Source organism: Bacillus sp. F9_6S_D1_P_5, from assembly GCF_054823925.1.
In genome coordinates, this window is record NZ_JBTREW010000011.1 from 115343 (window position 1) to 207176 (window position 91834).

General features: G+C 36.4%; 82 protein-coding genes, 2 rRNA genes, 2 pseudogenes and 4 riboswitches. Of the genes and pseudogenes, 27 read left to right on the forward strand and 59 right to left on the reverse strand.

Translation table 11 applies throughout. From position 1 onward, the window contains the following. Positions 1 to 19 precede the first annotated feature (19 nt). The 3 genes from ACUXEY_RS15365 to ACUXEY_RS15375 all read left to right on the forward strand — a co-directional run bounded on the left by ACUXEY_RS15365 (position 20) and on the right by ACUXEY_RS15375 (position 2520). Complete coding sequence (locus ACUXEY_RS15365) at positions 20 to 742, forward strand: amino acid ABC transporter ATP-binding protein (RefSeq protein WP_461301027.1); 723 nt, start codon at positions 20 to 22, stop codon at positions 740 to 742. Between the two features lie 147 nt (positions 743 to 889). Next, positions 890 to 1684, forward strand: a complete 795-nt coding sequence (locus tag ACUXEY_RS15370; protein ID WP_461301028.1) for an ABC transporter substrate-binding protein — start codon at positions 890 to 892, stop codon at positions 1682 to 1684. A 143-nt stretch (positions 1685 to 1827) separates the two neighbouring features. Continuing rightward, the gene (locus ACUXEY_RS15375) at positions 1828 to 2520 is read left to right on the forward strand and encodes an amino acid ABC transporter permease (RefSeq protein WP_461301029.1); all 693 of its coding nucleotides are present in this window, start codon (positions 1828 to 1830) and stop codon (positions 2518 to 2520) included. Between the two features lie 53 nt (positions 2521 to 2573). Here the strand turns inward: ACUXEY_RS15375 and desB are convergent, their stop codons facing one another. Further along, entirely contained in the window at positions 2574 to 3659 is a 1086-nt protein-coding gene (gene desB / locus ACUXEY_RS15380) for a Delta(10) desaturase DesB (protein WP_000661224.1), read from the reverse strand. Positions 3660 to 4241: 582 nt separating this feature from the next. Between desB and ACUXEY_RS15385 the strand changes: the two genes are divergently transcribed. Together ACUXEY_RS15385 and ACUXEY_RS15390 are read left to right on the forward strand one after the other, a co-directional pair. Beyond that, positions 4242 to 5768: an FAD-dependent oxidoreductase gene (locus ACUXEY_RS15385; RefSeq protein WP_461301030.1), complete on the forward strand. Its 1527-nt coding sequence runs from the start codon at positions 4242 to 4244 to the stop codon at positions 5766 to 5768. 143 nt (positions 5769 to 5911) lie between these two features. Beyond that, entirely contained in the window at positions 5912 to 7213 is a 1302-nt protein-coding gene (locus ACUXEY_RS15390; protein ID WP_461301031.1) for an MFS transporter, read from the forward strand. 14 nt (positions 7214 to 7227) lie between these two features. Here the strand turns inward: ACUXEY_RS15390 and ACUXEY_RS15395 are convergent, their stop codons facing one another. Beyond that, on the reverse strand, positions 7228 to 8010 hold the full coding sequence (locus ACUXEY_RS15395; protein WP_461301032.1) for a nucleotidyltransferase domain-containing protein: 783 nt from the start codon (positions 8008 to 8010) through the stop codon (positions 7228 to 7230). Positions 8011 to 8131: 121 nt separating this feature from the next. Continuing rightward, on the reverse strand, positions 8132 to 9241 hold the full coding sequence (locus tag ACUXEY_RS15400; RefSeq protein ID WP_461301033.1) for a PRK06851 family protein: 1110 nt from the start codon (positions 9239 to 9241) through the stop codon (positions 8132 to 8134). 148 nt (positions 9242 to 9389) lie between these two features. Continuing rightward, a riboswitch (SAM riboswitch) is annotated at positions 9390 to 9502 on the forward strand. A gap of 85 nt (positions 9503 to 9587) precedes the next feature. On the opposite strand from ACUXEY_RS15400, the gene ACUXEY_RS15405 reads away from it, so the two are divergent. Beyond that, on the forward strand, positions 9588 to 10220 hold the full coding sequence (locus ACUXEY_RS15405) for a cyclase family protein (protein WP_461301034.1): 633 nt from the start codon (positions 9588 to 9590) through the stop codon (positions 10218 to 10220). Between the two features lie 27 nt (positions 10221 to 10247). On the opposite strand, the gene ACUXEY_RS15410 is transcribed toward ACUXEY_RS15405, so the two are convergent. The 6 genes from ACUXEY_RS15410 to ACUXEY_RS15435 all read right to left on the reverse strand — a co-directional run bounded on the left by ACUXEY_RS15410 (position 10248) and on the right by ACUXEY_RS15435 (position 14752). Next, the gene (locus ACUXEY_RS15410) at positions 10248 to 10628 is read right to left on the reverse strand and encodes a hypothetical protein (RefSeq protein ID WP_071757798.1); all 381 of its coding nucleotides are present in this window, start codon (positions 10626 to 10628) and stop codon (positions 10248 to 10250) included. A gap of 302 nt (positions 10629 to 10930) precedes the next feature. Further along, positions 10931 to 12196: an S-adenosylmethionine decarboxylase related protein gene (locus tag ACUXEY_RS15415; RefSeq protein ID WP_461301035.1), complete on the reverse strand. Its 1266-nt coding sequence runs from the start codon at positions 12194 to 12196 to the stop codon at positions 10931 to 10933. Between the two features lie 236 nt (positions 12197 to 12432). After that, complete coding sequence (locus ACUXEY_RS15420) at positions 12433 to 13101, reverse strand: LSm family protein (RefSeq protein WP_461301036.1); 669 nt, start codon at positions 13099 to 13101, stop codon at positions 12433 to 12435. 178 nt (positions 13102 to 13279) lie between these two features. Further along, entirely contained in the window at positions 13280 to 13723 is a 444-nt protein-coding gene (locus tag ACUXEY_RS15425) for a hypothetical protein (protein WP_048529342.1), read from the reverse strand. A gap of 21 nt (positions 13724 to 13744) precedes the next feature. Next, positions 13745 to 14278, reverse strand: a complete 534-nt coding sequence (locus tag ACUXEY_RS15430) for an LSm family protein (RefSeq protein ID WP_461301037.1) — start codon at positions 14276 to 14278, stop codon at positions 13745 to 13747. A gap of 234 nt (positions 14279 to 14512) precedes the next feature. Continuing rightward, entirely contained in the window at positions 14513 to 14752 is a 240-nt protein-coding gene (locus ACUXEY_RS15435) for a helix-turn-helix domain-containing protein (RefSeq protein ID WP_196473316.1), read from the reverse strand. Positions 14753 to 14931: 179 nt separating this feature from the next. Between ACUXEY_RS15435 and ACUXEY_RS15440 the strand changes: the two genes are divergently transcribed. Further along, positions 14932 to 15300 (forward strand): hypothetical protein, encoded by a 369-nt coding sequence (locus ACUXEY_RS15440; RefSeq protein ID WP_000235479.1) that lies wholly within the window; start codon positions 14932 to 14934, stop codon positions 15298 to 15300. A gap of 195 nt (positions 15301 to 15495) precedes the next feature. On the opposite strand, the gene ACUXEY_RS15445 is transcribed toward ACUXEY_RS15440, so the two are convergent. After that, positions 15496 to 16545: an NAD(P)/FAD-dependent oxidoreductase gene (locus tag ACUXEY_RS15445; protein ID WP_461301038.1), complete on the reverse strand. Its 1050-nt coding sequence runs from the start codon at positions 16543 to 16545 to the stop codon at positions 15496 to 15498. A gap of 331 nt (positions 16546 to 16876) precedes the next feature. On the opposite strand from ACUXEY_RS15445, the gene ACUXEY_RS15450 reads away from it, so the two are divergent. From ACUXEY_RS15450 to ACUXEY_RS15460, 3 genes are read left to right on the forward strand one after another with little or no spacing between them, the layout of a single operon-like run. Continuing rightward, positions 16877 to 17794, forward strand: coding sequence for an iron-hydroxamate ABC transporter substrate-binding protein (locus ACUXEY_RS15450; RefSeq protein WP_461301039.1), 918 nt, complete (start codon positions 16877 to 16879; stop codon positions 17792 to 17794). Positions 17795 to 17842: 48 nt separating this feature from the next. Beyond that, positions 17843 to 18883 (forward strand): FecCD family ABC transporter permease, encoded by a 1041-nt coding sequence (locus tag ACUXEY_RS15455; RefSeq protein ID WP_166703574.1) that lies wholly within the window; start codon positions 17843 to 17845, stop codon positions 18881 to 18883. Next, on the forward strand, positions 18880 to 19887 hold the full coding sequence (locus ACUXEY_RS15460) for a FecCD family ABC transporter permease (RefSeq protein WP_461301040.1): 1008 nt from the start codon (positions 18880 to 18882) through the stop codon (positions 19885 to 19887). The genes ACUXEY_RS15455 and ACUXEY_RS15460 overlap by 4 nt, the downstream gene beginning before the upstream one ends. A 44-nt stretch (positions 19888 to 19931) precedes the next feature. Here the strand turns inward: ACUXEY_RS15460 and ACUXEY_RS15465 are convergent, their stop codons facing one another. From ACUXEY_RS15465 to mtnK, 3 genes are read right to left on the reverse strand one after another with little or no spacing between them, the layout of a single operon-like run. After that, a complete protein-coding gene (locus ACUXEY_RS15465) occupies positions 19932 to 20573 on the reverse strand; it encodes an L-fuculose-phosphate aldolase (protein WP_071757792.1) in 642 nt (213 codons plus the stop codon). A 54-nt stretch (positions 20574 to 20627) separates the two neighbouring features. Beyond that, a complete protein-coding gene (mtnA, locus tag ACUXEY_RS15470; protein WP_461301041.1) occupies positions 20628 to 21671 on the reverse strand; it encodes an S-methyl-5-thioribose-1-phosphate isomerase in 1044 nt (347 codons plus the stop codon). Positions 21672 to 21683: 12 nt separating this feature from the next. Beyond that, positions 21684 to 22913, reverse strand: coding sequence for an S-methyl-5-thioribose kinase (gene mtnK / locus ACUXEY_RS15475; RefSeq protein WP_166703578.1), 1230 nt, complete (start codon positions 22911 to 22913; stop codon positions 21684 to 21686). 588 nt (positions 22914 to 23501) lie between these two features. On the opposite strand from mtnK, the gene ahpC reads away from it, so the two are divergent. Both ahpC and ahpF read left to right on the forward strand, forming a co-directional pair. Continuing rightward, on the forward strand, positions 23502 to 24065 hold the full coding sequence (gene ahpC, locus ACUXEY_RS15480) for an alkyl hydroperoxide reductase subunit C (RefSeq protein WP_000924422.1): 564 nt from the start codon (positions 23502 to 23504) through the stop codon (positions 24063 to 24065). A gap of 14 nt (positions 24066 to 24079) precedes the next feature. Beyond that, complete coding sequence (ahpF, locus tag ACUXEY_RS15485) at positions 24080 to 25606, forward strand: alkyl hydroperoxide reductase subunit F (protein WP_048529360.1); 1527 nt, start codon at positions 24080 to 24082, stop codon at positions 25604 to 25606. A 48-nt stretch (positions 25607 to 25654) separates the two neighbouring features. Here the strand turns inward: ahpF and ACUXEY_RS15490 are convergent, their stop codons facing one another. From ACUXEY_RS15490 to ACUXEY_RS15505, 4 genes and pseudogenes are all read right to left on the reverse strand, one after another. Further along, a complete protein-coding gene (locus tag ACUXEY_RS15490) occupies positions 25655 to 26263 on the reverse strand; it encodes an SAM-dependent methyltransferase (protein WP_166703579.1) in 609 nt (202 codons plus the stop codon). Positions 26264 to 26419: 156 nt separating this feature from the next. Then, positions 26420 to 27576, reverse strand: a pseudogene (locus ACUXEY_RS15495) (RNA-guided endonuclease InsQ/TnpB family protein). Next, a pseudogene (locus tag ACUXEY_RS15500) lies at positions 27573 to 27995 on the reverse strand (IS607 family transposase); the annotation flags it as partial. The pseudogenes ACUXEY_RS15500 and ACUXEY_RS15495, both read right to left, overlap by 4 nt. Positions 27996 to 28220: 225 nt before the next feature. Next, on the reverse strand, positions 28221 to 29336 hold the full coding sequence (locus ACUXEY_RS15505) for a M20 peptidase aminoacylase family protein (RefSeq protein ID WP_461301042.1): 1116 nt from the start codon (positions 29334 to 29336) through the stop codon (positions 28221 to 28223). 277 nt (positions 29337 to 29613) lie between these two features. Here ACUXEY_RS15505 and nhaC point away from each other — a divergent pair, with 277 nt between their 5' ends. Then, entirely contained in the window at positions 29614 to 31035 is a 1422-nt protein-coding gene (gene nhaC / locus ACUXEY_RS15510; RefSeq protein WP_166703582.1) for a Na+/H+ antiporter NhaC, read from the forward strand. Here the strand turns inward: nhaC and ACUXEY_RS15515 are convergent. Continuing rightward, the gene (locus ACUXEY_RS15515) at positions 31024 to 32295 is read right to left on the reverse strand and encodes a transcriptional regulator (protein WP_461301043.1); all 1272 of its coding nucleotides are present in this window, start codon (positions 32293 to 32295) and stop codon (positions 31024 to 31026) included. The genes nhaC and ACUXEY_RS15515 overlap by 12 nt on opposite strands. Before the next feature lie 92 nt (positions 32296 to 32387). Between ACUXEY_RS15515 and ACUXEY_RS15520 the strand changes: the two genes are divergently transcribed. After that, positions 32388 to 33497, forward strand: a complete 1110-nt coding sequence (locus ACUXEY_RS15520) for a mandelate racemase/muconate lactonizing enzyme family protein (protein ID WP_166703584.1) — start codon at positions 32388 to 32390, stop codon at positions 33495 to 33497. 14 nt (positions 33498 to 33511) lie between these two features. Further along, positions 33512 to 34207 carry a GNAT family N-acetyltransferase gene (locus ACUXEY_RS15525; RefSeq protein WP_461301044.1) on the forward strand — a complete coding sequence of 232 codons (696 nt, stop codon included), beginning with the start codon at positions 33512 to 33514 and terminating at the stop codon, positions 34205 to 34207. A gap of 160 nt (positions 34208 to 34367) precedes the next feature. On the opposite strand, the gene ACUXEY_RS15530 is transcribed toward ACUXEY_RS15525, so the two are convergent. Next, positions 34368 to 35075 carry a M48 family metallopeptidase gene (locus tag ACUXEY_RS15530; RefSeq protein ID WP_461301045.1) on the reverse strand — a complete coding sequence of 236 codons (708 nt, stop codon included), beginning with the start codon at positions 35073 to 35075 and terminating at the stop codon, positions 34368 to 34370. A gap of 94 nt (positions 35076 to 35169) precedes the next feature. Beyond that, positions 35170 to 35688 carry a YehS family protein gene (locus tag ACUXEY_RS15535; protein ID WP_048529378.1) on the reverse strand — a complete coding sequence of 173 codons (519 nt, stop codon included), beginning with the start codon at positions 35686 to 35688 and terminating at the stop codon, positions 35170 to 35172. Between the two features lie 346 nt (positions 35689 to 36034). Between ACUXEY_RS15535 and ACUXEY_RS15540 the strand changes: the two genes are divergently transcribed. Continuing rightward, entirely contained in the window at positions 36035 to 36664 is a 630-nt protein-coding gene (locus ACUXEY_RS15540; protein WP_461301046.1) for a hypothetical protein, read from the forward strand. 57 nt (positions 36665 to 36721) lie between these two features. Here the strand turns inward: ACUXEY_RS15540 and ACUXEY_RS15545 are convergent, their stop codons facing one another. The 4 genes from ACUXEY_RS15545 to rlmD form a co-directional block, all read right to left on the reverse strand. Then, the gene (locus ACUXEY_RS15545; RefSeq protein WP_461301047.1) at positions 36722 to 38362 is read right to left on the reverse strand and encodes a thiamine pyrophosphate-binding protein; all 1641 of its coding nucleotides are present in this window, start codon (positions 38360 to 38362) and stop codon (positions 36722 to 36724) included. 13 nt (positions 38363 to 38375) lie between these two features. Continuing rightward, positions 38376 to 41174 carry an EAL domain-containing protein gene (locus tag ACUXEY_RS15550; RefSeq protein ID WP_461301048.1) on the reverse strand — a complete coding sequence of 933 codons (2799 nt, stop codon included), beginning with the start codon at positions 41172 to 41174 and terminating at the stop codon, positions 38376 to 38378. 316 nt (positions 41175 to 41490) lie between these two features. Then, positions 41491 to 42480 (reverse strand): tRNA dihydrouridine synthase, encoded by a 990-nt coding sequence (locus tag ACUXEY_RS15555; RefSeq protein ID WP_048529382.1) that lies wholly within the window; start codon positions 42478 to 42480, stop codon positions 41491 to 41493. 96 nt (positions 42481 to 42576) lie between these two features. Continuing rightward, positions 42577 to 43953 carry a 23S rRNA (uracil(1939)-C(5))-methyltransferase RlmD gene (rlmD, locus tag ACUXEY_RS15560; protein WP_166703590.1) on the reverse strand — a complete coding sequence of 459 codons (1377 nt, stop codon included), beginning with the start codon at positions 43951 to 43953 and terminating at the stop codon, positions 42577 to 42579. Positions 43954 to 44074: 121 nt separating this feature from the next. After that, positions 44075 to 44176, forward strand: a riboswitch (purine riboswitch). A gap of 202 nt (positions 44177 to 44378) precedes the next feature. Here rlmD and ACUXEY_RS15565 point away from each other — a divergent pair. Further along, a complete protein-coding gene (locus tag ACUXEY_RS15565) occupies positions 44379 to 45575 on the forward strand; it encodes a NupC/NupG family nucleoside CNT transporter (protein ID WP_429601772.1) in 1197 nt (398 codons plus the stop codon). Positions 45576 to 45626: 51 nt separating this feature from the next. Here ACUXEY_RS15565 and ACUXEY_RS15570 read toward each other — a convergent pair whose 3' ends face one another. Further along, on the reverse strand, positions 45627 to 46334 hold the full coding sequence (locus ACUXEY_RS15570) for a hypothetical protein (RefSeq protein ID WP_166703592.1): 708 nt from the start codon (positions 46332 to 46334) through the stop codon (positions 45627 to 45629). A 541-nt stretch (positions 46335 to 46875) separates the two neighbouring features. Between ACUXEY_RS15570 and ACUXEY_RS15575 the strand changes: the two genes are divergently transcribed. Together ACUXEY_RS15575 and ACUXEY_RS15580 are read left to right on the forward strand one after the other, a co-directional pair. Beyond that, complete coding sequence (locus ACUXEY_RS15575) at positions 46876 to 47958, forward strand: polysaccharide deacetylase family protein (RefSeq protein WP_461301049.1); 1083 nt, start codon at positions 46876 to 46878, stop codon at positions 47956 to 47958. A 116-nt stretch (positions 47959 to 48074) separates the two neighbouring features. Further along, on the forward strand, positions 48075 to 49304 hold the full coding sequence (locus ACUXEY_RS15580) for an aminopeptidase (protein ID WP_071757783.1): 1230 nt from the start codon (positions 48075 to 48077) through the stop codon (positions 49302 to 49304). A gap of 40 nt (positions 49305 to 49344) precedes the next feature. Here ACUXEY_RS15580 and ACUXEY_RS15585 read toward each other — a convergent pair whose 3' ends face one another. From ACUXEY_RS15585 to ACUXEY_RS15630, 10 genes are all read right to left on the reverse strand, one after another. Continuing rightward, complete coding sequence (locus tag ACUXEY_RS15585) at positions 49345 to 49668, reverse strand: DMT family transporter (protein WP_461301050.1); 324 nt, start codon at positions 49666 to 49668, stop codon at positions 49345 to 49347. A gap of 48 nt (positions 49669 to 49716) precedes the next feature. After that, the gene (gene gabD, locus ACUXEY_RS15590) at positions 49717 to 51168 is read right to left on the reverse strand and encodes an NADP-dependent succinate-semialdehyde dehydrogenase (protein WP_048529396.1); all 1452 of its coding nucleotides are present in this window, start codon (positions 51166 to 51168) and stop codon (positions 49717 to 49719) included. Next, entirely contained in the window at positions 51161 to 52528 is a 1368-nt protein-coding gene (locus ACUXEY_RS15595) for a sigma-54 interaction domain-containing protein (protein WP_061655290.1), read from the reverse strand. Before ACUXEY_RS15595 ends, gabD begins: the two co-directional genes overlap by 8 nt. Positions 52529 to 52645: 117 nt before the next feature. Continuing rightward, positions 52646 to 54010 carry a 4-aminobutyrate--2-oxoglutarate transaminase gene (gene gabT / locus ACUXEY_RS15600; protein ID WP_461301051.1) on the reverse strand — a complete coding sequence of 455 codons (1365 nt, stop codon included), beginning with the start codon at positions 54008 to 54010 and terminating at the stop codon, positions 52646 to 52648. Between the two features lie 154 nt (positions 54011 to 54164). Next, on the reverse strand, positions 54165 to 54911 hold the full coding sequence (locus tag ACUXEY_RS15605; RefSeq protein ID WP_461301052.1) for an HAD family hydrolase: 747 nt from the start codon (positions 54909 to 54911) through the stop codon (positions 54165 to 54167). Positions 54912 to 55050: 139 nt separating this feature from the next. Next, positions 55051 to 55956, reverse strand: coding sequence for a diacylglycerol kinase (locus tag ACUXEY_RS15610; protein ID WP_000977671.1), 906 nt, complete (start codon positions 55954 to 55956; stop codon positions 55051 to 55053). 470 nt (positions 55957 to 56426) lie between these two features. Further along, the gene (gene gatB, locus ACUXEY_RS15615) at positions 56427 to 57854 is read right to left on the reverse strand and encodes an Asp-tRNA(Asn)/Glu-tRNA(Gln) amidotransferase subunit GatB (RefSeq protein WP_060629333.1); all 1428 of its coding nucleotides are present in this window, start codon (positions 57852 to 57854) and stop codon (positions 56427 to 56429) included. Between the two features lie 14 nt (positions 57855 to 57868). Next, positions 57869 to 59326: an Asp-tRNA(Asn)/Glu-tRNA(Gln) amidotransferase subunit GatA gene (gene gatA, locus ACUXEY_RS15620; protein ID WP_270705144.1), complete on the reverse strand. Its 1458-nt coding sequence runs from the start codon at positions 59324 to 59326 to the stop codon at positions 57869 to 57871. Between the two features lie 15 nt (positions 59327 to 59341). Then, entirely contained in the window at positions 59342 to 59632 is a 291-nt protein-coding gene (gene gatC, locus ACUXEY_RS15625) for an Asp-tRNA(Asn)/Glu-tRNA(Gln) amidotransferase subunit GatC (RefSeq protein ID WP_000086999.1), read from the reverse strand. 141 nt (positions 59633 to 59773) lie between these two features. Beyond that, the gene (locus tag ACUXEY_RS15630) at positions 59774 to 60010 is read right to left on the reverse strand and encodes a YiaA/YiaB family inner membrane protein (RefSeq protein WP_001254393.1); all 237 of its coding nucleotides are present in this window, start codon (positions 60008 to 60010) and stop codon (positions 59774 to 59776) included. Between the two features lie 230 nt (positions 60011 to 60240). On the opposite strand from ACUXEY_RS15630, the gene ACUXEY_RS15635 reads away from it, so the two are divergent. From ACUXEY_RS15635 to ACUXEY_RS15650, 4 genes are all read left to right on the forward strand, one after another. After that, complete coding sequence (locus ACUXEY_RS15635) at positions 60241 to 60723, forward strand: MarR family winged helix-turn-helix transcriptional regulator (RefSeq protein WP_429601760.1); 483 nt, start codon at positions 60241 to 60243, stop codon at positions 60721 to 60723. Positions 60724 to 60800: 77 nt separating this feature from the next. Continuing rightward, positions 60801 to 61982 carry an ArsA family ATPase gene (locus ACUXEY_RS15640; RefSeq protein ID WP_461301053.1) on the forward strand — a complete coding sequence of 394 codons (1182 nt, stop codon included), beginning with the start codon at positions 60801 to 60803 and terminating at the stop codon, positions 61980 to 61982. Then, positions 61975 to 62166, forward strand: a complete 192-nt coding sequence (locus ACUXEY_RS15645) for a DUF3926 domain-containing protein (RefSeq protein ID WP_166703599.1) — start codon at positions 61975 to 61977, stop codon at positions 62164 to 62166. The genes ACUXEY_RS15640 and ACUXEY_RS15645 overlap by 8 nt, the downstream gene beginning before the upstream one ends. 58 nt (positions 62167 to 62224) lie before the next feature. Then, positions 62225 to 62695: an HXXEE domain-containing protein gene (locus tag ACUXEY_RS15650; protein WP_461301054.1), complete on the forward strand. Its 471-nt coding sequence runs from the start codon at positions 62225 to 62227 to the stop codon at positions 62693 to 62695. Positions 62696 to 62862: 167 nt separating this feature from the next. Here ACUXEY_RS15650 and ACUXEY_RS15655 read toward each other — a convergent pair whose 3' ends face one another. From ACUXEY_RS15655 to ACUXEY_RS15665, 3 genes are read right to left on the reverse strand one after another with little or no spacing between them, the layout of a single operon-like run. Further along, positions 62863 to 63717, reverse strand: coding sequence for a MetQ/NlpA family ABC transporter substrate-binding protein (locus ACUXEY_RS15655; RefSeq protein WP_000721604.1), 855 nt, complete (start codon positions 63715 to 63717; stop codon positions 62863 to 62865). Between the two features lie 21 nt (positions 63718 to 63738). Further along, positions 63739 to 64404: a methionine ABC transporter permease gene (locus ACUXEY_RS15660; RefSeq protein WP_461301055.1), complete on the reverse strand. Its 666-nt coding sequence runs from the start codon at positions 64402 to 64404 to the stop codon at positions 63739 to 63741. Continuing rightward, the gene (locus ACUXEY_RS15665) at positions 64394 to 65413 is read right to left on the reverse strand and encodes a methionine ABC transporter ATP-binding protein (RefSeq protein WP_461301056.1); all 1020 of its coding nucleotides are present in this window, start codon (positions 65411 to 65413) and stop codon (positions 64394 to 64396) included. The genes ACUXEY_RS15660 and ACUXEY_RS15665 overlap by 11 nt, the downstream gene beginning before the upstream one ends. Positions 65414 to 65536: 123 nt before the next feature. Beyond that, a riboswitch (SAM riboswitch) is annotated at positions 65537 to 65643 on the reverse strand. A 242-nt stretch (positions 65644 to 65885) separates the two neighbouring features. Here ACUXEY_RS15665 and ACUXEY_RS15670 point away from each other — a divergent pair. Further along, positions 65886 to 66449, forward strand: coding sequence for a cysteine hydrolase family protein (locus ACUXEY_RS15670; protein ID WP_461301057.1), 564 nt, complete (start codon positions 65886 to 65888; stop codon positions 66447 to 66449). Between the two features lie 230 nt (positions 66450 to 66679). Here the strand turns inward: ACUXEY_RS15670 and ACUXEY_RS15675 are convergent, their stop codons facing one another. The 7 genes from ACUXEY_RS15675 to pcrB all read right to left on the reverse strand — a co-directional run bounded on the left by ACUXEY_RS15675 (position 66680) and on the right by pcrB (position 75758). Continuing rightward, positions 66680 to 66829, reverse strand: a complete 150-nt coding sequence (locus ACUXEY_RS15675) for a hypothetical protein (protein ID WP_000521652.1) — start codon at positions 66827 to 66829, stop codon at positions 66680 to 66682. A gap of 175 nt (positions 66830 to 67004) precedes the next feature. Further along, positions 67005 to 68552: an L-glutamate gamma-semialdehyde dehydrogenase gene (gene pruA / locus ACUXEY_RS15680; RefSeq protein WP_060629323.1), complete on the reverse strand. Its 1548-nt coding sequence runs from the start codon at positions 68550 to 68552 to the stop codon at positions 67005 to 67007. Between the two features lie 152 nt (positions 68553 to 68704). Next, positions 68705 to 69475: a TSUP family transporter gene (locus tag ACUXEY_RS15685; RefSeq protein ID WP_048529418.1), complete on the reverse strand. Its 771-nt coding sequence runs from the start codon at positions 69473 to 69475 to the stop codon at positions 68705 to 68707. 96 nt (positions 69476 to 69571) lie between these two features. Continuing rightward, entirely contained in the window at positions 69572 to 70765 is a 1194-nt protein-coding gene (locus ACUXEY_RS15690) for a CamS family sex pheromone protein (protein WP_048529420.1), read from the reverse strand. Positions 70766 to 70781: 16 nt separating this feature from the next. Continuing rightward, positions 70782 to 72791: an NAD-dependent DNA ligase LigA gene (gene ligA, locus ACUXEY_RS15695; protein ID WP_461301058.1), complete on the reverse strand. Its 2010-nt coding sequence runs from the start codon at positions 72789 to 72791 to the stop codon at positions 70782 to 70784. 15 nt (positions 72792 to 72806) lie between these two features. Next, positions 72807 to 75056, reverse strand: coding sequence for a DNA helicase PcrA (pcrA, locus tag ACUXEY_RS15700; RefSeq protein ID WP_461301059.1), 2250 nt, complete (start codon positions 75054 to 75056; stop codon positions 72807 to 72809). 12 nt (positions 75057 to 75068) lie between these two features. Continuing rightward, a complete protein-coding gene (gene pcrB, locus ACUXEY_RS15705) occupies positions 75069 to 75758 on the reverse strand; it encodes a heptaprenylglyceryl phosphate synthase (protein WP_000272092.1) in 690 nt (229 codons plus the stop codon). 338 nt (positions 75759 to 76096) lie between these two features. Here pcrB and ACUXEY_RS15710 point away from each other — a divergent pair, with 338 nt between their 5' ends. The 3 genes from ACUXEY_RS15710 (at position 76097) to ACUXEY_RS15720 (ending at position 77721) form a co-directional block, all read left to right on the forward strand. Beyond that, on the forward strand, positions 76097 to 76474 hold the full coding sequence (locus ACUXEY_RS15710) for a YgaP family membrane protein (protein WP_166703608.1): 378 nt from the start codon (positions 76097 to 76099) through the stop codon (positions 76472 to 76474). 220 nt (positions 76475 to 76694) lie between these two features. Next, entirely contained in the window at positions 76695 to 77540 is an 846-nt protein-coding gene (locus ACUXEY_RS15715; RefSeq protein WP_461301060.1) for an SPFH domain-containing protein, read from the forward strand. A 16-nt stretch (positions 77541 to 77556) separates the two neighbouring features. Next, positions 77557 to 77721: a type II toxin-antitoxin system antitoxin gene (locus tag ACUXEY_RS15720; RefSeq protein WP_001085171.1), complete on the forward strand. Its 165-nt coding sequence runs from the start codon at positions 77557 to 77559 to the stop codon at positions 77719 to 77721. Positions 77722 to 77757: 36 nt separating this feature from the next. Here ACUXEY_RS15720 and purD read toward each other — a convergent pair whose 3' ends face one another. From purD to ACUXEY_RS15790, 14 genes are all read right to left on the reverse strand, one after another. Next, on the reverse strand, positions 77758 to 79029 hold the full coding sequence (gene purD, locus ACUXEY_RS15725) for a phosphoribosylamine--glycine ligase (RefSeq protein ID WP_461301061.1): 1272 nt from the start codon (positions 79027 to 79029) through the stop codon (positions 77758 to 77760). Between the two features lie 378 nt (positions 79030 to 79407). Next, complete coding sequence (purH, locus tag ACUXEY_RS15730) at positions 79408 to 80943, reverse strand: bifunctional phosphoribosylaminoimidazolecarboxamide formyltransferase/IMP cyclohydrolase (RefSeq protein WP_429601740.1); 1536 nt, start codon at positions 80941 to 80943, stop codon at positions 79408 to 79410. Between the two features lie 24 nt (positions 80944 to 80967). After that, entirely contained in the window at positions 80968 to 81555 is a 588-nt protein-coding gene (gene purN, locus ACUXEY_RS15735; protein WP_429601738.1) for a phosphoribosylglycinamide formyltransferase, read from the reverse strand. Beyond that, on the reverse strand, positions 81552 to 82592 hold the full coding sequence (purM, locus tag ACUXEY_RS15740; protein WP_001262436.1) for a phosphoribosylformylglycinamidine cyclo-ligase: 1041 nt from the start codon (positions 82590 to 82592) through the stop codon (positions 81552 to 81554). Before purM ends, purN begins: the two co-directional genes overlap by 4 nt. A 105-nt stretch (positions 82593 to 82697) precedes the next feature. Then, complete coding sequence (purF, locus tag ACUXEY_RS15745; RefSeq protein WP_000879029.1) at positions 82698 to 84113, reverse strand: amidophosphoribosyltransferase; 1416 nt, start codon at positions 84111 to 84113, stop codon at positions 82698 to 82700. After that, positions 84098 to 86317, reverse strand: coding sequence for a phosphoribosylformylglycinamidine synthase II (gene purL, locus ACUXEY_RS15750; protein WP_166703614.1), 2220 nt, complete (start codon positions 86315 to 86317; stop codon positions 84098 to 84100). The genes purF and purL overlap by 16 nt, the downstream gene beginning before the upstream one ends. Then, the gene (gene purQ, locus ACUXEY_RS15755) at positions 86301 to 86984 is read right to left on the reverse strand and encodes a phosphoribosylformylglycinamidine synthase subunit PurQ (protein ID WP_000666779.1); all 684 of its coding nucleotides are present in this window, start codon (positions 86982 to 86984) and stop codon (positions 86301 to 86303) included. The genes purL and purQ overlap by 17 nt, the downstream gene beginning before the upstream one ends. Next, positions 86981 to 87235, reverse strand: a complete 255-nt coding sequence (gene purS, locus ACUXEY_RS15760; protein WP_000278820.1) for a phosphoribosylformylglycinamidine synthase subunit PurS — start codon at positions 87233 to 87235, stop codon at positions 86981 to 86983. Before purS ends, purQ begins: the two co-directional genes overlap by 4 nt. Continuing rightward, entirely contained in the window at positions 87228 to 87947 is a 720-nt protein-coding gene (gene purC, locus ACUXEY_RS15765) for a phosphoribosylaminoimidazolesuccinocarboxamide synthase (RefSeq protein ID WP_461301062.1), read from the reverse strand. Before purC ends, purS begins: the two co-directional genes overlap by 8 nt. A gap of 88 nt (positions 87948 to 88035) precedes the next feature. Next, a complete protein-coding gene (gene purB, locus ACUXEY_RS15770; RefSeq protein WP_000625682.1) occupies positions 88036 to 89343 on the reverse strand; it encodes an adenylosuccinate lyase in 1308 nt (435 codons plus the stop codon). Then, positions 89340 to 90491, reverse strand: coding sequence for a 5-(carboxyamino)imidazole ribonucleotide synthase (purK, locus tag ACUXEY_RS15775; RefSeq protein WP_461301063.1), 1152 nt, complete (start codon positions 90489 to 90491; stop codon positions 89340 to 89342). Before purK ends, purB begins: the two co-directional genes overlap by 4 nt. Next, the gene (purE, locus tag ACUXEY_RS15780; RefSeq protein WP_000839367.1) at positions 90488 to 90973 is read right to left on the reverse strand and encodes a 5-(carboxyamino)imidazole ribonucleotide mutase; all 486 of its coding nucleotides are present in this window, start codon (positions 90971 to 90973) and stop codon (positions 90488 to 90490) included. Before purE ends, purK begins: the two co-directional genes overlap by 4 nt. A gap of 110 nt (positions 90974 to 91083) precedes the next feature. Continuing rightward, positions 91084 to 91185, reverse strand: a riboswitch (purine riboswitch). Positions 91186 to 91582: 397 nt separating this feature from the next. Beyond that, positions 91583 to 91698 (reverse strand): 5S ribosomal RNA (rrf, locus tag ACUXEY_RS15785). A 49-nt stretch (positions 91699 to 91747) separates the two neighbouring features. Continuing rightward, positions 91748 to 91834: ribosomal RNA gene (locus ACUXEY_RS15790) — 23S ribosomal RNA — on the reverse strand; the annotation flags it as partial.

Consider the following 91834-nt stretch of genomic DNA (forward strand, 5'->3'; position numbering starts at 1 on the left):
TTTTGACTGGGGGTTTTGTATGATTCAGGTTCGAAATCTAGTAAAATCATTTGGCTCACTTGATGTTTTAAAAGGAATTGATTTAGAAGTACAAGAAAAAGAAGTTGTTGTTTTAATTGGTGCCAGTGGTTCCGGTAAAAGTACATTACTTCGCTGTCTTAACTTTTTAGAAATGTACGATGAAGGTGAAATTCACTTACAAGGTGAACGAATTGATCCAAAGCATTCAAATTTAAACAAAGTCCGTGAAAATGTCGGTATGGTTTTTCAGCACTTTAACCTCTTTCCCCATATGACCTCACTAGAAAACATCATAGAAGCACCTATTCATGTAAAAAAATTAGAAGCAGCAAATGCAAAGGAAATCGGAAATCAACTTCTGCAAAAAGTCGGCTTACAAGATAAAGCAGCTGTAACGCCCCACCTCCTTTCAGGTGGTCAAAAACAGCGCATTGCCATTGCACGAGCTCTTGCTATGAATCCTAAAATTATGCTATTTGATGAACCTACCTCAGCCTTAGACCCTGAACTTGTTGGAGAAGTACTGCAAGTTATGAAAGAACTTGCTGAAGAAGGAATGACCATGGTTATTGTTACTCATGAAATGAATTTCGCAAGAGATGTAGCTGATCGCGTCATTTTTATGGATGATGGAAAAATTGTAGAGGATGCTCCGCCAGCGCAATTCTTTTCAGCTCCATCACATGAACGAGCAAAACAATTTTTACGCAACGTTTTATAGTGTAACTTCTGTTTCAAACAAAAAGAAATACATTCATACGGTGCACAACTAATCATCTAAATACAATATCTAAATACAATATCTAAATACAATATCTAAATACCATACTTAAAACCATCCGTATGATCAATATATAGGAGGGGTTTTATGAAAAGAAAACTATTAACTATTGTTGCGAGTATTACATTATGTACATCCTTCATATTAGGAGCCTGTAGTAAGGAAAGCTCTACTACTTCTTCAAATGGTGAAAAAGAATTTCGTTATGCAATGAGTGGTTTATATAAACCTTTTAACTATAAAGAAAATGACGGAAAGCTTGCCGGTTTTGATGTAGAAATAGGTGAGGCACTTGCGAAAAAAATGAATATGAAACCTACTCCTATTACAAATCCGTGGGAAACACTAATCCAAGGTCTCAAAGCAAAAAAGTATGATGCAATACTCGGTAGTATGGCAATTACAGAAGAACGATTAAAAGCTGTTAATTTCTCAAATCCTTATTATCGTTCTGGCGCCCAAATTTTTGTTGCTAAAAAGAATGCATCTATCTCTTCTCCAGAAGATTTGAAAGGTAAGAAAATTGGTGTTGTAAAAGCTAGTACCTTTAAAGACCTTGTTGCAAAACATACAGATCAAATTACAGAATACGATAGCGATATTACTGCACTTATGGACTTAGAGCCTGGACGTATTGACGCAGTAATCACAGATCAAATGGTTGGTTTACGTATGATCAAAGAAGGTAAATCAAATATAAAAGAAGCTGGTAAACCATTAAACCTTGATGAAATGGGAATTGCGATTCGTAAAGATGATAAAGAAATGGTTGAGAAAGTAAATAAAGCTTTAGATGAAATTATTAAAGATGGTACGTATGAAAAGATCAGTAAAAAATGGTTTGGACGTAACATTCTTGGGGAAGAGGAAAAAACGAAGTAAATTAGCTATTCAAATGTTTCATAAATTATGCCCCACTTTTTATCTCGCTATTTCTGGGCAGTAAAACTCCCAAGTAGTCCGAGATAATAATCAGTGGGGCATTTCATTCCCTACCAAAATCCATACAATATGAGGTGACACATATGTTTGAAATTTTTATGTCTACTTATCCCACACTCTTAAAGGCTACTATTATCACATTACAACTAACACTAACATCCCTATTACTCGGTTCACTAATTGGATTACTATTCGCTTTTTTTCGCATCTCTAACAATAAAGTTTTAAATAGTATTGCTCATGTATACATCGCCATTATTCGTGGTACACCTTTAATTGTTCAAATTGCCATTCTCTATTTTGGAATTACATCCGTTGTTGTTTTTACTCCTTTTTGGGCAGGAGCAATTGCTTTAGCAATCCATAACGGTGCATATATTACTGAAATTTTCCGCGGATCCATCCAATCTATTGACCGTGGACAATTGGAAGCTGCTCGTTCTCTAGGTATGCCTTATCCTTTAGCGATGCGCCGTATTGTACTGCCACAAGCATTTCGTCAATCTCTTCCTCCTTTAGGAAATCAATTTATTATTGGGTTAAAGGACTCTTCCCTCGTTGCATATGTAGGGTTATCCGAATTATGGGGATCAGGTTTATCAATTGCTGCAGGTAACTTCCAACAATTAGAAACATACATAATCGTTGGTTTATATTACCTCGTACTTGTTCTTCTATTTACTTATTTTGTTAATCTTTTAGAAAAACGACTACAGCGAAAAGAAACAAATTCAATTCAAGTTAGTGCAAAGAAAAAAAAGGAAGTTTCTTTATAAAAAAAAAGCAAGCCTGAGATGGCTTGCTTTTTCACTACAACATATATCAATTTTTACTGATTTATCTTTTTAATACTCTCTTCTTCCTCTATATGTTCCTCACGATATGAAATATTATGAGGATCTAGTCCGTTTCCTAAAGAACCATAGAAATGCTCTCTATGCGGATCTACTAATTCACTTCCTTGATAATACACACGTGGTGTATTCCATAGCGCTGCCAAAGCCTTTGTCATTGGCATCTCATGATAGCGTTCCGGCCACATTTCTTTAATTTTCTCTTTTACTAACGGATAGTATTTAGAGCTCATAGCAGGGAACAGATGGTGTTCTGTATGATATGAGAAATTGAAATGTAAAACGTCTACCCAACGCGGCACTGTTACTGACAAACAGTTTGCTAACGGATCATTTACTGGAACAATTGGATTTAAGCGGTGATTTGTTGCGATATATGCCATTACAATAAAGTTAGCAATTAACAACGGAATCACATATGCAAATAACCATTTTCCAGGTCCCATAATAAACAATAAACTAATCCAAACTGTCCAAGGCAAAAGAAGTTGAAGCCATACAGATTTTTGATTGGATGACTTAAATTCTTTTATAAAATGAAAGAACATTCGAGTCGAATGCAATGTAAATTGAATGGTTAGTGACAGAAAACTAAAGAATGAACGTACATGAAGAGGCATACGATATACCCAGCTCAAAAACTTACTCTTTTTAAGCTTCTCAAGTGTAGGCCATGCATCTGGATCATTCTCTTCATGTTGTGTATGAACGTGATGCGTTGCATTGTGCCACTTTCTCCAAAGTTTAGGTCCTGTTGATAATGGCATAAACGCAATTGCTCCTAAGAAATCTCGAAGCCATGCCTTTCTTACAACAGTTCCATGTAAAATTTCATGTCCTAAAAACCCAAGTGAAGCAAAACATAACCCAAGAACAATCGCAATTCCTAGATTCGCCCACACATTCAATTCAAATACACCAATCGATATTAATCCCGCCAATGCCACAAGCAAATAAGCCAGTCCACCAAATAAACGAGTCGGAACTGGTTTAAATGCTTTTTTCGGCAAATGTGGTGATACACGTGCTGCATACCACCCAAACGTATGAAGCTCCTTCATCCTTTTGCCCCTTTCTTATGCCGCGCCTTGCGCAACTTACATATATCAATTCTTGCTTCCAGATTGATTTTACTAGGTGATTAAAAAAGCATCTATGTATAAGGAAAATATACTCACTCTATCGTCACTTATTTTTTCGCTTTTATTATCAATGAAAAACATTTCTCTTTTTACTCTCTATCAACCTTTCCACATGATGAATCATATCAATAGAATTTCTATATTGTCAACAACTTTTATGACCTAGTAATAAAAGTTGGTTATATTTTTATAATTATACTTTATTTCACTAAAGAAAAAACATAGATTTTATAAGGTTTCATCCATTATCTATATACATACACTAATATACTATAGACTCTAACTTATTCAAGAATTCTCTGTGTAAACAACAAATAAACTCACCTAAATCTAGCTTTACACAACTCCTATCTCTTCATACCGACAACATCAAAAATTATATTAAAATAACTTTATCTTTCTTTTAATAAAAATAGCCCCTCCCTAAAACAGCACACATGAATTTCATATCTTATGGAAATATTAAAAGGAAAATTGTTCTAAAATCGGGAGGTTTCTATAATGACAAGCGATACATTTCCACAATTCCCATTATCTTATTGGATTGAATCTACTCAAATCCCTACTTTTCCCCCTTTATCCGAAAATGTAAAAACGAAAGTTGCTGTTATCGGTGCTGGTATTACAGGTATTACTACTGCCTATTTACTTGCGAAAGAAGGCATCGATGTTGTTTTAATTGATTCTGGTCTTATTTTAAACGGAACAACTGGGCATACAACAGCAAAGGTAACAGCTCAACATGATCTAATTTATGATGAATTAATAAATCATTTCGGTTTGGAAAAAGCTAGGCTTTACTATGAAGCAAATAATCATGCTCTACAATTTATTAATGAAACTGTGCAAACATATAAAATCGACTGTAATTTCTCAAATGAAGATTCATATTTATATACAACTACTGATAATGGATTAAGAAATTTATCGAAAGAATATGAAGCCTATCAAAAATTAAATATACATTGTGACTATGTTCAATCTCTATCGATTCCAATTCCAGTACAATCTGCACTTGTCATGAAAAATCAAGCACAATTCCATCCCCTTCTTTATTTGAAAACACTTTTAGAAAAGTTTGTGGAGATGGGCGGAAAAGTTTATGAACAAACTACAGCTATTGATGTAGAAAAGGGTGATTATCCACAAGTCATTACAAAGGGCGGACATCGCATCACTTGTGAATATATTGTCTCTTGTTCACATTTTCCTTTTTATGATGCGAATAGCTTTTTCTTTACACGAATGTACGCAGAACGCTCTTATGCTCTTGCTATTAAAGCGAAAACAGATTATCCAGGTGGCATGTATTTAAGTATTGATGATCCAAAACGTTCCTTACGCTATACAACAAACAATGGTGAAAAGTTAATTTTAATTGGCGGAGAAAGTCATAAAACAGGACAAGGAATAAACACGATGCTTCATTACGAAGCACTGTATTCTTTTGCGGAAGCAACGTTTGGAGTAGATGAAGTTCCTTATAGATGGTCAGCACAAGATTTAATCACGCTAGATAAGCTACCTTATATCGGACATATTAACGAAAGAAATCCAAATATATTTGTCGCAACTGGATATCGTAAATGGGGAATGACAACTGGAACTGCTGCCGCTCATTTACTGAAGGATTCTATTCTAAAAGTACACAGTCCATATAAAGAACTGTATGCACCTTCACGCTTTCATGCAAATCCAGATATAAAAACGTTCCTCTCCCAAAATATTGATGTTGCGAAACATTTAATTGAAGGAAAGATTGAAACCGCATTACGCAAGCCAGAAGATCTCGAAGTTGGTGAAGGATCTGTCGTACATGTTAACGGGAAACGAGCAGGTGCTTATAAGGACAAAGATGGAAAATTACATCTTGTTGATACAACTTGTACACACCTCGGCTGCGAAGTTGAATGGAATGATGGTGATTGTACTTGGGACTGTCCTTGCCACGGTTCCCGCTTTTCAATTGAAGGAGATGTTATTGAAGGTCCAGCAGATCAACCGTTAAAACGAGTTGATAATGAGTAAACAAATAAAGAAGTTCAACAGGAAACCTGTTGAACTTCTTTATTTGTTATAAAACCTTTTCAGATAAATTCCGATACAAGAAGGAAAATATTAACATAAAATAAAATAATATATTCATCTACAAATTAAAAGGAGGGAATATTATGCACTCTTCAGCTCCACCTCATCTAGAATCTACAGAAACTATCTTTTCAAGCTCTATTACAAAACTTGTTGTTTTTATTTGTTGTCTAGCCATTCTAGCTGATGGATACGATTTAGGTATTTACGGTGCCGTTCTACCAAAGCTCCTAGAAGACAAAAGCTGGGGACTTTCACCGGCACACGCTGGTACAATTGCAAGCTATGCTTTGTTTGGAATGTTTATTGGCGCTATTCTAGTTGGAACCATTACAGATCTAATCGGTCGAAAATGGACGCTTATATGCTGTTTAGCACTTTTTTCTATTACAATGGGCCTAGCTGCTATCGCTCCTTCTCCTGAATTATTTGGGATATGGCGATTTATCGGAGGGATCGGATTAGGCGGTGTTATTCCAACAGCTTCAGCACTTACTGTTGAATATTCACCAAAAAAGCGGCAATCTTTTATTTATGCCCTTATGTTTACTGGCTATCCTTTAGGTATCGTATTAGGCGCTATTTTGTCTATGTTTATGTTAGAAGATTTCGGATGGAGAACTATGTTTGGCATCGGAATGATTCCACTGCTCCTCATTCCTTTCATCATTCGTTATTTACCTGAATCCATTCAATTTTTATTATCACGTAATCGCCAAGAAGAAGTAGACAAAATCCTTCATCGTTTTCAAATTGAATTCCATAAAAACGATGAAACTCATCAATCCCCACCTAATATACGAAAGAAAAATGGATTCCTTACTTTATTCTCAAAAGAATACATAAAAGCAACGCTACTTTTTTGGATCACTTATATAATGGGAATGTTTTTAATATATGGTTTAAATACTTGGTTACCTCAGATGATGCGCCAAGCAGGATACCCTCTTGGATCTAGTTTATCATTTCTACTTATGCTAAATATTACTGCCGCTATCGGTGCATTATTTGCTGGAGCAATCGCGGATCGTATAGGAGCTAAAATTGTTATTAGCATCTCTTATCTTATGGCAGCTATATGTATTGGACTATTAACAATTAAACCATCTGTTACAATTATCTATCTTTTAATTGGTCTTGCTGGAATTGGATCAGTCGGCATTACTCAAATATTAAATGCATATGTAACACAATACTTCCCATCCCATATTCGGGCTACTTCCTTAGGCTGGGGACTTGGACTTGGCCGAGTTGGTGCGATTGCTGGTCCTATTCTTGTCGGTATTATTATGACAATGCAATACGACTTAGCATGGAATTTTTACTTATTCTCATTTGCCGGTCTTCTTGCAGCTATATCTGTTTTCTTTATTCCTACAAAATAAAAAAGGGCACAAATTTACTCGTGCTCTTTTTTGTATACTTCGAATAACATATCTCGAAACAATGTATTTAAACTCTCAATATCTATCCCTGATCCCTTTTCAATTCCTTTTACATATTGCTGATAGTAATGAATTTGTTCTTCTAAAAATTGATTCAACACCTCAATTTTTAATCCAATATCTAATTCAGTACCTGCCTTTTTCTTTATTAACAACTGTTCAATTTCATCTAATACGCTACGTTCTAATGATAATTCTGTAATTAACCGATCAAATTCTACAGGTGGTAACGTCTCTTTCTCCTCTAACCATTTACAAGCTAAAATAGGACGTAATACATAGAAGTACTTTTTCAACTTTACATTTTCACCTTGCAAAAATTCACGATAATTTTTTGAAGCCATATGTAGATAATGATATATCGTGGCTTTTGGATCAAAATCCTTTTCACTCATTTGCTGAAGTTGCTCTGGAAAATGCGAGTTTTTTGAATAAAAAATTGGTGATCGAATCCACTCAAGTAAAGCTGGGTTTGACTTTGCGAATAGTTGTAACGCCTTTTTTATATCCCATCCGCTTATATCTAAATCATCACTAATCGGATACTCAATTACATCTCGTTTATCATGAATTGATAAATACCACTCTACCGGATGCATATAAACGAATCTAACATCATAATCACTATCTTTGGATGGAAATCCCCAAGCACGACTCCCTGATTCCACTGCAAATAAAATTTTCACATCATTCTCTTGTTCAATTCTTGCTAACTCCACTCTAATTTTCTCTCTCATTTCATACCCTCTCCATTTTTTGATTATTTCCTTGGAAATTCGACAAATATACTGCTAATTTTACTACATACTAAAATAGCTGTCAGAAAATTCCCGACAGCCTACCAAAATCCTTTATTTTTTACTTGTTCTTTTCTGTTACACTAACCGCAATTCGTTCAAACTCTTTTTGAATCTCCTCTTTATATGCGTCTACTTTTGAAAAATCCATAGCAGCAATATAAATTCGTTCTAATTTATCACGAACTGATTTTGCTTTCGCTAAGAAAGACATAGCCTCATTCATTTTTGCTTTATATCGAATGGAGACGTCGCGGATTTCCACCGCGTACTTCTCATCCGTCCCTGGTGTCACAATAAGGGCATACATATCTATAATCTCATCTCCTTCGCGGCTCGGAAAGTATTCATGTGGCGCAGTGCTATCAAAAATTGCAAACCCTAATTCTCTTACGATAACCATATCAAGACTATTTGGATCAAACCCACAATGATATACTTCAACTTCAAATCCTTTTTCTTCTGCTGCCTTAGCTAATTTTTTAAGCATTGTTGACTTCCCAGAGCCTGGACGTCCTTTTATGAAATAACGATGTGGTAATCCTTCTGTTAAATTAGGAACAAAATCAACTGCTCCTTTCGGTGTGGCTGCTCCTAAAAAACGATGTTTCACAAGCGATTGTTGCCCGCTTTTATCTGTAAATAATTTCTGAATTAGCTGATCGGTTAGTTCATTCGCTTTATTAAAATCAATATTACTAATATATATTTTCTCCCACTCATCATGTATAATTAGCGCTTCATGGAAACGAGCGTAAGCAGCTTGAAACGATTTGCTTGCTTCAGAGACAAATCGTTCAATTTCCACCTTCTGCTCCCTTAATTTATCTGAATCCCAAGCAACACCTAAATTGATATACTCCTCGACAACTCCTGGCATTTTCGGCTCAATAACATGCGGTGATGTTCCATCAACAATTCCTACTTTTAACTTCGGGATAATGACACCATCAACCGATTTGTTATCAGAAGAACAGTGTAAAAATTCAATATCATATCCCTTTTCAACCCATTCACGACCTATTGCCTTAATTAAAGAAGATTTTCCCGTTCCAGGTCCACCCTTTAAAATAAATAATCTGTTTAGTCCTTTTAAATTCTCTTCGTATAAATTATGAAATCCTCTAGCTGTATTTCCACCAGCATAATAATTCAATACATTCCCTGTCACTGCACTCACTCCTTCGCAGCATTCTATTTACATAAGCTACAATATGCGAGCAGCTTTATTTGGGTGAATACCTATTTTGTATTGCACGAAAAAAGGAAATGAATTACAACTTAAATACAATGAATATTCAGAACTAAAATTAAATATGTCTTTATCAAGAGAGGCAGAGGGACCGGCCCTTTGAAGCCCAGCAACCTCAGTTTATATAAACTGAATAGGTGCTAATTCCTGCAAAATGCAATGCATTTTGAAAGATAAAACGTAACTATTGTGTGCAAAACTCATCTTTCTTGATTATGAAAGGTGAGTTTTTTATATTTCAAAACATATATTGGAGGTATTTAAAGTGAAAGTAATTGACCTATCACAAACATTTGAAAACAATATGTCCCAATTCCCTGGAACACCAAAAATCAATTTAGGAGCCATTACAAGCGTTGAAGAGACAGGCTATCAAGTTACAGATTTTCATTCTGTCGTTCATGTTGGCACACATTGCGATGCTCCTGCTCATTTCATTTCAGGCGCAACGACTATTGACCAATTACCCCTAGATCAATTTGTAGGCGAAGCGGTTCTTATTGATGTAACTCATGTACAAGAACGAAAACTACCTAAAGAAGTACTTCACAATGCTGATATAAAAGAAGGAGATATTGTTATTTTCCATTCCAATCTATCTACTAAATGGAATACAGAGGCGTATGAGAAAGAAGCTTTTTATCTTTCTGAAGAATTAGCGGAGGAACTAGTACAATTAAAAGTAAAATCTGTCGGTTTAGATTTTATTTCTCCTGATGAGCTAACGACAGAAACATCACCAATTCATCACATACTACTTGGGAATAATATTTATTTAATCGAAAACTTAACAAACTTAGATGCCATTCACACGAAACGTTTCTTCTTCTCAGCGGCACCTTTAAAAATTAAAGATAGCGACGGTGCTTTTGCAAGAGCATTCGCTGTAATTTTTTAAACAAACTATACAAAAAAGCAAAGATCATCATTGACCTTTGCTTCTATTTTTTTTATTTAAATTAAGAAAGAATTGCTCAACACGAGGACGTAACCAAGCTAAATAATCTTTCTCTTTCTTCTTTGTACAAGCTATTTCTTCCCCATCTACCATTCCGACAAGCTCTAGCTCTAACAGTTGCCTCGTAAAGGCTAACATATTTATTTCTTCGTCTGGATACTCTTCTTTTAATTTCTCCTCAATTTCCCCCAATAAAAAACCGTCACGCATCATTGCCAATGCATCAATCCAAAGTGGCGGCATTTCATATTTTTCTCCTGTAATTGTATCTTTTACAATATAATTCTTTTGCTCTTTTCGAAATTGAATCGTGTGTAAGCATACAGTCGAATTTAATGTTAATTCCATCATACCACCTCTTTCATAATATCTGCATAGAAAAAAGGATGCGCGTGCACCCCTTCTTTTTCTAACACTACCGAACCGTTACATGAATAACAAATCTCATGTCGATATTTTCCTCCATTATAAACGAAGTATTTTATAAAAAAAACCCTTCTTGAAACATTTTATAAAATGTTTATATTTACACAACAAGAACACTTTTCTGAAAAATATTTTCTTCTGGCATATTATACTGTCGGTAAAAAATACATACTTTCCAATTACGCGAAAAGGAAGGAGATCTCCCCCTTCCTTTTCACTATAACTTATATCCATCTTACCCGATCATGCAGCAATCCATCCGTAAAGTCATTTTCGCCCACTACAAAATCCTTCATATATAGATTTAAATATTGACCATACTTACTTTCTGTATTTAATAATAATTCCTCTACATAATAAGCACCTTGTTTAAAGTTATCGAACAGTAAACTACACAAGCCAGCATAAATTCCGCATCCTACTTGGAAGTAAGTCGCATTCGTTTTATATTTATGAAAAACTTGACTACTATTCATCACGTTATACATATATGTCTCGCTATTTTCATAAACGAGTAATACACCGACTAGATCCTCGCCCGCAATCTCTTCTTCAGCCGGATTAAATACTTTACGATTCCAGTTCCATAAATCTTCTACCTTATCTAAATTCTGCCTAATTATATTTGTTGTATACTCGTTAATTCGGTAAAGAAACCCAACTTCCATGTTAAAGTTTTTCCCTAAAATTAAAACTTCCTCATGTGGCATTAAACAACCATAGAACTCTTTCTCTCCTAACTTCACTTTATACTCTGAAGCATATACATCTTCATAAAAGTAAAGGGGACGATGATGACTCATATACATCGGATAACTCCATATCGCTTCATCTAGAAATCGCTCTACTGCCCATGAAGCATAAAGTGTATGAGGTTTTATAAGTGCTGCATCATGTAAAAATGACGTGTCATGTTCTACTATATAGCATGCTTTTGGCTGTTCATTTGGACGTTCCTTCATAAGTTCGACAACCATCCATTGAACAACACCTGGATTCATACCTGAACCTATAATTGCTTTTGTATTTGTAAATTTCTCTTTCTCCTTCTCAAACCTCGTATATCTTTCAGTAAGCTGAAAACCGATTAAGCTATCGTCCTGATCTACTGCCTCATTTTCCAAGGCTGAATTAATATAACAAATTCCAAGTTCGTTACAACAGCTTAATACTCTAATCGTATCTGCTCCTGAAACATCGATAACAACGCTCGTGCCACTTTCTTTTAAATGCTGTTTAAATGTCACTACATCTTGGAGGTCTATTTCGGATAAAAACAATTGCTCTTTCAAATTTGGAAACAAATCATCATAATAAGCCTTATCTTTTTGTTTTATATCAACCAAATGAAATGTAACGTTCTTTATCGCTTCATAAATCGGGTCTTTTTCATTTACTATCGCCTGATTTAAAATTGCTAAAACTGCTTTTGCTGCTCCACCAGCACTACCAAGTAATGTAATCGATAACGAATTCGAAAACTGCTCCACCAACAAAACCCCTTTAATATATTAGTTAAGCAGTTCTCCCTCAAAAAAATAAATTGAATATACGAAAAGATGGCTCGTACATATTTTTTATAATTTTGCACAAGATTTTCTCTTCAACGGTTACACTAACTTATTTATATTCAATTCATTTCCCCCTCACATCCAAATCGAACTAAACAAATAGGCTCGACCTTTTCTTCTGCATATAAAAGAAAAAGCCAGCCCTTTCAACTAGCTTACGGACAATGGACAGATTTTACATGTTGAATATTCACATACATTTTCGCATCACGCGCTTTTAATATTTCAATATGCCCTTCATCAATCTTCGCCATCTTTCCGATTTTATTAGATTCCTCACCTAAATCGAACACCATGATTTTTCCAGCCATTTTAATAAGTTGTTCTTCAAACGTTCGAGCTAACGTAATATTTAACGGATTCACAGGGAGTTCATTTTTATTGAGGGCATAAGGCACTTGATTTTCTTTATACGGAATTAACCATTTCAAATGCTTTAAAGATATATATACTGTTTTATAAACTGGGCTATAAAAAACAATATAATCGTTCATTATACTTGTAACATATCCATGTATTGGAGCATTTCCAGCTACATAAATTTCTGTAAAAATCCCTTTAGAAGTACTTAATACTTTCCTCAAGGAAATGGAAGGGGATTCTCTCTTAATTACAGAATCCACATCTGGTTTTGATATTTCTTCATCAAACGATCTTAAAAATTTATAATATTGTACATGGTATAAAGATATATATACGTAGTCTTGTCCATTGTAAAGAACAACGATATCATTTCCTACGTCTATTAATACACCTTTAAATCTTTTTTCGCCGATTAATTTAACATATATATTTTCTCCAATACTTTTGTTTAACTCATTCATCTATATCCTCCTTCCTATGAAATTAAAATTTCCCTTTCTTTTATTCTAAAAATAATCAGGGGCAATGTTCTGTTTTTTAATAGTAAGAAACCCTTTTTCATATATCCAAAAATAATTACAGAGAAATATGAAATCATTCTTCACTTTCAATCATAATGCCCCTTTTATTTATTAAACATTATTCTTCTTCATTCTTTTTGTTTTTAACTATTTGACTCACACTCTTAATATGGGAATTAATCACATAAATGACCTCATCACCGTTAACTAGTGTAATATTTCCATCATGTATATCACTTAATAAACCTTCCACACACTCTGGTCCACCACGATTAATCTTTATCCATTTATACTTCAAGTCATTTAATACATCTAAAAAAGTATCTTCTTCCGCATAAAAACATGAACCATATTCTCCTTGTGCCTCTTTCACTTTTCTGACTAAACTCTTCACATGTTTCAGCTGATAATACACTAATTCTCCATGAGGTAATTGTAGTGTAAGGTAATCTTTTCCTAACAATGACAGTACACCTACTCGACTTTCCGGTCCACGAAGATTTACTTTTACATTCTCACCAACTAAACCTTTGATTTGATCACAGCATAATACATCCTTCAAATTCATACCCTCCTTTCTGTTTTATCTTCCTCTACTTGATTGTCTTAGTGCGCGAGCTCGACTTGAATTATTGCTGTTTTCATTACTTTTCTCATTGCTACTCTCATCACTACTCTCATCACTCTCTCCACTTACAGATGCATTATAATTAACACTCTTAATATGAGATAGTGCAATTAATACAACTTCTTCTTTAATAATCAATGTTACATAACCGCCAGAAACATCTTGTAAAATACCTTCAATTTTCTCTGGTCCACCACGGTTAATTTTCACCCAGCGGTATTTGAAGCTTTGAAGTAGCGTTTCAAAGTCTTCTGCAATGTCTTCTTCTCCCCATTCTAAATCACCTACTCCACCATCTTTCGTATTTCGGGTAATGCTTTTCAGATGGCGAAGCTGGTAGTAATGGTTCTCTCCTTTTTCATTCTCTAATCCGAAGTAGTCCACACCTAATGATACTATTGTTCCTTTTTGAGATTCTGGTCCACCTCTGTTTACTCTTACATAAGATCCAATTAAACCTTCCAAAAAATCCCAATTAAATAAACTCACGAGAAAACCCCTTCCATTAATTTATAAGCTTTTGCACTGATAGTATATGTATCTGTACAGGTTACGTTCTCTATGTTTGTCCTAGCTAGAAAAAAATATGCTTTTAACATGGTAGACTACTACCTATCAAAATCCCACAGAATACTTAAGGTCTTTTAAATTTGGCATCTTCACACAAAAAAATCCCGTATGAAGATACATTTCTGCATATCTTCATACGGGATTTCCCATCGTTTAATCTTCGTCTTTAACATCCATATCTTCTGGAATTGGTTCGTTTAACATTTCTTCCACTAATTGCTTATATTTCTCCATTTGTTCTAAATGTGTATTGAATTGTTCTTTATTTAATAAATATTGCTCTCCATCAAATAGTGCGCGAACTTTCTTTTGCTGAATTAGCTCTTCAATATACGACTTTGGTAAATTCAAATACTCCGCAGCTTCTTCTACTGTTATATACAACGCGTTCATTCCTTTATTATTTTTTCCTATATACTGTATCTTACTTTATTTTTGTAAACAAATAAAAAAGATTTTGTAAATGCAATTTAAAAAGAAGGTGGATGCATTCCATATATTGTATAATAATATAGTAAGGATTTTTTAAATATAGAATGGTATTACCCATTTACACAAAGGAGAGTTAACATATGGCTACTCGTCACATCATTACAATGTTAGAAAAAACATTACAGGTTGAAACAGAAAACACAATTTCGCATTTAACTACATCTTTATCTGATCGTATTCTTTCTCAAAGCGCAGCAATACATGAAAACAATTGTTACCATACAATTGGGGAATGGTACAAAAATCATTTTTTATTCCAACAAGATGATTTCCTTTGGGCTAAATACGCTTTCTATGACGCATATTGTGAAGCTATAAAGGCACAAGGACATCTTACAAAACGTGTCCGTCAAATATTAGAATCATTAGCTCGAATGCATGGAAAGCAGTACATTGCTTCTATATTAAATATGCCATTTCCTAACGAACGAGCTAAAGGAACAGCATAATGTAAGACTGTTCTGCATCAGCAAAACATAGATTCATTGTTTTATAGGAAGATTTACAAATAAAACGTTCATTTCACATGAACTGATGAAACCGGTGTCATTATAATGATTGAAAATATAGTAAACAGGAAAACCCCCATTTACCTCTCTCATCATTCGAATAGAGAAGTAAATGGGGGTATACTTGTTTTTTTATTATTTCATCATCTGCTTGATCAATTCACGATTTCTTTTCTTAAATACTTCATTATGCGAAGAAACCATCCCGTACTCACTTGCATCTGGTTGAATGAATTGTTTCGCTTTATTTACAGCATTTCCAGCATCTTGGAATGCTCCCGCAATTAGGTGCAATTTCCCTTCATGCTTTAAAATATCTCCTGCAGCATATAATCCATCTACTGAAGACTCACTATTGGCATTCCCAGCAATATAATAATTATCTATAATTGCAACATCTAACTCACTATTTTCTAATAATGTAATGTCACGTTCATATCCATGATTAATAATAACTTCATCGATAGCTAACTGAGAAACCTCTCCTGTTTCGTGATTTGTTAATTCTACATATTCAATCGCTTCATGGTTATCGCCAGCAATTAATGTTGTAATCGATGTATTAAAGAAACATTCTGCAGAACTGTTCATAAGTTGTTTTACTTGTGCCTCATGCCCAGATAATTCTTCTTTTCTATATGTTAAATAAACTTTTTTCGCAATTGGTTCTAACTCATTTGCCCAATCAATTGCAGAGTTACCTCCACCTGAAATAATGACCGTTTTATCTTTGAAACGTTTTAACGATTTAACTGTATAATTTAAGTTCGATACTTCAAATCGCTCCGCACCTTCAATTGCTAACTTTTGTGGATTCAATATACCACTTCCAGTTGCAACGATCACTGTTTTTGAAAAGTGTTCTTCTCCAGTGCTTGTTTTTAACGTAAAAATACCATCTTTATTACGAATAATTGATTCTATTTTTGTATTCAATACAACTTCTGGCTGAAATGTTAACCCTTGTTGTACAAGTTGCTCAATTAACTTTTCACCAGTAACCGGTAATAATCCGCCAATATCCCAAATCATTTTCTCCGGATAAACATGTATTTTTCCACCTAACTGCGGTTGAAATTCTATTATTTTCGTTTTCATTTCTCTGAGTCCACTATAAAAAGCTGAATAAAGCCCTGCAGGTCCTCCGCCTATCACAGTTACATCAAACAATTCTTCTCTATTCATTCGTGTCACTCCTCAGTTACTAATCATTGATTATCATTCTCAATAAAATATAACTTGTTTCCGCAAAATTTACAATCAAAATTACTATTGACAATACACCTTTATAAAATTATATTATTTAAAGAATCAATAGTGATAATCATTATCAATTTGTTAATAATTAGCAAATATGAGATTACATCTTCTTTTATTAATATGGTTAATACTATATTATAAAATCTCATATTCAAGATTTTAAATGAATATTTTGCATTACCACTACTCATTCAAAAAGATCGCAGTTAAACAAATTATTGTATACACATATCATCTATGTTAAAGGAGAAAAACGATGAAAAAGTTATTTATTTCACTAACAGTTCTTTTCGTTCTTGTTATGAGTGCTTGTAGCAATGGCTCTACAGACAAAAAGAACGATGTAAAAGGTAGTAAATCAGAAACAATTACATACCAATCTGAAAATGGTAAAGTAGAAGTTCCTGCAAATCCAAAACGCGTTGTTGTTTTATCATCATTTGCTGGTAACGTAATGTCATTAGATGTAAATCTTGTTGGGGTAGATTCATGGTCTAAACAAAACCCACGTTTTGATAGCAAACTTAAAGATGTTGCTGAAGTATCAGATGAAAATGTTGAAAAAATCGCTGAACTAAATCCAGATTTAATCATTGGTTTATCAAATATTAAAAATGTTGATAAGTTAAAGAAAATCGCTCCTACTGTAACATACACTTACGGAAAAGTTGATTACTTAACACAGCATTTAGAAATCGGTAAGTTATTAAACAAAGAAAAAGAAGCAAAAACTTGGGTTGATGACTTCAAGAAACGTGCACAAGACGCTGGTAAAGAAATTAAAGCAAAAATCGGTGAAGATGCAACAGTTTCTGTTGTAGAAAACTTCAACAAACAGCTTTATGTATACGGCGAGAACTGGGGCCGTGGAACAGAAATTCTGTACCAAGAAATGAAATTAAAAATGCCTGAAAAAGTAAAAGAAAAAGCATTAAAAGAAGGTTACTACGCATTATCTACTGAGGTATTACCTGAGTTTGCTGGTGATTACTTAATCTTAAGTAAAAACAAAGATACTGATAACTCATTCCAAGAGACAGAATCATATAAAAACATCCCAGCAGTAAAAAATAATCGCGTATATGAAGCAAACATGATGGAATTCTATTTCAATGATCCACTTACATTAGATTTCCAACTAGACTTCTTCAAGAAGAGCTTTCTTGGTAAATAATACAAACATGAGGAATTCTTAATTTAAGAATTCCTCTTCCTTTATTCTATGAACAGAAAAGATGTGAAACGAATGACAAAAGATCACGATAATCCACGTTCTATAGCTTTTACGTACAAACTCATTTTGAGCATAATTGCATTCTTTCTTATTTTTATGGTGGCAATGGTATTAGGGGCTGCAGATACTTCAATAAAAGATGTATGGTTAGCACTCACTTCCTCCGCTAAAGGGGACAAACTATCTATTATTCGCGAAATTCGTTTACCACGTGAAGTAGCTGCTATTTTTGTAGGAGCTGGACTTGCTGTTTCTGGAGCAATTATGCAAGGGTTAACACGAAATCCACTTGCAGATCCTGGATTATTAGGATTATCTGGTGGAGCAAATGCTGCACTTGCGTTAACGATAGCCTTCCACCCTTCCATCAGCTATCTTTACTTAACATTTGCTTGCTTTATCGGTGCTGCAATTGGCGCAATTATGGTATTTGGCATTGGCATGGTGAAAAAAGGTGGGCTCTCCCCTCTTCGAATTGTATTAGCTGGTGCTGCCGTTTCAGCATTTCTGCTTGCAATTTCAGAAGGCGTTGGCATTTACTTTAAAATTTCACAAGAGGTATCACTTTGGACTGCTGGGGGCGTAATTGGAACAACTTGGGACCAATTAAAAATTATTATTCCAGTCATTTCAATTAGTATCTTTATCGCTATCTTACTAGCAAAAAAATTGACGGTTCTTAGTTTCAGTGAAGAAGTGGCTATTGGACTAGGTCAAAAAATTATTGTTATTAAAACCATTCTATTTATCATTATTATCTTACTTGCAGGTGCGTCTGTAGCGCTTGTCGGAAATATGGCATTTATCGGTTTAATGGTGCCTCATATGGTACGCCCAATTGTCGGTCCAGATTACCGATTTGTTATACCGATGTCAGCAATTGCTGGAGCTTCCTTTATGCTACTTGCAGATACAATCGGACGTACTATTAACGCTCCGTACGAAACACCAGTTGCTGCTATTGTCGCAATTGTAGGGTTACCATTCTTCCTATTCATTGTACGTAAAGGAGGAAAAACATTCTCATGATGCAATCTATTCTAAGAAAACAACGTCTTATTATACTCGCTTTACTTATACTAACCATCACAACCATTGTAGTTGGAATGGGACTCGGTTCAGCATCTTTATCTTATGATCGACTACTCCCAACATTAATGGGACAAGGGACCTTTAAAGAGGAGTTCGTTTTATACTCTTTAAGACTACCTAGAATTGTCATTACATTATTAGCTGGTATGGCTCTCGCTTTATCAGGGGCTATTCTGCAAGGAATTACCCGAAACGATTTAGCTGAACCTGGTATTCTCGGGTTCAATTCTGGGGCCGGTGTTGCCGTTGCTATTTTCTTTTTATACTTTCCAATAGATGTAGGTTCATTTCTTTACTTACTACCTGTCGTTGGATTTATCGGAGCATTTCTGACAGCTGTTCTAATTTACGTATTTTCATATAGTAAATCAACTGGGCTTCAGCCAATCCGATTAACATTAACTGGTATTGGTTTCTCATTTGCACTATCTGGAATGATGATTGTCCTTATTTCATCCGCTGATCGTATGAAAGTGGACTTTATCGCCAAGTGGATCGCCGGAAACATTTGGGGAGATGACTGGGTCTTCGTTTTTGCAATGCTCCCGTGGTTAATCGTATTAATTCCGTTCGTTTTCTATAAAGCAAATCGATTAAACATTCTAGCATTAAACGAGCCAGTCGCAATCGGCGTTGGAATTGAAATTGAAAAAGAACGCCGATACTTATTAATTGCAGCCGTTGCGCTTGCTGCTGCAGCTGTTTCCGTAACAGGAGGAATTAGCTTTATCGGGCTAATGGCTCCTCACATCGCGAAATCTTTAGTGGGTCCAAGACATCAAATCTTCATGCCTATCGCCGTTTTAATCGGCGGATGGCTATTGCTATTAGCAGACACAATTGGACGAAACATCGTTGAACCTAATGGCATTCCAGCAGGTATTGTCGTTGCTTTAATTGGTGCTCCTTACTTTATGTATTTGTTGCTTAAGAAAGCATAAAAACACCCTCAAGAGTGAAATCTTGAGGGTGTTTTTATCTCATTCTACTGCTGCCCATATCCTTCAAACTTCTTCGCCAAATTTTCCATCTCATCTTCTGGCAATAACTTCGGTTCTCCGACGCTTTTCGTTTGATAATAAATTTGCGCACAAAACTCAATTTCTTCCGCAACAGTAAATGCCATTTTTATATTATTTGCACCTGCAATTAAACCGTGGTTCGCAAGTAAAACAGCACGGCGATCAATCATGCCTTCGAAAGCAGCCTCTGCTAATTGCTTCGTACCAAATGTTTCATACGGTGCACAGCGAACATTCGGGCCTGCGAAAGCAATTAAATATGATACAGCAGGAAGCTCCCACCCTAATGATGCAATCGTCTTCGCATAAGGTGAATGTGTATGCACAAGCGCATTTATATCTTCACGATTTCTATAATAAATAAGATGCATGTCTAACTCGCTTGATGGTTTTCTCTCTCCCTCTACCACTTCACCATCTAAGTTTAATATAACTACATCTTCAGGTTTTGTTTCATAATACTCTAAACCACTTGGGCTAATTGCAATAAGACCTTGCTCGCGATTGAAAATACTAATATTTCCGCCTGTCCCCTTTGTTAAACCGCTAGAAATCATTTTCTTTCCATACGCTACAATTTCTTCTCTTTCTTTTTGTAATAACATATACATCCCCCTAAGTATGAAGCTTATGATGACTGACTTTTTCATTCTATCTACTTATTGAAATAGCTTTTTTAAGTTCTCCGTAAACGGTGCTTTTACAATCCCTTTTTCCGTAATAATCGCTGTTACATTTTCATGTGGTGTGACATCAAATGCTGGATTATATACTTTACTTTCTTTTGGAGCAGAATATTGTCCGAAACGATTAATCACTTCAGAAGCATCTCTTTCCTCAATCGGAATTTCTTTTCCTGTCGGTGTTTTCAAGTCGATTGTCGGTGTTGGTGCCGCTACATAAAACGGAATGTTGTAGTATTTCGCTAAAATAGATACACCTAATGTCCCAATTTTATTTGCTACATCACCGTTTGCTGCCACGCGGTCACATCCAACGATTACAGCATCGATTTTTCCTTGTGACATGACCATAGCTGCCATATTATCCGTAATGACAGTAACATCAATTCCCGCTCGCTGTAGTTCTAATGCTGTTAACGTTGAACCTTGTAACCTAGGACGAGTTTCATCTGAATAGATTTTTAAGTCCCATCCTTTTTCTTTCGCTAAGTACATTGGAGCTGTCGCAGTACCATACTTAGTCGTCGCTAACGCACCAGCATTACAATGTGTTAATACTCCCATTCCATCATGGAATAACGTTAATGCATGTTCCCCGATTTGACGGTTAATTTCCTCATCTTCTCTATGAATCTCTTTCGCCTCTTCTAGTAATCTATCTTTCAACTGAGCGATTGATAAATGTGAGTTCTCTGCCGCGACTGCCTCCATTCTTTCAAGTGCCCAAAATAAATTTACTGCTGTCGGCCTTGATGTTGCCAAATATGCACACACCTTTTTGACTTCTGCTATAAAGTCTTCCACCGTACTTTGAGTAACTTCCTTAGCGCCTAAATACACACCATACGCTGCTGAAACACCAATCGCTGGCGCTCCTCGTACTTTCATTACTTGAATGGCATCCCACACATTTTCAGCTGTCTTGAAAGTTTCATAGACAACCTCATTCGGTAATAATGTTTGATCTAATAAAACTAAAGAATCATCTTTCCACTGAATGGGTATTAATTGCTCTTCCATCATCTTCTCCCCTTACTTCGCATAGTTCATTGACTGTTCTTTTAATGTTTCTACAAAGCTTGTGCCTGTTTTATATTGATTCGCTTGTAAAATAAATTTCTTTGCTACTTGAAGACAAATGCGTTCTGCTCTAGCACGTGCTTCCTCATTCTCGATACAAGTCATATCTTTTACTTTCGCTAGCCCAACAATACGACGAATTAACTCAAGACCTGTTACTGCAGCTGTATCCTCTAATACAGATTGTAAATATACTTCGTTAAAGCCTTCTTCCTTCGCCATAATCTCGGTCACATGAATATCCCAAGCATTTAAAAACTTCTTCTTAAACAAATCAATTACCTCTACCATTGTCAATTGTAGCCAACTCATATACGTATCTTTCTCAGTACCGGGCGGCATCGTTGCATCTGCATTCACCCAAGCAAACATTAAATTCGCCATTACATTTCCAACGTCATATCCCATCGGTCCATAAAAGGCAAACTCAGGATCGATAACCTTTGTGGAATCACTTTTCACAAAAACAGAACCAGTATGCAAATCACCATGAATAAGCGCCTGTGCATTCGTCATAAAAGAAAACTTAAGTTTGGCTACTTCCATACGAAGCTCTTTATCACTATAAATATGCTCTCTAATCCATCCTTCATTTAACGGAAACAGCTCATTACGCTTATTATGATTTGTAAATGGCTCAGCGTATACGAGGTCTTCTGTAATCTCACATAATTCAGGATTTATATAATTCTTTACAAGTTCCTTCTTCTCTTTATGGTTCATTACAACATCCGATGTTAATAAGAGTGTATTTACTAAAAAGGTCGTTAAATCATCCGCAAGCTTTGGAAACATTTGATGATTTATAAGTGCTGTACGTAATATTGTGTGATCCGATAAATCTTCCATTACGCAACAATTCATCACACTATCAAACAAATACACCTTTGGAACAAGTCCAGATGCTAACTCCTCCTCTAACCGCAAAACATCGGATTCTATACGAATACGATTCGTCGACAACTTAAACTCATCTGAAATACGAGCTGTATCCCCAGCTTGCTTTACAATGACAGAAATATCCTTCTGTTCATCCCAAACGCGGAATACATAATTTAAATTACCATCGCCTATTTCTTTACACTGTAACCCCTTTGCATCCTCGAACTTAGATAATTTCTCTTTCACATATACAATCACATCGTTAGCTTCCATTAAAAAATACTTCGTGAACTTAGACATGGTTTCCCCTCCATACTAATTGTAAGCGTTTTCTAAAAGCTATAAAAAATAATAGGTTAATTTTTTTCATCCTATATTATATGCTCTTCATTTTGAAAGGTATATCTAGGTTTTATTATATCTTGTTAAAAATGGGAGTCAATGTTTCTATATCACTGTAATATGCTTCCTAATTATATATTTGAGATGACAAAAATTGTTCAAAAAGATTTTAATTCATTTTATTTTATTTATCACACAATTCTTTGTAAAATAGAAATAAGCAATCACTTTTCAAATCCACAACTTCTAAGAATTACTCCCTTCCTAACAATTTATACTTACAACATATCTCTAACATACGCGCTATTCTTTTACATACTCATTGAAAATCTATTACATGAAAACTATCTTTTAATTCCCTAACAATCTTAATTGAGAATAAATATTAATTAAATTGATATAAAGTTAGTTTATTCTCTTGACAAAATAACCACTTCTATATGATAATTAATATCGAATTAGAATTATTATAGTTAATTAAAAAATATATTTTATGAGCACACTATTTTTTGATGCTCAAAACCAACATTTAGGAGGAATTTTAATATGTTATTAATCGGCACAGAAGTAAAACCGTTTAAAGCTAATGCTTACCATAATGGAGAATTTATCCAAGTTACTGACGAAAGTTTAAAAGGAAAATGGAGTGTAGTTTGTTTCTACCCAGCTGACTTCACATTCGTTTGTCCAACTGAACTTGAAGACTTACAAAACCAATATGCAACTCTTAAAGAATTAGGCGTTGAAGTATACTCTGTATCTACAGACACTCACTTCACTCACAAAGCATGGCATGATAGCTCAGAAACTATCGGCAAAATCGAATACATTATGATTGGTGATCCAACTCGCACAATCACTACAAACTTCAACGTTTTAATGGAAGAAGAAGGTCTTGCTGCTCGTGGTACATTCATCATCGATCCAGACGGCGTTATCCAATCTATGGAAATCAATGCTGACGGTATCGGCCGTGACGCAAGCATTCTTGTTAACAAAATTAAAGCGGCTCAATACGTACGTAACAACCCAGGTGAAGTTTGCCCAGCTAAATGGCAAGAGGGTTCTGCAACACTTAAACCAAGCCTTGACCTTGTAGGCAAAATCTAAGGAGTTCGATCAAAATGATACTAGATGCAGATATAAAAACACAACTATCCCAATATCTTCAGTTAATGGAGAACGATATTTTACTTAAAGTAAGCGCAGGAGACGATGACGTATCTAAAGATATGTTAGCTCTAGTAGACGAATTAGCTACTATGTCATCTAAGATTACAGTAGAAAAAGTTGAATTAGAGAGAACACCAAGCTTTAGCGTAAACCGCCCTGGTGAAGACACTGGTGTTGTATTCGCTGGTATTCCATTAGGACACGAATTCACTTCATTAGTGTTAGCTTTACTACAAGTAAGTGGACGCGCTCCAAAAGTTGAACAAAAATTAATCGATCAAATTAAAAACATTCAAGGCGAATATCATTTTGAATCTTATATCAGCCTAAGTTGTCATAACTGTCCTGATGTTGTACAAGCTCTTAACGTAATGAGCGTTCTAAACTCTGGTATTACACATACTATGATTGATGGCGCTGCATTCAAAGAGGAAGTAGAAAGCAAAGACATCATGGCAGTACCAACAGTTTTCCTAAACGGCGAATCTTTCGGAAGCGGTCGTATGACACTTGAAGAAATTTTAGCTAAAATGGGTAACGGTCCAGATGCATCAGAGCTTTCTGATAAAGATCCATACGATGTTCTTGTTGTTGGTGGCGGCCCTGCTGGTGCAAGTGCAGCAATTTATGCAGCACGTAAAGGCATCCGCACTGGTATCGTTGCTGAGCGCTTCGGTGGTCAAGTAATGGATACTATGGGCATTGAGAACTTCATCAGCGTAAAACGCACTGAAGGTCCTAAGCTAGTAGCAAGTCTTGAAGAGCACGTTAAAGAATACGACATCGATGTAATGAATCTACAACGTGCGAAACGTTTAGAGAAAAAAGAACTTATTGAAGTGGAACTTGAAAACGGCGCTATTCTGAAAAGTAAGAGCGTAATCGTTTCTACAGGTGCTCGCTGGCGTAACGTTGGCGTACCAGGTGAAGCTGAGTTCAAAAATAAAGGTGTAGCATACTGCCCACACTGTGACGGTCCATTATTCACTGGAAAAGACGTAGCAGTTATCGGCGGAGGTAACTCTGGTATTGAAGCAGCAATCGACTTAGCAGGTATTGTTAAGCACGTAACTGTTCTTGAATTCATGCCAGAATTAAAAGCTGATGCTGTATTACAAGAGCGTCTTAACAGCTTACCAAACGTAACTGTTCTGAAAAACGTTCAAACGAAAGAAATTACTGGTACTGACAAAGTAAACGGTATTTCTTACATCGATCGTGAAACTGAAGAAGTTCATCACGTTGAATTACAAGGTGTATTCGTACAAATCGGTCTTGTTCCAAACACGGACTGGTTAGGCGAAACAGTTGAACGCGCTCGCGGTGAAATCGTAACAGACAAGCACGGTGCTACAAACGTACCAGGAGTGTTTGCTGCAGGTGACTGTACAAATAATCCGTACAAACAAATCATCATCTCTATGGGTTCAGGTGCAAACGCAGCTTTAGGTGCATTTGATTACTTAATCCGTAACTAATTATATAGACGTGAGTAAAGAAAAGCAGGTGCCGAGGCACCTGCTTTTTTATAATCTTAATGTATACACTAAAAACCTTTCATTCCCATTCTTCTCATAAGCCCCTGGCAACCTTACTTCTCTCTTCAATTCAAACGCAGTCTGGTTCTCTAAGAAGAAAATATAATCTTCAGAAGGATAGTATAAAATAATATCCACTTCTCTCTCCGCCTCTTCTACCGAAAGTAAAATATTATTTACTACGTTCATAAATACTTGTACAGAAAATGGATTGAAGAAATAAAACCGATTATCACGTGGATCAATCTCGTATTCCTGCGCTAAACAGCATTCAAACCCAATTTTATCTTTACTGTTTCTTACCTTTCTTGCATAGCGCTCAAGATTATCCATTGCTTCTTTATAAAACTCTTCATTCATTTCAATTCCAACTGCTGAAGCACCACACTTATGGTGCATGTAAAAGTTTAATCGTCCTTTTCCGCATCCAAAATCTACAACCTGGTCGCTACTTCTTATTTCATATTGATTCAATAACTCATCTAATCCGCTATATGGCGTCGGCTCATAACGATGATAGTGCATAGACTTGTTAAAGCCTTTTTGCTCACCGACAGTTTTTATATGTAATACAGCATCGTAATATTGTTCGTTCATTCGTCTTCTGCTACTAAAAATATAGACAAATGTATATTCTTAGAGTATTCCTGCTTCTACGTGCCCTGCCTCGCTAATCACTTGCTACTACAGTTTGCTGTGACACTCCACAGGCGTAAATTCCGATGTAGCCCACCGTACATATATACAATCTATTTACGTTAGTATTGTATATTTTTTTGCTTGTAAAAGATTGATTGACGCATTCAAATCTCTATCCATTACATTTCCACAATCACATGTATATACTCGGTCAGACAGCTTTAAATCCGACTTTTTTTGACCGCAACATGAACATATTTTAGAAGATGGATAGAATATGTCCACTTGCCGTAGTTCAATTCCATATTCCCTACATTTATTTGATAACCATGTTTTAAAAGCATAAAAATATTGTTGCGCTACAGCTTTAGATAGATGTTTGTTCTTCATCATACCTTTCACATTCAAATCTTCTACTGTAATAAACATTGGCTTGGTTTTCACCACATCATTTACAATAGACTTTACATACGCTAATCGAATATTTGCTAGCCTAGCATGTAGTTTTTGCACCCTAAGAATATTTTTGTTTATATTCGCTCTTTTATTAGTAACAGGTTGTTCACCTCTCTTTCTTATATTTTCAAATTTGCGTGATAAAGAGCGTTGTTCACGTTTTAACCGTTTTTCTATCTTTTTTACTTGTACTGTTTTATTTATATTTTTGTGAGTTTTTCCATCGCTACGTACAGCGAAGTCTTTAATTCCCAAATCAATTCCTATACCTACTGCATTGAGAGTTACATTTGGTTTTACCCCTTTCACTTCACAGAGTATAGACACATAGTATCTTCCTGCTCTTTGATATACTGTACCACTTTTTACAGTTGTATTTTTTGAAATATATCCATACTCTTTTAACCTTATCCAACCAATTGTAGGAACTTTTACTCTATGTCTTTCTACTGTCCAATCTGTTTTGTTGTTTTTCGGAAAGTAGCATTTCATATCTTGCTTCTTCTTTTTTTATATCGTGGAAACTTAGATAAACCTTTAAAAAATTGCTTAAAAGCTTTATCTCCATTCATAATCGCTTGTTTTACCGCTTTGCTCGACACTTCTTTAATCCACTGGTCACACTCTTTTGTATGAATGTTGTTTAGCCATTTGGAAAAGTCATAGCCACTAAGAAATTTCCCCTCCGACTCATATGCCTCTTTATTTTTAGAGATATACAGGTTATATACATATCGACACACCCCAATAGTTTGACGGATTTTACTAACTTGTTCAGTTGTCGGTTTGATTTCTATTAAATATGCTCTTTTCATAAGTCTTCATCCTCCGACATTTTCTTTTTGTATTTTCTCAACCCATATATTCTACAGCTAAATACATGAATGATAGATATTAAATCCTGGACAAATTCTTCTTGAGGAGATAGTTTTTCATTGTTAACAACCATAATTTCCACTCACATTTTACGAAGAAACTTTTCAAACCAATCATATACAAAACGTACAAATCTATCTTTGTGTGCAATGATGATAGTCGAAATATTTCTTTCCATACAACTGTCAATCAGGTTATTCCACTGTTTTCTTTTGTAGTTTAATCCGCTACCAATATCTTTGATAACTTCATCTACAATCATCCCTCGTGCATTTGCGAATGTTTTTAAAAACTCAACCTGATTTTCTAAAGCATCTTTCTGACCTGGATTTGATACTCTTGTGTAAATAACTACTTTTCCTACTTTTGTCTATGTTTTTGTTTACTGTTTCTTTCTCCTATTAAGGAATGGTACTTATTATTATACACCATGTACCAGAGAGGAATTTTCACTTGAATTAATTGGTACGTGAAATTATATCAACGATTTTCTGAATATATCTATCGTAACTTCGAATATATCGACGTTTCGACAAGAGATATCGACTTACCGACAAATTCCTACAAAAAAAACAGGAGCTCTCTAGCTCCTGTCCTCTAGTACTTTCAATACAGTTTGTTTCAATATTTCCACCCCATCCATAATACAACTATGATCGAACTTCATATACGGATGGTGTAATCCAGGTTGTAGGTTTGCACCTAGTCCAAGCATGACAGCTTTTAAATGTGATCTCTTCACTGTGTAGTAATGAAAATCATCGCTTCCTGTCGTATACAGCGGTCCAGTGCACCCCTCTTCCCCGTATACTTCAAGAATGCCTTTTCGCATAAAGCGCTCAGCTTCTTCTGACACTTCAGCCCCTGGTGCGAGATCAATCCATTTGTATGAAGTTTCCGATCCCATCGATGCGGCCGATTCTATTACATGTTCTATTTTTTTCTTCAATTCTTCTAATAATATATTACTCTCCGCCCTGACATCTAAGCTAAAATGCCCGTTACCTGGAATAATATTTAAATTATCTCCACCAGCTTGGCATCTCGTCATCTTCACTGAATAGGAACTTTGCGGTGGTAGCCATATATTTTTCAAACCGAAATTGATCATAGAAATGACATCAATTGCATTTATCCCTTGATGCGGGCGTGCTCCATGTGCATCATCTCCATGAATCGTACCCTCTAAAAATCCTGCTGCTCCGTGACGAATAGACGGGGCAGCTTGTTTCAAAGGCAGTTCTTCAATTGGTCTTAAATGAACACCAAACAAGAAGTCAGCATCATCCACAGCACCCTTCTCTACCATCTTTAAAGAGCCATTTCCTTTCTCTTCTGCCGGCTGAAAAATAAATCTAACCGTTCCACTATCCCATCTCATATTTTTCAATTGTAAAATAAGCCCCATCACAATTGTCATATGTGCATCATGACCACATGAATGGTTCGCTTTATATTCTCCGTCTACTTCTTGCCATAATGCATCCATATCGGCACGAATCGCAATAACTGGGGTTCCGCTTCCGATTTCTGCGATCACGCCTGGACAATCATCAAATATTTTATATGAAATTCCTTCTTCTTTTAAAAAGTTAGTAATATACGCTGTCGTTTCATACTCTTTCCAACTCACTTCAGGGTTTTCATGTAAATGCTGAAAAATTTCAGTTAAACGCTCTTGTAGTTCTAATGTTTTCAAAGCCACATTCTCCTTCCCAAATTCTAAAACCATTCAGGTTAATAATACTTATGAAAAACAGATGTTTTTATGAACATATTGAATTTTAAGAAAAAAGTCAATTGTTTATTTTTAAATACAATCGACAACTTAATTCTACTTACTTTATAGCGATAGAACATTCCTTATTTTCTGTTTTTTTATTGACGCTTATATCATTTTTTAGGTATTATAACTTAATAGCGTCTATTTTGCGACAATTCTAAAAATACAAACATACATAATGAGGAGGCAGTTTATGAAAAAAGAAATACCTTTTGGCGTAGCAATGATCCCTATTATCATTACAGTTGCAGTTATGATGGTTACAATTGTTGTATTAAAACAAAGCCCTCACGTCCCACTTATTATCGGTACAACCGTTGCTTCTATCGTCGCTTGGCGTTACGGTTACAAATGGCACGACATTGAAGAAGCAATGTATAAAGGAATTCGCCTCGCATTACCCGCTATCGTTATCATTATTCTTGTAGGTTTAACGATCGGTGCTTGGATTGGCGGCGGAATCGTCGCAACAATGATTTATTACGGTTTAAATCTTTTAACTCCATCACTATTTTTAGTTTCAATTACAATTATTTGTTCTATTGTTGCATTAGCTATCGGTAGCTCTTGGTCTACAATGGGAACAATTGGTGTTGCAGGAATGGGAATTGGCCTAAGTATGGGAATCCCAGCTCCGATGGTTGCCGGTGCTATCATTTCCGGTTCTTATTTCGGCGATAAAATGTCACCGCTTTCAGACACGACAAACTTAGCCGCAGGATTAACAAATACAGATTTATTCGCGCATATCCGTCATATGTTATTTACTACAATCCCAGGTTTAATTATTACTCTTATCGTCTATGCATTCTTAGGAAGAAGTTTCGGCGAGAACAATATTGATGCAAAAAGCATCGATCAAACGTTACAAGTGTTGCAACAAAACTTTGTTATCTCACCTTTCCTATTAATCATACCTGTAGTCGTTATGGTATTGGTCGCTAAAAAAGTGCCAGCTATACCAGCTATTCTCGTAGGTATTATTTTAGGATTTTTATCACAAGTCTTTATTCAAGGTGGTTCTGTCTCAGCCTCTGTCGGTGCACTCCAAGCTGGATTTGTCATAGACACTGGAAACAAGCTAGTAGACGAACTATTTAACCGCGGTGGCTTAGATTCGATGATGAATACTGTTTCTATGACAATTGTCGCTATGACTTTTGGTGGAGTACTAGAACATACTGGTATTCTTCGCTCAATTGTAAATCAAATTTTAAAATTAGCGACATCAGCAAAAGGGCTTATCGCTTCTACTATCGCATCTTGCTTTGCAACCAATCTTACTTGCTCTGAACAATATATTTCGATTGTTGTTCCTTCAAGAATGTATGCAAATGCATACACAGAAAAGGGATTACATTCTAAAAATTTATCCAGAGCATTAGAAGATGGCGGAACATTAACTTCTGTGTTCGTACCTTGGAATACATGTGGTGTATTTATACTCGCAACACTTGGAGTTGGCGCATTCGAATATGCTCCTTATGCTATATTGAATTTCATCGTACCTATTATCTCGATCATTTATGGTATAACTGGTCTCACAATTACAAAACTATCTGACATTGAAAAAGCAGAACTACTAAAAAAACAAAAAGCTCAATTAGAAGCTTAAAGATAACGGCAAATTCAGTTCATATATTGCGCGAGGGCGCCCTTGTTGATAAGGCATTTCCTCGCCGCAAATATGAGCATATCCATAATCAACTAGTTTTTTTAATAACCTTTCTGTTGATCGGCGAGTCACTTGTAAGTATTCAGAAAGATCTGCTGCGGTAAACTTCAATGACGAATGTGATTGACTAAATTGAATAATTTTTGATAAGTTTGCTGGACTAAGTTTCGTTTCTTTCGCTATTTTCATGAGTTCCGGATTTTCATTCTTCAAACTTTGTACTCTCTGTTCTTTCGGGAACGGACCAAATAGTTCTTTATCACTTGTTAGTATATAAAAACAGTGGTCTATTGGATTGTTCTTCGCAAAATCTTGAGCGATTTTAGCATTTTGCTCCGCTTCTTTTACAGTTTTTCCGTAACCAAATCCAATAGCTATCGTTCCTTCTATACTCGCAAATAAATTATTTATCATATTCTTTTTTATAATCGATTCAATATCACCACGAGTCGTATACAAAATGAATGTTATTTCGTCAACTTTTTTAAATGAACCATGTAGTGCTTTTGAAATGGCATCTAATTGCTCAAGCAAACCTTCTCGTAATTCTAAAGAAGAAATCATACAAGCACCAACAGTAGCTGAATGGCTTTTTGCTAACTCAGCTTTTATTTTCGCATCTTTTAACCCATGTATAATAGATTGCTTCGGATCTATCATACGCTCTGAAGGAATACCTATTTTTTGAAGTTCATCATAGACAGCGTGAATACTAGTTAAAGCTAAATGTGCTTCTCCAGATTGATATTTAGCTACATGAAAATCAATAACTCTATTTATTTCATCTTTACTCCACAGCATATTTTTATAATCAAACACTTGTGGCTTTTCTTTTATGCCAATATCATGGAACACATTTGTAATGAATGAACGGTCTACTAAATCAATTGAGATTTGATGTGGTTGAATACCTTGGTGATACATGACAGAAAGGATGGAAGATGCGATGGTTGTCTCGTCTTGCTGCAAGTACGTACTCGGAATTCGTAATTGTCCTCTTATTTCTTTTGCCATATAATAAGGTAAAGCACCTGAGAAAAAGATGAAATCACAAGGCTTTAAACGCTTCAATAGTTCAGAAGATTCTGCCGGATGAAGGTAAATATATGGATCGATTTCTATTTCTTCTAGTTTATGAGCAACAGGTAAAAGTGTCTCCATAAACTCTTTTGAACCGACAACTGCAATTTTTATCATCATTTCTCTAACTCCTTATCATTAATTAACGACTATTTAACGTCAACTATATCAAATGTACAAAACTATTGTAAACAGGAAGGGGTCTCTACCTAATGAAAATTACAGCTATTCATCTTTATGCAATTCGTTTGCCGCTTCGCGATCCGTTTGTTATTAGTTATGGTTCTTATTCTGATATGCCTTCTATTATCGTCAAAATGGAAACAGATGAAGGCATTATCGGTTACGGTGAAGGGGTTGCTGATGATCACGTTACAGGAGAATCATGGGAAAGTACTTTCCATACTTTAAAACATACACTTGCTCCTGCGCTCATCGGACAAAATCCAATGAATATCGAGAAAATACACGATATGATGGATAATACAATTTACGGTGTTCCAACAGCGAAAGCCGCAATAGATATTGCTTGTTTTGATGTAATGGGCAAAAAACTAAATCAACCTGTATATCAATTAATTGGCGGACGCTACCATGAAGAATTTCCTGTCACTCACGTTTTAAGTATTGCCGAACCTGAAGACATGGCTGAAGAAGCTGCTTCCATGATTCAAAAAGGTTACCAATCTTTCAAAATGAAAGTCGGTACAAATGTAAAAGAGGATGTAAAAAGAATTGAAGCGGTACGTGAACGTGTAGGAAACGATATCGCGATTCGTGTTGATGTAAATCAAGGTTGGAAAAATAGCGCTAACACATTAACAGCACTTCGTTCATTAGGTCATGTAAACATCGACTGGATTGAACAGCCTGTTGTCGCTGACGATATTGACGCAATGGCCCACATTCGTTCTAAAACAGACCTTCCGCTTATGATTGATGAAGGATTAAAGGGCTCTCGTGAAATGCGCCAAATTATTAAATTAGACGCGGCTGATAAAGTAAATATAAAACTAATGAAATGCGGCGGCATATATCCAGCTGTAAAACTTGCTCATCAAGCAGAAATGGCAGGCATTGAATGCCAAGTTGGATCTATGGTGGAATCATCTGTTGCCTCTTCCGCAGGATTCCATGTCGCTTTCTCGAAAAAAATTATTACGAGCGTTGAACTTACAGGTCCATTAAAGTTCACGAAAGACATCGGAAACTTACACTATGACGTACCATTTATTCGCTTAAACGAAAAGCCAGGACTCGGCATTGAAATAAATGAAGATACATTACAAGAACTCACCGTCTTTCAAGACGTTGTACGCTAAAGGAGGACTAACGCATGACAGTTCTATACGAGGGCAAATTAAAGCAAAATAACGATTCATTTCACGTTACATTACTATCACTTGAGCATATCGAACAAATCTTATCACTACAAAACGTCGTAGTTGAAGCGTTAGAGGATAAAAGTCGTTTACAACCACTCTCGTTAGAAGAATTCCAATACATTCTAGAAGGAAACGGCATGATGATCGGTGCTTTTATCGAAAACGAACTCATCGCATTTCGTGCCCTACTCGTCCCTCCTATCGACGAAGAACATTTAGGTCTTGATATTGGCTTACCAGAAAGCGAACTACATCGCGTCATCTATCAAGAAATCTCAAACGTTCACCCGAACTGCCGAGGAAATGGAATGCAAAAAATATTAGCGACAGTTATTATGAACGAATTACAAAAAGAAGATAGCAAATACGACTATGTTTGCTGCACCGTTGCCCCCTTTAACATTCCGAGTTTGAAGGATAAGTTCGCGCAAGGAATGGAGATTGCTGCATTGAAGGAGAAATATGGTGGTAGTATGCGGTATGTTTTTGTGAAGGAATTGCGCGGGAACATAGAAAAGAATTGGATGGATGTTAGAAGTGTTCCGATGAGTGATGCTGGTGGACAGCAGGCGTTGCTTTCGGATGGGTATCGCGGGTATGAAATGAAGAAAGTGGACGGAGATTTTGTTGTGAAGTTTGGACGATGATTGCTAAGCCATAAAAAAAGAGATGTCTACTATGACATCTCCTTTTACTTTCTCTTCATTGAACATATCAATTGCAACTCCAAATATATCAGCGATTTTTGAATTATATCGACTTACCGACAAGTATTGACAATAATCGCAACCTATATAAAGCGCACCACTAAACCGTCATCTTCCAACTAGATAGCGCTAACCAATTTTCCATTTTCTTATAATCAGGCATTATTTTCCCGACAAGACGCCAAAAAGATCGATCATGATTTAAATGAACCATATGACACATTTCATGGACAACTACATAATCAATTACTCGCTGTGGTGCCATCGCTAGTTTCCAATTGAATGTTAGCTGTAAATTTGAATCGCAAGTGCCCCATGTTCGGCTACTATCTGTAATACGAATAGAACGTGGTTTTGTTTTGAAGTTACTTTGATGCGCTTTAATACTCTTCTCTACTAATGACTTACACTGCTTATAGTAAAATCGTTTTAACGCTTGTTGTATTTTCTCGTCCTTAAGCTCTTTCACATAAATATGTAGCTTATCTCCTTCAAACACTGCATTGTCTTGTGTAATACTTGCATCTTGAGAGATTTGTATCGGATACGTACTCCCTAAATACAGAAAACCCTCTCCTTGATCATAATCCTTTTCCTGTGGCCCAAGCGCTCGCTCCTGCATTTCCTTACGGGTTTTCTGAATCCAATCCCATTTCTCCTCTAGCAACTGGACTAAGTATTCAATGGGCGTTCCCTTTGGAGCTTGCACTTCCACATTTCCGTACGAATCTACAAAAAGACGCACCGACTTTTTCTTTTTATAAGTTATATGAAAATTAATTGTCTCACCTAAATATGTATGTACCATTTCATCACCTAACGTATTATTTTACATATAAAAAAGAGTAGGATACGAATGTCCTACTCTACCTATTATATCATTTACCGCTTTGACGAACTCATTATCCTCTATACTTTACAGCTAATCCCTTAATGAAGTTCCTTGCATATCTATCGCCGCACTCTTTGTAATTTTTATGGCCTTTTTTTCTTAATAGAGCGCCTAGTTCTCCCTTAGTCACTGTAACGCCTACGCTATCTAATATATCAAGTACATCCTCACTCGTTAAAGATAGTGCTATTTTCATTTTCTTTAGAAGAAGGTTGTTAGCACTCTCTTTGCTTTGTACAGGTGCTGGTTGTCCTGGTTTCGGATCTTGCTTCCCTCTTTTTAAAGTAATAAATCCATTAAAAAATGCTTCTAACATCATCATATCGCATGTTTTTACGTACTCATCTTCAGCTACATCATCATTTTCAGCTTCATGCTGAGGCGCTCTCTTTATTTTTGTAAGCATATCAACTACGTCTTCTTTCGTTACTTCCATTCCGCCAAGTTTAAAGATTTCTACCATATCTATATCTCTTATATCTAAAGCGTACCTTACTCTTTTTAATATATCGTTGTTGCTCATTGCCATTGTGTTTCCTCCTGAAATGTTAAATATAATAATGCCTTTAGCATGTGTAAATTCATGTCGTTAAGTTACTACTTTAACATTTTAGAGGGATGTTTTGTAGTCTTAGGTGGATTAATACTTGTTAGGATTAAACCTAACAAGAGATTCGAATGCTTTTTGAGTCACTTTTACCTATATTATTTTTTTATAACAATATACATATATTAATTAGTATAATAGAGTAACAACATTTTAAGGGCTTTCAGTTGAGTGGAGAATATCCAACCTATAGTAAGTAATTTGTAAACTCTTTCTATGTTATGGATAAAAAAACATACATTATTTTTAAGATCGGAGTTTGTTGTACATGTTAGAAAAAGGGTTAAACCGAGTGAACAAAGTAGAGTTAATGGACAAACATCTTGATTCTTATCAAGGAAAAGTAACTAGTACCGAGATTTGTAACATTGTAATGTCTATTTTCAAATTTGATTTAACGACTAAACTTGTCCTATCAAAAGAATGGATAATGGAAGAAGCAGTTTCCTCAAATAAAAATATTGCTAAAATGGCCATAGATTCTACCCTCGCCCGTTACGGAGAAAAGGTGACAGGAATAGAGATTCGCCAACTTATCAATCAAATTTTTGGCATTAACTTAGATGCGATATCCTCTTTAGAGGGAGCAAGAATTTCTTTATTTTCTAAAGACCAGTGGGTTGTTCAAGATAAGCAAGACTTATTTGTTGTTCATACTGGGTTAGGAGATGTTGATGTACAAATTTTCCCTACCGACTATTTCACTGAACAAACTGGATTAGAGGAATTGCCAAAAGCACTACAACAATCATTAACAAACTTTGGATTCTCTTGCGATGAAGGGAATGGATGTTACTATTACTCAAATCCATCTGGAGAAGCAATTCCAGATGCCTATAAAGGGCAGATTATCGGAATGATCCTTAAGGAAATTCACAATTCATATCCCTCTTTATAAGAAAAAATCATATAGGGAATCCCTATATGATTTTTTTATACGGTGAATAAAACAACCTTATTTTCCAAAAGAAGATAAAAATTTAACTCTATCTCCCATAGGAGGAGTATTATTATCGACTAAAGCTACCTCTAGTACTGCTGGCCCATTTAAATTCATTAAGCCGTCTATAACATCTTGATTGATATCTTCTAGTTCAGTAATTCTGTAACTTGGTATATTCATAGCCGCGGCCATAGCACTAATATTAATTGATTCCTGTTCAAAGGATGGATGAGTCCTACGGAACTGTAACGAATGACCGTGATATACCATCCCTAAACGGGCATTATTCATCACAACAAATAAAATTGGTAAATTATATTCCTTTGCCGTCAATATTTCCATTCCATGCATGAAGAAGCAGCCATCACCTGTAATACATACAACAGGGCGTCCCGGTTCAGCTAGTTTTGAACCAATCGCAGAACCAATTCCGGTTCCCATTGCGCCAAAATGTACATTAATATTATAAGTATCAATATCTACTACCTTCATGTGGTGGATGACATACGCCATAAATTCACCAATATCAATAGAATATCTAGTAGTTGACGGTAAACAATTTTGAAGCGTCAGGAGAACATTTTTCGTATTATATTCCTCCGTATTCTCTTCCTCTTTCTTCTTTTCAGCGGTAAGCTCAGTGCTTTCCTTTTGCAATCCTAAAGCTTTTAATTCTTCTATTAACAATAATAAACTTAAATTTATATCGCCTAGTACTGGAATATCCACGTTGTACTTCCGATTAAAGACAGATTGGTCAAAATCCATTTGAACAGAGAAGCGATCTTTTATCAAGTTTCCATTATAATTATTTGTCGCAGTTTCCCCCAAGCTGGAGCCTACAATCAATAATGCTTTTCCATCACCCTCATTAATCAACGCTGAAGCAGCCTCATGACCAGCAAATCCAAACACTCCGACTAAAAGAGGATGTTCCTCAGGGATATATCCCTTTGCTTGTGGAGTTGTTATAATCGGCCAATCCAGCAGTTCTGCCACCTCTATTAATGACTCAACAGAGCTTCTTATTCCCTGTCCTGCAAAAATATAACCCTTCTCCCTTTTTACTAACTCTCTAGCTGTTTCTTTTATTGTATCTAGGTCAGGAACAATAGGAAGTCTTTTAGGAATTGGCGGCATTTCAACACTTTCAATATTTTCGTGTTGAATATCAATCGGTATCGCAATATGGACAGGTCCTGGTACTCCGGATAGAGCAATTTCAATTGCTAGTGCAACTTCTTTAAGTACATCCTTTACATCATTAATCGTAACGCTATATTTTGTAACTGATCTGAAAACTGGTTCTACATCTAATTCTTGTGATGCATTTAAACCTACCGTATTTTTAGGTACAGCACCTGTAATGAATAAAACAGGTAAGTGCTCTCGCATAGCATTAGCAGCACCCGTCACAAGATTTGTCGCACCTGGTCCGCTACAACCAATACATACACTTAGGTGATTTGTATATTTAGCATAAGCAGCAGCCATGTAGGATGCTGCCCCTTCATGCTTTGCTACAATTGGTGTTAATTCAGGCATATCATACAACTCATCGAAAAACGCATTTACAGAACCGGCTGGAATACCAAATATATGTTGAACTTCATTAGCTATTAAATATTCTAATACATTTCGAGCTGCTCTCATGTTTATTCCCCATTCATTTAAAATTGATTTCTCTATTAAAAAGTTTTTCTATGTCTTCAGCCGTTATAGGACGACTGAAAAAATACCCTTGCATCAAATAACAATTTCGTGCAGATAAAAATTCGACCTGTTCTTTTGTCTCAACACCTTCAGCAATAACGTCAAGATTCAAATTTTTAGCCAGCGTAATAATAGTATTCGTAATGGCTGCATCATCTTTTGTCATATCACGCACAAAAGATTTATCAATTTTCAATGTTGAAATAGGTAAGCTTTTTAAATACCCTAAAGATGAATAACCAGTGCCAAAATCATCAATAGCAAGGTTTATTCCTAGACCTTTTAATTTCTTCATTGTTTTTAAAGTCGATTCTGTATTTTTAACAATTAAATTTTCCGTGAGTTCTAGTTGTATATACTTCGGTGATAGCTCTACTTTCTCTAAAACGTTTTTTACGACAGCAAATAAATCACTTTGTTCAAATTGACGTGCAGATAAATTCACCGACATACTAATTAATGGAAATCCTTGATCATGCCATTTCTTTAATTGCTTGCAAGCCTCTTCCAGAACCCATTCACCTATCGGAACTATTAATCCGGTTTCTTCAGCTATTGGAATAAACTGATCAGGCGATATCATCCCATGTTCTCGATGGTTCCACCTAATTAAAGCTTCTACTCCCTCAATCTTATTCGTTTTACCATTTATTTGAGGTTGGTAATAGATTTCCAGTTCCTCTTGTTCCAAAGCCTTATACAAATCATTTTCTAGCTTGACGCTTTCAAAGGTTCTGGTATCCATCCCTTCACTGAAGAAATGATAGCTACTTCCTGATATTTCTTTAGATTTGTACATAGCTGTGTCTGCATTTTTAATTAAGATTTCAGTCGTATCACCGTTATCAGGAAATATACTAATACCAATACTTGTTTTCATATAGATTTCATTGTCTACTAATTGAAAAGGCCTTGAAAAAGAATCAATGACACGATTTACTACCTTTAACACTTCTTTTTCACTTTTGATATTAGGTAAATAAATGGTAAATTCATCCCCGCCCTGCCTCGATACCGTAGCACTTTTGGAGACGCAAGCACTTAATCGGTTTGCAACTTCTCGTAGTAATAGATCACCGAAGCTATGTCCAAGTGTGTCATTCACAAATTTAAACCTGTCTAAATCTAAATACAGAACTGCTAATTTTTCAGCATTTAATTGAGCAGATGTCAGCCCTTGGGTTAGCCTGTCCTTTAATAGAACTCTGTTAGGTAAATCCGTTAAACTATCAAAATAGGCATGATATTTTATTTCTTCCTCCATTTGTTTCCGTTGCGTTACATCTTTAAAGGTAATAACTTCTCCGACAATCTCGGCCTCTTCTTTTATAGAAGAAATGACATATTCCACCGGAAAGCGGGATCGATCTTTTCTAAAAAATTGCTCGGTTTTATCGTACAGACTCCAATTCTCATCGCAACCTGATGACACCTGCTTTTTCTTTCCTGTTTCAATTCCGTTGAAAAACATACTGGATGGTTTTCCTATTAGTTCATTTTCCATATCATAACCTAACATGGAAGCACCGGCTGGGTTACAAAAGGTTATATTCCCTTCAAGGTCTAAACCAAAAATCCCTTCCCCGGCAGAATTGAGAATCAATTCTTTCTCACGGCTAAGCTGCTGCAATTCCGTTATTACTCGTTCCAGTTCCTTATTTTTTACGGTAATTTCTGAGGTTCTCTCTTCAATAATGACTTCCTGTTTTTCCATATATAAAAGGTTTGATAGCGTGGAGGTAGTTGCATCGACAATAGATTGTGACAGCTGTATTTGTGCTTCAGAATAATTGAATTTACTATCACCTAGATTGACTACAGATATTTGCCCTAATACCTCTCCCATTGAAACCAGTGGCAGCATCAAAAGTCCCTTCATGTCAAAATTACGACAAACATCATGGTTTGGCCGTGAATCTGCATAAACATCTGGAATCCAGATTGGTTTTTTTGTTTTAATAACCTCTTGCGTGACTCTATCATTGCTTTGATCAAATTGTATCTTATCGTGTGTCTTGATCCAATCTTCTTCTGTCCATTCGGAATCCTTACTTAATTTCACTGGTTTAATTCTTTTCTCCTCTAAAGGCTCTAGTAAATGAACTCCGATATTATAATTACCTAAAACCTTTCCCAAATAAGAAAAACTAGTGTCAAGACTCTCCTGCATAGAGGAACACATAGATAGATCCCGTGTCACATCAAGCAAAAGCTGTTTTTCAGCAATAAGGTTTACCTTATGAGTTAAATTGTTCGCATTTTGAATGGCAACAGCCGCCATATTCACATATGCCTCAACTGTTTGAATTTCTGACTCTGTTAAATTCATGGGAATTCCATAATCAAATAAAAAAACTAGACCAAATAACTCTTCTTCAAAAGAGATAGGAAGTACGAATAAAGATTTAATTCGAAACCCTTCCACTGCTCTCGGATCCGGCCTACTATCCTTTGATGTATCAGGTATATAGATGGCTTTTTTTGTTTCAATTACTTCTTTCGCCAGCAGATCAATATCTGTATCAATGACATGCATATCCAGTGTCCATCCATTAATAACTTCCGGTTTTCCTACATACCCCCTAAATGTCCCATCTTCCTGCGGTAAATATATACCAACAGAATCGCATTGAACGATTTCTTCAGAAATTGCTATTGTGACTTGCTCTAAAACTTCACGTAAATCCAGCTTTGTATTAATCATTTTAGTTATATTCGCAAGTCGAGAATACCTCGTTTGTTCTTTCAACATAAAGACGAACTCCATTCTATTGACATTATCCATTTTTATCCGATTATAATTCCTTGTTTACTATCATTTTCACAAGTTCGACAAAATCTTTCATATTTCTCACTATTATAATGTTTTTTATAGATTTAATATAGGAATTAATTTAATATTTTTATTACTAAGTTGTAGGATAAATACTTTGTCATTACTAGAGGTCACACAAAATTTTTTCGCTACGAAAATTTATTTACTTAAAACGAAAAAACAGATGGGAATTCCCTACTCATCTGAGTCAAGATTCTCATCTGTCTATTCACACTATCTCTCCTTCGGGGAGTTATACCGTTTCACTACCTTCTACTACATTCACACTCGCCTCAAACTTATCAAGCAATGTACGCACTTCATTCGTTGATTTCGTGCTCATCAATTGATTTCTTAGTTCAGCAGCTCCAGGGAAGCCTTTTACATAAATTTTGAAGAAACGATGTAATCCTGTGATAGAGCGTGGTAATACTTCTGCATATTGATCTTGAAGATCAAGTTGTAGTCTTAAAAGATCTAAATGTTCTTTACTGCTATGCTCTCTTGGTTCTTTTTCGAAAGCAAATGGATTTTTAAAGATTCCTCGTCCAATCATGACGCCATCAATGCCGTATTTTTCAGCAAGTTCCAGCCCAGTTTTACGGTCAGGGATATCACCATTTATTGTTAGGAGCGTATTTGGTGCAATACGATCACGTAATTTTTTAATTTCCGGAATTAGCTCCCAGTGCGCATCCACTTGGCTCATTTCTTCTCTTGTACGTAAGTGAATAGAAAGGTTTGCAATATCTTGTTTGAAAATATGCGTTAACCAATCTTCCCACTCACTTAATTCCTTAAAACCAAGTCTTGTTTTTACGCTGACAGGTAGTCCGCCTGCTTTTGCTGCTTGAATAAGTTCTGCCGCAACATCTGGACGTAGAATAAGGCCACTACCTTTTCCTCTTGATGCAACGTTCGGTACAGGGCAACCCATATTAATATCGATGCCTTTAAATCCTAACTCTGCCATACCAATACTCATTTGACGGAAATATTCAGGATTATCTCCCCAAATATGCGCCACGATTGGTTGTTCATCTTCTGTGAAAATTAAACGGCCACGTACACTTTTCATACCTTCTGGATGACAATAGCTATCCGAGTTTGTGAACTCTGTGAAGAATACGTCTGGGCGACCAGCTTCACTTACTACGTGACGAAAAACAACGTCTGTTACATCTTCCATTGGTGCAAGTACGAAAAATGGTCGTGGTAAATCACGCCAAAAATTATCTATCATTTCAAATTCAAATCCTCTCACTATGAATACAATTTCAAACTCTCAATAAACCAAAAAGCAGATGGTATAGATTTTCCTATATCAACTGCTTTCCTATTATACCAACTTAAGCCAAGCTACACACTCTACATGAGTCGTATGCGGGAACATATCAACAGGTTGTACTTCCTGCGTTTTATATCCGCCTTCTTCTAGTACTTTTAAGTCTCGCGCTAATGTTGCTGGGTTACATGATACGTATACGACGCGTTTTGGTTTCATGTCGATGATTGTGTTTAGTAGTGCCTCATCACAACCTTTACGCGGTGGATCTACGACCATTGTGTCAGCGATTACACCTTCTTTGTACCATTTTGGAATGACTACTTCTGCTTCTCCTACGCCAAATTCAGCGTTTGTCATGTTGTTGAGTGCTGCGTTTCGGTTTGCGTCTTCAATTGCTTCTGGGACGATTTCAACGCCGTACACTTTTTTCGCTTTTTGTGCTAGGAATAAGGAGATTGATCCAATTCCGCAATAGGCATCAATTACTGTTTCGTTACCATCTAATTTTGCGTATTCTAACGTTTTATCGTACAGCACTTTCGTTTGTTCTGGGTTTACTTGATAGAATGAACGTGCTGAAATCGCAAATTTAATGTCACCGATAAAGTCATAAATATATTCTGATCCGTACAGTACTGTCGTTGTGTCTCCGAAAATAACGTTTGTACGTTTCGGGTTTACGTTTTGAACAATCGATTTTACTTCAGGGAATTTCGCAGCAATTTCTTCAATAATTGCTTTTTTGTTTGGCAGTTCTGCTGTACGAGTAATGAAGACAAGCATAATTTCCCCTGTTACTTGTCCATAGCGCGCCATTACGTGACGAAGTGTTCCTTTATTACGCTCTTCATTGTATGCCGAAATACCATGTTTTTCACAAATACGTTTTACTTCTTGAATTAATGTATCGTTTTCTTCTGCCTGAATTAAACATGATTCCATATTAATGATGTCATGTGTTCCTTGGCGATAGAAACCAGCCACAAGTCCACCTTCACGTTCTCCAATTGGTACTTGTGCTTTGTTACGATATACCCACGGATTTTTCATGCCAAGTACAGGATGAACAGGAACATCACTTAGTCCTCCAATGCGCTGCATAACGTCACGTACTTGTTTTTCTTTCGCTTGTAATTGTCCTTCATATGTTAAGTGCTGAAGTTGACAACCGCCGCACTGATTGTACACTGGGCATTCTGCATCTTTACGGTACGGGCTCTCTGTATGAAGCTTCATTAAACGACCGAATGCGAAGTTTTTCTTCACTTTAATAATTTTAATTTGTGCTTCTTCACCTGGTAATCCGTTTTTAACGAAAATAGGATAGCCTTTTACTTTCGCAACACCGGCACCATCATGTGTTAAATCTTCAAATACTACATCTATAAACTCGTTTTTTTCAACTGGTGGCGTCATTTTTGTACTCATTTTCCGACCTCTCTTTTTCATAACACTGCGTTACATTTTATCATACTTATATGGTCTATTTCTATCGGAAGAAAAAAAGCTATTGACGATAGTTCTCTGTTAATGTTACGCTACTACTAATTTAATACGGACGATGTTACCTCATATATACTCGATAATATGGATCGAGAGTTTCTACCCGGCAACCTTAAATTGCTGGACTATGGGGAAAACTAATGAATATTAGCCTATGTGCAAAAAAGGACTCATATTGATTAGCTTTCTCTCATAGATGAAAGTGAATCCATATGGGTCTTTTTTTATTTTTATTTTTCTAAAAGGTCAGACATCTTACGTATGACATAAAACCTCTTTGTTTTATTTTTAGTAATATAACGAGCGTTTTATGTACAAACTTTATACGAACTTCTGAAAGGGGCAACTACATGCAATATGTAATGAGCATTATCGGTATTCTTGTCGTTTTAGGTTTATGCTTTGCTTTGTCAAACAATAGAAGTAAAATCAACTTCCGTGCAATTGCTATTATGATTGGTTTTCAAATTTTAATCGGTTGGTTTATGTTTGGCACAAAGATTGGTCAACAAATCATTATTTTCATTGGTAAAGTTTTCAACAAACTAATTAAACTTGGTACGACAGGTGTCGATTTTCTCTTTAATGGAATTCAAAGAGATTTTGTCTTTTTCTTAAACGTACTATTAATTATCGTATTTTTCTCAGCACTACTTTCTATCTTTAGTTACTTAGGTGTTTTACCATTCATCGTTCGCGTTGTCGGCGGTGCCATTTCAAAAATTACTGGTTTACCACGCGTTGAATCATTCCACGCAGTAAACTCTGTATTCTTCGGTTCAAGTGAAGCGTTAATCGTTATTAAAAATGATTTACAACATTTTAACAAAAACCGTATGTTTATCATTTGTTGTTCTGCGATGAGCTCAGTTTCTGCTTCTGTTACAGCATCATACGTAATGATGTTAGATGCAAAATATGTACTAGCAGCTCTTCCGCTAAACTTATTCTCAAGCTTAATCGTTTGTTCGCTATTAACACCAGTTGATACGAAGAAAGAAGATGAAGTGATTCAAAAATTTGATAGAACTTTATTCGGTGACAGCTTTATCGGTGCAATGATTAACGGTGCGCTTGATGGTTTAAAAGTAGCTGGTATCGTTGCCGCATTAATGATCGCCTTCATCGGTGTGATGGAAGTTGTAAACTACGTAATTAGTGCAGCTTCAGGTGCAATGGGATATGCTGTTACGTTACAACAAATCTTCGGTTATATACTTGCTCCATTCGCATTCTTAATGGGTATTCCAACTCAAGATATTATCCCAGCTGGTGGTATTATGGGTACGAAGATTGTATTAAATGAGTTTGTAGCAATTCTTGATTTAAAAGATGTTGCAGCAACATTATCTCCACGTACAGTTGGAATCGTTACAGTATTCTTAATTAGCTTCGCAAGTATTAGCCAAATTGGTGCGATTGTAGGTACAATCCGTGCCCTTTCTGAAAAACAAGGAAGCATCGTTTCTAAATTTGGTTGGAAAATGTTATTTGCATCAACACTTGCTTCTATTTTATCTGCAACAATCGCTGGATTGTTTATTTAATAAAAAATCACCTTCGCTTAGACAGCAAGGTGATTTTTTTATTATCATTATTTAAGAAACTGAAGAAAACTCTAATGCCTCTTCCTTATTAATAATTTCTCCCTTATATTTACCTTTCACCGAAATATCAATAATTGATTTATTTCCTACTTCCATTTTCCCTAAAGAAAATATATATATTAAGTCATCTTTTTTTAACATCCATTGTTTTCCGTGCCAAGGACCAGTTAACTTTTGTTCGGGTGATGCCAGTATTTCTCCAAAATATTCACATTCGCCTAGAGATGTTTTTACTGTATTCTTCTCCGTATCAATAACTACATATTTAAGAAGCTTTATACTTTCACTTGAAAAAATCTCAACTTCATGATTATTTTTTTTCTTAAATTTCAGCTTTCCATCCTTTGTATTAATCAATTTACTTTGATCAATTGCATTTAGTACAAATTCATACTCTTCTTTTGTAACACCGAAATTAGGATGATATGGAAAACTTTTTTTCTCTGCATGCTCTTCTACGTATTTTAAATACCATTCCATATTATTCACTAGATGCTCTCTCATTCTTTGACCAGTATTCCCTACCTTTTTAAGAGTATCTGGATCCATCTCTAGCGTCATAATATCCGCCGTAACTTCCGCATTCATAAGGTGCTGTGGAATATACTCATCCACACTATTCGCCTTACTCATTTCATTTTGACAACCAACTATGAATAGCGATACGAGAAGAATATATACTATTTTTTTATATTTCATTTCTGTTCTCCACTCCGTACATCATTCTTGCTTACATTTATATCGGTTCTTATTATAGTCCAAAATCCTGATATTTCAATAAAAACTACTTTATATATGCAGCATTTCATATTAATAGACCTTTCTCTTACTTTAAAATTAACTTAAATCATTTACCAAAATATACAAATCACAAATAAACAATGTTATAATTTGTAAAAAATACATTGGAGGATATTATGAAAGCCCACGCCCTTTTCGACTTCTTATATTTACTAGTTTTAAGCATGAAAAGCTATTATGTATGGGGAATACCTATCTATGTCTTTATTATTCCTCTCATTTTTGTAGTAGGTTATATTATTAGCAATTCCATTAAGAAACGAAAGAATACATCGATTCAAAGTCATTAATCTATCGCCCTAATAGCTCCTCCTAAAAATCATATTCCCCTCATTTTCTTCAAATGATATGATAAACAAGGGTATATCCCCACCTCTCTTACAGCGGTGGGGATTTTAAATGTAAGCATGCAACATAATACACAATAGAAGGTGATTTTATGAAAAAATACGCAGCAATCGCTTTATGCACATCTGCTATTCTAGCAGGTTGTACTACTAGCAATGTAAGTCAAGAGCCTAAAAAAGAGAAAAAGGTTCAAGAGACTAAGAAACAAGAAGTGACCGTACAAGAACAAGGGAAAATTTCTTATAACCCAATTACATATGAATCTACTAACACTACTATTCACATGGCAGATATAAAAGATACTTTAACTGAGGTACAATATAAAATTTGGCGAACTGCTGACGGAAAGGAAACTACTAAATCCTTATCTTCAAAAGAAAGGGAAAAGCAATTTTCACTTCCTTTTGACATAAAAGAATTTGAAGGAAAACGCGGTGAGTTCCAAATCGAAGCAACGGGAATAAAAGAAGATGGGAAAACCATTCCGCTCACAAAATCTACTATTACTTTCGAGCAAAAGGTTCCCGTTCTTATGTATCATGCAATCGATGATTATCACGGACAAGGCATTAAAGATTTATTCGTATCACCTGCTAACTTTGAAGCACAAATGAAATATTTAAAGGACAACGGCTATACGTTACTAACTTTCGAACGTTGGGGCGATATTAATAAAGTAAATAAACCTATCTTCGTTACATTTGATGACGGTATGAAAAATAATATGAATGCATTTCATGTTTTACAAAAGCTAAAAGACGATACGTTTAAACCTACAGCAACAGAATATATGATTGTTGATAACGTTGATGTAGAAGGATCACTGTCTACATCTGACATAAAAGAAATGGTCGATTCCGGCATTTTCTCTATGCAATCCCATACTGCAACACATGCAGACTTGCCGAAAATTACAAACTATGAAAAAGAATTAAAAGAATCAAAGGAAAAGCTAGAGAAAATAACAGGTAAGCCTGTTATTGCAGTTGCTTATCCATTCGGTCATGTAGATGATAAAGTCGTTGCAGAAACGAAGAAATATTATCAATTTGCGACGACAACAAAACCCGGAAAATTCATTACAAAAGGTGAACCCGATGAGTTGTTAAAAATGAAGCGTGTTCGCATACACAATTCTACGACTGTAGAACAATTTGCTTCTTCTATTAAATAACGATGAGAGCTCAATATATTTTGAGCTCTCTTTTTACGCTATATTTATATATATTTTTTGAATTTTCTTGTATTATATATAGTAAGAAATCTTTCAAATTAAAGGAGATTATACATATGTCATTTGAACAAACGTTAGAGAAATATGCTGCCCTTGCAGTCAATGTTGGTGTTAATATTCAACCAGGACAAACTTTATCAATTAGTGCACCTCTTGAAGCTGTACAATTTGTACGCCTCGTGACAGAAAAAGCATATAAATCTGGTGCAAAGCACGTATATGTGGATTGGAATGATGAGACGTTAACACGCTTAAAGTTCGATCTAGCTCCTGAAGAAGCATTCGCTGAGTTCCCATCTTGGAAAGCACACGCTCGTGAAGAATTAGCAAAAGAAGGCGCTGCATTTATGTCTATTTACGCAGAAAACCCGGATTTATTAAAAGGTGTAGAAGCAACGCGTATCGCAACAGCTCATAAAGTAGCTGGTGAAGCAATGAAAGTATACCGTGATTACGTACAAGCTGATAAAGTAAGCTGGTGTGTCATTTCTGTCCCTACGAAAGAATGGGCTGCGAAAGTATTCCCTGACGTTGCACCAGAAGAACGAGAAGCAAAACTATGGGATGCTATTTTCAAAGCTACTCGTGCTGATTTAGAAAATCCTGTGGAAGCATGGAAAGAACACGATAAAACGTTACATACAAAAGTTGATTACTTAAATGAAAAACATTATAAAGCTCTTCACTATACAGGTCCTGGAACAGATTTAACGATCGAACTTCCAGAAAAGCATGTATGGGCTGGTGCTGGTAGCTTAAATGAAAAGAACGTACCATTTATGGCGAACATTCCAACTGAAGAAGTATTTACAATGCCGCTTAAAACAGGTGTAAACGGTCAAGTATCTAGTACAAAACCGTTAGCATTTGCAGGTAACATTATCGATAACTTCACGTTAACATTTGAAAACGGACGTATCGTAGACTATAAAGCTGAAACTGGTGAAGAGGCTTTAAAACATTTAGTAGAAACAGATGAAGGTTCTCACTTCTTAGGTGAAGTGGCTTTAGTACCTCATGACTCACCAATTTCAAACACAAATATTTTATTCTACAATACGCTATTTGATGAAAACGCATCTTGCCACCTTGCAATCGGAAGTGCTTATGCTTTCAACTTAGTTGGCGGAAAAACAATGTCTAAAGAAGAGCTTGCTGAAAACGGAGCAAACACTAGTATTACACATAACGACTTCATGATCGGATCAGCCGAGCTTGATATCGACGGTATTACAGATGATGGAAGACATGAACCAATCTTCCGTAAAGGTAACTGGGCATTTTAATACAAATAAAAGGCTATCTTCCACAATGGAAGTTAGCCTTTTATGATGCCGATGAAACCTTAAGTCCAATTACTCCTAAAACGATAAAGAGAATACAAAACGCTTGGAATAAGCTAATGTGCTCTTTAAAAAAATACACGCTAATGATTGTAATAAGTAATGTTCCTACACCAGACCAAATGGCATAAGCGATACTTAAATGAATTTTTTTGACAACGATGGCAAATACGCTGAAACAAATTCCATAAAATACGAAAATAAGTACACTTGGAACGAGCTTTGTTAAACCATTCGATAATTTCATCACAATTGTTCCAGCTACTTCAAAAATAATTGTTACGAGTAATAATAGCCAATATATCATACTAGACTCTCCTTCTCTGTTACCTTATAGAGATTCTAGTATACTACCTTATAGCCCTAATGAAATATATTTAATTTCTAAATATTCCTCGATACCGAAATGGCCTCCTTCACGGCCAATACCACTTTCTTTAAAACCACCGAATGGTGCTTGTGCAACTGATGGAAGTCCATCATTTAATCCGATAATACCGTACTCTAACGCTTCGCTAATTTGGAATGCTTGACTAATATCTTTTGTGAAAATATAAGCAGCCAAGCCATATGGTGTATGATTTGCACGTTCAATTACTTCTTCAACTGTTTTAAATTTCGCAACTGGTGCAACTGGTCCGAATGTTTCTTCATTCATACAAAGCATTGTATCGTTCGCCAATCCAATTACAGTTGGTTGCATAAAGTGTCCATCTAGTTCTGCAACCTTTTGGCCACCATATAAAACTGTTCCACCTTGTTTAATAGCATCTTCGATATGTTCCTGTACTTTCGAAACTGCATGCTCGTCAATAAGTGGTCCTACAGTCGTTCCGTCACCGAAACCGTCTCCTACTTTCAACTGCCCTACTGCCTTTTGGAACTTCTCTGCAAATACTTCGTATACTTCTTCTTGAACGAATACTCGATTTGTACATATACACGTTTGTCCTGCGTTACGGAATTTCGAACCAATTACCGCATCTACCGCTTTATCTAAGTCCGCATCGTTCATAACAATAAACGGCGCGTGACCACCTAACTCAAGTGAAACCTTTTTCATCGTTTGTGCAGCACTGGCCATTAATTCCTTCCCAATTTCCGTTGATCCTGTGAAGGAAACCTTTCGAACACGTCCATCTTCCATCCACGTATCCGCAATTGCTTTCGCACTACCTGTTACAATATTTATTACACCTTTTGGAATGTCCGCTTCATGAGCTAATTCAGCTAATTTCAGCGCAGTTAACGGCGTTTGACTTGCAGGTTTTACAACTGCCGTACATCCTGCTGCAAGCGCCGGAGCTACCTTTCTCGTAATCATAGCGGCCGGGAAGTTCCAAGGCGTAATAGCTGCCATAACCCCAACTGGTTGCTTCATAACTAAAATACGTTTATTCGGATGAGAAGCAGGAATCATTTCACCGTATACACGTTTTCCTTCTTCTGCATACCATTCAACAAAGCTATTTGCATAATTCACTTCACCAAGCGCTTCTGCAAATGGCTTTCCTTGTTCTCTCGTCATAATCGCTGCAATCTCTTCTTTATTTTCATCAATAAGTGTGAACCATTTTTTTAACTTCATTGCACGGTCTGCTGCTGTTAACTTAGACCATGATTTAAAAGCTTCATGGGCAGCATCAACAGCTTGCTTTGCCTCTGTTACCCCGCCCTTTGGCACCGTTGCAAATATTTCTTTCGTTGCTGGATTATTTACTTCGATTTGTTCTTGCAATGTAATCCACTCACCATTTATATACATCGCCTTTTTCTCTACATTTACAAACGTCGCTTTTTTATCCAATGTTTTCTTCCTCCTCTATAAGTTTCTTTATTTTCCTCGTGGCAGCAGATTGACTTATTTTTAAAAACTCCGCTACTTTATAGCTCGATCCATATGTTTTATATGCTTTCAAAATAATATTCCGTTCTACTTCTTCTAACATTTTATAGAGACTTTGACCGGACTGTTCAACCGTTGATTCTTGCATCGCTATTGGCAAATCTTCTATCGTCACGATATCATCAGCAGTTATAACAATTCGCTCAATCACATTTTCAATTTCTCGATTATTTCCTTCCCACGGGTAACCAACAAACATTTGCAATGTGCTAGGTGCTAATTTTACATTCCGGCCATATTTCTCATTAAAGTGCTGTAAATAATGATAAATGAGCGGTAAAATGTCTTCAGTTCTTTCCCTGAGTGGTGGAATTACAATTGGAATGACATTCAGACGATAATATAAATCTTTCCTGAATGTTCCTTGTTTCACCATCATACTTAAATCTCTATTTGTGGCTGCTACAATTCTGACATCCACCTTTTTTAATTCTCTTCCGCCAATAGGCCGAAATGTCTTCTCCTGCAACACTTGCAAAAGCTTCGCTTGAATTTCAAGCGGCATTTCGCCAATTTCATCTAAGAAAAGAGTTCCTTTATGCGCGGATTCTAATAGTCCCTTTTTTCCTTCACGATTCGCACCTGTAAAAGATCCACCTGAGTATCCAAAAAGCTCTGATTCAATTAAATTTGTTGGCAATGCCGCACAGTTAATTTCATAGAAACTTTCATTCTTCCGGTTACTCACTTCATGTAAATGACGTACTAATCGACTCTTCCCTACTCCTGTCTCACCTAAAACGAGAACAGTACTATCTACTACAGATACTTTTTTAATTGTCTCGACTATTTTTTGCATAGCGATACTTTTAAAAATAAGTCCTTCATGTTCATATGTTTCTCTTAATTCTTTTTTATATGTTTTTAACTGATTATCCATTTCCTCTACCTTTTGACGTAATTGGTAGAGCTCTGTAAGATCACGAGAGTAACTAATCACTCTTCTTAAATTTCCCTCATCATCAAAAACAGGCCTTGTACGAACGTGTAAATACTCTCCTGATTTCGTCGTTTGGACGAGTTCAATCGGCCTCTTTTTTTCAATTACCTCTAACGTTGCCGATGGATAAAAGATACCATCCTTCTGCAACTCTTTTACATGCTTACCTACTAACTCTTTAGCAGCTAATTGATAGTGCCTTTCACATGTACTATTTACACGCACAACGATTCCCTTTTCGTCAGTCACAAAAATTTCGTCAAACGCATATTCAAATACATCTTGTAAATCCATTAACACTCGTTCCTTTTCTGCAACCATCCTAGCCACCCCTAGCTTCCAAAATCCATCGATTCACTTCACTACCTTTATTATAAAGTGAATTTTCTGCATTTTATATAGAGTCAGCTAGAATGTTTGCGATTTATTATTTAACTTTTAAACGCGAGCAGTATTTGCCTTCTCATAACAGACTTGCAATGACTCTTCAATGATTGTTAATCCTTCTTCAAGTTGCTCATCTGTAATTACTAATGGCATGAGCACACGAATAACATTGCCGTATGTCCCTGCTGATAGTAGAAGTAATCCGCGTTTGTTTGCTTCTGCGCACAAATTAGCTGTTAATGTTTTATCAGGTGCTTTCGTCTTACGGTCTTGAACGACCTCGAATGCACACATTGCCCCTAAACCACGCACATCACCGATGCAATTATATTTATTTTTCATCTCTTCAAATCGATTCATTACGACTTTTCCTAATTCTATCGCTCTATCATTTAAATTCTCTTTTTCTATTACATCAAGTACTGCTAATGCTGCCGCACATCCTAGTGGGCTTCCTGCATACGTTCCACCAAGCTCTCCTGGTGCAGACTCATTCATAATTTCCTTACGCCCAATAACACCACTAATCGGTACACCAGCACCTAATGATTTAGATACCGTAATTAAATCTGGAACGACATCATAATGATCAATAGCAAAATACTTTCCTGTACGGCTAAATCCTGTTTGAATTTCATCCGCTACAAATAAGATGCCGTGTTCTGAACAAATATTGCGTACTGCTTGCACAAACTTCTTACTTGGAACGATAAATCCACCTTCACCTTGAACAGGTTCCATGACAACGGCTGCAATTGTTTCTGGTGCTACTTCTGATATGAAGAAATTCTTAAACTCTTCAATTATAAAGTCATCGTACTGCTCTTCAGTTAGTCCTTCTGGGCGACGATATTTGTAAGGGAATGGCGCTTTATATACTTCCGGTGCAAATGGACCAAATCCAAATTTATATGGTTTTACTTTACTTGTCATCGTCATTGTCATTAATGTACGTCCGTGGAAACCTTTAGAAAATGCGATAATACCAGGCCTTTTTGTATATTTACGAGCGATTTTCACCGCATTCTCAACCGCTTCTGCACCACTATTTAAAAATAGTACTTGCTTATCAAAACTTCCTGGCGCTAATGCCGCAAGTTTTTCTGCTAATTCAATATATGGCTCATACATCATGACATTAAATCCAGTATGAATGTATTGATCTACTTGTTTATGAAGCGCTTCTTTCACAGCTGGATGACAATGTCCTACGTTAATTGTTCCAATTGCTCCTGCGAAATCAATGTACTGATTGCCATCAACATCTGTTACAAGAGCACCATTTGCAGATTGTACAAACGTTGGGATGCCGTTACTTACTCCTTTTGGTACTATATTTTGGCGACGTTCTAATAAAGACGCTGCTTTCGGTCCAGGAGTTTGTTCATTTACTTTAGCAAATTTTTTTGTGTTCATTACGTACCCCATCCTTTTCTTTACATTGTTTTCTCTTTTCATTGCAAAATGTATGCCAACATTCTTTTCCAGCATTCATCCTACATACCTTCTATGTCGACATAAAAAATAAGTCTATAAAGACTCATTAAGAGTCCTTATAGACTTATTTTTCTTACACATTAGACTTTCCTTGTTCCAAAATAAACTCACCCGAATGAGAAATAAACTCCCCAACAGATTGTAATACTAAATCAGCAAGTGGTTCTAACGTTTGACGATCTCCTGTACCAGATAGTACTCCAATTGCATAGCAATCACCGCCATTTCTCGCTAAATATAAATCAGTTGGTGTATCTCCAACGACGGCTACTTCACATGCTTTTAAATGAAACTTCTCACAAAAAGATTCTATAATTCTTTTATCTGGTTTTTGTGCTGGAAACGTATCTGACGCTACAACATAATCAAAAAAAGACTCTAATTGATACTGTTTTAAAAACAATTCTGTCGGTGCAAAATCATCAGCTGTAACAACACCTAAAATAAATCCTCTATCTTTTAAACTTTGTAAAATTCTCGGTAAATCCGCCGTCATTTTCATATAGGAACGATGCTCATACATAAGAGAAAATAATTTTTCACTTACCCACTCATGCATCTCCTCTTCCTTAGATGACGTAATATACTTACAAAGCCCCTTTGCTACATCGAGGCTTGTTCCAGCAGCTATTGCACTACGAGGATGAACAAATGCCCCCTCCACGCCGATCTCTTTTAATAAAGTAGGCTGCATTGACTTTGGCAGTTGATATAAATTGATACATTCCGCCACAAGTTCTTCAGCTACTTTTATCCAAATCGAATGAAAATCCATTAATGTCCCATCTTTATCAAATAGTATTGCTTTTATCTTCTCCATAGCACACCCTACCTCTCATCTCTTATCTCCTCCAGTGTATCAATAAAGTATGGATATAAAATAAACGAATTGTAAAAATACCATAAAAATCAAACTAACTTCCAATTTACAATTCCTCTATATAATAAAAAGGATGCCTTTACAGGGCATCCTCTTGATGTTCAGGAACAAATAGTTCGAGACAATGATATATATTTTCGAATTCCATCGGGGCATCTCCACCGTATTCACCATCTAAATTAATCATTAGTTTATCTGGTGAATGTACTTTAATTCGATTTGCTTGTGTGTATAGCACTTTTGGATTGTTAATATGTTCACCACGCTGCGCTTGTGTCGCTGCTTTAATTAAGTCAGCGATAGACCCTTTTTTCAGCACTAATAAATCAAATAAGCCATCGTTAATTGATGCATATGGTGCTACCTTTTCAAAGCCGCCTACTGAACGAGTATTCGTAATTAAAAACATCGTAATTTCTTCTTGTAGTAATTTTCCATCATACTCAATTTCAACATATGTTGGATGCAATGACGGTAACATTTCGATACCTTTTAAATAATAAGCAAGTTGTCCTAATACTGTCTTTAGCTTACTCGGTACTTCATATGTTAATTCTGTAATACGACCGCCACCAGCGATATTAATAAAATATGTATCGTTTGCTCTACCAAGGTCTAATGGTACAGTTTTTCCTTCACAAATAATATCTGCTGCCTCTTCAATAGAACGAGGTACACCGATTGCACGTGCAAAGTCATTAGTCGTTCCAACTGGAATAATTCCAAACTTTGGACGGTGTTCATGCCCTACTAAACCGTTCACCACTTCATTTAACGTGCCGTCACCACCAGCTGCGATAACAACATCAAATTTACGATCCGCAGCTTGCCTCGCCGCCACAGTTGCGTCTCCAGGACCCGTTGTCGCATGACAAGACGCTTCATATCCAGCTTGTTCTAATTTTTGTAATACTTCTGGTAAACTCTTCTTAAATAGCTCACGCCCAGAAGTAGGATTATAAATAATTCTTGCTCGCTTCATCATTTATTAGCACAGGAAATTTCTTTATGTATTGAAAAAGAACATACCGAACTTGTATTCAGTATTCCCATGCCTACCTCCTCTCATCTTCCTATCCTTTTTTTATCTCGCTCAAACAGGCAGTAAGAACCCGGTTCGTGTAGCCCATCAAAAATAAATATTCATTTCGATGGTTTTGTTTTATTTGACAAAAAATTTATGTCCATCTATTTCCTCGTAACAATTTACATATAAAGAATAATAATTATCTATTATTTCATGAGATGAAAAAAACCTCTATGTCTAGATTTATCATTATTCCCACCTTTTTGCAACTATCATACCATAGTTGCTATACAAACATTTTTCCACTTTTGACAGTTAATCAAACGTTTGTTTAAACGATTTCCTCTCATTTAAACAAACGTTTGATTAACCTAGAAAAACACCCATGTACGGGTGTTTTTCTGCTTAATCTTTACAAGTTACTATTATTATCGCTTATTAATCTCTTCAAGTAAGATTTTGTTAACAAGCGGTGGATTTGCTTGTCCTTTTGTAGCTTTCATAATTTGACCAACTAAGAAGCCAATTGCACGGTCTTTACCGTTTTTAAAGTCTTCGATAGATTGCTCATTATTATCCAGAATTTCTGTTACAACTTTACGAAGTGTACCCTCGTCAGAAATTTGAACAAGACCTTTTGCTTTAACGATTTCTTCTGGGTCTCCACCTTTTTCAATTAATTCGTTAAATACTTTCTTCGCGATTTTAGAAGAAATAGTACCTTTTTCAATTAATTGAACCATTTTAGATAAACCAGCAGGCGTTAATGCAACGTCTTTTAATTCTTTTTGTTGTTTGTTTAAGTATGCAAGTACTTCACCCATTAACCAGTTTGATGTTAATTTCGCATCAGCACCGTCTGCAACAGTTGCTTCGAAGAAATCAGACATTTCTTTCGTTAATGTTAATACATGTGCATCGTAAGCTGGTAAGCCAATTTCTGAAACGTAGCGAGCTTTACGCGCATCTGGAAGTTCTGGAATAGAAGCTCGAACTGCTTCTTTCCACTCATCGTCGATGTAAAGTTCAACTAAGTCTGGCTCTGGGAAGTAACGGTAATCGTCAGATCCTTCTTTCACACGCATTAAGATTGTTTTCTTCGTTGCTTCATCATAACGACGTGTTTCTTGTTGGATGATACCACCAGATAACAATTCTTTTTCTTGGCGCACTTGCTCGTGCTCAAGACCTTTTTGTACGTAAGTGAATGAGTTTAAGTTTTTCAGTTCCGCTTTTGTACCGAACTTCTCTTGTCCAACTGGACGAAGGGAAATGTTCGCATCACAACGCAAGGAACCTTCTTCCATCTTACAATCAGATACGCCAGTGTATTGAATGATGGATTTTAACTTCTCTAAGTATGCATATGCTTCTTCTGGCGTACGCATATCTGGCTCAGATACGATCTCGATTAAAGGCATACCTTGACGGTTGTAGTCTACTAATGAACCATCAGCTGTATGCGTTGATTTACCAGCATCTTCTTCTAAATGAAGACGTGTAATACCGATACGTTTCTTTTTACCATCTACTTCGATTTCAATCCAGCCATTTTCACCAATTGGCTTATCAAATTGAGAAATTTGGTAAGCTTTCGGATTATCTGGGTAGAAATAGTTTTTACGGTCGAACTTCGTTTCCGTTGCGATTTCACAGTTTAATGCCATTGCAGCTTTCATTGCAAAGTTAACTGCTTCTTTATTTAAAGTAGGAAGTACCCCTGGGTATCCTAGGTCAATTACACTTGTTTGTGTATTTGGCTCCGCTCCGAATTCTGTTGGACTCGCAGAGAAAATTTTCGAATTTGTTTTTAACTCAACGTGAACCTCTAAACCAATAATTGTTTCTAAATTCATCTATGCTCGCCTCCTTACAGACTTGCTTTTTTTGTATGATAGTCTGTTGCTTGCTCAAACGCATGTGCAACGCGGTAAATTGTCGCTTCATCGAAGTGTTTACCAATGATTTGTAGACCAAGTGGCATATTGTTAGCACCGAATCCACATGGAACAGAAATCGCTGGAACACCCGCTAAGTTTACTGGGATTGTTAAAATATCATTTGCATACATTGTCATTGGATCATCAACTTTTTCGCCCACTTTAAATGCCGGAGTTGGCGTTGTTGGTCCAATAATAACATCGTAGTTAGCAAATACATTTTCAAAGTCGTTTTTAATTAATGTACGTACTTGTTGTGCTTTTTTGTAGTATGCATCATAGTAACCAGAGCTAAGTGCAAATGTACCAAGCATAATACGGCGTTTTACTTCATCACCGAAACCTTCGCTACGTGTGTTTTTGTAAAGGTCTAATAAATTATTTACATTATCAGAACGAACACCGTAACGTACGCCATCAAAGCGTGAAAGGTTAGCAGATGCTTCAGATGAAGATAGTAAGTAATACGTTGCTAGAGCGTATTTAGAGTGCGGAAGAGATACTTCCTCCCAAGTTGCGCCCATACCTTCTAATACTTTTAAAGCTGCTAGTACTGACTCACGAGCTTCTTCGCCAACACCTTCTCCTAAGTATTCTTTCGGTACAGCAATGCGTAACCCTTTAACGTCGCCTGTTAAACCAGCTAAGTAGTTTCCTACTTCAACGTTTGCAGAAGTTGCATCCATACGGTCAAGGCCTGAAATAGCTTGTAATAAGTATGCATTATCTTCTACTGTACGTGTAATCGGTCCGATTTGGTCAAGTGAAGATGCAAATGCTACTAATCCGTAACGAGATACACGTCCGTAAGTTGGTTTTAAACCTACAACGCCGCAATATGCAGCTGGCTGACGGATAGAACCACCTGTATCAGAACCTAGAGAGAATAATACTTCTCCTGCTGCTACAGCTGCTGCAGAACCACCACTAGATCCGCCTGGAACATAATCTAAGTTCCATGGATTTTTCGTAGCGTAGAAACCTGAGTTTTCATTTGAAGAACCCATTGCGAACTCGTCCATATTTAATTTACCGATTGTAACTGTGTCAGCAGCTTTTAGCTTTTGCACAACTGTTGCATCATAAATTGGATCAAAGTTTGCTAACATTTTGCTCGCACAAGTAGTACGAAGACCGTTAGTTACAATGTTATCTTTTACACCAATTGGCATACCAAATAATAAACCATTATCTTCAGCACCAATTTTCGCGTCTAATTCTTTCGCTTTCGCGCGTGCGTTTTCTTCATCTAATGTAAGAAAAGCTTTTACGTTATCTTCAACATCCGCAATACGTTTGTAAGATTCTTCTACTAAATCCGTAACGGAAATTTCTTTGTTGTTTAATTTCTTATGTAACTCTGATACTGAATGATCAAATAATGACATCGAAATTCCCCTCCTCTATTCTAATACTGCTGGAACACGGATTTGATTATCTTTGTGATCCGGTGCATTTTTTAATACTTCTTCGACTGGTAAACCTTTTTCTGGTACATCTTCACGCATAACATTTTTCATAGTTAATACATGAGTTGTTGGTTTTACATCAGTTGTATCTAATTCATTTAACTGTTCTGCAAATGTAACAATTGCATCTAGTTGTTTTTGAAATTTTTCTGCTTCTTGATCAGTAATTGCAAGACGTGCTAAATGTGCTACGTGCTTTACATTCTCAACGGAAATTCTTGACACGGCTAGGCCACCTCCATAATATATCGTTCAATCTACAATACTATTGATGATACCAAATTTTCAGTACTTCAAGCAAGTCAACACACGGCACTTACTGCATTTTTACATAAAAAAAGAAAGGCGAATGCCTTTCTTTACAATTTACTCTTTATCTAACGGTTTATTTTTCGGAAATCTCTCGTTATCTTCTTCATTATCACGAATTGTTTTTTGTAATACAAAACAAGACATCGTTAAAAATAATGTTCCAATTAAATAATATCCTTTTACACTAAGCGTTTCATCTAACGTATAAATTCCAATTAGCATACCTGAAAGCGCACAAACAAATGAAGTCCATGCTAAAAACGTGAACGCTTGCGTATTACGTCTTCTCATCGTTCTCCCCCTCGTTAGCTGTACATCCATTATAGATAAGTATATTTACCACGATGGATTTTTATGTAAATTCTAGTTTTATATTTATAAATCTATCACAAAAGGATAATATTTTAACTGTTTTTTCTGTCTAATCTGAAAAAACAGTTAAAATTATTGACATTTATTTCAATTCTACATAAAATAAAAACAAATATTACGAACCTCGAAATATACGGGAGTGGAATTAATTGTTGCAATACGAACATTTTTTAGACTTACTGCTAGATAACGCCAAGAAACTTTTCTATCCTGAGGAATGGGTAAGCCTAGATTTAACACTTTCTAAAACTGAAGTATTTTGTTTACTTTGGATGGAGCGAAATACAGATATTACAATGACAAAAATCGCTGAACTTCTTGGTATACCGATGAGTACAACGACAGGTGTTGTAAATCGCCTCGTAAAAAAGGGATATATCGAAAGATACCGTGATGAAAACGACCGACGCATTGTATTAATTCGTTTAACAGAAAACGGTGTAATGCTCGTTCAAGAAGTAAAACAAAATGCAGCCCATTACTTTAACCTAGTGACAGAAGCGTTATCAGAAGAAGAAAAAGCATTCTTACTACAAATCTTCCAAAAGATTATGAACCACATTGCTACGTCACAGCAAAAAACTGAAGAAAAGATTTCTACACCTAAAATGAAAAACATTCCGATTGAATAAAAACCCTACTAGGGTTTTTATTCAAAAAAATATTTCGATACTCGTAATATTCGATACTCGAAACAAAGGGGATATGGATGATGAGAATTATTTTGTATACCGGTAAAGGCGGCGTAGGAAAAACTAGCATTTCAGCAGCAACAGCACTTCAAAGCGCAAAACAAGGATTAAAAACTTTAGTGATGAGTACAGACCCAGCCCATAGTTTAGGAGATTCATTTAGTATAAAACTTTCTTCTGAGCCATTAGAAATTCGTGAAAATTTGTGGGCACAAGAAATTAATACGATTTATGAGATGGAAAAAGGCTGGGGAAAGTTACAGAAATACATTACCTTGCTATTCACTTCCAAAGCAGCTGATGATATTACAACCGAAGAGTTAACGATGTTTCCTGGTATGGAAGATTTAATCAGCTTACTTCGCGTACTCGATTATTATAAACAAAACACATATGACGTTATTATCATTGATTGTGCTCCAACAGGAGAAACATTAGCCATGCTCAGCTTTCCAGACATGCTCGGCTGGTGGATGGAAAAGCTCTTTCCTATTAAAAGAAAAGTTTTAAAAGTTGTTCGCCCTGTAGCTCAACCACTTCTTGGTGTCCCCCTTCCAACTGATGATATTATGGACGAATTAACAAGTACACTTGAACAGCTTGGAGAAATGAGAGATATTTTATCAAACCGAGACGTAACAAGTATCCGCATCGTTGTAAATCCCGAAAAAATGGTCATTAAAGAGGCTCAGCGTAGCTTTACTTATTTAAACTTATACGATTATAACGTGGACGCCATTATGATTAACCGTGTCATTCCTAACACTGTCACCGATCCTTATTTTCAAGCATGGAAAGATACTCAAAAGAAATATAAAACATTAATTCAAAATAGTTTTGATCCACTTCCTATTTACGAAGCTCCTATGTTTGAACAAGAAGTTATTGGTTTGTCTATGTTAGAGCGTGTAGGAGATGCTTTATTTAAATCAGATTCTTCTCCTACGGAAGTGAAATTTAACGGTCGCACTCAATATGTAAAAAAAGAAGGCGATGAATATATTTTTGTACTATCCATTCCCTTTTCGAATAAAAGTGAACTCTCATTAAATCAAAAAGGCGATGAGCTTATCATTCGTGCTGGTTCTGTTAAGCGGAACATCACATTACCAAAAACGTTAACACATCTTTCTATTCAAGGAGCAAAATTCGAAGACGATGTACTAAACATTCGATTTGGAGGTGTAGTGCATGCGTGAGGAACTACTAAGGAAGGTAATTCATGCAAAAATAAAAGTCGGTATGAATATATTAGAAGAGTTACCTGCACCAATCCAGCAATCAGCTAAGCAAATGCTAAATATTTTACAAGAGGAGCTAGCTGCTTATCCGAAAGAACGAGAGCACCAAGAAGATAATTTAAAAAGTATTATAATTGAATGAACATCTCTGGATAGAGGGCCTTTGTAGGCTTTCTATTTCCATATTGGAGTGATATAAGTTGTTGAAAAAACATTCCACTATTATGCTTTGGATTATTCCCTTGTTATTTTTCATTCATAACCTTGAAGAATCTTTCCAAATGCCGCAATATCTTGCTAATCAATTTTCAATTCATTTTATAACAAGCCAACAATTTTTCATTGCCATTTCCACATTAACAATCTTTGTCTTACTGATCGTCTTTCTATATCAACTAAACTTCTTGTCCTCTATATACTGGATTATTTTTATACAAGGGGCTATATTCTTCAACTCCATTCAACATATTATTTTGTTTTTCATTTACCGTTCCTATAACCCTGGCGTAATATCGGCAGCTTTCATTTTCACCTTTTCGATTTTCTTTTTTTCATCCCAAAAACACTTAATTTATCAAAAGAAATTCGTAATTACACTCATTTTCAGCTTATTTTCTTACCCTGTTATAATTTGGATTACCTTACTATTCGCTAGCTACTTTCATTCATAAAAAAAAGACCAGGAAAACTCCTGGTCCATTACTCTACTTAACAAACATTGGATTCTACGTTATACAGAATTGGAAGGTACAGAATTAGGGATTGTTTGTTAAGTAGATTATATGTTGAACGAACTAACAGCGGAGGGGTTCCTACGGTTAGTCGTTAAACCCGATAATTATTTTACGATTTTTTCAAGCTCATCAAGTGAAAGATCTACTGAAATGGAACCATCATTTGTTTCTTTCTTAATTGCATCTGTTACTTCTTTTGAATGATATAGTTCAATTACTTTTTTCAGTGTTGGATCATCTTTATCTTTCGTACGAGCTGCGAAAATATTAATATATGGCTTCGCATTTTCATTCTTTGGATCTTCTAAGAAAATTGGATCCTTCGCTGGATCTAATCCAGCTTGACCAGCAACACCGTTATTAATAACTGAAGCTGCAACATCTTTTAATACACGAGGTGTTTGCTGTGCGATAACCGGTGTAATTTTTAACTTCTTCGGATTTTCAGCAATGCCGCTTGGATCCCCAAATAAGCCAAAGTCTTTCTTAAGCTTTAATAATCCAGCTGCATCAAGAAGTTTTAATGCACGAGCTTGGTTCGTTGGATCATTTGGAATCGCAATTTCTGAACCATCTGGAATTTCATTTGCCTTCTTATATTTTTCAGAGTATAAGCCCATTGGTGCAATTTGCGTTGTACCAACAGCTGTAATATCTAACTTATGCTCTTTTTTAAACTGCTCTAAGAAAGCAATATGCTGGAATGAGTTTAGTTCAATATCTCCATCAGCTAGCGCCTTATTTGGCGTTGTGTAATCAGAGAACTCAACCAGTTTAATTTTAATTCCTTCTTTTTCAGCTTTCCTCTTCAAAATTTCCCAAGCGTCTCCATCCGTTCCAGTTACACCAACGCGAACTACTTTTTCTTTAGCTCCTGCCCCTGTGTCTCCACTTGAACAGCCACTTAACGCTGAAACTCCTACAATCGCTGATAATGCAAATGCTAAAATTTTCTTCATTTTCTTTTCCCCTCTTCCTTTTTATGATCTGCGTAAAAAGACTTTCGCAAAGTAGTTTCCTAAATTTTGAGCTACCTGTACAAGAATGATAAGTAAAACGACCGTTACGAACATAACTGATGTATCAAAACGTTGATAACCATATGTCATCGCTAAATCACCAAGACCGCCACCACCGACAAGCCCAGCAACTGCAGAAAATTCAATTAAACCAACTGTCATAAATGTAACCCCTAAGATCAATGGCGCTAACGCTTCTGGCACAAGAATTTCAAAAACAATTCTAATTGGCGAAGCCCCCATTGCTTGAGCTGCTTCAATGACTCCCTTTGGAACAGAAACAAGATTTGTTTCAACCATTCTAGCAATGCCGATTGATGCAACTAACGTCATTGGGAAGATTGCTGCTACTGTTCCAATCGTCGTTCCGATAACACTTCTTGTTAGTGGGCTTAAAGCTACTAAGAAGATAATGAATGGAACCGGACGAATTGTATTAATAATGATATTAAGAATAGAAAAGACCCATTTATTTTCCAAAAAGTTTCCTTTTCTCGTTACATATAATAGTAAACCTAGAGGTATACCAAGAATTGTAGCGAATATAAGGGTTACGATTACCATTAAGAGGGTATCCCCCGTCGCATCTACTATGCGAGGCCAAAATATACTCCAATCAACTCGCATGAGCTTCTACCTCCTTCAACTGCACTTGCAGTCTTAGATGTTGTAATGCTTTTTGAATTTCTTTCTGCTCACCTTGTAGCTCTACAAGTAGATTTCCAAATAGCACATTTTGAAGTTCAATAATATTTCCGTAAAGCACGTTTACATCGACGTTATAGTTTTTCGCGATATATGATAGTACTGGCTGCCCTGTCTCTTCACCAGTAAATGTTAAGCGATAAATCTGTCCGCCATTTTGAATTTTCCCTAGAACACTTTCTGGTAAATGATCATTAATAATAGAACGCACAAAGTTTTGAGTCGTCTTTGTTTTCGGTTGTGTGAAAACGTCAAACAGTTTTCCTTCTTCAATAACTTTCCCTTTCTCCATTACAGCTACACGATGACATATTTCTTTCACAACATGCATTTCATGTGTAATAAGAAGAATTGTTACATTATATTCTCGATTTACTTTCTTTAATAAGTTCAAAATTTCTGTCGTTGTTTCTGGATCTAAAGCTGACGTTGCCTCATCACATATAAGAATATCCGGTGATGTTGCAAGTGCTCTAGCAATGCCAACACGTTGTTTTTGGCCACCTGATAGTTGCTCTGGATAATAGTCTGCTTTATCTTCTAACCCGACAAACTTCAGCAGCTCATTTACTCTTTCTTTTATCTCATTCTTTGGTACTTTCGCTAACTTTAATGGGTACGCAATATTTCCAGACACTGTTCTTGAATTAAATAAATTAAAACTTTGAAAAATCATCCCGATTCTTTTTCTTAGCTTCCGTAATTCTTTCGTCGATAGTGATGTAATATCTTTATCATCTATTGAAATCGTTCCTGCCGTCGGTCTCTCTAACATATTTACTAGGCGTAACAACGTACTCTTTCCAGCGCCACTAAAACCGATAATACCGAAAATTTCGCCCTTCTCAACTGATAATGTTACGTCTTCCACCGCATGAACAGATTGCCCACCTGATTCATATACTTTACTTACGTTGTTAAAAGAAATCATTTTCTTCCCTCCTATATGCTGTAAAAACTTGAAGTAGAGCTTTCGAGGTAAAATAAAAAGTGCTCTCCCTCTTATCAAACATAAAGATAAGAAGGAGAGCACTTATATGTACTCGGTCACATCTTCTCATCTTCCAAGCCTTTTATAAAGCTTGCTGGAGTTAGCACGGTATTAAAAAACCCGTTGCTGAGGTATCGTAGGGCCAGTCCCTCCACCTCTCTGGATAAGAATGTATCGATTTAATTGTCGTTTAATTAATTCTCATTATAGAACTCAGAATAATAAGAGTCAATACATTTTTCAGAAAAATATTAATTATTTCTCTATTAAAATTTTCAAATAAAAGATTACAATATAATATTGGTTTTTAAAGTTATGTAAAATTCTTCTCCTTCATATTTTTTTAAAAGGAGAATCCTCTCTATAAATTGAATACCATTATTTGAATATGAAATTGGAGGAAGATAAATATATGAAAACAGCTCTTTTACTCGTTGATATTCAAAATGATTATTTTCCGCATGGAAAGATGGAATTGCGTAATCCAGTAGAGGCAAGTGACTATGCTGGTCAGCTACTACAACTCTTTAGATCGAAAAACGAACCTATTTTTCATATCCAACATGTAGCAATAAAAAATGAAGCTACTTTTTTCCTACCCAATACAGAAGGTGTACATATTCATGAAAGCGTACGTCCACTTAGAGAAGAAACCGTTATACTCAAACATTATCCAAATAGTTTTCGCGAAACCGATCTTCTAGAACAATTACAACGTTTAGCTATTGAGCACGTCGTCGTATGCGGGATGATGACTCATATGTGTATCGATGCTACCGTAAGAGCTGCTTTTGATTTCGGTCTTCAATGTACCGTTATACATGATGCTTGTGCTACAAAAGATCTTTCTTTTAAGAATGCTACTATACCAGCCGTTTATATTCATAACACAATTTTGGCTAGTTTAAATGGCGTATATGCAAATGTAATGAGTACAGCGGAGTTTGTAGCTACAAAAAAACACTCCCTTCAGTGAGCAAAACCGAAAGGAGTGTTTCTTGTCAAACCATAGATTTTCTTTCAAATTGTATTATACAGGAAATCCTTAAAATGAATACTAAAAAATGCGACTAATAAGTCAACTTTTTTCGTTGCTTTGTTTCTATTTACATGTTTATCCCGATATGAATAGGGTTTAGCTAGTTACACTTACCAAATGGTAATATATGGTAAGTGTTTTGAATTCAAATTAACTAGTCTCTCCTATTATTTATCTGTTTGTTTTTGCTTCTTTTTCAAATACTCCGCACGCAAATTTTCAATTTGCTGCTTTTTATCAAATTTGGCAGGCGTCTGTTTTTCATGAAACTTTGCCACAGCTACCTGACTCTTGTAATCTAATTGATATTTTCCCACTTTGTTCACCTACTTTTCTTGTCCTTAAAGAGAATCTATTCAACAAATATAATATATCTTATTTACTGAAGTAAACCTTATTAGTTTTTCTACTTATATCTATCTTAATCACATATGAAAAGTTTTTCAAAAAAAAGAGACCTTCGCATACTGCGAAGATCTCTTCTACTATTTCTTATAAAGTTTCAGAAGTAGTTTTTGCTTGCATGTGAAGCGCTAAGTAGTCAGGGCCACCAGCTTTAGAGTCTGTACCAGACATGTTAAAGCCACCGAATGGTTGGTAACCTACGATTGCACCAGTACATCCACGGTTGAAGTATAAGTTACCTACGTGGAAGTCTTCACGTGCTTTTTCAATGTGGTCACGGTTGTTAGTAACAACAGCACCTGTTAAACCGTATTCTGTATTGTTTGCAATTGCAAGTGCATGGTCAAAGTCTTTTGCTTTACAGAATGCTACTACTGGTCCGAAGATTTCTTCTTTCATTAAGCGAGCATCTTCTGCAACGTCAGCAACGATTGTTGGTTGGATGAACCAGCCTTTAGAATCGTCTCCTTCGCCACCTGCTAAGATTCTACCTTCTTCTTTACCAATTGCAACATAGCTCATTACTTTATCGAATGCAGCTTGATCATTAACAGGACCCATATTTGTACCTAATACAGCTGGGTTAGCAACTGTTAATTCTTTCGTTAATTCAACAGCACGATTTAATACGTGATCGTATACATCTTCATGGATTACTGCACGAGAACATGCAGAACATTTTTGTCCTGAGAATCCGAATGCTGATGCAACGATAGATTTAGCTGCTAATTCAAGATCTGCTTCTTTATCAACAACGATTGTATCTTTACCACCCATTTCAGCGATAACGCGTTTTAACCAAATTTGGCCTGGGTTTACTTTCGCTGCACGCTCATAAATACGGATACCTACATCACGAGATCCAGTGAAGCTCACGAAACGTGTACGAGGGTGATCTACTAAGTAGTCACCAACTTCAGAACCATTACCTGGAACGAAGTTTACTACGCCAGCTGGTAAACCAGCTTCTTCTAATACTTCCATGAATTTCGCTGCTACTACAGGAGTTGTACTAGCTGGTTTTAGTAATACTGTGTTACCAGAAACTAAAGCAGCTGTTGTCATACCTGCCATAATTGCGAATGGGAAATTCCAAGGAGAAATGATAACACCTACTCCTAATGGAATGTAAGAGAAACGATTATATTCAATTGGACGGCTTTCTACTGGAATTCCGTCTTTTAATTTTAACATTTGACGACCATAATATTCCATAAAGTCGATTGCTTCTGCTGTATCAGCATCTGCCTCATTCCATGGTTTACCTGCTTCTTTTACAAGAATAGCAGAGAATTCATGTTTTCTGCGACGAACGATTGCTGCAGCGCGGAATAAAATGTCTGCACGCATTTCTGGCTTTGATTTTCTCCAAGTTTGGAATGTTTCATCCGCTACTTGCATTGCTTTTTCAGCTAACTCACGGCTTGCTTTTGAAACGCGACCAACAAGTTCCTCTTTATTTGCAGGGTTTACAGAAACAATTTTGTCTTCTGTAGTGATTTTTTCTCCCCCAATAATTAATGGATAGTCTTGTCCAAGATAAGATTCTACTTTCTTTAAACCTTCTTCAAACGCTAATTTGTTAGCCTCCACTGAAAAATCTGTAAATGGCTCATGTTTGTATGCTACTACCATCCTTTTAGCCTCCCCTTAGAAAAACGTTTACATTTTACAACATTATTCTACACGATAATTTAGATTTATTCAAATATTCCTAGACTTATATTTTAAAAATTAATTAATTTTTAAAATATAATAAAAAAATAGATTTATACAAACGTATAACTCTACAAAATATGAGTATATTCCAAAATGTTTTTTCCAATTAATAAAATAGTTACTAATAAAAATAAAGTCCTTACATATCCAACACCTTTTTGAACTGCAAACTTCGATCCAAAATAAGCGCCCAAAATCATCGATAATCCCATAATAATACCGTATTCAAAATGAATTACATCCAAAAATAAAAAAGTAATTAAAGATACAATATTACTAACAAAGTTCAAAAGTTTTCCAGATGCTGCCGCTTGAATAAAATCCAAACCAATTAATAAAAATGCAAAAATTAAAAAGGATCCTGTCCCTGGGCCAAAAAAACCATCGTAAAACCCTATCATTAAGATAACGAAGAAAAATATTAATGTTTTTCTTTTCGTCATCTTCTTATAGGTAGATACACTTCCCCAATCCTTTTTCGCGATAATATAAATGGCAATAAACACCAACATTACAAGCACTAACGGCCGTAAAATATCCGGTGGAATAAACTTTACTACTAAAGCACCTGCGACGGCCCCTATAATAGTTAACGGGATTAACTTTCCTACAATTTTAAAATCGACCTTCCCCGATCGAATGAAATAAATCGCACTCGTAAACGTCCCCATCGTTGCAGCTAATTTATTCGTTGCAATTGCCGAAGCTGGTGGTAAACCAACAAACATAAGTGCCGGAAGCGAGATTAATCCTCCACCGCCAACAACTGAATCAATAAAAGCTGCTAAAAAGCCGAATGCAATTAATAAAATAATGACTTGAAAACTTAATTCGTCCATGTGCTTTACCCCTTACCCCCATTATTTATAACATTTTAAATTATAACAAAATTCTTCGAGAAAAAAAGCCGTTCCACAAAGGAACGGCCCTTCTATTTAATCTAAAATTTTCACAAACGGTTCATCTTGCTTCGCTTCACGTATAATAATCGCTTCTGGACGTTCTACAGATTTAATCGTTACTTGTACTTTCATATAATTCGGGAAGTATTCCATAACAAGTCCGGCTACATATTGTGTAAAACCAATTATTTCTGCTTTCCCATTAAACTGGACAGGAATATCAAGCTTTACTTCCCTTAATTCATCGTCTCTATACATACCAGTACCGATAACAGCTGTATAGTCGCCTTGGAAATAATCGCTTAGTTTTGCTTTAAAGTTTGATACTCTCGCCAGATCTTCACGTTTATTATCTGTTTTCGCTTGTTCAGATGGGAATAAATAATATTTCTCATTAATTTGTTTCCAATCTTCAACGGTTTCACTGCCTTTTTCAACATTCGCATAAGAAACAAAGTTACCTGGCACGAGTGAAGCCTTTGGAGCCTGACGATAAATTGCAAATGTTATCGGAAGGTTTTTTGTTGTAGGCTCTTTTTGATGCATAAATTTCAAGACTTCTTGCGCCATTTTTTTCCCTTCAGCTAACATTTTTTCTTGCTCAATTTTAGCCTCACGCGGATAACCATGCTCTTCCTCGTAATAATGAACCGAATTCATTGCTAAACCAACTACAATGCCTTGGAGTTCATCTGTTTCGCCTTTTTTCACATAATAATCATGCTCTAAAATATTGGAAATATATATTGGATTTTTTTTATTTTTTGCCTCTAATGATTCAGATCCTCCACCTAACGCTGGGTTTAACCCAATGTTTGGGAATTTAACGGCATCTTTTTTTAATTTGTCCTCTAGTTCCTTTTGCTCAGCATCTGTACGCTTTCTTTTAACAAGCATCTGCACATTTTGAGTATCTAGAGTACTTCCACCTTTAAAGAAATGATCTTTCGTACTAAAAGATTCCTTCGCAATACGCATTAATCCTGTTTCAAATTCATCTATATCAAGACGATTATTTACTCCTTGCACGACTAAACCACGTGCCTTTCCACCATCAAATGGAATAGTCGTCTTATAATATTCATCCGACATAGCGTATTTTGGAACAACTGATTGTTCTTTTGCTTTCCCCGATTTTTCAGCCACTTTTTCATCTTTGTCGGCACCTGCACTACACCCACTTACAAGTAGACCAAGGCTTAATACCGCTAATGCTATTTTTTTCATGGTAAGTTTGCACCTCTTACTTATTTAGCTCTTGTAAGAACCTCTCTTCATTCCAAACCTCAACATTATGTTTCTCCGCTTGTGCTAATTTCGAACCTGCTGCTTCACCTGCAACAACTAAATCCGTACTCTTACTAACACTTCCTGTTACTTTTCCACCTAATGCCTCAATCTTCTTCTTCGCTTCACTTCGTCCCATCACTTCTAATTTCCCTGTTAAAACGACAGTTTTTCCTGCGAAGTACGACTCAACATTTTGTAAATCTGCAATTTTTATACCTTTGTATGTCATATTCACGCCATACTCTTTAAATTGTTGTAATAACTCTAATACGTCTTCATTATCAAAATACGTCACGACGGATTGAGCCATTTTTTCACCAATCTCGTTAATTGCTTTTAGTTCTTCTTCCGTTGCTTTCACAAGTGCATCCATCGTTTCAAAATGCTCTGCAAATGTACGTGCTGCTTTTGCTCCAACGTGGCGAATACCAAGACCAAATAATAACCGCTCTAATGAGTTTTCTTTAGAATTCTCAATTGCTTGTACTAAATTCGTTGCTGATTTTTCGCCAAATCGTTCTAGCTGCAATAATTGCTCTTTCGTCAACGAATACAAATCCGCAAATGTACGAATATAATCAGCATCAAAGAGTTGTGTAATGACACGTTCTCCAAGTCCATCAATATTCATTGCATTTCTTGAAACGAAATGAATTAACCCTTCACGAATTTGAGCCGGACAAGTTGGATTTATACAACGAAGTGCTACCTCTTCTTCTAAACGAACTAGTTCACTCTCACATGCTGGGCAATGCGTTGGCATATGATATTCTTCTTCCTCATTAGTACGCTTATCAAAAATAACGTTCACAACTTCAGGAATAATATCTCCAGCCTTCTTCACAACAACGTAGTCACCAATTCGAATATCTTTTTCACGAATTAAATCTTCGTTATGTAAAGAAGCACGACGAACGATAGTACCAGCCACTCGCACTGGCTCTAGCTCTGCAGTCGGTGTTACAACCCCTGTGCGACCAACACTTAATTCAATACCTGTTAATCTTGTTACAACTTCTTCAGCTGGGAATTTATAAGCAATCGCCCATCTTGGACTCTTTGCTGTAGTTCCTAGACTTTCTTGAAGAGCAACATCATCTACTTTTATAACGATTCCATCAATCTCATAATCAAGATGCGGGCGTTTTTCTTGCCATTCTTCTACATAAGCTATAACTTCTTCAATTGTTTCACATGTGCGTCGATTTGGATTTGTTTTGAATCCAAGTTCACCTAAGAAATTAAGCGATTCACTATGTGATGGAATTGTTTTTTCCTCTACATTCGCAAGACCGTATACAAACATAGATAAGTTACGCTTTGCTGCAATTTTTGGGTCCAGTTGGCGTATTGAACCTGCTGCCGCATTACGCGGATTCGCAAATACATCTTCACCGTTTTGCTCTTTTTCTTCATTTAACTTAACGAATGAACGCTTCGGCATATAAGCTTCGCCTCGTGCTTCTAACGTTACTTCTTCATTTAAACGAAGCGGGATCGCTTTAATCGTTTTTAGATTTTGGGTAATATCTTCACCTGTTACACCATCACCACGTGTTGCCCCTTGAATAAAGCGTCCTTTTTCATAATGAAGTGAAACAGCAAGCCCGTCAATTTTTAATTCGCATATATATCTTACATTCGCACCATCAATTCCTTGGCGTACTCGTCGGTCGAAATCACGTAAATCTCCTTCGTTAAATGCATTTCCTAAACTTAACATCGGTGACTTATGTGTTACTTTTTCAAATATATCAAGAACAGTCCCCCCAACGCGAACGGAGGGAGAGTCTTCACTCATAAACTCTGAGTTCTCTGCTTCTAATTTTATAAGCTCCTGCATATTACGGTCGTACTCCGCATCAGAAACAGAAGGATTGTCTAATACGTGATATTGATAGTTAAATGTATTTAACAAATCACGTAATTCTTCTATACGTTGTTTTGCTATCTCTTTTGACATATCCTCATTCCTTTCCTATTGTTTCGTCACAGGTGCAAATTTTGCTAACAAACGTTTAACACCAATTGGGCTTGGGAACGCAATATCTAATTCTTTTGCATCACTTTCACCTTTTACACTGACAACTGTACCGACTCCCCATTTTTGGTGGGAAGCTTTATCGCCTACTGCCCAGCCAATTTGCTCGCCGCCTGTCGTCTTAGCTGCAGGACGCGCGAAAGCTGAACGAGAGCGTGTTGTAGTTGTGACTGTCGTTTTACTGCTACTAGCCGTTCTTCCTTTTGCACCAAACGAAGTTTCACGCTTTGGTGCTGTTTCATTTAATGATTCCACTAGTTCTGCCGGGATTTCCGTAATAAATCGAGATGCGGCGTTCATACTTGTTCTACCAAATAAAGTGCGCATTTGTGCATTGGATAAATATAACTCTTCTTCTGCACGAGTAATACCTACATAAGCAAGACGACGTTCTTCTTGCATTTCATCTTCTTCCATTAGAGAGCGAGTATGTGGGAATATTCCTTCCTCTAAACCGACAATAAAGACAACTGGGAATTCTAATCCTTTTGCTGAGTGCATCGTCATTAAAATAACTTCCTCACCAGCAGTTGGATCTTCATCTACACGATCAATATCAGCGACAAGTGCTAAGTCTGTTAAGAATGCAACAAGACTCTTATCTTCGCTTTGAGATTCAAATGTTTGCGTAACAGATAAAAACTCATCTAAGTTCTCTAGACGACCTTCCGCTTCTAAAGTACGCTCGTTTTTCAACATATCGCGATAGCCTGTTTTTTCAATCACTTCTTCTACTAATTCTGTAACAGATAAATACTCTTGCATATTTACCCAGTTGTGTAATAAACCTGCGAATTCTTTCACTGCCTTTGTAACCTTTGCACTTACTCCAACATGCTCAATCTCATCAAATACAGCCGTTAATGAAATTCCATTTTGCACACCGTAATTAATAATTTTATCGATAGAAGTCGCACCAATTCCGCGCTTTGGCACGTTTATAATACGTGCGAAACTAATCTCATCATCTGGATTCCCAATTAAACGTAAATACGCCAAAATGTCTTTAATCTCTTTACGATCGTAGAACTTCGTACCGCCGACAATTTTGTAAGGAATATTAGATTTCAGGAAAATCTCCTCGATCATACGAGACTGTGCATTTGTACGATATAACACGGCAAAATCAGTATATTTTCGTTTTCCCATTTGAATATCATCACGAATTTTTTTTGCAACAAAGTATGCTTCGTCTTTTTCTGTTGCAGCACGATAATACGAGATTTTGCTTCCAACTTGATTATCTGTCCATAATTTCTTCGGCTTACGATTCGTATTTTTTTCAATAACAGCATTCGCTGCATTTAAAATATTTTGTGATGAACGATAGTTTTGTTCTAACAGAATAACTTGCGCATTCTCATAGTCCTTTTCGAATGACAAAATGTTAGAAATGTCAGCCCCGCGCCAGCGATATATAGACTGATCAGAGTCACCTACAACGCATAAATTTTTAAAGCGTGCAGCTAAATGTTTAACAAGAAGGTACTGCGCTTTGTTCGTATCTTGATACTCATCCACATGAATGTATTGGAACTTACGCTGATAAAACTCTAGTACTTCTGGAACACGTTCAAATAACTGAATCGTTGTCATAATTAAATCATCAAAGTCTAATGAGTTATTTTTCAGAAGACGTTTTTGATATTCTGTATATACATCGCTCGTTAATTTTTCATATGGATCAGCGATTGTAATTTTTTTTGCGTATTTATCTGCAGATAACAATTCATTTTTCGCATTACTAATACCAGCTAAAATAGAGCGCGGCTCAAATTTCTTCGGATCAATATTGCGCTCTTTCATAATTTTTTTGACTACAGTTAACTGATCGCCTGAATCTAAAATTGTAAAGTTACGATTAATACCAATACGATCAATATCACGTCGTAAAATACGTACACACATAGAGTGGAACGTAGAAATCCAAATATCTTCTGCTTCTGGTCCGACAAGTGTATCAATACGCTCGCGCATTTCACGAGCGGCTTTATTTGTGAAGGTAATAGCTAGTACATTCCACGGGGCTATACCTTTTTCACCAAGTAAATACGCAATACGATGTGTTAACACACGTGTTTTACCACTACCTGCACCTGCCATTAATAGAAGTGGTCCGTTCGTTGTTTGTACTGCTTTTTGTTGCTGCGGATTTAAACCATTTAATAACCTATCTGTCGTACTCATATACGCCTGCACCTACTCTCCTTTTACTGCTTTAACTGTTTTTAACGCGGATTTTATATCATCATAAATAATATTTCCAACAACTACTGTATCAGCGTACTGCGCCATTTCCTTCGCTTGTTCAGCATTAGAAATACCGCCGCCATAATACAACTTAGCTTGTTTCAATTCTGCTTTCACATTTTTAACAAGTTCAACGTCTCCATACGTACCGCTATATTCTAAATAAAATATCGGTAAACGTAATAGCTTGTCTGCTAAACGCGCGTATGCAATCACATCATCTTCTGTTACATCACATTTCGCATCTGTAAGCTGGGCTACTTTCGCTTCAGGATTTAAAACACAATACCCTTCCATGAAAATTTCGTCCCAATCCATAATATCCCCAAATTCTTTCAAAGCCTCATGATGAACGCCTGTTACCCATTCTACTTTTCGGCTATTTAAAACGCTTGGGATATAATAAAAATCAAACCCTGGTGTAATTGCTTCTACATCAGAAACCTCTAACACACAAGGAACTGCATATCTACGAATGCTAACTAACATGTGTAGTACATTATCAATTGTTACTCCATCACTTCCGCCTACAATAACAGCATCTGTTCCAGACTCACAAATCATTTCTAAATGTTCATCACTTAACTCCTTATTTGGATCAAGCTTAAATACATGTTTCCACCCGGAAATATCGTACATGAAAACACCCTTTCTTTTCTCTATTTATGTATATTTCTGTTCAAAATAACAGTTTATTTTCATTAGGATTTTTTTAACTTCATCTTAAATATTTGTTTAGAACGGAGAATTAAGTTTGGAATTCCCTCTTCCACATTTTTTCAAACGAGAGGATTTAATTTTGAACTTCCTTTTATGCATTCTTTCATTATAACAAAAAAAGCTACTTACACACACGCACATTCCAACATCTTTTTCACCGTCAAATGTTGGATTACATATCCCCAAAATCACGCGGGATACTAATAAGAGAAATAGCATTATCTATTTCAACTTTCATAAAAAGGAGTGTTTTTCTAATGAAGCAAAACATCGGTACAATAAATGCCCTAATTCGAATTACACTCGGACTTATCCTCTTCGGCTGTAGTAGCGCTAAACTTGTACGCAAGCCGTGGTGCACTTGGTCTAACGTCTTGCTATGGATTGGCGCAATGAAAATTGCAGAGGGAATTGTTCGTTTCTGCCCTGTTGTTGAAATGTGGAAATTCGGAAAATACATGAATATGGGGGCATTTAAAATGCCTAGCATGAATTTCGCTGAAAAGGGACATACTAAAGAAGAAGTGAACCAAACTTCCAATCATGACAAACCACGGTCAAATGGAAGTTATGACGCTTCTGACAAAGAGATTGAGTCAGCGATTGAAGATATAATCCTGGCAAAACCGCTTTGAATCATTTGTCACGATGTAAGATGCTCTCAAAGAGACTTAGCTGCTGCAGTGGGCGGTTAAGTCTTCTTTATTTTACCACAAAACAGAACGTACATTCTTATTTTGAACCTTAAAATATACATAAGAAATAGCTAATCGATAAATTTCAGAAAATTAGGTGTAAACCCCTTGCTTAAAATGATATAAAAGTGATATCATTTTTATATCAGGAGGCGATCATATGAAAGAAAAACAAGTATTTTATGTTAATGGTTTTCTTGGGATTATTGGAATTTTGATTTTAGCCGCTATCGGTGTATTTTTTCTCGTGCAAGAAATTTTCATAGGAGCAGCATTAACTATTATTTTAGCCGCAGTTCTCGCTACAGGCATTGGTATTGTTCAACCAAACCAAGCCAAAGTCATTACGTTTTTCGGTAATTATTTAGGAACAATTCGTCAAAACGGTTTATTTTTAACGATTCCGTTCGCGTTCCGTCAAACTGTATCTTTACGTGTTGAAAACTTTAATAGTAAAAAATTGAAAGTAAATGATGTTGACGGAAATCCAATTGAAATTGCAGCTGTTATCGTCTATAAAGTTGTTGATTCTGCAAAAGCAATGTTCGGCGTTGAACATTATGATCGATTTGTAGAAATTCAAAGTGAAACGGCAATCCGTCACGTTGCAACGAAGTATCCTTATGACAACTTCCAAGATGAAACCAGCGTTACATTACGTGGAAATACTGAAGAAGTATCTGAAGAATTAAAACATGAGTTAGAAGCACGCCTTGAAATCGCTGGCGTAGAAGTATTAGAAACTCGTTTAACACATTTAGCTTACGCAACAGAAATTGCCCATGCAATGCTACAACGTCAACAAGCAAAAGCAGTATTAGCTGCTAGAAAAGAGATTGTTGAAGGTGCTGTGAAGATGGCAAAAGATTCAATCCATATGTTAGATGAAGAAGGCGTACTGGAATTAGATGACGAGCGTAAAGCAAATATGGTAAACAACTTATTAGTTGCCATCGTTTCAGATAAAGGTGCGCAACCAGTTATTAATACAGGAAGCCTATACTAAAAGGTTGTAAATTATTATGGCTAAAAAGAAAAGCTTTCCATTACGTATTGATCCTGAATTACACGCAGTCATCGAAAAATGGGCGAATGATGAGTTTCGTAGCGTCAATGCACACATCGAGTATTTACTTCGAGAAATGGCAAAGCAAAAAGGTAAATTGAAAAAAGATAAAGATGCATAAAAAATCCCGCTGATTTCTCAGCGGGATTTTTTATTACTAGCTTCTCGTCATCTCATGCCCAATTGCACGATATCCTATATCACTTCGGTAAAATAGACCATCACTCTCAATTTTGCCGATTTCTTTATATACCTTATCTTTCGCTTCTTGTAAACTATTTGCCTTACAAGCGACAAATAGTACACGGCCACCGTTTGTTACAAAATCACCATGTTTCATTGCTGTACCTGAATGAAACACAATTACATCTTGCAATGCATCTAATCCTTTAATAATGTCACCTTTTTTATACGCTTCTGGATATCCTTTCGAAGCAAGTACAACACCGATTACCGCTTCCTCTGACCATTGTAACGTTAATTCACTTTCATCTAATACAGCGTTACATACATCCACTAAATCATTTTCTAAGCGAGGTAATACAACTTCCGTTTCAGGATCACCAAAGCGTGCATTAAATTCAATTACCTTTGGACCATCATTTGTTAAAATAAGTCCTGCATATAAAATTCCTGTAAACGATCGACCTTCTTCTATCATCGCTTTAGCAGTTGGATGTAATACCGTTTTTATTGCCTCTTGAACTGCCGATTCTGAAATTTGTGGTACTGGAGAATATGCTCCCATTCCACCTGTATTTGGACCTTTATCACCATCAAAAGCTCGTTTATGATCTTGAGCAATTACCATCGGATGCACAGTTGTTCCATTCACAAATGCCATTAATGAAAATTCTTGTCCATCTAAAAACTCTTCAATAACGACCTTCTTACTCGCTTCGCCGAACTTTACATCTTGTAGCATTTCTTTCGCAGCTTGTAATGCCTCTTCAAGCGTCATCGCTACTGTTACACCTTTTCCAGCAGCTAGGCCGTCAGCTTTAATAACGATTGGCGCACCAACTTTTTGAATGTACTGTACTGCTTCTTCATAATCTGTAAAAGTTTCATATGCAGCAGTTGGAATATCATATTTTTTCATCAATTCTTTCGTAAAAGCTTTACTACCTTCAATAACAGCAGCCGCTTTATTTGGACCAAATACACGAAGTCCCTCTTCTTTAAAACGATCAACAATTCCATTCATAAGCGGAATTTCTGGTCCAACGAAAGTTAACTCAACATGATTCTCTTTAGCAAATAAAACTAATGCATCAAAATCATTCTCATCAATATCAACTGGTGTTGCAACATCTCGCATACCTTCATTACCTGGTGCTACATATACCTTTTTCACTTTTGCAGATTGTGCAAACTTCCAAGCTAAAGCATGCTCACGCCCACCGCGGCCGATTACTAAAACATTCATATTTCATCCCCCAATACTTAAATAAGTACAAACTAGAAGCTATGCTCCTAGTTTGTTTTCATATCAATACAAGTTTAAAAAGGAGACTCAAGAGCACCAAGCAGGTCGAGGCGCATTTGACAGGAGGACACGGAGTGTAGTTTTCCTACATGAGTACCGCACTGGCAATGCAACGACGACATGCGAAGGTTATCTTGACCGGACTTTTTAAACATCCATATCAATAAAGGTTTAAAAAGGAGGATCAAGAGCACCAAGCAGGTCGAGGCGCATTTGACAGGAGGACACGGAGTGTAGTTTTCCTACATGAGTACCGCACTGGCAATGCAACGACGACATGCGAAGGTTATCTTGACCGGACTTTTTAAACATCCTCTATTAGTGTTTGAAATGACGTACGCCAGTGAACACCATAGCAATCCCATACTTATCTGCCACTTTGATAGAATCTTCGTCACGGATTGATCCACCTGGTTGGATGATTGCTGTAATTCCTGCTTTTGCTGCTTCTTCTACTGTATCTGGCATTGGGAAGAAAGCATCTGATGCAAGTGCGCTACCTTGTGCTTTTTCGCCAGCTTGTGTGATGGCAATTTTTGCAGAACCTACACGGTTCATCTGTCCTGCCCCTACACCAACTGTCATGTTATCATTCGCTAAAACAATTGCGTTTGATTTCACATGTTTTACAACTTTCCAAGCTAGTTTTAAATCTTTCCACTCTTGCTCTGACGGTTCACGTTTCGTTGGAATTGAAATTGTACTTTCATCTAATGATAACGTATCTTCCTCTTGAACAAGAAGACCACCTTGTACAGAAGTTAGTTTTTTACTTGCACTTGTCGCTTTTTCGATATTTACAGTTAGTAAGCGTAAGTTTTTCTTACTTTGCAACACTTCTAAAGCTTCTTTTGAGAAAGAAGGTGCAATAATAATTTCTAAGAAAATTTCGTGTAACTTTTCAGCTGTTGCTTTGTCAATTTCGCGATTCGCTGCGATAATACCTCCAAAGATTGATACTGGATCAGCTTCATAAGCACGTGTGTATGCCTCATGAATATCAGTTCCTACTCCAACACCACATGGATTCATATGTTTTACTGCAACTACTGCTGGCTCTGTAAATTCTTTCACGATACTAAGCGCTGCATCTGCATCGTTAATATTGTTATAAGATAATTCTTTACCGTGTAATTGTTCTGCGTACGCAACAGAAGAAGTTACAGCAAATGGTGCTTTATAGAATGTTGCTTTTTGATGTGGATTTTCTCCATAGCGTAAATCTTGTTTTTTCTCAAAAGTCACAGTTAATGTTTCTGGACTTTCTTCGCCCATTTGCTCTGTTAAGTAGTTAGAGATTAACGCATCATATGCTGCTGTATGACGAAATACTTTCGCTGCTAATTTACGTTTCGTTTCTTCTTTTACTTCACCGTTTTCTTTCAGTTCTGCTAATACAATATCGTAATCTACTGGATCTACAATTACCGATACAAATTTGTGATTTTTCGCAGCAGAGCGAATCATTGTTGGGCCACCAATATCAATGTTTTCAATTGCATCAGCAAATGTTACATCAGGCTTAGCGATTGTTTCTTTGAATGGATATAAGTTAACAACAACAAAATCAATCGGCTCTATACCTAACTCATTCATTTGTGTTACATGCGTTTCATTATCGCGAACTGCTAATAGACCACCATGAATGTTTGGATGTAATGTTTTCACACGACCATCCATAATTTCTGGGAAACCAGTTACTTCAGAAATACCGATTACTTGTAAGCCGTTTTCTTCTAGTAATTTTTTTGTACCACCTGTTGATATAACTTCGATCCCTTGTTCTAGTAAACCTTTAACAAATTCTACTACTCCTGTTTTATCTGAAACACTTACTAATGCACGCTTTTTCATTTACCCTTCACCCCTGGTTGTATGTTAGTTAACAGTTGGTTCTTTCATAGATTGAACAATTTGATTCACTGTATTTACGTATAATTTATGTTCAACTTGTTGAATTTTCTTTTGTAAGCTTTCTCTCGTATCCCCTTCAGAAACAACTACTGCTTCTTGCGCAATAATTGGCCCTGTATCCATACCTGCATCTACATAATGAATCGTTACTCCAGTTACTTTCACACCTGCTCCTAACGCTTGACCAACAGCATCTTTCCCTGGAAAACTCGGTAATAGTGATGGATGAATATTAATAATCCTTCCGCCGTAAGCTTCTAGTAAAGTCGGTCCAATTAAACGCATATATCCAGCTAAAATAACATAATCAATTTCATACTCTTCTAGCTTGTTTAATATTTCTTTTTCAAATGCTTCTTTTGACTCATATGCTTTCGCTGAAAAAGCAAAACACGGAATATGATGATAATTCGCCCGCCCAACAGCGCGTGCTTCTGGTTTATCACATACTAATAAACTAATTTCTGCATCCAATCTTTTTTCTTCTACCGCATTAACGAGAGATTGAAAGTTAGATCCGCTTCCAGAAGCAAAAACTGCTAATCTACTCATAGTGCTTTGCCCCCATTGAAGGTAACGCCAGCTCCTTGTACAGTACGTCCAATAATACGAGCTGTTTCCCCTTGCTCTTCAAGAAGACGAACGATATCTTTTGCATCTTCTTCCTTCACTGCTACTACCATACCAATACCCATGTTAAAAATATTGAACATTTCTTTCTCTTCTAGCTTTCCAACTTCTTGAAGTAAACTGAAGATCGGCTGAATTTTCCAAGATCCTAATTCAATTTCTGCACCGATTCCTTCTGGTAACATACGTGGAATATTTTCAATGAATCCGCCACCTGTAATATGCGCCATACCGTATACTTCATGATTCTTCAATAGTTCTAAAATAGGTTTGACATAAATTTTCGTTGGTTTTAATAATTCTTCACCAAGAGGTAGCTCTAAGCGTCCGTAAATGCGATCTAAAGATAGTTCTCCATCTTCTAGTAATACTTTTCGTACTAAAGAGTAACCATTACTATGAATACCGCTAGATGCTAAGCCAATTAATACGTGACCAGCTTCAATTTTTTCACCTGTTACAATTTTCTTTTTATCAACGATCCCAACTGTAAAACCAGCTAAATCATACTCTTCCGTCGAATACATTCCTGGCATTTCAGCTGTTTCTCCACCAATTAAAGCACAACCTGCTTGGCGACAGCCCTCTGATATACCTTTGACGATGTTTTCAATTTTACTAGGTTCAGCTTTACCACAAGCAATATAATCAAGGAAGAAAAGCGGCTCTGCTCCTTGGACAACAATATCATTTACACACATTGCTACTGCATCAATACCAATTGTGTCATGTTTATCTGCCATAAAAGCGAGCATCAATTTCGTCCCCACGCCATCTGTCCCAGATACTAATACAGGTTCTTCTAATGCAAATTTTGATAGATCAAACATACCTCCAAAACCGCCTAAACCGCCTAGTACTTCTTTTCTCATTGTTGTTTGTACGTGTTTTTTCATGCGAGATACCGCTTCATATCCAGCTTCAATATCTACTCCTGCTTGCTTATATGCATTCGCCATCGTTATTTACACCTCGTCTTTTAATTTCTCCCCATCCAGGGCGGGCTATTTTAAGAAAGAAGCTAGCTTCTACATCAAAAGAAGTAGAAGCCTTTTTCATTTTTCTTATTTCATACTTTCTAAAAGCTCTTGCTCATAATCATAAAGAGCTGTCGGATAGTCCCCATTAAAGTAAGCCATACATAGGCCGCCATATTTCCCTTCATATGGACGTCCAATTGCATCTACTAATCCATCTTCGCTTAAAAATGTTAAAGAATCTGCTCCGATCATTTCACGAATTTCTTCTACTGTATGATTTGCTGCAATTAATTCTTTTCTCGTTTGAATATCAATACCATAGAAACATGGATATTTAAGAGGTGGTGACGCAATTCTTACGTGAACTTCTGTCGCTCCAGCCTCACGAAGCATACGAACAATTCGTTTACTCGTTGTTCCTCTTACAATAGAATCGTCAATCATAACAACTCGTTTTCCTTCAACTACACCTCTTACTGCCGAAAGCTTCATCTTAACCCCTTGCTCTCGCAGTTCTTGAGAAGGTTGAATAAACGTACGTCCAACGTAACGATTTTTAATTAATCCTAACTCATATGGAATACCTGTGGCCTCCGCATAACCAATTGCTGCCGAAATACTAGAGTCTGGCACACCAGTAACAACATCAGCTTCAATAGGAGCTTCTGCCGCCAAACGTTTTCCCATGTTTTTACGTGCTGCATGGACGTTAATACCAGCAATATTAGAATCTGGACGTGCAAAGTAAATGTACTCCATACTACAAATTGCATGATCTACTTCATTTGTAAAACGATCTACGTGAATTCCCTCATCATTGATAATAAGTAATTCGCCCGGTTCTACATCACGAATATATGTTGCACCTACTACATCGAAAGCACATGTTTCTGATGCTACAACGTAAGCATCACCCATCTTTCCAATTGAAAGAGGACGGAAACCATTCGGATCTAACGCAACAATCATTTCATTTCCAGTTAGTAAAAGATACGCAAACGCACCTTTCACTTTATTTAGAGCTTCTTTTACACTTTCAATTAACGAATCTTTCGTACTACGTTTAATAAGATGTAAAAGTACTTCTGTATCTGAACTTGTTTGAAAAATACTTCCCTCTGCCTCTAATTCGCGGCGAAGCATTTTTGCATTAATTAAATTCCCGTTATGAGCTAATGCCATACTATGATCAGAAAAACGGAATAGTAATGGTTGAACGTTAGCTACTTCACTTCCACCAGCCGTCGCGTATCGCACGTGTCCGATTGCTGATTTTCCGTTCAATCCTTCTAGCTCACCTCTTGAAAACACTTCTGATATTAAACCTAACCCCTTGTGACCGACGATTTTCTCACCATTATTTACGACAATGCCTGCGCCTTCTTGCCCACGGTGCTGTAAACTGTGCAATCCGTAGTATGAAACTTGTGCCGCATTTTCATGCCCCCAAATTCCGAAAACGCCACATTCTTCATTTAACCCCTTTATTTCAGCAAGCATGGGATTGCCCCTTTCCAAGCCTTTCTCATTTCATCTACATTTGCTGTAAGTAATACTTCATTTTCTTCATTATGAATTGTTACTTCATTTGTACTTGTCACTTCTCCAACTTGAATTGCTTCTACCGCTTTCTCAAACGCTTCTTTATTTTCACGTTTTACTGTTATAACGAAGCGAGATTGTGATTCCGCGAATAATGCTGCTGTAGCTTCTCCGTCTAATTTCACAGTAGCACCTAAACCTTTTGCACCAATGGCACTTTCAGTAATTGCAACCGCTAAACCACCTTCAGCAACATCATGAGCAGATTGAACAAGGCCAGCTTGAATTGCTGCTAATACTTGTTTTTGACGTTTTAATTCTACGTCTAGATCGATACTTGGTGATTGGCCGAAAATTTTGCCGTGAATCATTTTCTGTAATTCACTTCCACCAAACTCAGCTTTCGTCTCTCCGATAACATAAACTAAATCGCCAGCTTGCTTAAACTCTTGTGTTGTTACATGTTTTAAATCATGTACAAGTCCAACCATCCCAACTGTCGGTGTTGGGTATACAGCTTCACCACTACGCTCGTTATACATTGATACGTTTCCGCCAATAACTGGTGTTTGTAACGTACGACAAGCTTCACTCATACCATCTACTGATTTCTCAATTTGCCAGAAGATTTCTGGTTTTTCTGGATTACCGAAGTTTAAGCAATCTGTAATTGCAAGTGGCTCTCCCCCAGAACATACGATATTACGTGCCGCCTCTGCTACTGCAATTTTACCGCCCACTTCTGGATCTAAATAAATGTAGCGAGAGTTACAATCTGTCGTCATTGCTAATCCTTTTTCTGTACCGCGTACACGTACAACTGCTGCATCTGAACCTGGTGTAACAACTGTGCTTGTGCGAACTTGATAATCATATTGATCATAAACCCACTCTTTACTTGCAATCGTCGGTTGTTGTAATAGAGCGAATAACGTTTCTTTATAATTTTCTACTTTTGGTGTTTCCATTTTCATTGCCTGGAATTCAGCAAAGTATGCTGCTTCTTTTGATGGTTTATGATAAATTGGTGCTTCTTCTGCAAGAGCATCTGCTGGTACTTCAGCTACCTTTTCACCTTTATGGAATAAGCGAAGCATTTTGTCTTCTGTTACTTTCCCCATCGTAACGGCTGCAAGACCATACTTCTCGAATAAATCTACTATTTCTTGCTCTCTACCTTTTTTCACAACAATTAACATACGCTCTTGTGATTCAGATAGCATCATTTCATATGGTGTCATTCCTGTTTCACGCTGTGGTACATCATCTAAGTACATTTCAATACCCATTCCTGCTTTACTTGCCATTTCTGCAGAAGATGATGTTAAACCAGCTGCACCCATATCTTGAATTCCAACAAGTGCATCCGATTGAATAAGTTCTAAGCAAGCTTCAATAAGAAGTTTCTCCATAAATGGATCTCCTACTTGAACTGCTGGACGCTTCGCCTCCGAGCTTTCAGATAACTCTTCAGATGCGAATGTTGCACCGTGAATACCGTCACGACCAGTTGATGCTCCTACATACATTACTGTATTTCCAGCACCGTGCGCTTGCCCTTTTTTAATGTCTTCGTGGTTAATTAAGCCTACGCACATTGCATTGACAAGTGGATTCCCTTCATAACATGGATCAAACTGTACTTCGCCGCCAACAGTCGGAATACCGATACAGTTACCGTACCCTGCAATCCCTGCTACTACTTCTTCGAATAAATATTTCACACGTGGTGACTGTAATTCACCGAAGCGAAGTGAGTTTAATAGAGCTACTGGGCGTGCTCCCATAGAGAATACGTCACGGATAATACCACCAACGCCTGTTGCTGCTCCTTGATATGGTTCAATAGCAGAAGGATGGTTATGACTTTCCATTTTAAATACAACCGCTTGATTATCACCGATGTCTACAATTCCAGCACCTTCCCCAGGTCCTTGTAAAACGCGCTCACCTGTTGTTGGGAATTTTCGAAGCACTGGTTTTGAATTTTTATAACTGCAATGTTCAGACCACATAACAGAGAATAATCCTGTTTCTGTATAATTTGGCAGACGGCCTAAAATCTTTTCAACCATGGCAAACTCTTCGTCTGTTAGCCCCATTTCCGCATATATACGCTCTTCTTTAATTTGTGTTGGATTTGGTTCAAGCATTAACGACATATGTTTCCCTCCACTGTTTTAAGATAGATTGAAAGACTTTTAACCCTTCAGCACCGCCAAGTAATTCATCTACAGCACGCTCTGGGTGTGGCATCATACCAAGTACATTTCCTTTTTCATTTACAATACCAGCAATATCTGAAACGCTTCCATTCGGGTTTTCTACGTAACGGAATGCGATTTGATTATTCTCTTCTAATTGTTTAAGAGTCTCTTCATCACAATAGTAGTTCCCCTCACCATGCGCGATTGGGATATTAATTACTTCATCTTTTTCATATTGTGATGTAAACATCGTTTCATTATTTTCAACACGTAACTGAACTGTTCGGCACATAAATTTCAAGTTTTCGTTTCTCATTAATGCCCCTGGTAGTAATCCTGATTCAACAAGAATCTGGAATCCATTACATACACCTAAAATCGGCTTTCCTTGCTCAGCAGCTTTTTGCACTGCTTTCATTGCATTCGCAAAGCGAGAAATAGCACCGCAGCGTAAGTAGTCACCGTAAGAGAATCCACCTGGTAGTAAAATTGCATCATATTCATCTAAATTCTCTGTATCGTGCCAAACGTAATCTACTTCTTCGCCGAGCTCATCTTTAATTGCATGGAACATATCGACATCACAGTTCGAACCTGGAAATACTATTACGGCAAATTTCACTGTGCGACAACCTCCTCAACTTCATAACGGAAGTCTTCCATTACAACGTTTGCTAATAGTTTTTCACACATTTCCTTTACCTTTGCGTCAAGGTCAGATACTGATTTATCAATTGTTAGTTCCATGTACTTTCCGATTCGAACATCTTGTACTTCTGTGAATGAAAGGCTATGAAGTGCTCCTTTTACCGCTGTTCCTTGTGGATCTAATACGCTTTCTCTTAATGTTACATATACCTTAACTTTATACATGTGAAATTCCCCCTAAACGTTTTAAAATCTCTTCATAAGCATCTGTTAAATTTCCAAGATCGCGACGGAATACGTCTTTATCAAACTTTTCATTGCTCGTTTCATCCCATAAACGGCAAGTATCTGGTGAAATTTCATCCGCTAAAATAATTTCTCCTTCTTCCGTTACACCAAACTCTAATTTGAAATCTACTAGTCTTACACGACAGCTTGCGAAATGATCAATCAACACTTGATTGATTTGTAGAGCCATATCTCGTAATATGCTTACTTGCTCTGGCGACGCAACGTTTAATACACGAATATGATCTTCCGTTACAAGCGGATCTCCTAAATCATCATCTTTGAAGTAAAATTCTACGATTGGTTCTGCAAGTACAGTTCCCTCTTCCATTCCTAATCGTTTTGAAAGACTTCCTGCAATTACATTTCTTGTGACAACTTCTAAAGGAATAATACTCACTTTTTTAACAAGTTGCTCTGTTTCAGATAACTTCTCAACAAAATGTGTTTTAATTCCCACTTCTTGTAACTTTCTGAACAATAAAGTTGTAATCTCATTGTTCAAACGACCTTTTCCTGTAATCGTCTCTTTTTTCTCCCCATTGAAAGCAGTCGCACTATCTTTGTACTCTACCCAAACCATATGTGCTGATTCTGTACGATAAATTCTTTTTGCCTTACCTTCATACAGCAATTCTAGCTTTTGCATTTCGCAAGCCCCCTGTAGTTTGAAAAATGTGAATAATATTTTTATAAAGAATGGCACAGAATGACTCTATTCTGTGCCATATGAAATTTTACGCTTCGTTTAATCCTAAGCGTTCAAAGATTGTATCAACGTGTTGCATATGATGCTCATAGTTGAAGCATTCATTAATTTCTTCTTGTGTTAACTTGCTCGTAATACGCTCATCAGCTTCTACAAGTTCTTTAAATTGTACTTGTGTTTCCCAAGCTTCCATCGCTTTAGGCTGTACGATATCGTAAGCTTCTTCACGTACCATACCTTTGTCGATTAATGTAAGCATTACGCGCTGAGAATAAATTAAGCCGTATGTTCTTGTCATATTGCGTTTCATATTCTCTGGGTATACAGTTAAGTTTTTCACGATATTACCAAAGCGATTTAACATGTAATTTAACGCGATTGTAGCATCTGGTAAAATTACGCGTTCTGCTGAAGAGTGAGAAATATCACGCTCATGCCATAATGGAACATTCTCATAAGCTGTCATCATATAACCGCGGATAACACGAGCTAAACCAGTCATATTTTCAGATCCAATTGGATTACGCTTATGTGGCATTGCAGAAGAACCTTTTTGACCTTTCGCGAAAGCTTCTTCAACTTCACGTGTTTCACTCTTTTGTAAACCACGAATCTCAACTGCCATCTTTTCGATAGATGTTGCGATTAATGCAAGTGTTGACATGTAATGAGCATGGCGATCACGTTGCAATGTTTGTGTTGAAATTGGTGCTGCTTCTAATCCTAAGTTTTCACAAACATACTTTTCTACGAATGGATCGATATTTGCGTATGTACCAACCGCACCAGATAATTTACCAACGCGAACTGTATCAGCAGCTTGTTTGAAACGCTCTACGTTACGTTTCATTTCTTCATACCAAAGACCAAGTTTTAAACCAAATGTTGTTGGTTCTGCATGAACACCGTGTGTTCTTCCCATCATAATCGTGTATTTATGCTCTTTCGCTTTGTTAGCTAAAATGCTTACAAAGTTTTCTAAGTCTTTTAATATGATTTCATTTGCTTGTTTTAAAATGTAAGATAACGCTGTATCTACTACGTCTGTAGATGTTAAACCGTAATGAACCCATTTACGTTCCTCGCCTAATGCTGGTGTTTCTGATACAGCACGAGTAAATGCAACTACGTCATGACGTGTCTCTTTTTCAATTTCATAAATACGATCAATATCAAATGATGCATGCTCACGAATTTTCTTAACATCTTCTTTTGGAATATCGCCAAGCTCAGCCCATGCTTCACAAGCTAAAATCTCAACTTCTAACCACGCTTTAAATTTGTTCTCTTCCGTCCAAATTGCACCCATTTCTGGGCGTGTATAACGACTAATCATCTTTTTCCCTCCAACAGTTGTTCTTGATGGTCCCAAATATGCAAACCCTTCGCTTTTTCTAGAGCGACTTCAATATTATCATTTAAAATATTAACATGCCCCATTTTTCGCTGCGCTTTTGCTTCTTCTTTTCCATACAAGTGTAAATAGCACCCGGTTAATCTATTCACTTGTCTTAGGACCCCTTCTATATGTTCGCCTAAAATGTTTACCATGACAACTGGTTTTAACAAATTTGTTTCTCCAAGAGGTAAATTACAGATTGCTCGAATATGTTGACCGAATTGACTCGTTTCACATGCATCCTGTGTATAGTGTCCTGAATTGTGAGGTCTTGGTGCTAGTTCATTAATGTAAATCTGACCATCAGCTGTAGCAAACATCTCTACCGCTAGTGTTCCCACAAGTTCTAGTTCATCCGCAAGCACTCTTGCATAAGCAATTGCTTTTTGAGAAAGTTCTTCTGTAATGCGAGCTGGAACGATAGATTCATGCAAAATGTTATTTACATGAATATTCTCCGCTACCGGAAATACTTTCGTTTCACCACTTACACTACGAGTGACAATAACTGATACTTCTTTTTCAAAAGGCACCCATTTCTCTAAAATACACTCTGCTGCATTCGCAAGCTCTCGCGCTTTATCAACGTCAGCTTCACTTCTTAAAACAACTTGCCCTTTCCCATCATATCCACCTGTCGTTGTTTTTAAGACGGAAGGATATGATAACTCAGTGATTGCTTCAGTAAGCTGCTCTTCGTTTTGAACCACTCTATACGTTGCTACTGGTAGCCCAGCTTTCTCAATAGCATTCTTTTCTGTAAAACGATTTTGTGTTTTACTTAACAACTGACTGCCTTGCGGTAAGTAAGCATGTCTTTCAAGCCATTGTAAACATCTATAATCAATATTCTCAAATTCATATGTGACAACATCACTGATCTCTGCTAAATGCTGAATTGCTTTTAAATCGTCATATGATGCAACAATTTCAATATCAGCAACTTGTGCACATGGTGAATTTTTTGTAGGATCTAAAACAGCAATTTTATATCCCATCTCCTTAGCTGCCAATGCCATCATTCTTCCTAGCTGGCCGCCTCCAATAATACCGATTGTTCTTCCAGGTAAAATGATTCTCGTCATACTAGCTCACTACCTTCGCGCACATCTTTTTCAATTGCTTCTCTTCTCAATTCTAATGCATCATGTATATCATCATGGAATGATCCAAGTATTTGTGCAGCAAGTAAACCAGCATTTGTTGAACCAGCCTTACCAATCGCAACAGTTGCAACTGGAACCCCTCCTGGCATTTGGACGATGGATAATAATGAATCTAAGCCGTTTAACGCTTTTGATTGAACTGGAACTCCGATTACAGGAAGATTTGTCTTCGCTGCAACCATTCCTGGTAAATGCGCTGCTCCACCAGCTCCAGCAATAATAACTTTCAATCCACGTTCACGAGCCGTCTCTGCATATTCAAACATATAATCTGGAGTCCGATGAGCGGATACAACTTTTTTCTCATACGGTATATTTAATTCATCTAAAATGTCACAAGCATATTTCATTGTTTCCCAGTCTGACGTGCTTCCCATTATGACTCCAACTAGTGATTTCATATTAGAATCCCCCCGATTCAAATAAAAAAAGCCTGAAATAGAACAGTTTCTCTTTTACTATGAGAGAAAGTGCTCTACTCAGGCATACGTATCCCTTGTGAATAGAAAAATACCGAGTGACTTTCCCTCATAGTCTAACGAATAACGGTCGTTAGGTAGAGACTTGCAGGCCATATCCCCGCGATTATATGAGGTCTTATATATTATTCTTTCTATGGCTATATTAACAATATTTCATAAACAATGTCAACAAATAATCGAATGTTTTTTTATTACTAACCAATAACGTTCGTGTTTTAGTTATATTCAAAAGAATTATTGTAACTATATGCAAGAAGGATAAGAAATTAGAATATATATTTCTAGAGATCTATTATACGTACAATGTTTTATATACTAATTCGGTATGCTTTAATATAAAGCATGCTGTTTATATTTATAATGAGGACAATAATGAAAAAACAACTACGCTCTTCTCATACTTCCCCCCTTTGAATAGCCTCATTTTCATTCTTTTTTCTTCTTTAGGGTTATTAAATGTATGGATTATGGCATTTCGTATATAAAAATAAACACAAAAAAACCTAAGTCGAATCGACTTAGGTTTTTGCTTGGCGACGTCCTACTCTCACAGGGACAAGGTCCCAACTACCATCGGCGCTAGAGAGCTTAACTTCCGTGTTCGGTATGGGAACGGGTGTGACCTCTCTGCCATCATCACCAAACTATGAAGGCATATTCCTTCAAAACTAGATAACATTTGCTACATATTATATGGTTAAGTCCTCGATCTATTAGTATTCGTCAGCTCCACATGTCACCATGCTTCCACCTCGAACCTATCAACCTGATCATCTTTCA

Bases quoted from the DNA above. Each gene is read 5' to 3' on its own strand.
- ACUXEY_RS15455 (WP_166703574.1), top strand. From the start codon at position 17,843: ATGAACAGAAAAGATGTGAAACGAATGACAAAAGATCACGATAATCCA.
- ACUXEY_RS15385 (WP_461301030.1), top strand. From the start codon at position 4,242: ATGACAAGCGATACATTTCCACAATTCCCATTATCTTATTGGATTGAA.
- ACUXEY_RS15490 (WP_166703579.1), bottom strand. From the start codon at position 26,263: ATGAACGAACAATATTACGATGCTGTATTACATATAAAAACTGTCGGT.
- desB (WP_000661224.1), bottom strand. From the start codon at position 3,659: ATGAAGGAGCTTCATACGTTTGGGTGGTATGCAGCACGTGTATCACCA.
- purC (WP_461301062.1), bottom strand. From the start codon at position 87,947: ATGCAAAAGCTAGAATTGCTGTATGAAGGTAAGGCAAAAAGAATTTAT.
- pcrA (WP_461301059.1), bottom strand. From the start codon at position 75,056: ATGAGTACGACAGATAGGTTATTAAATGGTTTAAATCCGCAGCAACAA.
- ACUXEY_RS15665 (WP_461301056.1), bottom strand. From the start codon at position 65,413: ATGATTTCTTTTAACAACGTAAGTAAAGTATATGAATCAGGTGGGCAA.
- ACUXEY_RS15595 (WP_061655290.1), bottom strand. From the start codon at position 52,528: ATGGTTGCAGAAAAGGAACGAGTGTTAATGGATTTACAAGATGTATTT.
- ACUXEY_RS15640 (WP_461301053.1), top strand. From the start codon at position 60,801: ATGATGAGAATTATTTTGTATACCGGTAAAGGCGGCGTAGGAAAAACT.
- purD (WP_461301061.1), bottom strand. From the start codon at position 79,029: ATGAATGTTTTAGTAATCGGCCGCGGTGGGCGTGAGCATGCTTTAGCT.
- pruA (WP_060629323.1), bottom strand. From the start codon at position 68,552: ATGGTAGTAGCATACAAACATGAGCCATTTACAGATTTTTCAGTGGAG.
- purN (WP_429601738.1), bottom strand. From the start codon at position 81,555: ATGAGTAGATTAGCAGTTTTTGCTTCTGGAAGCGGATCTAACTTTCAA.
- ACUXEY_RS15465 (WP_071757792.1), bottom strand. From the start codon at position 20,573: ATGTTATTACAAAAAGAAAGAGAAGAAATTGTAGCGTATGGAAAGAAA.
- ACUXEY_RS15610 (WP_000977671.1), bottom strand. From the start codon at position 55,956: ATGATGAAGCGAGCAAGAATTATTTATAATCCTACTTCTGGGCGTGAG.
- ACUXEY_RS15390 (WP_461301031.1), top strand. From the start codon at position 5,912: ATGCACTCTTCAGCTCCACCTCATCTAGAATCTACAGAAACTATCTTT.
- nhaC (WP_166703582.1), top strand. From the start codon at position 29,614: ATGAAAAAAGAAATACCTTTTGGCGTAGCAATGATCCCTATTATCATT.
- gabT (WP_461301051.1), bottom strand. From the start codon at position 54,010: ATGAACACAAAAAAATTTGCTAAAGTAAATGAACAAACTCCTGGACCG.
- ACUXEY_RS15710 (WP_166703608.1), top strand. From the start codon at position 76,097: ATGAAGCAAAACATCGGTACAATAAATGCCCTAATTCGAATTACACTC.
- ACUXEY_RS15570 (WP_166703592.1), bottom strand. From the start codon at position 46,334: ATGAAATATAAAAAAATAGTATATATTCTTCTCGTATCGCTATTCATA.
- ACUXEY_RS15580 (WP_071757783.1), top strand. From the start codon at position 48,075: ATGTCATTTGAACAAACGTTAGAGAAATATGCTGCCCTTGCAGTCAAT.
- ACUXEY_RS15715 (WP_461301060.1), top strand. From the start codon at position 76,695: ATGAAAGAAAAACAAGTATTTTATGTTAATGGTTTTCTTGGGATTATT.
- purE (WP_000839367.1), bottom strand. From the start codon at position 90,973: ATGAAATCACTAGTTGGAGTCATAATGGGAAGCACGTCAGACTGGGAA.
- pcrB (WP_000272092.1), bottom strand. From the start codon at position 75,758: ATGTACGATATTTCCGGGTGGAAACATGTATTTAAGCTTGATCCAAAT.
- ACUXEY_RS15630 (WP_001254393.1), bottom strand. From the start codon at position 60,010: ATGAGAAGACGTAATACGCAAGCGTTCACGTTTTTAGCATGGACTTCA.
- ACUXEY_RS15530 (WP_461301045.1), bottom strand. From the start codon at position 35,075: ATGGTACATACATATTTAGGTGAGACAATTAATTTTCATATAACTTAT.
- ACUXEY_RS15515 (WP_461301043.1), bottom strand. From the start codon at position 32,295: ATGATGATAAAAATTGCAGTTGTCGGTTCAAAAGAGTTTATGGAGACA.
- ACUXEY_RS15435 (WP_196473316.1), bottom strand. From the start codon at position 14,752: ATGAACGCGTTGTATATAACAGTAGAAGAAGCTGCGGAGTATTTGAAT.
- ACUXEY_RS15420 (WP_461301036.1), bottom strand. From the start codon at position 13,101: ATGAATGAGTTAAACAAAAGTATTGGAGAAAATATATATGTTAAATTA.
- ACUXEY_RS15440 (WP_000235479.1), top strand. From the start codon at position 14,932: ATGGCTACTCGTCACATCATTACAATGTTAGAAAAAACATTACAGGTT.
- purM (WP_001262436.1), bottom strand. From the start codon at position 82,592: ATGGCGAATGCATATAAGCAAGCAGGAGTAGATATTGAAGCTGGATAT.
- ahpF (WP_048529360.1), top strand. From the start codon at position 24,080: ATGATACTAGATGCAGATATAAAAACACAACTATCCCAATATCTTCAG.
- ACUXEY_RS15450 (WP_461301039.1), top strand. From the start codon at position 16,877: ATGAAAAAGTTATTTATTTCACTAACAGTTCTTTTCGTTCTTGTTATG.
- ACUXEY_RS15720 (WP_001085171.1), top strand. From the start codon at position 77,557: ATGGCTAAAAAGAAAAGCTTTCCATTACGTATTGATCCTGAATTACAC.
- ACUXEY_RS15565 (WP_429601772.1), top strand. From the start codon at position 44,379: ATGCAATATGTAATGAGCATTATCGGTATTCTTGTCGTTTTAGGTTTA.
- ACUXEY_RS15605 (WP_461301052.1), bottom strand. From the start codon at position 54,911: ATGGAGAAGATAAAAGCAATACTATTTGATAAAGATGGGACATTAATG.
- ACUXEY_RS15545 (WP_461301047.1), bottom strand. From the start codon at position 38,362: ATGAGAGCAGCTCGAAATGTATTAGAATATTTAATAGCTAATGAAGTT.
- gatB (WP_060629333.1), bottom strand. From the start codon at position 57,854: ATGAATTTAGAAACAATTATTGGTTTAGAGGTTCACGTTGAGTTAAAA.
- purH (WP_429601740.1), bottom strand. From the start codon at position 80,943: ATGAAAAAGCGTGCATTAGTAAGTGTTTCAGATAAAACAGGAGTAGTA.
- gatA (WP_270705144.1), bottom strand. From the start codon at position 59,326: ATGTCATTATTTGATCATTCAGTATCAGAGTTACATAAGAAATTAAAC.
- purF (WP_000879029.1), bottom strand. From the start codon at position 84,113: ATGCTTGCTGAAATAAAGGGGTTAAATGAAGAATGTGGCGTTTTCGGA.
- ACUXEY_RS15535 (WP_048529378.1), bottom strand. From the start codon at position 35,688: ATGGCAATGAGCAACAACGATATATTAAAAAGAGTAAGGTACGCTTTA.
- purL (WP_166703614.1), bottom strand. From the start codon at position 86,317: ATGTCGTTAATGCTTGAACCAAATCCAACACAAATTAAAGAAGAGCGT.
- ACUXEY_RS15585 (WP_461301050.1), bottom strand. From the start codon at position 49,668: ATGATATATTGGCTATTATTACTCGTAACAATTATTTTTGAAGTAGCT.
- ACUXEY_RS15575 (WP_461301049.1), top strand. From the start codon at position 46,876: ATGAAAAAATACGCAGCAATCGCTTTATGCACATCTGCTATTCTAGCA.
- ACUXEY_RS15555 (WP_048529382.1), bottom strand. From the start codon at position 42,480: ATGATAGATAATTTTTGGCGTGATTTACCACGACCATTTTTCGTACTT.
- ACUXEY_RS15460 (WP_461301040.1), top strand. From the start codon at position 18,880: ATGATGCAATCTATTCTAAGAAAACAACGTCTTATTATACTCGCTTTA.
- rlmD (WP_166703590.1), bottom strand. From the start codon at position 43,953: ATGAGTACAAAAATGACGCCACCAGTTGAAAAAAACGAGTTTATAGAT.
- ACUXEY_RS15370 (WP_461301028.1), top strand. From the start codon at position 890: ATGAAAAGAAAACTATTAACTATTGTTGCGAGTATTACATTATGTACA.
- ACUXEY_RS15365 (WP_461301027.1), top strand. From the start codon at position 20: ATGATTCAGGTTCGAAATCTAGTAAAATCATTTGGCTCACTTGATGTT.
- ligA (WP_461301058.1), bottom strand. From the start codon at position 72,791: ATGTCAAAAGAGATAGCAAAACAACGTATAGAAGAATTACGTGATTTG.
- ACUXEY_RS15645 (WP_166703599.1), top strand. From the start codon at position 61,975: ATGCGTGAGGAACTACTAAGGAAGGTAATTCATGCAAAAATAAAAGTC.
- ahpC (WP_000924422.1), top strand. From the start codon at position 23,502: ATGTTATTAATCGGCACAGAAGTAAAACCGTTTAAAGCTAATGCTTAC.
- ACUXEY_RS15375 (WP_461301029.1), top strand. From the start codon at position 1,828: ATGTTTGAAATTTTTATGTCTACTTATCCCACACTCTTAAAGGCTACT.
- ACUXEY_RS15525 (WP_461301044.1), top strand. From the start codon at position 33,512: ATGACAGTTCTATACGAGGGCAAATTAAAGCAAAATAACGATTCATTT.
- ACUXEY_RS15685 (WP_048529418.1), bottom strand. From the start codon at position 69,475: ATGGACGAATTAAGTTTTCAAGTCATTATTTTATTAATTGCATTCGGC.
- ACUXEY_RS15410 (WP_071757798.1), bottom strand. From the start codon at position 10,628: ATGGAATTAACATTAAATTCGACTGTATGCTTACACACGATTCAATTT.
- purB (WP_000625682.1), bottom strand. From the start codon at position 89,343: ATGATTAGTCGTTATACACGCCCAGAAATGGGTGCAATTTGGACGGAA.
- ACUXEY_RS15395 (WP_461301032.1), bottom strand. From the start codon at position 8,010: ATGAGAGAGAAAATTAGAGTGGAGTTAGCAAGAATTGAACAAGAGAAT.
- ACUXEY_RS15520 (WP_166703584.1), top strand. From the start codon at position 32,388: ATGAAAATTACAGCTATTCATCTTTATGCAATTCGTTTGCCGCTTCGC.
- ACUXEY_RS15445 (WP_461301038.1), bottom strand. From the start codon at position 16,545: ATGAATAGAGAAGAATTGTTTGATGTAACTGTGATAGGCGGAGGACCT.
- ACUXEY_RS15690 (WP_048529420.1), bottom strand. From the start codon at position 70,765: ATGAAAAAAATAGCATTAGCGGTATTAAGCCTTGGTCTACTTGTAAGT.
- ACUXEY_RS15550 (WP_461301048.1), bottom strand. From the start codon at position 41,174: ATGTTGAAAGAACAAACGAGGTATTCTCGACTTGCGAATATAACTAAA.
- mtnK (WP_166703578.1), bottom strand. From the start codon at position 22,913: ATGTCTAAGTTCACGAAGTATTTTTTAATGGAAGCTAACGATGTGATT.
- ACUXEY_RS15655 (WP_000721604.1), bottom strand. From the start codon at position 63,717: ATGAAGAAAATTTTAGCATTTGCATTATCAGCGATTGTAGGAGTTTCA.
- ACUXEY_RS15540 (WP_461301046.1), top strand. From the start codon at position 36,035: ATGTTAGAAAAAGGGTTAAACCGAGTGAACAAAGTAGAGTTAATGGAC.
- purK (WP_461301063.1), bottom strand. From the start codon at position 90,491: ATGACGAGAATCATTTTACCTGGAAGAACAATCGGTATTATTGGAGGC.
- mtnA (WP_461301041.1), bottom strand. From the start codon at position 21,671: ATGGAAGAGCAATTAATACCCATTCAGTGGAAAGATGATTCTTTAGTT.
- purS (WP_000278820.1), bottom strand. From the start codon at position 87,235: ATGTATAAAGTTAAGGTATATGTAACATTAAGAGAAAGCGTATTAGAT.
- ACUXEY_RS15670 (WP_461301057.1), top strand. From the start codon at position 65,886: ATGAAAACAGCTCTTTTACTCGTTGATATTCAAAATGATTATTTTCCG.
- ACUXEY_RS15660 (WP_461301055.1), bottom strand. From the start codon at position 64,404: ATGCGAGTTGATTGGAGTATATTTTGGCCTCGCATAGTAGATGCGACG.